Here is a 112,670-nt window from a genome sequence, read left to right as displayed (position 1 = left end):
CCCAGGGGTGGAGCAGGAGACCGGCCGCGAGCTCGGCGATGTCCCGCGGGTCGACCCACGGCATCGGCGCGTCGAGCGGGTTCGCGGTGCGCACCACCCCCTCGCGCAGCGCGTCCAGGTCCATCAGCAGGTTGCTGAAGAAGTAGCCGGCCCGCAGGTGCCGCACCGGCGCACCGGTGGCGTCCAGCGCCTCCTCGGTGCGCGCCAGCCCGTCGATCTCGCCGGCGCCGTGGCGCTTCTCGGCGCCCACGCTGGACAGGAACACCGTCCGCGCGATCCCGTTCTCCGCGACGGCCCGGGCGACGTGCCCGCCGAGGCGCGCGTGCGCCGCCACCGGATCGGCCTCGGGGAGCGTCGGGCTGACCCACAGCAACGCCTCGACCCCGCGGGTCGCCGCGAGCACGGCGTCCGCGTCGTCCTGGTCGCAGGTCACGGCGTCGACGTGGTCGCGCCAGGCCGGGTCGAGCGCGCCGGGGTCGCGCATCAGCACGCGCGGGAAGGCACCGGCCTGTACGAGGCGTTGCAGCACACAGGACCCCACGTGGCCCCGAGGGGTGGTGATGGCGATCGTCATCGGAGTTCCTCCCGTCGTCCGCCCCACCGTGGCCCAGGGGTCCGACACCGAACCGGCCAGATCGAAAGGATTCCGATGCCCACGCTCACCGTCGGCGACGAGAACGGCAGCCCGATCGACCTCTACTACGAGGACCACGGTTCGGGCCGTCCGGTGGTGCTCATCCACGGGTGGCCGCTGTCCGGTCGCTCCTGGGAGAAGCAGGTCCCGGCCCTCGTCGAGGCCGGCCACCGCGTCGTCACCTACGACCGCCGCGGCTTCGGCTCGTCGTCGCAGCCGTGGGGCGGCTACGACTACGACACCTTCGCCGCGGACCTCGACGCCCTCCTGCGCCACCTCGACCTGCGGGACGCCACCCTCGTCGGCTTCTCCATGGGCGGCGGCGAGGTGGCCCGCTACCTCGGGCGCTACGGCGGCGAGCGCGTCGCCCGCGCGGTCTTCGCCGGCGCGGTGCCGCCGTACCTCTACCAGACCGACGACAATCCCGACGGCGGCCTCGACGACGCGACGATCCAGAGCTTCCTCGACGGCGTCACCGGCGACCGGATCGCGTTCCTCGACGGGTTCACGACGAACTTCTTCGCCGCCGGTGACCGCACCGACCTGATCAGCGAGCCGTCGCGGATGTACCACCGGGAGATCGCCGAGTTCGCGTCGCCGAAGGGCACGCTGGAGTGCATCCGGGCCTTCAGCTACACCGATTTCCGCGACGATCTCGCGAAGATCGACGTCCCGACGCTGGTGCTGCACGGGGACGCGGACGCGATCGTGCCGTTCGAGGTGTCGGGCAAGCGGACCGCCGAGGCCGTGAAGGACAGCAAGGTCGTCGTCGTCGCGGGCGGTCCCCACGGCTTCAACGCCACCCACGCCGACGAGTTCAACCGCGCGCTGCTCGACTTCCTGGGCTGAGCCCGGGCCGCGCTCAGGAGAGCACAGCCGTGGCCTCGACCTCGACGAGGAGGTCGGGCTCCCCGAGCGCGGTCACGCCGATCATCGTGATGGCGGGCGTGACGAGGCCGAGGTCGGCGGCCGCGCGCATCGCGCCCTCGCCGAACAGGGCCATCTTCTCCGGGGCGAGGTCCACGACGTAGACGGTCATCTTCGCGACGTCGGTGAGGCTCGCGCCGACGCCCGCCAGCGCCACGGCGACGTTGCGGTAGGCCTGCTCGGTCTGCGCCGCGAGGTCGCCGGGGCCCACCGGCGTGCCGTCCGCCGTGCGGGCCACCTGCCCGGACACGTAGACGGTGCGCGTACCGGTCGCCACCGCGACCTGACGGTAGACGTCGGGGGCGGGCAGGCCGGCCGGGTTGAGCAGTTCGACGGTCACGGTGACCTCCAGGTTGGATAGCGTTGTTATGTCTCGCTAGATATAGCAGCGTTATGTAACGTGGGGCAAGTGCCCCGGACCCCGGATCCCGCCGTGCGCGTCGCCCTCATCGAGCAGGCGGCCGCCATGCTCGTGGCGCGCGAGCCGGTGACGCTGCGCGCGCTCGCCGGTCGCGTCGGGACGTCGACGATGGCCGTCTACACGCACTTCGACGGCATGCCCGGGCTGTGGGGTGCGGTGCGGCAGGAGGGCTTCGCGCGCCTGGCCCGCGGGCTGGCCGAGGTGTCCCCGTCCGACGACCCCGTGCGCGACCTGGCCGCGCTCGGCGCCGCCTACGCCGCGAACGCCGTGGAGAACCCGGCGCTCTACCGCGCGATGTTCGACGCCGCCGCCGACCTCCCCGATCCCGGGGCCGCGGGCGCGGGGTTCGCGGTGCTCGTCGACGCGGCGCAGCGGGCGGTGGACGCCGGCCGCTTCGTCGCCGCCGACCCCGCCGCCGTCGCCACGCGCTTCTGGGCCGCGGGGCACGGCGTGCTCCTGCTCGTGCTCTCGGGCGTCCTGCCCGACGAGGCCCTCGACGAGCACTCCCCGGCCCTCGCGGCGGCGGTGTTCACCGCCGCCGGCGACGACCCGGAACGCTGCGCCGCCTCGGTGCGGGCCGGGTGGGCGGGGCTCTGAGGTTCGCGGCGTGGCCGCGCAGCGACGATGGTCGCTCCGGCTGCCTCGCCTTCCGGGACGACGCTTCGGAAACCGAAGCATCGGCAGCGGAGCACCCATCGTCCGTTGCTGCCGACGATCGCCGTCCGGCGAGCCGGGCACTAGGTTCCGCGCCGTGGACCCCGCCGCCCTCGTCGCCGACACCCCCCGCGCCCAGGCCGCGGCGCTGCTCGAGGGCGGGGTCAGCGCCGTCGACCTCGCCGCCGCGGCGGTCGCCGCGTCCCGGGCGCTCGACGCCGAGGTGAACGCCTTCCTCGGGATCGACGCCGAGGGTGCGCACGCCACCGCGCAGGAGGCCGACCGCCGGCGCGCCGCGGGGGAGGACGGCCCGCTGCTCGGGGTGCCGATCGCGCTCAAGGACGACCTCGACGCCGCGGGCCACGTGACGTCGTGGGGCACGCGCTCCCGCCGGACGCCGGCGCGCGCGGACGGTCCGGTCGTCACCGCCCTGCGCCGTGCGGGTGCGGTGCCGATCGGGCGGACGACGCTGCCCGAGCTCGCGCTCTACGGGTTCACCGAGTCGGCGTTCTCCGGGATCACCCGCAACCCGCTCGACCCGACGCGCACCTCGGGCGGGTCGTCCGGCGGGTCGGCGGCGGCGGTCGCGGGCGGCGCCGTCGGGATCGCGACCGCCAGCGACGGCGCGGGCTCCATCCGCATCCCGGCTGCGTGCTGCGGACTCGTCGGGATCAAGCCCGGCGCCGGGCGGACACCGGGCGGCGGCTGGAACGGGCTGTCGGTCCAGGGCTGCCTGACACGCCGGGTCGCCGACTCCGCGCTCTACCTCGACCTCGTCGGCGACTTCCCGAGCCCGCTCGCGACCGCCGCGGAGCAGGACCCGCCGCCCCTGCGGATCGGCGTCGACCTCGCCTCACCCGTGACGCCCGCGCTGCCCCTCGACCCCGATCTCGAGGCCGCGGTCCGGCGGTCCGGCGAGCTCCTCGCCGGACTCGGGCACGACGTGCGCGACGTGCGGGTCCGCTACGGCACCGCGCCGGCCGGGTTCGTCGCCCGCATGCTGCACGGCCTGGCCACTGCGGCCGCGGACGTCGACGACCCCGCGCTGCTCGAGACCCGTACCGCCGACGTGGCGCGGATCGGGCGGCTCGTCCCCGACGCCGCGATCGGGCCGGCCCGCCGGCAGGGGGAGGCCTGGGGACGCCGCGTGCTCGCCGACCTGGATGTCGACGTGCTGCTCACACCGCCGGCGCGGGGACCGGCGGTGCCCGTCGGGCACTGGGCGGGCCGCCGGGGCCTGCCGACGATGCTGGCGCAGGCCCGGCACTACGCCCACACCCCGGCCTGGAACCACACCGGCCTGCCTGCGGCGGTCGTCCCGGCGGGCGGGTCGGGAGGCGGGCTGCCGCCCACCGTGCAGATCATCGTGCGCCCGGGCCACGACGCGCGGCTGGTGTCGGTGGCGGCGCAGCTCGAGCGCGCGGTGCTCCGGACGGCGCACGGGTGAGTTCCCCGGACGCCGGGTAGTCCCGGGCCGGTCCGCCGAGCGCGGGCGTCGCCCCGGACCCGGCGAGGCCCCACTCCGCCGCGGGGTTCAGCCCTCCGCCCCGCGGTGACGCCGGCGGGCCGTCCCCGCGCCGCGACCCGTCGGGCGCCGCCCGCCACGAGGAGAGCGATGACCTCCCCCGACGTCCTGCGCCCCGTCCTGGACGCGTTCCGCACCGCGCCCACACCACGGGGCGAGGGCCGGACCCTGCACAACTGGTCGGTGCTCGCGCGGGCGGCGGCCGAGGACCTCGACGTCGCCCGCCTGGCCGAGGCCCACCTCGACGCCGTGACGATCGTCTCCGAGCTCGACGGCCCCGAGATCCCGCCCGGCTCGTGCTGGGGGGTGTGGGCGGCGGAGTCGTCGAGCGCCAAGCTCATCGCCGAGCCGGACGGGGACGGGTGGCGGCTGACCGGCCGCAAGCCGTTCTGCTCGGGCGCAGCCGGCCCGTGCACGCACGCGCTGCTCACCGCGCTCGCCGACGACGGCCGCCGGCTGTTCGCCGTCGACCTCGCGGAGGGGGGCCTCGAGGTCACGGCCGGAGAGTGGCAGGCACTCGGCATGCGGGGCAGTGCGGCCGCGACCGTCGACCTGCACGCCGTCGCGGCCGTCGCCGTCGGCGGGCCGGAAACCTACCTGGACCGCGCCGGCTTCTGGCACGGGGCGATCGCCGTGGCGGCGGCCTGGTTCGGCGGCGCGGTCGGGGTGGCGGCGCCGCTGCGGCACGCCGGACGCGTCGGACGCCTCGACGACCACGGCCTCGCCCACCTCGGGGCCGTCGACGCGGACCTGGCCGGCGCGCGGGCGCTGCTGCGCGAGGCCGCCGCGGCGGTCGACGTCCCGGACGACCAGGCGCACGCCGACGCCATCGCCACCGCCCGGCGCCGCGCCGTCCGCGTGCGCGCGGTCGTCGAGAACGCGGTGGAGAGCGCGGTGCGACGTACCGGGCGCGCACTCGGCCCGGGCCCGCAGGCGCGCGACGCCGCCCACGCGCAGCGGGTCGCCGACCTCGAGATCTACGTCCGCCAGAGCCACGCCGAGCGGGACCTCGCGACCCTCGGTGAGCTCGCCGGCGACCAGGACCTCCTGCTGTGAGCGCGCCGTCGCTGAAGGGGGACGGGACGCCCGAGGACGTGTGGTGGGCCCCGGGCGGGCTGGACACGATCCCGGCGCGTGACCCGGCCGCCGTGTGTCCGCCGGGCCGCGTCGTCGTCGTCGCGCCCCATCCCGACGACGAGGTGCTCGGCGTCGGCGGGACCCTCGCGGCCTGGGCGCCGGTCGAGGTGCTCGTCGTCGCCGTGACCGACGGCGAGGGCTCGCACCCGGACAGCCCGACGCTGGCGCCGGCCACGCTCGCCGACCGGCGGGCCGAGGAGCGCCGCGCGGCGCTCGAGGTGCTGGGGATCGGGGCGTCGGTGCACCGGCTCGGGCTGCCCGACGGCGGGGTCGCCGCGGACGACGTCGCCGCCGGTCTCGGGGCGGTGCTGCGCCACGGCGACACCGTCCTGGTCCCCGTCGACGGCGACGGGCACCCCGATCACGACGCGACCGCCGACGGGGGCGCCCGGGCGGCGCGGCGTGCCGGGGTCGCGTGCTGGCGCTACCCGGTGTGGCTCTGGCACTGGGCCGGCCCCGGGACGGTGTCGTTCGACGGCGCCCGGCGGCTGGTGCTGCCGGCGTCCGCCCGGCGCGCCAAGGCCGATGCGATCGGCTGCTTCACCACCCAGATCGCTCCGCTGTCGGACGACCCCCGGGACGCGACGATCCTCTCCGCGCCGGTCCTGGCCCGCTTCCGCCGTGAGGCCGAGATCGTGTGGGGGCCGCGGTGACCCTGGGACCCGAGTACTTCGACGCGCTCTACTCCGACGCCGCCGATCCGTGGGGGATCGAGCAGGGCTGGTACGAGGAGCGCAAGCGTGCGGTCGTCCTGGCCGCCCTGCCGCGCCCCCGGTACGTGCGCGCCTTCGAGCCCGGCTGCGCGTCCGGCGCGCTCTCGGTGGGGCTGGCGCAGCGCTGCGACGAGCTCGTCTGCTGGGACCCCGCCGAGCGGGCCGTCGAGGCGACCCGGGCGCGGCTGGCCGCGTCCTCCGGCGTGCGCGTCGAGCGCGGCGCGCTGCCCGGACGTGCGCTCGACGGGACGTTCGACCTGGTCGTGGCCTCGGAGGTCGTCTACTACCTCGACGCGGGCGACCGCGACGCGTTCTGGCGGGCGGTCGCGGACGCCCTGGAGCCGGGCGGGCACCTGGTCGCGATCCACTGGCGGCGCGAGGCGCCGGAGTACCCCGTGGAGGGCGACGCGGTGCACGACGAGCTGGACGCGCGCCCGGGTCTGGCGCGGATCGTGCGGCACGAGGAGGCCGACTTCCGGCTCGACGTCCACGCCCGGGTGCCGCCCCTTCCGCGCTCGGTGGCCGAGGAGACGGGGCTGCGGTGAGACCGGCCCTGGGGGTCGTCGTCCCCGCTCACGACGAGGAGGAGCTGCTCCCCGCCTGCCTCGCCGGCCTGCGGGCCGCCGTCGAGGCCGTCGCCGACCGCGCGCGGGTGGAGGTGCTCGTCGTCGCCGACGCCTGCACCGACCGCACCGAGGCGGTGGGCCGCCGGTGCGGGGCTGAGGTGCTGCGGCTGGACGCGCGCGCGGTGGGGCGGGCGCGGGCGGCCGGGGCGTCGTTCCTGCTCGGTCGGGAACTCTCGTGGCTGGCGACGACCGACGCCGACTCCGTGGTCCCGCCCGACTGGCTCGCCGCCCAGCTCGACGCGGCCGCCGAGGGCGCCGACGCCTGGGTCGGCACCGTCGAGGTCGCGGACTGGCGGGGCCTGCCGGCGCCGGTGCGGACCCGCTACCGCGACGCCTACCAGGACGGGCACGGCGACGGCGACGCGCACCGTCACGTCCACGGCGCCAGCCTCGGGATCGCGGCGCGCGCCTACGAGGCCGTCGGCGGCTTCCCGCCGCGGGCCACGGGCGAGGACGTCGCGCTCGTCGACCGCCTGGACCGCGCCGGGTTCCGCGTCGTCCGCGACGGCGCGCACCCCGTCGCCACCAGCGCCCGCACCGTCGGCCGCGCCCCCGACGGTTTCGCGGGACATCTGCTCGGCCTCGCGGGCAGGTGTGTGATCGCCGACGCATCGGGTACCAGGAGGGCGCACGATCCTCGTCCGGACCAGCGGCGGGGACGTGACAACGGCTCGGCGGCCCACATCTCCTGACGGGTACCCGCCGGCCGGTTCGACCGCTCGAGACCCGCGGCGGTGACCACACCAGTCGTGCGCGCCCTGTCCGGCGCCGAGCGTCCCGGGAGTCGCTCCATGGTCGATCCCCTGTTCCCGCGAGCGCGATCGTGAGCGCCGGATCCGCGGGGTGGCGCGCCCACGTGGATGCGGCGCTCGACCCGCGCTTCGAGCGCGCGTTCGCGATCCTCGACGCCCTGCACGCCGAACGTCAGCGACCCCGGGCCGAGCAGAGGGCCTCCCGGGTCCTCTGGTTGCGGCGGGAGCTCGACTACCTCCTCGCCGAGATCGACGGGCTCCGGGCGCCCCGCGTTCCGCGAGGGACGCGCTGACGATCGTGGCACGTGCACGATGCGCGCCGCCGTCGCAGTCGGTAGTGTGCCCGTTACGCATTTCGCGGTTGAGACCTCCACGCCGCTGCGGACGCCGCGGTCCGGACCCCCTCGGGGAGATCGGGCCGGCCGTGCACGACGAGGAGGTCCGATGACCATCCAATCCGATGCCCCGGTCCACGGCACGGTCGACGACGTCGAGCTGCCCGTGGATCCCGCTCGGCGCCGCCGCGCCGCGCTCGCCGAAGCCGTGGCCCACGCCGAGCCCGCCGTGGTCGGCAACCGCCGCGGCGCCGTCGGCGTCCGCACCTACGGACCGGGGTGTGTCGCGCTCGCGCTGCGCGGACGCTTCGACCGCGCGGGGATGGAACGTCTCCGCGCCCTGAGCGGCGAGATCGAGCAGCACGCCAGCGCCGAGCTCGTCATCGACCTCGCGGGGCTCGACCACTGCGACCCGGCGCTGGCGCGCGTGATCGCCCGCCTGCGCATCCGCTGCCTCGCGCGGGAGGCCCGCGTCGAGCTGCACGAGCCGCCCGAGGCGCTCGCCGCCGAGCTCGGCCAGTTCCGCATGTAGGGAGGACCCGGTGACCGACCGCGACGACCTGCGCGTGCGCAAGGCCCTGCAGGGCATGCCGTTCCCCGCGGACCGCACGCAAGTGATCTCCTACGCGACGGACCGCGGCGAGCGCGACGAGAAGACGCTCGCCGCGCTGCGGGCCCTGCCCGACCGCACGTTCTCGACCGCCGACGACGTGGTGATCTCGGTACCTCAGCGGCCCTGAGCACTGGGCGGGGTGGCACGGGCCCGCAGCGCGCGCCCCTATGTGCGTGATCTTCTGAGCTATGGCTCAGAAGATCACGCACGTGGGTCAGAAGCCGTTGGGGTCGTAGGCGGTGGTCTCGAAGGTGCCGTCGGCGTTGGTGTCGACCGCGGAGGTGTCGAAGTCGCCGTCGTTGTCGGTGTCGATCAGGACGACCTCGCCGTAGCCGTCGGCGTTGGTGTCGACGACGGCGGACTCGAAGGAGCCGTTGTGGTCGGTGTCGGCGATGACGGTGTCGACGGCGCCGTTGCCGTCCTCGTCGGTGGAGACGGAGTCGATGTTGCCGGCGGCGTCGGTGGTGTAGGTGCCGGCCACGGTGCCGTCGGCGTGGTAGACGGTGCCGTTGCTGAAGGAGTAGGTCTCGGCGCTCATGATCTGCTCGCTCTCGGTTCGTTCGCGGTGCCCGGCTGGTGGGCTCTCGGCACTGTGACGACCCGAGGAGCTGGGGATGTTCCGGGCGGAGCGACAATTTTCTCCGCGAGTGAGCGGTCACCGACAGTGATCAGTCGTCATCGTCGTCGTCGCGGTCGCGGATCCCGCCCGCCGCTGCCTCGGCCGGGGTGACGACCTCGACCGAGCCGAACGCGCCGTTGGCGTCGACGACCAGCTCGGGCAGCGTCGCCCCGTTCGGCGGCACGGCGCAGGCCTGCCGGCACTCCGTGCTCCCGAAGATCATCGTGCCGGTCGTCCGGACGGTGACGCCCGGCGGGACGACCACCTCGGTGTTGCCGAACAGCGTGGCCACCTGGGCCTCCGCGTCGCCCGGCGCGACGCTCACGGTGCGGCTGCCGAAGATCGCGCCGCCGTCGTCGGCCGTCACGAGGTGCCCGCCGACGAAGACCGCGGCCGCCGCGATCACGAGCGGCACGACCACGCCTCCGAGGCGCTCGTGCCACGGTTTGCGTGCAGTCGCCCCGACGGGACGGGAGTCGACGACGGTCGGGCGTTCCGCGGCCACCGGGGCGGCGGGGCCCGGCAGGTCGACGACCAGGGCGTCGAGCTCGCGCTGGGTACGGGCCGCCCAGCACTCGCGGGTGCGCTCGTCGTACTCGACGAGCGTGAGCACCCCGTCGTCCAGCGCCGCGCGCAGGCGGTCGTCGGTGGCGCGACGCTCCCGGTCGCCGATCCGCATCTCGGGGGCGGGGTGCTCCGCGCTCATGGGGCCATCCTGCCCGCCCGGGGTGGCCGCGGAATGACGGTGCGTCAGCCGCGCCCGCGGCGCGCCGCGAGCAGCGCCCGGTCGTCGGGGTCGTCGGTGCGGGCGAGGGCCGCCTCGAGCGCCCGGTCGGCCTCGTCGTCGCGGCCCAGCCGGCGCAGGAGGTCCGCCCGGACGGCGTGCAGGAGGTGGTAGCGCTCGAGCCGCTCCGCGAGCGCGTCGACGATCTCCAGAGCGGCGGCCGGTCCCTCGGTCTCGGCCAGCGCGACCGCCCGGTTGAGCGCGACGGTCGGGCTCGGGGTCAGCGCGAGCAGCTGGTCGTGCAGGGCGACGACCTGGCGCCAGTCGGTCGACGCGGTGTCGGGCGCGGAGGCGTGCACGGCGTTGATCGCGGCCTGGACCTGGTAGGGCCCCGGTCGGTCGCGGCGCAGGCATCGGCGCACGAGGTCGAGGCCCTCGTGGACCATGGCCCGGTCCCAGGCTGTCCGGTCCTGGTCGGCGAGCAGCACCCGCCCGCCGTCGGTCGCCGTCCGCGCCGGCCGGCGGGCCTCGGTGAGCAGCAGGAGCCCGAGCAGCCCGAGGACCTCGGGCTCGTCGGGCATCAGAGCCGCGAGCAGGCGCGCCAGCCGGATCGCCTCCGCGGCGAGGTCCTCCCGCGTCGCCGTCGCGTGGCCCTCGGTGAAGATCAGGTAGACGACGGCGAGCACACCGGGCAGGCGGTCGGGCAGGTCGGCGTCGCGGGGCACGCGGTACGGGATGCGGGCGGCGCGAATCTTGTTCTTCGCGCGCACGATCCGCTGCGCCATCGTCGCCTCCGGCACGAGGAACGCGCGGGCGATCTCGTCGGTCCCGAGCCCGCCGAGCAGGCGCAGGGTCAGGGCCACGCGCGCCGGGAGGGCGAGCGCGGGGTGGCAGCAGGTGAAGATCAGGCGCAGGCGGTCGTCGTCCACCGGTCCCTCCTCCTCCGGCGGGGTGTCCTCGTCGGGCGGCGGCTCCTCGCGCGCGGCCCGGTGCTCCTTGTCCCGCCCCACCGCGTCGCGCCGGAGACGGTCGAGGGCGCGGCGCCGGCCCGTGGTGACGAGCCAGCCGCCGGGGTTGGCCGGCACGCCGTCGGCGGGCCAGCGCGTCAGGGCGACGGTCAGCGCGTCCTGGACGGCGTCCTCGGCGAGGTCGATGTCGCCGAGGACGCGGGTCAGTGTCGCCACGCACCGCCCGTACTCCTCGGCGACGATCCGCTCGATCGCCGCCGAGGACGGGACGTCGCCCGCGGTGCGATCGCTCACGGGGACCAGTGGAAGGGCCGGACCTCGATCGCCAGCCCGATCGCCTCGGTGGAGCGCCGGCCCCAGTGCAGGGCGGCGTCGAGGTCGGGCACGTCGATGATGGTCAGGCCGCCGACGTACTCCTTGAGCTCGACGAACGGACCGTCGGTGACGAGGACGTCGTCGCCGCTACGCCGCAGGACCGTCGCGGTGTCCGGGGCCTCGAGGCCACCGGAGAACACCCAGACGCCTGCGGACTGCATGTCGCTCTGCAGCGTCGCGACGTTGCCCATGATCTCGTTCATCTCGTCCTCGGACGGCGGCTCGCCCTCGGCGGGGGTGACGACGCTGAGCAGGTAGTGGGCCATGAGGTCCTCCTCGGTACGTGGGCGGGCACGGCGCCCGCACACCCCTCCACGAACGGCGGGGACGCCGATCGACAGGTCCGCCGGAGGAATCCTCTCCCGGGACGGAGCGCTCAGCGTCCCCGGTCGGCGACCGCCGTGATCACGGCGGCGCGGGCCACGTACCAGGCCCGGCTGGCCCACCACCCCGCGGCGACGGTCCGCCACACCAGGCCGGCGGCGAGGGCGAACACGGGGCGGACGCGGGGAGCAGCGGGCGGGGTCATCGTCTCCACCCATACCAGAGACGACCGTCCGGCCGGTGCGGGACGACGGCGGTGGCGAGGTGTTCAGCGGGCGTTCCGGGCCTGGTCACCCACGACGGTGGCCGGTGCGTGGTCCGACTCGGCGGACACGCCCCGTCACCGGCGCAGCGGGCCGCGTCACCACCAGCACGAACCCTGCCGGCGTTCGTCGCGCCGGATCACCGTCGCCCGGACCGTCACGTCCCATCGGCCTGCGCCCGGGTGCGGGACGAGAGCCCGCTTCACCGTGCCGTCAACGGAGGACGGGATGCCGGCGCCGGTCCGCTTCTCGTGGCTCACCTTCCCGGACTCCGCGCTCGGTGGTCTGCTGGTGCAGCGGGCCGCCGGGCGGTGCCGGCCGCGTGTACCGGCACCGCCCGGGACCTCGAGGGCTCAGTGCGGGTCGGTGCTCTCGACGATCGAGAAGATGAAGCACCAGACCTGTCCGTTGTCGCGCTGCGAGAACGACGCCTCGCCCGCCAGCTGCGCCGGCGGTGCGTTGACGAAGTCCTCCGCGGCACCGACGTTGGCGGTGAGGTGCCCGGTCCACTTCTTCGGTGCGTCCGAGTTGCTGGTCAGAGACTTCTTCGTCGCCGCTGCGTTCTCCGATGTGATCACGTTGGCGTCCGTGTCGACCTGTGTCATCGCTCTCCCCCTACGAGGACGGTGGAGAACCCGACGCTAACGACGAACGGTCCGGCGGTCTGCCGTAGTGCACTACGGCAATCGCCTCCTGGTCCCGGACGGAGGGCGCACCTGCGACGGACCGTGCGTCGTCGGGCAGTCCTGCGTGAGGCCGTGCAGGAGCAGCGTCGCGAGGGCCTCGTAGGCCTCGGCGTCGGCCAGACCGGTGGTGCCGGCGATCCGGCGCTGCTGGATGGCGACCATCGTCGCGGTGATCACCTCGGCGGCGAACGACACGGGGACCTCCCGGAACGCGCCGCCCGCGACACCCTCGCCGATCAGGTCGCCGACGCGTCGTGCGGCGGCCTCGGTGTTGCGCGCGTAGACCTCGGCGGCGGGCGGGAAGGCGGCCATGTCGTCGAAGAACCGCGCCGAGGCGGGCGCGAGCTCGGCCGCCACGGCACGCAGGTAGGCCGCGACGCGGTCGGCGGGGGCGGCGACCGCGGCCACCGCGGCCTCGACCCGCGTGGTGGCGCGCTCGAAGAAGTGCACGACGGCCGTGCGCACGAGCTGCTCCTTCGACCCGGCGAGCGCGTAGAGCGTGCGCTTGGAGCAGCGCAGGCGGCCGGCGAGCTCGTCGAGCGTGAGGTGGGCGAAGCCCTCGGCGAGCAGCAGGTCGACCAGCGCGTCGAGGAGCTCCGAGTGGCGCGCGGCACCCCGTCGGGTCGGGCTCGGAGCGGACACGGACCTACCCTAGCGCTCCTGCTATCGGTACTCTAGGACCGATCTCAGTACCGATAGGAGTACCGCCGATGACCGTCGACCGGCTGCTGCCCACCCAGGAGTCCGAGGACCTGCTCGATCTCACCCGCGAGATCGCCGACAAGGAGCTGGCGCCGCGGGTCGAGGAGCACGAGCGGGCCGAGACGTACCCGGAGGGCCTGTTCGCCACCCTCGGCGAGGCCGGCCTGCTCGGCCTGCCCTACCCCGAGGAGGTCGGCGGCGGGGGCCAGCCGTACGAGGTCTACCTGCAGGTGCTCGAGGAGCTGGCCGCACGTTGGGCGGCGGTGGCGGTGGCGACCAGCGTGCACTCGCTGGCGTGCTTCCCGCTGTTCACGTTCGGCACCGAGGAGCAGAAGCAGCGGCTGCCCGAGATGCTCGCCGGCGGGCTCGTCGGCGGCTACAGCCTCTCCGAGCCCCAGGCGGGATCGGACGCGGCGGCCCTGCGGTGCAAGGCGGAGAAGGTCGACGGTGACAACGGCGGGGGCTACCGCATCACCGGCACCAAGGCGTGGATCACCCACGGCGGCGTCGCCGACTTCTACGCCCTGTTCGCCCGCACCGGCGAGGGCTCGCGCGGCGTCTCGTGCTTCTTGGCGCCCGGGCAGGCCGAGGGCCTCGAGTGGGGCAGACCCGAGGAGAAGATGGGCCTGCACGCGATCCCCACGACGACGGCGAACTGGGACGGTGCGGTGCTCGACGCCGACCGGCTCATCGGCGCCGAGGGGCAGGGCCTGGAGATCGCGTTCTCGGCGCTGGACTCCGGCCGGCTCGGGATCGCCGCGTGCGCGGTGGGGCTCGCGCAGGGTGCGCTGGACGCCGCGGTGGACTACGCGAACGAGCGCTCGACGTTCGGCAAGAAGATCGTCGACCACCAGGGCCTCGGCTTCGTGCTCGCCGACATGGCCGCGGCCGTCGACTCGGCCCGCGCGACCTACCTCGACGCCGCGCGCCGCCGCGACCTCGGGCGTCCCTACGGCCGCCAGGCCAGCGTGGCCAAGCTCGTCGCCACCGACGCGGCCATGAAGGTCACCACCGACGCCGTGCAGGTCTTCGGCGGCTACGGCTACACCCGGGACTTCCCGGTGGAGCGCTACATGCGCGAGGCCAAGATCATGCAGATCTTCGAGGGCACCAACCAGATCCAGCGCCTCGTCATCAGTCGCCACTTCGCCCGGTGACATGTGAGCGATGTTCGGGGCTATTGCCCCGAACATCGCTCACATGGGGACGATGCGGGCGTACCCGCCCGGGACCGTGTCGACCGCCTCCGCTCAGCCGCCCCAGGTCACCTGGCGCAGGCCGTGGCGGTCGGGCGGGCCGGGCTGGGCGGCGCCGTCGGGGGAGACGGGCGAGCCGTGCGACGTCCCGCCCTCGCGGGCCTCGCGCTGGTCCCCGCCGGACGGGGTCGCGCCGTCGTCGAGCTCGGCGAGCCGGGTGCGCAGCACCTCGATCACCGGCATGCGCGAGGAGTGGGCGCGCTCGTGGTCGAGCAGCCCCTGCACCTCGTCACGCTCGAGCGACCGGATGCGGTGCTTCACGGTCTCGACCGTCGCGTGGTCGAAGTCGGGGAACGGGGGTGTGTCGGCCATGGGAGGACCTCCTGCCGGCGATTGGGGGCGCCGGAGTACCCACTCAGGAGGCGGGCGCACTCTCCTCGGGTGGCGGCGCCTCGAGCATGCCCGTGACGCGCCGCCTGACCATGATCCCCACGGTCGCCCCGACGATGAGCGCGACGGCGAGGCCGACGTAGGAGAAGCGCTTCAGCCAGGTCTCGGCGACGATGCCGAGGAAGTAGATCGCCGTGACCGTGCCCGCCGTCCACAGGACACCGCCGAGGACGTTGGCCGGCATGAACTTCCGGTAGGGCATCTTCAGCGCGCCCGCCAGCGGCCCGGCGAGGATCCGCAGGATCGCGATGAACCTGCCGATCACCACCGTCAGCACGCCCCAGCGCGCGAACGCCCGCTCGGCGAGCTCCAGGTGGGACGGGCCGAAGTGCTTCGGGAAGCGCCGCCCCGCCCACTCGAGCAGGGAGATCCCGTAGCGCCGGCCGACCAGGTAACCGATGGAGTCGCCCACGACGGCCCCGACGAGCGCCGCCAGCGCGACCCAGAGCGGGGAGACGTCGAGCTCGGCCCGCGACGACAACAGGGCCGCGCTGACCAGCACGACCTCGCCGGGAAGGGGGATGCCGAGGCTCTCGATCCCCACCACCAGGCCCACCGCGAGGTACACCGTCAGCGGCGGTATGGTCATCAGCCAGTGGTCGATCCCCACGTCGCGTGCCCCCTCGCTGCCCCCGGACGCCGGTCATGCCCCCGGCGATGATGACGCACGGTGGCGTCACTGGGCACCACGGAGTCCGAAGAGCGACCGTCCGGACGCCGTCCGGGAGCACAGGGTGACCGGGGCAGCGCGCCGCGTCATTCCTTGCGCAGCACCCGGCTCCGGCCGCGGAACTCCGCGATCACCTGCCCGTCGCGCGGACGGGAGACGGTGACGTCGTAGACACCGCTGCGCCCGAACGCGACCCGCTCCTGCGCGACGGCCTGGAGCACGTCGGCCGTGCGCGCCGAGGCGACGAAGACGATGTCCGCCGCGGCCGCGACCGTCACCGGACCGGGGCTGTTGCAGGCGCACGCGAACGCGGAGTCCGCGAGCAGGAACAGGTAGCCCCCGTGGCACATGCCGTGGCCGTTCACCATCTCGTCGGTGACGGTCATCGTCAGGCGTGCGCGGCCGTCGACGGCCTCGTGCAGCTCCATCCCGAGCTTGCGGGACGCGGCGTCGTCGTCCCACATGCGGCGCACGGAGGCGGTGATCTCAGCGCTCACGCTTCGCCACCAGGGTCAGCACGTCGTACTTCGCCACCGGCTCGCCGGCGGCGTTGAGCACCTCGGCGTCCCAGCGCACCTCGCCGTAGGCCGCCGAGGCCCGCGGGGAGATGTCCTTGGCCGTGAGCGTGATCGTCAGCTCGTCGCCGAACTTCACGGGTGTCAGGAAGCGCAGGTGGTCGACCCCGAAGTTCGCCAGCACCGGGCCGGGCGCCGGGTCGACGAAGAGACCCGCGGCGAACGCGACGACCAGGTAGCCGTGGGCCACGCGCTCACCGAAGAACGGGTTGGCGGCGGCCGCCTCGGCGTCGAGGTGCGCGTAGAAGGTGTCGCCGGTGAACTCGGCGAAGTGCTCGACGTCGGCCTCGGTCACCGGCCGAGGGCCCCCGACGACGGTGTCGCCGGGGCGCAGGTCCTCGAGGTGCTTGCGGAACGGGTGCTCGTCGGTGATCGTGCGCGCGCTGCCCGGCACCCAGCGACCCGTGATCGCCGAGAGCATGTCCGGGCTGCCCTGCACCGCCGTGCGCTGCATGTGGTGCGCGACGCCGCGCACCCCGCCCATCTCCTCGCCGCCGCCGGCGCGCCCGGGGCCGCCGTGCACGAGCTGGGGCATCGGCGACCCGTGCCCGGTGGACTCCTTCGCATCCGTGCGGTCGAGGACGAGCAGCCGCCCGTGCCACGGCGCGACGCCGAGCACGATCTCGCGGGCGAAGTCCGGGTCGGCGGTCACGACCGAGCCGGCCAGCGACCCCTGCCCGCGCGCGGCCAGCTCGACGACCTCCGCGGTCGACGAGTACGGCAGCACCGTCGACACCGGGCCGAACGCCTCCACCTCGTGCACCGCGGCAGCATCCGCGTCGCCGCGCAGCAGCACCGGCGACAGGAACGCGCCGCGCTCGGCGTCGGCGCCGCGGACCTCGACCTGCTCGGGGTCGCCGAACACCACCTCGGCGGCGTCGGTGAGCGACTTCAGCGAGCGGCGCACCTCCTCGCGCTGCTCCAGCCCCGCCAGCGCGCCCATCGTCACGCCCTTGGCGGACGGGTCGCCGACGACCACCTGCGCGAGCTTCCCGCGCGCCGCGTCGACGACGGCGTCGACCTGGTCGGTGGGCACGAACGCGCGCCGGATCGCGGTGCACTTCTGCCCGGCCTTGACCGTCATCTCGGTGACGAGCTGGTCGACGTAGAGGTCGAACTCCGGGGTCCCGGGCGTCGCGTCCGGACCGAGGATCGAGCAGTTGAGCGAGTCGGCCTCCGCGGTGAAGCGCACCGCGCGCGCCGAGAGCACGGGGTGTGTGCGCAGCCGGCGGGCCGTCGATGCGGAACCGGTGAACGACACCAGGTCCTGCTCGGTGAGGTGGTCGAACAGGTCGCCCACCGAGCCGGCGAGGAACTGCGCCGAGCCCTCGGGCAGCACGCCCGAGTCGACGATCAGGCGGACCAGCTCGGCGGTGAGGAACGCGGTGGGCGTCGCCGGCTTGATGATGGACGGAACGCCGGCGAGGAACGCGGGGGCGAGCTTCTCCAGCGGGCCCCAGCAGGGGAAGTTGTAGGCGTTGACCTGCACCGCGACCCCGCGCAGCGGCGTCAGCACGTGCTGGCCGACGAACGTGCCACCCCGGCTCAGCGGGGCCAGGTCGCCGTCGAGCCACGGTCCCGATGCGGGGAGCTCCCGCTTGCCCAGCGACGCGTAGGCCGCCAGCACGCCGATGCCGCCGTCGACGTCGAATTTCGAGTCGCCCTTCGTCGCGCCGGTGCGCGCCGAGACGGCGTAGAGCTCCTCGCGGTGCTCGCGCAGGTATCCGGCCAGGGCCTTGAGCAGCGACGCGCGCTGGTGGAACGACAGCTCCCGCAGCGCGGGGCCGCCCGTGTCCCGGCCGTACGCGGCGACCGCGGCCATGTCGATGCCGTCCGTCGCGAGCCGTCCGATCTCCTCGCCGGTGACGGCGTCGGTCATCGGACGGCCCGCAGTGTCGGAGACGGCGGGCGTGACCCATCCGCCGCGGACGTAGCTGGGCAGGACGCTCATCGGGACCTCTAGACGTCGTAGTCGACGGTGACTTGGTCGGAGACTGGCAGGGCCTGGCAGGTCAGCACGAACCCGGCGTCGACCTCCTCGGGCTCGAGGGCGAAGTTGCGACGCATCAGCACCTCACCCGCGCTCACGTGGGCCCGGCAGGTCCCGCACACCCCGCCCTTGCAGGCGAACGGCAGGTCCGAGCGCACCTTCTGCGCGGCGTCGAGCACCGGCTCGGTGCGCGGCAGCGTCAGGACGCTCGCGCGCCCGTTGAGCACCACCGTCACGGTGGCGCCCCCGTCGTCGTCGACGGCATCGTCCTCGCTGCGGTGCACCTCGGGCGGCGGCTCGTCGACGTAGAACAGCTCGCGGTGGACGCGCTGCCGGGGCACGTCGAACGACCCGATCACCTCGGTCGCCGCCTCGACCATCCCGAGGGGCCCGCACAGCCACCAGTGCGCGACCTCGCCGACCGGCACGAGCGCGCCGACCAGCGTGCGCAGGCGGTCGGCGTCGAGACGGCCGTTGAACAGGTCCGCGGCGGTGGGCTCGCGCGAGAGCACGTGCACCAGCTGCAGGCGGGGCCCGTAGCGGTCCTTGAGGTCGGCGAGGTCCTCGCCGAACATCACGGTGTCCGAGCGGCGGTTGCCGTAGAGCAGGGTGACGTGGGTGTCGGCGTGCGCGGCGAGCACCGTCGCGGCGATCGAGAGCACCGGCGTGATGCCCGAGCCCGCGGCGACCAGGACGTGGTGCTCGCCCGCGGTGACGTCGGGGGAGAAGCGGCCCTGCGGCGGCCCGACCTCGATCTCGTCGCCGGGAGCGAGCCGGTCGACCAGCCAGGTGGAGAACAGTCCCGTGTCGACGCGGCGCACCCCGATCCGCGGCGCGGTGCCCTCGGGCGCGCAGATCGAGTAGGAGCGACGCTCCTCGCCGGCCTCGGTGACCAGGCGCAGTGTCAGGTACTGGCCGGCGCGGAACGCGAAGTCGTCACCGAGGGCGTCGGGGACGTCGAAGGTGACGGCGACGGCGTCGTCGCAGAGCCGCTCGACGTCGGCGACCCGCAGGGTGTGGAAGCCCGCCGCACGGGGGGCGACGCGCTCCGTGGTGGGGGCGCTCATCAGATCTCCTTGACGTGCTCGAACGGCTCGGCGCAGGAGCGACAGCGACGCAGCGCGGTGCAGGCCGTCGGCCCGAACCGCGACACCTCCTCGGTGTCGGCCGCGCCGCACTGCGGGCACGGGACCGTCTGCGACGGCGGGGCCAGCGTCAGCGGGATGGGGGCGCCCGCGGCCTTCGGCCCGATCCTGTGGGGCGGGGCGACGCCGGCCTCCGCGAGCTTGCGGCGGCCCTCGTCGGAGATCCAGTCGGTGGACCACGGCGGGCTGAAGGTGGTGCGCACCTCGACCGCGTCGTACCCGGCGTCCTGCAGGGCGGCGCGCAGGTCGTCGCGCATCGCCTCGAGCGCCGGGCAGCCGGAGTAGGTCGGGGTGAGGGTGACGACCACGGTGCCGTCGCCGGCGGTCTCGACGCCGCGCAGGACGCCGAGGTCGGCGAGCGTGAGCATCGGCATCTCGGGGTCGACGACGCGCTCGGCGGCCTCGCGAGCATCGACCAGGGCCGTCACCACGTCGCCTCCGGGTGCGCGCGGGCGAGCGACTGCATGAGGGCGAGGACGCCGCCAAGGGCCTCGGTGTGCACGCCATCGCGGCCCCCGCGACCGCCGACGAGGCCGACCGCCGGGGTCTCGGGGCGGGTCAGCGTCGCGGCGGGCAGGACCTGCGCGACGACCGCGTCGACGTCGCCCCGCAGCTCCGCCGGGTCGACGGCGACGCCGGCCTCGACGAGGCGGCGCTCGACGTCGTGGGCCAGGAACAGCTCCTCGACGTGGGGCCACACGCCGTCCAGGCCGGCCTGCATCCGGGCGTGCGAGAGCTCCGTCCCGTCGCCGAGGCGCAGCACCCACTGCGCGGCGTAGTCGCGGTGGTAGGTCAGCTCCTTGACGGCCTTGCCGGCGACGGCGGCGAGCACCGGGTCGCGCGAGCCGGTGAGCCGCTGCATGAGCGCCAGGCGCCACGCGGAGAACACCAGGACCCAGGCGACGGTACGGCCGAAGTCGCCGAGGTCGGCCTCGGCGAGCGTGACATTGCGGAACGCGCGGTCGTCGCGGAAGTAGGTGAGCACGTCCTCGTCGTCCTGCGGACCGACGCGGTACGGCTCGGCGGCGCCGAGGTGCCCGGCGCGCGAGAGCAGCACCCGCGCCTGGCCGAGCAGGTCGAGCGCGATGTTCGCGAGCGCGACCTCCTCCTCGAGCTCCGGGGCCTTCGTCGTCCAGCCCGCGAGGCGCTGTGACGCGATCAGCGCGTCGTCGGCGAGCATGAGGCAGTAGGTCGCGAGGTCGGCCCGGTCGACGCCCTCGGGCGACGGCGCGGTGATCTCGGCGTCGCCGGCGTCGAAGCCGGTGCCGAACGCCCAGCGCCCGTCCTCGTCGGCCGTCGCCAGGGCGTCGTAGACGTTCTCGTCGTGCGGGTCGGTGTGGTCCATCAGAGGTGGGGGACGTTGTCGGGGATGTCGTAGAACGTGGGGTGGCGGTAGACCTTGTCCCCGGAGGGCGCGAAGAACGGGTCCTTCTCGTCCGGGCTCGACGCCGTGATCGCGTCACCGCGGACGACCCAGATGCTCACGCCCTCGTTGCGCCGCGTGTAGAGGTTGCGGGCGTTGTGCAGCGCCATCGTGTCGTCGGGCGCGTGCAGCGAGCCGACGTGCACGTGGTTCAGCCCGCGCTTGCCGCGCACGAACACCTCGTAGAGGGGCCAGACGGCCTTCGGGGTGCCGTCGAAGCGCGGTTCGCCCTCGACGTGCGCGGTGGTGTCGTCGGCCATGCTCATGCCGCGGTCACCTTCTTCACGGCCTGCTTCGCGGCGTAGGCGGTGGCCGCATCCCGGACCCACTGGCCGTTCTCGTGGGCGGCGCGGCGGTTGGCGAGGCGCTGGGCGTTGCACGGCCCCGCACCCTTGACCACCTGCATGAACTCGTCCCAGTCGATGTCGCCGAAGTCGTGGGCCTCGCGCTCCTCGTTCCAGCGCAGCTCGGGGTCGGGCAGCGTCACGCCCAGCGCCTCGGCCTGCGGGACCGTCATGTCCACGTAGCGCTGGCGCAGCTCGTCGTTGGTGTGGCGCTTGATCCGCCAGGCCATCGACTGCTGGGTGTTGGGCGAGTCGCCGTCGGCGGGACCGAACATCATCAGCGACGGCCACCACCAGCGGTCGACGGCGTCCTGCACCATCTCGCGCTGCGCGTCGGTGCCGGCCATCAGCGCCCGCAGGAGCTCGAAGCCCTGGCGCTGGTGGAACGACTCCTCCTTGCAGATGCGCACCATCGCCCGCGCGTAGGGCCCGTAGCTCGACCGGCAGAGCGGGACCTGGTTGACGATCGCGGCGCCGTCCACGAGCCACCCGATGACGCCGATGTCGGCGAACGTCAGCGTCGGGTAGTTGAAGATCGACGAGTACTTCTGCTTCGAGTCGATGAGCTTCTCGGTGAGCTCACCGCGATCGACCCCGAGCGTCTCGGTGGCCGAGTAGAGGTAGAGCCCGTGGCCGGCCTCGTCCTGGACCTTGGCCAGCAGGATGGCCTTCCGTCGCAGGCTGGGGGCGCGCAGGATCCAGTTGCCCTCGGGCTGCATGCCGATGATCTCGGAGTGCGCGTGCTGGGCGATCTGGCGGATCAGCGTCTTCCGGTATCCCTCGGGCATCCAGTCGCGCGGCTCCACCCGGCCCTCGGCCGCGACCGTCCGGTCGAAGTCCGCCTCGAGCGCGGCGACGTCAGGGCCCTGGTCCTCGGTCACCGTCATCGGTGAGCCACCTCCGTACCGAATGTTCGTTCGGTTGTGATGGTGACGCACCGCGAGCGCGCTGTAAAGCGGTGGTGGGGGGTCCGGTCGGGTGGAGCGAGGGTCACCCCGAGTGCCCTGGGGGCGGCGAGGGCGTCCCTCGCTCGACGTCGCACCGGCGCGTCTCCTGGTGCGAGGGACGCCTCGAGTGCGCTGGGGGCAGCGAGGGCGTCCTTCGCTGCGTCGGCCCGGGATCATGGGCCGTATGGACGCGCTCGCGACGCTGGCCGACGGGACGTTGACGGTGCGCCCGGCGCGGGCCGACGACCTGCCCGCGCTGGTCGCGCTCCTCGCCGCCGACCCGGTGAGCGCGGGCCGGGGCGACGCGGTCGACGACCTCGCGCCCTACGAGGCCGCCTTCGCGGAGATCGACGCCGACCCCGCGCACCTGCTCGTCTGCCTCGACGAGGCCGACGGCACGACGGTCGGGACGCTGCAGCTCTCGGTGCTGCCGAACCTCGGGCGGCGTGGGACGCGGCGCGCGCAGCTCGAGGCGGTGCACGTCAGCGACGCCCGGCAGGGTCGCGGGTACGGGGCGGCGCTCGTGGAGTGGGCCGTGGCGGAGGCCGGGCGGCGGGGGTGCGGGCTGGTCCAGCTCACCAGCGACGTGTCACGGACCGGCGCGCACCGCTTCTACGAACGCCTCGGGTTCACGGCGTCGCACGTCGGGTTCAAGCGGGACCTGACGTCCCGTCGATGAGCTCGTCGAGCGTGACGTAGAGGCCGGGCTCCCCCGTGCGCTCGCTGCGCTCCACGGCGGCCCGGGCGCGCTCGGCGATGCGCGCGATCTCGTCGGCCGCCACCACCCGGCTCTGCAGCACGGCGCCGTCCTCGTCGGTCAGCGTGACGGCGACGAGGCCGGTCTCGGGCTGCTCAGAGAAGTCCAGCGGCACGCTGCCCAACCTAATGTGGCGGACCCTAGAACGGGCGTCGCCTGGATGCAGGTGCCGGCGCGAGCAGGCCCTCGAACGCCATGCGGTCCACCTCGGCGACCAGGGCGTCCGCCGGGATCCGGCCCGGGCGGTACCACTCGACGAGCGAGTTCACGAGCCCCGAGAGCAGGCGGGCGTCGACGGCGGGGTCGAGGCCGTCGCGCAGCTCGCCGGCGGCGGAGGCATCGCGGACGAGACGGGCGATCGCGGCGTCGAACTCGCGGCGCCGCGCCAGGGCCCAGCGCTCGGTCTCGGTGTTGCCGCGCAGCCGCAGCAGCAGGGTGACGTGGGGCAGCTCGGCCACGAGCACCTCGACCTGGCGGCGCACGATGTGGCGCAGCCGGGTCAGCGGGCTGCCGGTGGACGCCGCCGGCTCGTCGAGGATGCCGAACAGCCCGTCCAGGGCGCGCTCGAGCGCGGCGCGCAGCAGCGCCTCCTTGCCCCGGACGTGGTGGTAGAAGGACGACTTCGTGATGCCCGCCGCCGCGGAGAGGTCCTCCATGCTCGTGGCGTCGTAGCCGCGCTCGTTGAACACGCGCGCCGCGACCTCGACGAGGCTCGACGGGTCGTACGTCGGGCGGGTCCGCCGGTCCCGGGCGGGCGCTGCCGCTCGTTCGCCCTCGCGGGCGGGGGGACGCGTACCGGTCACGGGGAGCAATCTACGGCCCCGGGCGGGGGACCTCAGTGCGGCGCTCCGCAGCCGGTCGGTGCACGGCCGGCCGTGCAAGCCCTGCGGCCACGCTGGCGTCAGACGTCAGGAAACCCGCATCCTCGTCCTGGTCGGGTGGGGTGGCTCGCTGCTACCGTCCCGCCCGACCGAACGATCGTTCGCCTGTCCGTCCGCACAGCGCTACCCCGAGGTGGTCGATGACGACGCTCGAGACCCTCCACGACCTGGCCCCGGCCGCGGACGCCACCAACGCCACGCGCACCGTCGGGGCGCCGATGCGCCGCGCGCTCGCGACGTCGCGCGACCGGACGGCCGTGGTCTGCGGCGAGCAGACGCTGACCTACGCCGAGCTCGCCGACCGCCTCGCCCGCCTGGGCGGCCTGCTCGCCGGGCTGGGCCTGCGACCCGGCGACCGCGTCGGCGTGCTGGGCGCCAACTGCCACCGCTACCTCGAGCTCTACCTCGGGATCCCCTCGCACGGGCTCGTGATCGTCCCGCTCAACGTCCGGCACACCGCGGCGGAGCGGACCTACGCGCTGCGCGACGCCGGCGCCACGGTGCTGTTCGCCGACCGGGCCCTCGACGACCTCGACCCCGACCTGCGCGTCGTCGACCTCGGCGCCGAGTACGAGGCGCTGCTCGCCGACGCCGCGCCCACCGAGCCGCGGCGCGCGCCCGCCGAGCACGACCTCGCCGGGATCTTCTACACCGGTGGGACCACGGGTGCGGCCAAGGGCGTCATGCTCACCCACGGCAACCTCGTCGCCAACGCCTTCCACTTCATGGCCTGCTGGCCGTTCACGGCCGACACCTCGTGGCTCGTCGTCGCGCCCATGTTCCACGCCGCCGGCACGATCGGGGCGCTCGCCACGATCTGGGCGGGCGGCACGCAGGTCATGTGCCCCGCCTTCAGCGCCGACGGCGTGCTCGACCTCGTCGAGCGTCACGGCGTCACCGCGACGCTCGTCGTCCCCACGATGATGGACGCGCTGGCTTCCGAGCAGACGGCCCGGCCGCGGCGGGTGTCGTCGCTCAAGTGGCTCTCGCACGGGTCGTCGCCGGCGGCGGTCGAGCTGCTGCGCCGCACCCATGCGGCCTTCCCCGAGGCCGAGATGCTGCACATCTACGGGCTGACCGAGACGTCCCCGATCGTCACGCTGCTGCCCGGCGAGCAGCACCTGCTCGACTCCCCGCAGGCCCGCTCGTGCGGGCGGGCGGCGGTCGGCGTCGAGGTGATCGTCGTCGATCCGGCCGAGCGCACGCCGCTGCCGACGGGCGTCGTGGGCGAGGTGCTGATCCGCGGCGCCAACGTCACCGCGGGCTACTGGAACAAGCCCGCCGAGACCGCGGCGGCGCTGCGCGACGGTTGGTTCGCCTCCGGCGACCTCGGCCTGATCGACGACGGCGGCCACCTGTTCCTCGTCGACCGCGCCAAGGACATGATCGTTTCGGGCGGGGAGAACGTGTACAGCGCCGAGGTCGAGAACGCGCTCTTCGCGCACCCGTCGGTGGTCGAGGTGGCCGTGTTCGGCGTGCCGCACGAGCGGTTCGGCGAGGCCGTGCACGCGGTGGTCGTGCTCCGCTCGGAGCCCGAGGACGCGGACGCCTTCACCGAGGAGCTCGTCGCCCACTGCCGCCGCTCGATCGCCGGCTACAAGGTGCCCCGCAGCATCGAGACGCGCACCGAGCCGCTCCCGAAGTCCGGGGCGGGGAAGATCCTCAAGCGGGAGCTGCGCGCGGTCTTCTGGTCCGACCGGGAGTCGCAGCTGACGTAGGTCCGGGGCCCGTCAGGCGTGGACGTTCCGCTGCCCGACGGCGCCCCGGAGGCCGACGCAGCCGACACACCCCACGCAGTCGACGCAGTCCACACACCCGACGCAGGCCACGCACCGGGTGCAGCCCACGCAGGCCAGCGTGGCCACGCAGTTCCGGAGTGCGACGCCGAACGCGCTGATCAGGCTGCCCGCGACGCCGGCACTGCCACCGGTGGCCACGCTCCCGGCGACCGCGACGCTGCCGGCCGTCGCCACGCTGCCGGCGACCGCGACGCTGCCGGCGGTGGCCACGCTGCCGGCGACGGCGACGCTGCCGGCCGTCGCCACGCTCCGGGCGACGGCGACGCTGTGCGACGTCGTCACGCTCCCGGCCGTGGCGACGCTGCCGGTCGTGCCCACGCTGCCGGCCGTGGCGACGCTGTCGGCGGTGCGGACGCTGCCGGGGGCGGCGGGACTCTCCGGCTCGCTCACGCCCAGCAGGGTGCACGAACTGCTCCTCGCCGTCCAGGAAGGATTGGGCTGATCAGTTCACCGAATGGGCCCCGACCACTACGGTCGATCTCGTCAGTACAGGGGGAACGCCTTTCCGGAGGTCGAAAAGTGCCGCAAGCGACGATTGTCCTGGTTCACGGAGCGTGGGCCGACGGCTCGAGCTGGAATGCCGTGGCGCGCGAGCTGCGGAATCGTGGACTGTCGGTGATCACGCCGCCGAATCTCTTGCGCGGCGTGACCATCGATGCGCCGTACGTCACCTCGTTCGTCAAACAGCGCACGACGGGTCCCGTGGTCCTGGTGGGCCATTCCTACGGCGGGTTCGTCATCACGAACGCCGCTGCGGGAGCCGGCGACGTGCGCGCCCTGGTCTACGTCGACGCGTTCATTCCCGAGGCGGGGGAGACGGTCTTCCAGATTCTCGGCGGTTCCGGATCGGCGCTCGACGTCCCCGACCCGACCACCGTCCTCGACCTCGCCGGGTATCCGAATGCGCCCGAAGGGGATGTCGAGGCGTTCCTGAAGCCGGCCACCGTGCACCAGTCGTTCGCGCAGGATCTGTCCGAGGACGATCGCTGGAGAATCATCGAGAGTCAGCGTCCGATCACGCTCGGTGCGAATCTGACACCGGGCACGGAAAGCGCCTATACGTCTCTCCCCAGCTGGGCCGTGGTGGGCACCGAGGACAAGGTCATCCCTCCGGACACGCAGCGGAAGATGGCCGAGCGGGCGGGGTCGGCGATCTCCGAGGTCGCCGGCTCACACGTCTCGATGGTGTCGCACCCGGGGGCGACGATCGACGCGATCCTCGCCGCCGCGGAGGCGGCCGGCTGAGGTCAGTGCCCCGTGAACGTGGGCTTCTCCTTGGCCAGGAAGGCCTCGACGGCGTTGCGGTGGTCCTCCGTCGCGGCGAGGCGTGACTGGGCGGCCCCCTCGTGCTCGAGCACCGTCGACAGCGGCGAGACGGTGCCGAGCGCGACGGCGATCTTGATCTCCGCGTAGGCGGCGGTCGGGCCGTGGGCGAGGCGGCGCGCCAGCGCGAGGGCCTTGTCGTCGAGCTCCTCGGCGGCGACGACCTCGCGGACGAGACCCCAGTCACGGGCCGACTCGGCGGTGAAGGTGTCGCCGAGCATGAGCAGGTCGGTGGCGCGGGAGGCGCCGACGGCGTGGGCGAGCGTGGCCGAGAGCCCCGAGTCGCCCCCGAACCCGATGCCGGAGAACGCCGTCGCGAACCGCACCCCGGCGGCGGCGAGGCGCAGGTCGCAGGCGAGCGCGAAGCCGAGGCCCGCCCCGACGCACGTACCCCCGACCGCGGCGATCGCGGGCTTGGGCATCGTCGCGAGCGCGGAGGTGATGCGGTTGTAGTGCTCGGGCACCGTGCGCATCGGCTCCTCGGCGCCGGAGCGCAGCGCCTCGGCGTGCTCGCCGAGGTCCTGGCCGACGCAGAAGGCGGGCCCGGCGGCGGACAGGACGACGGCGCGCACCTGCGGGTCCTGGCCGACGTCCTCGAGCGCGTCGCGCAGGGCCACCTTGAGCTCGGTGGTCAGCGCGTTGCGGCGGTCCGGGCGGTTCATCCGCACGGTCGCCACGGCCGCCTGGTCGTCACGGGTCACCACGACCGCGTCGTCCGTCATCGAACGCACTCCTCTCGCTCACCGTCTCCGCCGGGGATCATGCTGCCCGTCCGGCGCGGGCGCGGACAGGGGGCCGGGGCCGTCAGGCGTGCGGGCCACGAGGGTGACCACCGGAGGGTGGTAGGGCGCCATCACCGGGGTGACGGCGTCGACGGCCGCCCCGCGCAGCGCCGCACGGTCGGCTTCGGGGAGCCCGGCGAGCCACGCGGCGACGTGCGCCTGGCCCAGGCGGTAGTCGACGAGATCCTCGGGGCGGTCGACGCCGACGTCGGCGGCGAGCTCGGTGACGACGACGTCGACGAGCCCCGCGCTCTCGGCCGCCGCGGTCATCGCGGCCACGTCGCCGAGCAGGGGCGCCTGAGCCCGGGTGAGGTGGGCGTACCAGGGCGGCGGGACGAAGCCGGCGTCGGCGACCACGGCGTCGATCCGGTCGCGCACCGCGCGGTGGCGGGTCGTCGCGGCGGCCACCGTGGCCAGCACCGCCCCGCCGGGCCGGGTGACGCGGGCGAGCTCGGCGAGCGCCGCGGTCGGGTCGTCGACGTGGTTGAGGACGAAGGCGGCGACGGTGTCGTCCACCGCATCGTCGCGCAGCGGCAGCGCCTCGAGCGCCCCGGCGACGGCCGGCGGGCGGTGGTCCGCGTCCCACGCGAGCATCGCCGGCGAGCGGTCGACGGCCACCGGGTGTGCGCCGACCGCGCGCAACGCCGTCGACGCGAGCCCGGTGCCGGCGCCCGCGTCGAGCACGCGGCGCCCGGCCAGGGGATGGGGCGCCGCGGCCACGAGCTGCGTCGCCAGCGGGCCGTAGACGCGCGCTGCGCCCGTCGCCCAGCCCGTCGCCGCGGCCGCGTAGCGGTCCTCGTCCCCGTCCGTGATGTCGCAGTCCATGATCGGGGCGAGGATGTGGCTTTCCTGACGTTGAGTGCAAGCGTGGCCCCCACGCTGGCACCGCCGGGACCGACCTCACGGTTCCCTCAGAGTTGCCACAGAGCTGCGTCACGGGCGGTGGACAGGGTGGATCACGAGGCGGCCGTCCCCGATCGGCCGTCCGGGTCGTGAGGAGATCGAGGAGATGGACTTCCGCCGCCTGCCGGTGCTCGCCGGACCGGTCGTGGCCGGGCTCTTCCTGCTCGGCGGGTGCGCCGCCGGGCCGGCCACATCCGCCGCCGCCCCCGCCGAGACCCCGTCCGCGGCCGCCGCCGGCACCGGCGGTGGCCCGCCGCCCTGCACCGCGCGGCTGCGTCCCGGCGCCACCGGCGGCACCCCGCTGACGCTCTCGCCCGAGGCGCGGAGCGAGATCGGCCGGCTGCGGGAGCAGCCCTCCGGCCCCGCGACCGCCCAGGATCCGGAGCTCGCCGCGCGTCTCGCCGAGGTCAGCCGGCGGGTCGAACGCGCCGCACGACCGTGCGCCGACCGCTGAGCGGTCCCGACGGCGCCACCGCCACCGCGCGAACGCTCCCGGATGCGGTGGCACCATCCGCGCCCATGAGCGAGTCGAACCCTGACCTGCTGGTGGTCGACGACGACGCCGACGTGCGGGCGTCGCTCGAGCGCGGCCTGCGGCTCTCGGGGTTCACCGTGCGCTCCGCGCAGGACGGGCCGGGCGCGCTGCGGGCGGTGCACGAGCGCGTTCCCGACGCCGTCGTCCTCGACCTCGGGCTGCCCGGCATGGACGGGGTGGCCGTCGTCTCGGCGCTGCGGGCGATGGACCACGACGTGCCCGTGTGCGTGCTCTCGGCGCGCGACACCGTCGACGACCGCGTCGTCGGGCTCGAGGCCGGGGCCGACGACTACATGGTCAAGCCGTTCGCGCTCACCGAGCTCGTGGCGCGGCTGCGGGCCCTGCTGCGACGGGGCGCGCGGTCGACGACCACGGCCGAGCCCGCTCTCGGCGAGACGATCACGGCGGGGCCGCTGACCGTCGACCTCGCCCGGCGCACGGTCCGCGTCGGGGACCGCACGGTCGAGCTGACCAAGCGCGAGTACGAGCTGCTCGTCGTCCTCGCCCGCAACGCCGAGGTCGTGCTCACCCGCGAGCGCCTGCTCGAGCTGGTGTGGGGCTACGACTTCGCCACCGACACCAACGTCGTCGACGTCTTCGTCGGGTACGTGCGCCGCAAGCTGGAGTCCGACGGCACGCCCCGGCTCGTGCACACCGTGCGCGGGGTGGGATTCGTGCTGCGGGCGGGCGGATGAGGCGCTCTCTCTCGCTCCGGGCGCGCGTGGCCCTCGCCGCCGCCCTGGCCGCGACCGTCGTCGTGGTCCTGGTCGGCGTGCTGGCCTCGGTGCTGCTGACCCGGGAGCAGACCGAGCGGCTCGACCGCAGCCTGGTGCCCGGCTCGCCGGCGGTGCTCGGCTCGTTCGCCTCGACGCGCGCCGACCTCGCCGTGACGCTGCGGAACCCCGCCGGCGAGGCACGGCGGGTGAGCGGGCCCGAGCTGCCGCTCTCGCCGATCGGCATCCCGACGTCGGTGACGGTCGCGGGCGTCGACTACCGCATCCGCACCGCGCCGGGCCCGGCGCCGGGCTCGCTGGTGACGGTGGGCGCGACCGAGGACGACACCCGCGCGCGGGTCGCGGAGCGGCAGCGTCTCGTGGCCGGGCTCGGGGTCGCGGCGGTGGCGCTGGCGGCGGGACTGGGATGGGTGTTCGCCGGCCGCGCGGTGCGCCCGATGCGCCGGCTCACCGCGCAGGCCGCGACGCTCGACCGCGCGGCCTCCGACCCGGGGGCCGCGCCGCCGACGGTCCGCGCCGACGGGTCGCGCGAGTCCGAGGAGCTCGCCGACGCGCTGTCGGACATGCTCGCCCGCCTGCACGCCGAGCAGAAGCGGAGCGCGGCCTCGCTGCACGCCGCGCGCGACTTCGCCGCGGCCGCCCGCCACGAGCTCCGGACGCCGCTGACGGCGATGCGCACCGACCTCGAGGTCCTGGCCGCCCACCCCGACCTGCCCGAACGCGACGAGGTGCTCGCCGACGTGCTGCGCGCCCAGGTCCGGGTGGAGGCCACGCTCACCGCCCTGGGGCAGCTCGCCGCCGGGGACCTGCCCGACGCCGCCGGCGGCGAGGCGATCGGGGTGGCCGACGTCCTGCGCCTGGCCGCCGAGGACGCGCGACGTACCCACGCCGGGCTCGCGGTGGTCGTCGACGAGCCGGACCCGGCGACGCCGGAGTCGGTGCGCGCGTCGCCCGAGGGGCTGCGGATGGCGCTGGCGAACCTCGTCGTCAACGCCGTGCGGCACGGTCGCGCGGGCACCGTGCGGCTGGGTGCCCATACGGGCACCGACGGCGGGGTCGTGCTCACCGTCGACGACGACGGGAGCGGTCTGCCCGCGGACGAGCGGGAGGCGGTGCTCGGTCGTTTCGTGCGCGGGAGCACCGCGGGCGCGCCGGGCTCGGGGCTGGGCCTGGCGCTTGTGGCGCAGCAGGCGGCCCGGCACGGCGGACGGGTGGCGCTCGGGGACGCCCCGGCGGGCGGCCTGCGGGTCAGCCTGGCCCTCGGCCCGGATCGAGCTGGGTGACCAACCTCAGGTCCCACGCCTCGGGCCACGGCACGCTGCGCCGCACACGCTCGTAGATCCAGGCGGTGAACCCCTCCGACACCAGGACGCGCGCGATCTCGACGAGCGCGGCCAGGTCGTCGGACTCGTGCTGCTCCTGGTCGTTGCGGGCGGGCGTGTGCAGTGGCCCGCTGAAGCGTCGGGCGTCGAGCCGGTAGCGGTGCGGCCCGCCCGGGCGGGGTAATCGGATGTCGCCGGTGTCGCTCATGTCGCCCATGTTAGCGACAGTTGCGACAGGAACGACAGCGGTGTCATGAACGAAATCCGCGACAGCAGCGCCGTTCCGTCGTTCGGACGACACCGGCGACATAGGCTGCCCGCCATGTCCCCGTCGGACCTCGTCTCGACCCCGGAGGCCGCCAAGGCGCTGGGGGTCAGTCCGCGCACGCTGCAGCGCTACGTCCGGGCCGGCCTCGTCACGCCCGAGATCACGCTGCCGTCGGGGCAGTACCGGTGGAACGTCGCCAAGCTGCGCCGCCAGATCGGGATCGCGTCGGAGGACGACTGACGACGACTCAGGACGACCGACCCGCCCGTCGCTGTCGGTGGGCAGGGTTAGCGTCGACGCCGTCCGCCACCCGAGGAGGAGCAGGAGGCGTCATGCCCGACGGCGACGAGGTCCTGCCCGGGCCCTTCGACACCGAACCCCTCGGTCTGGGTCGGCTGCTCTCCGAGGGCTTCTCGCCCGCCGTGCCGGGCGACGAGGTGGTGCGTCGGTGCGAGCGCTGGCTGGTCGGCGTGCTCGACGAGGCCGACGTCGCGCTCGGGGCGAGCGACGTCGAGATCGCTTCGTTGCTGGCCACCGAGGGGTGGTCGGTGGCCCAGGTCGTGGGCGGTTGGGTACGCCGCGCGGCGAGACCGGTGGCCCGGGAGCTCGTGGCGCCGGGCGTCACGCGCGTGGGCTGACCAGCGCGAGCACGTCGCGCAGCCCGCGCTCCCGCTCGCGCTGCTCACCGGCCAGCACGAAGGCCCGCAGGCCCGCGGCCACGGCGCCGCCGTCGCGCACCGGGTTGTCGCCGACCATGAGGGTGCGCCGCGGGTCGGTGCCCAGGCGCTCGCAGGCGGTGCGGAACAGCGCGGGGTCGGGCTTCTCGCTGCCCTCCTCGCAGGAGAGCACCCAGGTGCCGACGAGGCCGTCGAGCCCGGCGGCGCGGGCGTGGCCGCGGATGTCCCAGCCGATGTCGCTCACCACGCCCACCGGCACGCCCCGATCGGCCAGGGCGGCCAGGAACGGCCCGGTGTCGCCGTAGGGCACCCACGAGTCCTCGGCCACGACCCGCGCCTGCGCGGCGTCCTCGATGCCCGCGAGGTAGGGCACGCGGGAGAACCACGCGCGCATCGCACGCCGGTGGGCGTCGGCGTCGAGGTCGCGGCCCACCTGCGCGTCCGCCACCTCGGGCTCCGCGGCCGCCGCGTCGAGGGCGGCGAGCACCGTCCCGGGGTCGCCGAGCTCGCGCCCCGTGTCCGCGGCCACCCGGCGCAGCCACTCCTCGGTGCCGATCATCCGGAAGAGTGTGTTGCTGAAGTCGCAGAGCACCGCCTCGACCGGCGGGACGGGCGCGGCCCGGTCGTCGTCGGAGGGGCGGTAGGCCGCGGGCAGGTCGAACAGGGCGCGCACGTCGATCAGTGTGGCCTCCGGCCCTGTGAGCCCCTATCGGCGTGTTCCCCCTGACTCCGTGCCCTCCGGACAAGGGCTCACGAGAGCGAAGCTCACACGGCCGGGGCGCTGTCCTCCTCGACCACGGCGGGCTCGTTGAGCACGCGCTCGCTGCGGGCGCTGCGCACGGCGACGACGATCGCCACGACCCAGAGCACCGCCAGCACGATCAGCACGGTGGTCACGATGCCCGTGGGCACGTCGAAGCTGTTCAGCAGCGTGCGGGCGTTGGTGATGATGATCAGGCCGCCGGCCCCGGTGCCCAGCACACGGGCCGGGAGCAGCCGGACGATGTAGGCCGCGAACGGCGCCGCGATCACACCGCCGACCATCAGGGCGAGGACGACCGTGTAGTCGATGCCCTCCTGCGACAGCGTGAACAGGAAGCCGATGCTGGCCGCGAGGGCGACGACGAACTCCGAGGTGTCCACCGAGCCGACGACCTTGCGGGGCTCGAGGCGGCCCGACGCGAGCAGGCTGGAGGTGGCCACCGGGCCCCAGCCCCCGCCGCCCGAGGCGTCGAGGAAGCCCGCGACCAGGCCGAGCGGGCCGAGGAACTTCCCGCCGGGCCGCGGCCCGGAGACGACGCGCTTCGCGATCGCGCGGGAGCTGAAGCGCAGCAGCACGTAGACGCCGAGCAGGAGCAGGATGCCGGCCATGTAGGGCTCGGCGTCCTCGGTCATGTTGACCAGGACGTACGCGCCGAGCACCGCGCCGACGGCGCCGGGGATCGCGAGGATGCCGACCACCCGCCAGTCGACGTTGCCGAAGCGCCAGTGGGAGGCGCCGGAGGCGAGGGTGGTGCCCATCTCCGCGAGGTGGACGGAGGCGGAGGCGATGGCGGGGGCCGTGCCCGCCGCCAGGAGCACCGACGTCGACGTGACGCCGTAGGCCATGCCCAGGGAGCCGTCGACGAGCTGGGCGATCAGGCCGGCCAGGGCGAAGAGCAGGAACGCGCGCACAGGATTCCTCGGTGATGGGCGGGGACGAGCCCGCGCACCCGTGCACCGGGCGTGTGGCGACCCGGTCGGGGACGGACCCGCGACCGGACGAGACGTGGACGGTCAGCGGCGGGGGAGGCGACACCCGGCCGACGTGACACGAAGGAGGTCGACGTGCGCACGGCGCACCAGGACCACCCCCGAGTCGGACACGAACTGATCCTCACACGACGACGAGGCGGAGGACAGCGATCCGCCTCACCGCTGTGACCGCCGCCACGCCGTCGCTCGAGGACGATCAGCCCGGAACGGGGGCGGGCTGACCCGGCTGCGCGGGCTGGGTGGGCTGGGCGGGCTGGGCGGGCTGACCCGGCTGGGCCTGCGAACCCGGCACCGTCTGCACTGTCGCGCCCGGCGCCACCTGCACCGTCGCGCCCGGCTGGACCTGGACGACGATCGGCCCGGACGCGCCGGCAGCACCGCCGCGCTCGCCCCGGGGGCCGCCGTCGGGCCCGGCCGGGCGGCCCGGGGCCCCGGGCCCGCCCGGTCCGCCGCGCCCCTCGGCGCTCGTGCCGGGACCCCGGTCCCGCGGCCCGTCGCCGTGTTCGCCGCCCAGGGTCGCGGCCAGCACGCCGCCGGCCAGCAGCACGCCGAGCAGCAGCCCGGCGACCCCGGCCACGACGATCGCGGTGCGGCGGGTCCAGCCGGACGGGCGGGTCGTGCGTTGCCAGCGCGTGGGCGGACCGCTCGGAGTCGCGGTCGTCCCCGGGGACCGGTCGGTCGGTCGGGTCGGCGGGTCGCCGTCGGGGGTGCCGGACTGCGGTGTCTCGCTCATCGGTCGTCTCCACTCGTACTCGGGGACCTTCGGGGAACACCGACGATGGGCAGCGGGGCTGAACCGGGCCTGAAGCCACCGCCGCGCGGGCGGGTCTTCAGGTCCCGTTCAGCAGCGGGGGGCCAGGATCCGGGTGTGGGTGGCACCTGGGGCACGGCGGCGCGCGTGCTCGTCGTCGAGGACGAGACGGCGATCCGCGAGTCGGTCGTCGAGGCGCTCGAGGACGCGGGCTTCCGCGCGCTCGGGCGAGGCGACGGCGAGGGTCTCGAGGAGCTGCTCGACGGGTTCCGGCCCGACCTCGTCGTCCTCGACGTCATGCTGCCCGGCCGCGACGGCTTCCGTCTGCTCGGCGTGGTGCGCGAGCGCAGCGACGCGGGGCTGGTCCTGCTCACCGCCCGCGACGCGCTCGCCGACCGCCTGCACGGCCTCGACGGCGGCGCCGACGACTACGTCGTCAAACCGTTCCTGCTCGCCGAGCTGGTCTCGCGGGTGCGCGCCGTGCTCCGCCGCCGGGGGCGGGTGCCGACGGCCATGACGGTCGGCGACCTCGTCGTCGACGACGAGGCGGGCACCGCGACCCGCGGCGGCGCGGTCCTCGAGCTCACCGCCACGGAGCTGCGTCTGCTGCGCTACCTCGTCGAGCAGCGCGGACGCACCGTCACCAAGAACCAGATCCTGACCCAGGTCTGGGGCTACGACGCCTACGACCCCAACCTCGTCGAGGTGCACGTGAGCGCCCTGCGCCGCAAGCTCGAGGCCCACGGCCCGCGCCTCGTCCACACCGTGCGTGGCCTGGGCTACGCCCTGCGCCCGGTGGCGGGGGAGAGCGCGTGAGCCGGTCCTGGGCCCGGCTGTCGTTGCCCGAGAGCTGGTCGGCGACGCGCTCGCTCCGCTTCCGCGTCACCGCGCTCGTCCTGCTGGTGGTGGCCCTGGCGCTGGTCGTCATCGGGGTCGCCGTGGACCTCTCCCTCGACGCCCAGCTGCGCCGCGACCAGCAGAGCCGTCTCGACGACCGCGCTGCCCGTGCCGGCCTTCTCGTCGCGGCGGGGTCGACGGGACCGGCGCTGGTCGAGGCCGTCGATGGTCAGGGCATCCGCGCGGTCCTGCTCGACGCCGCGGGACGGCGGGTCGCCGGATCGGACGACGACGGTCCCCGGGGACGCGGCCGGCCGGGCGCGCCGGAGGGGCCGGTGCCGCTCGTGCCGGGCGCGTCGGACGTCCCGGTCGCGCCGGACGGTCCGCGTCCCTCGCGCGCCGGACGGGACGACGTCCGCACGGTGGCCCTGCCCGACGGCTCGCAGCTGGTGCTGGCCGTCGAGCCGGGGGAGAACGACGGTGTCCTCCGGCGGCTCCGCGTGATCATGATCGGCGTCGGCGGGATGGGGCTGGCCGTCGTGGCGGGCGCCCTGCTCGTCGGCGTCCGGATCGCGCTGCGCCCGCTCGACGACATGACGGTCCTGGCGCGCGACATCGCGGCCGGCGACCGGGGCCGGCGGCTGCGCCCCGAGCGCACCGACACCGAGCTGGGGCGCACGGCCGCCGCCTTCGACGCGATGCTCGACGAGCTCGAGTCCGCCCAGACGCGTGCCGAGGACGCGGCCGGGGAGGCGCGGCGCTCCGAGGTGCGCACCCGGCGGTTCCTCTCGGACGCCGCGCACGAGCTGCGGACGCCGATCGCGGGTGTGCAGACCCTCGCCGAGTCGCTCGTGCGCCACCCCGACGGCGACCTCGAGCGCCGCGAGCGCCTCGCCACCACCCTCGTGCGGGAGACGCGGCGGGCGGGGGCGCTGGTCAACGACATGCTCGAGCTCGCCCGCATCGAGGACGGCACGCCGCTCGACCGCCGGCCCGTGGACCTCACCGAGCTGGCCGCCGCCCAGGCCGAGCGGATCGGGCTGCTCGCCCCTGGCCTCACCGTCGAGGTCGACGGCCCGCCCACCACCGTCGACGCCGACCCGGGACGGGTCACGCAGATCCTCGCCAACCTCCTGGAGAACGCCCGGCGCCACGGCCCGACCGAGGGCACCGTGCGCATCGAGGTGACCGTCGAGGGCTCGGACGCGGTGCTCGACGTGGTCGACGAGGGTCCGGGCATCCCGCCGGCCGACCGCGAGCGTGTCTTCGACCGCCTGGTCCGCCTCGACGACGCGCGCACCCGCGACGCCGGTGGCGCCGGGCTGGGCCTGCCGATCGCGCGCGCCCTGGCCCGCGCGCACGGCGGGGACCTGCGGGTCGTCGAGTCCCGGCCCGACCCCGAGGTCGGCGCCCGCCTCCGGCTGACCCTGCCGCGGGCGGGCTGAGGCGAGGCCCTCCGGTGGTGGCAGCGAGGGACGCCCTCGCTGCGTCGGACGCAGGTGAGGCGTCCCTCGCTCCCAGAACTCAGCCGGCGACGACCAGGGCGGTGGCGTTGTCCGTGAGACCCGCGGCCTCGGCGAGCCGGACGATGCGCGCCGCGCGCTCGCCGGCGCTGCCGCCCGCGGCGAGGACCGCCGCCATCGAGGACGCCGAGACCGCGCGGTGGACGCCGTCGCTGACGAGCAGCAGGGTCCCCGGGTCGTCCACCACCGCGATCCCGACGTCCCGGGGTCCGACGGTGCGCGCGCTCGTGGTGATGACGTGCTCCAGGTGCGGGTGCGGCGTCAGCCCCACGTTCCGCATGTGCGCGGCGAACGTGTGGTCGGTGGTCAGCGTCCGCAGGGTGCGCCCGTCCCACGCCAGCGCGCGGCAGTCGCCCACCCACGCCAGGCGCCACCGCGGCTCGCCCGACCCGGGGGCGAGGGCCACGACCGCCGCGGCGTCGCCGGGGACGAGGTCCTGCGTGGCCTCCAGCAGGTCGTGGGCGGCGAGCAGCGCGGTGTCGGGCCGACCCTCGAGGGCGGCGACCCGGACCGCGTGGTCGGCCACGAGGCGCGCGGCGAACCCGGCGTCCTCGGAGTCGCCCACCCCGTCCGCGACCGCGACGGCGAGACGACCCCACGACGTGCGGTGCGAGGCGACGGCGTCGGCCTGGTGCCGCCGGGGCCCGCGATGCGTCGCGTGCCCGACGAGGACGGCGGCGTCGGAGGACGCGGTGCCGAACGCGGCGGTGCCGGACGTGAGGGTGCCGAACGGGACGGTGACGGCGGCGGTCATGGACGGGCGCTCCTCGCCGGTGGTGGGCGCCGGTGCTCCGGCGCCCTACGACCAGGGTGGGCAGGCTCCCTGGGCGCAGCCTGTGCGCCCGATGAGGACCGCGGGTGGGATCGAGTGCCGCGTGTCTCTGGCGAAACACTGAGATAACTCTGATGGAGTAGCCAGAAGCCTTTCTCGTAGCTCTCCGTGTTCTATGCTCCTCTCGTCGGCCGGGCCCCCGCTCCGCGCCGATCCGGCCCCGCCGGTTCCCGCGCAGCCCCCCGTCGCACCCGCAGTCTTGAGGAGTCCCCATGTCGCAGCAGGCACCGCCGCCCCCGGCCGGCTTCCCGTACCCCTCGATGCCGCAGGGTCCGGCCGGGATGCCCTACGGCGGCCCACCTCCCGTTCCGGGATACGGCGGTTACCCTCCGCCACCGCCCGTGCGCAAGAGTTCGGCCGGCAAGATCATCGGGATCGTGGTCGGGGTGTTCGTCGCGATCCTCGTGGCCCTGTTCGCCCTCGCGATGGTCTTCGGATCGCCGACGGTCACCGCGGACCAGGTCGAGCAGCAGATCGCCCAGCAGTACGGCGTGGACCCGAGCCAGGTGACCTGCCCCTCGTCGCTGGAGGGCGAGGTCGGCGCGACCATCACGTGCACCGGCACGGACGCCGGCACCACGTCGACGCTGCTCGTGCGGGTCACTGCCGTCCAGGGCGACACCGTGAACTTCGACATCATCCCCCAGTGATCGTCGGCCCGTGACGATCGACCGCTGATCCCGGCGGTCATGATGACCGCATGACGCCGCCGTCCCCGTCGCGCCCGTGAGCGTGGCGGGGACGGCGGTGCTCGTCCTGGGGCCGGTCCTCCTCGGGGCGCTCACCCAGCGGGCGACCGGCCTCGGTCTCGCCCTCGTCGGTGCGCCGTTCCTCGTCGCGATCCTGGGCCCCCGCGACGGCGTCTCGTTCGGGAACGCCCTGCAGGTGCTGCTGTGCGCCGTCGTGCTCGCCCGGACCTGGCGCGGGACCGATCTCCGGTCCGCCGGACTGCTCCTGGCCGGCGCCCTCGTCACGGTCCCGGTCGGCGCCTGGGTGGTCGGCGTGCTGCCCGAGGGCCCCCTGCTGGTCGTGGTCGGCCTCCTTGCCATCGGCGCCGTGGTCGTCTCGCTCGTCCCGCGCCTCGGCGGGTGGATGAACGGCAGGCCGGGGGCTGTCGGGGCCGGCGCGGTGGCCGGGTTCGTCAACGCCGCGGCGGGCGTGGGCGGGCCGATGATCTCGGCGTTCGCCCTCGCCCGGCGGTGGAGCACCGACGTCTTCGTGCCGACCGCGCAGCTCGTCCTGCTCGTCGTCAACCTGCTCGCGCTCCTGGGCAAGGGGGTCCCCCGCCTCGCCCCCGCGGTCTGGGGCACCGGCCTCGTGGCGCTGGCCGCGGGGGTGGTCTTGGGCGACGTCGTCCACCGGCGCCTCGACCCCGTCACGGCACGGCGGGCGGTCGTCGTCCTGGCCCTGATGGGCGGTCTCGCCACGGTCGTCCGGGGTGTGCTCAGTCTCTGAGCAACCTCCGACACCGACCGTGCGGGTGGACAGCCTCTGTCGGACCGGGGCAAGGTGAAGCTGCTCACCCGCAGCTTCACCCAGGAGGCGAGGCGGTCCTCGTTCCTCGCGGAAGGGGTGGCGCTCGTGCGCGTGCCTCATGACCATCGCTGCGACGGCTCGACCGCACGGGATCCTCGTCGTCCCGACGAGCCGCTCGGGGACCTGACGATCGCCCCGACGCAGCCACGGCGCGGGCTCGTGCTGGTGCGCGTCATCGGTGAGGTCGACCTGCTCACCGCCTCCCGCCTCGGCGACGTCGTGCAGGACGCCATCGTCGCGGTCGCCGCCGAGCGGGATCGCGGTGGCGACCCCACCCACGACGACCCGCCCCCGCTGGTCGTGTGCGACCTGACCGGGGTCACGTTCTTCGGCGCCTCCGGGCTCGACGTCGTCGCCTCCGCGCAACGGACCGCCGACGAGCACGACGTCCGGTTGGTCGTGGTCGCCGACCACCGCACGGTGCTGCGCCCCTTCCGTCTCGCCGCCCTCGACCGTCAGGTCCTCCTCACCACGCACCATCCGGCGATCGGGAGGCACGGTTCGGCGGGACCGGCGTGGTGAGCGCGGAGACCGCGTCCCCGGCCGGGGGCGGCGGGAACGCCCGGGACCCGGAGCTGGGCGAGGCGGTGCGTGCGGCCCTGGGTGCGCTCTCCGACCTCGCGGCCCCGTCGGACGCGCTGCGCGACGGCCGGGTCGACCGCATGCTGCGCGCCGCGCTGCAGGCCCACGAGGCCGCGCCGGGCGGCCACGCGTACCGGACCGGGCTCGACGAGGTCGCGGCCGCGGTGCGCACCGCCTGCGCGTCCCTGGCCGTCACCGAGTTCGAGGACGCCTACCTCGCCCTGCGCGCCGCGCTCGACCGGCTGCCACGGCGGGGGGATGCCGGGCCCGCCGGCGCCGGCACGGGGTGACCGGCCCAACTCACCTCACCACTGGAAGCCGTGCCCCGCTCCCTGCCGCACGAGTTCGGGCTCGTCGCCGGAGAGGTCGATGACGGTGGTCGGCTCGGTGCCGCACTCGCCGGAGTCGATGACGGCGTCGAGCTGGTTGCCGAGCCGCTCGAGGATCTCGGCACCGGAGGTCAGCGGCTCCTCGGTGTCGGGCAGGAGCAGGGTCGAGGAGAGCAACGGCTCGCCGAGCTCGGCCAGCAGTGCCTCCGCCACCGGGTGCTCGGGGATGCGGACCCCGACGGTGCGCTTGCGGGGGTGCAGCAGCCGTTTCGGCACCTCCTTGGTCGCCGGCAGGATGAACGTGTAGCAGCCGGGCGTCGCGGCCTTCACCGATCGGAACACCGGGGTGGAGACGCGGACGAACTGGCCGAGCTGGGCGAAGTCGCGGCATACCAGCGTGAAGTGGTGGCGCTCGTCGAGGTGGCGGATCGTGCGGATCCGCTCGAGCCCCTCGCGGTTGCCCAGCGCGCACCCGAGCGCGAAGCACGAGTCGGTGGGATAGGCGATCAGCCCGCCCTCCCGGAGGAGGTCGACGGTGGCGGTCACCGCCCGTCGCTGCGGGTTGCGGGGGTGGACCTCGACGTACCTCGCACGCGTGGGGGCGGCCATCGCCGCAGGGTAGGGGGGCTCCGGCCCGCTGCGCGACACCCGAGCGGCGGTGAGCGGGATGATTGGGAGCCGTATCGGAGGGGCACTCCATCGAGGCTTGTGACCGGATCGAGACCTACGCGGAGCGTGACCGAGACTCCGATACGCCCTTCGGCGCATCGTGGCCACGCTGGAGGAGGAACTCGGATGAGCACTCACCGCATCCAGGACGAACGCCCCGCTGACGTGGTCCGCCTCGTCGGGCGGGGGGTGGTGGCCACGGCGACCGCCCTCACCCTCACCGGTGCGGGCGCGGGGCTGGCGCTGGCGACACCGGGCAACGGCCACGGCAACGGCCACGGCAACGGCCACGGCAACGGCCACGGCAACGGTCACGGCAACGGGCACCAGGACGGCGAGTCGCCGGGGCACTCCGCCCGGGACTCGTCCGACCCGGCCGACTGCGGCGCCTCCGACGACGACCTCGTCGGCGGCCTGCTCGGCGACCTCGGGCTCGGGGGATCGCACGAACAGGACAGCGCGCAGGACGCCGCGTGCGACACCGACGGCTCCGACGGCTCCGACGGCTCCGACGCTTCCGACGTCGCGGACAGCCAGGACTCCTCGTCGTCAAGCGACGGCAGCGCGACGCAGCAGGTATCGGCGCAGCCGCAGTACGTGCCGACCAACCCGGACGACATCCCGCCGCCCCCGGGCGAGACGAAGATCATCGACATCCCGGACAGCTCCCCGTCGTAGCGCGACGGCCGGACCGGGGTGGGCAGACTGGCGCCATGGACCTCGTGGCCCCCTGGCGGATCGACGACGCCCGACACCCGGAGGCCGCCGTCGCGGCCCGCGAACGCATCGCCGAGGTCGACGACCACGTCCGCGCATGGGTCACCCCGGTGCCCTCCGAGCCGCCGGGTGACGGTCCGCTCGCCGGCGTCCCGGTGGGCGTCAAGGACATCGTCGACGTCGCCGGCGTGCCCACCCGGTGCGGTTCGCGCGCGCTGGTCGACGCGCCGCCCGCCGAGAAGGACGCGGGGATCGTGCGCATGCTGCGCGCCGCCGGGGCGGTGGTCGTCGGCAAGACCGTGACGACGGAGTTCGCCTACTTCGACCCGGGACCGACCCGGAACCCGCACGACCCCACCCGCACGCCCGGCGGGTCGTCGAGCGGGTCCGCGGCCGCCGTGGCCGCGGGCATGGTGCCGCTGGCCGTCGGCACCCAGACCGCGGGATCGGTGGTGCGGCCGGCGTCGTACTGCGGCGTCGCCGGGCTCGCGGTCGCCCGCGGGGTCCTGCCGCACGACGGAGTCGCGCCGCTGGCGCCCGGGCTCGACACCCTGGGGCTGTTCGCCGCGACCGTCGCCGACCTCGCCGTCGCGCGGGCCGCGCTCGACGGGAGGAACGTCGCCCCGGAGGCGACCGGGCCGCTGCGCCTGCTGGTCTGGGACGGCACGGTGGTCGCCGACGTCTCCGCAGCGATGCGCGACGCCCTCGCCGCGGCGATCGACCGGCTGAGCGCGGACGGCGCCACCGTCGCCGACCTCGACGTCGACCTCCGCGCGGCCACCGCCGACCACCGCACCGTCATGGCCGCCGAGGCCGCGACCACCGTGCCCGAGCTCCCCGGGCTCGGCGAGAACCTCACTGCCCTGGTGGCCCAGGGCCATGCGGTCCCGGACGGCGAGCTGACCGCGGCCCGCCGGCGCTCGGCGGCCACCCGGGAGACGGTGCTGGCGCGTCTCGCCGACGCCGACGCGGTCCTGGCCCCCGGCGCCCTCGGCGTCGCCCCGCCCGGCCTGGACGCCACCGGCGACCCGGTGCTCAGCAGGCCCTGGCACGCGATGGGCCTGCCCGCCCTCGCCGTGCCCGGGCTGCGCGACGCCGACGGCCTGCCGCTGGGGCTGCAGCTGATCGGCCACCCCGACCGCGAGGACGCCCTGCTCGCCGCCGGTCGCCGCCTGGAGTCCCTCCTGCCGTGAGCGATCTTCGGTGCTATCGCACCGAACATCGCGCACATGGGGTGGGTCACGTGCCGTGTGCCTTGCGCGCGCGGGGAGAGTGGGGGCCGTGGCGGACGGGGAAGCGCGGACGGCGGGCGCGACGCCCACCGGGCTCCCCCGTGATCCGCCCCGGCACTCCGACGAGGGGCTCGACGTCGAGTTCTTCGAGGAGTTCGCCGACGAGCTCGACCACCACCACCTGTGGCACCGCGACGGCGAGCGCCACCAGTTCGGCACCGACTCGCCGCTGCTCCCCCCGCGCCTCGCCGCGTGGGTCCGCTACATCCCGCGCGCACACCCCGCGGGCTTCGTGCTGGGCACCGCCTTCGGGCTCATCTCGCTGACGCCCTCGCTGATCCCCCGCGACTACCTCTTCCAGGGCCTCGCCACCGGCATCTCCGCCGCCCTGGGCTACGCGATCGGCGTGGCCCTCGCCTGGCTCCTGCGTCGGATGGCGCGCTGGACGCACCTCACCGACCGCCTGGACCGTGCGACCCCGGTGTGGTTCACGCCCGGGGCCTGGCTGGTGCTGGTGGTGACCGCGACGCTCGCCCTGTTCGGGCTGCTGCTCGCCGGCGCGGGCTGGCAACGGCAGATCGCCGGGCTCATGGGCCTCGAGCAGCCGACGACCGACGGCTGGCTGCGCGCCGGGCCGATCGCGCTGGTCGTGGCGGGCGTGCTCGTCGGCTTCGGGCGCGGGGTGCGCTGGCTCGCGGGACGGGTCGCAGAGCTTCTGCGCCGGCGCGTCCACATGCCCCGTCGGGTCGCGACCGTCGCCGCCACGGTGCTCGTGCTCCTGCTCGTCGTCACGGTGCTCGACTCGGTGGTCCTGCGCGGCGGGCTGCGCGTGGCCGACTCCGTCTTCCGCGCCACGAACGACACGCCCTACCCCGGGATCGCCGCCCCCACCTCACCGCTGCGCTCCGGCTCGCCCGCCTCGCTCGTGCGCTGGAACACGATCGGGCGCGAGGGCCAGGCCTTCGTCGCGGGCGGTCGCCCGCCCTCCGAGCTCGCCGCCGCGTCGGGGCGTGCCCCGGTGGAGCCCATCCGGGCCTACGTCGGCCTGCTCGGCGCGCCGGGCCCGTCGGAGCGCGCCGCCCTGGCCGTCGCCGAGCTCGAGCGCACCGGGGCGTTCGACCGGTCGGTGCTCGCCGTCGTCACGACCACGGGCACCGGCTGGATCGACACCCCGACCGCCGACTCCCTCGAGATGGTCTGGGGCGGGGACACCGCGATCGTCGCCACCCAGTACTCGTACCTGCCGAGCTGGCTGTCGTTCGTCGTCGACCGCACGCGCGCCGCGGCCGAGGGCCGGGCCCTGTTCGACGCCGTGCACGCCCGCGTCGAGCAGATGCCCCCCGACCGGCGCCCGCGGCTGTTCGCCTTCGGCGAGAGCCTCGGCTCCCAGGGCTCCGAGGCCGCCTTCTCGAGTGTCGACGACGCCCGCGCCCAGGCCGACGGGGTGCTCTGGGTGGGCCCGCCGAACTCCAACCGGCTGCACGCCGCCCTGACCGCCCGCCGGGATCCGGGCACCCCGGAGATCCTCCCCGTCGTCGCCGGCGGCCGAGAGGTGCGGTTCGGCGCGACCTCCGAGGACCTCGCCCGCCCGCCCGGCCCGTGGGATGCGCCACGGATCGTCTACCTGCAGCACGCCTCGGACCCGGTCGTGTGGTGGTCCCCGTCGCTGCTGTGGCACCGCCCCGAGTGGCTCGCCGAGCCCCGCGGACGCGACGTCTCGCCCGCCATGGACTGGTACCCGGTGGTCACGTTCTGGCAGGTCACCATCGACATCACCAACTCGCTGGGGGTCCCGGACGGCCACGGGCACCAGTACCGCGGCGTGATGCTGGACGGATGGCTCGCACTGGGTACCCCAGCGGGGTGGACCCCTGCGGACACGGAAAGGGTGGCAGGCATGCTGGGGCTGTGACCGCTCCTGCGCATACGGCCACCGACGCCCGCCCCGAGGGGGCCGAGGACACCGAGGAGGACGCCCCCTCCCACTGGCGACGGCTCGCCCCGCCGGCCGTCGTCGCGGTGCTGCTGCTGGGCTGGAGCAACCTCGTGCTCCCCGCGCTGCCCGCCGACCCGGTGCTCAAGGCGCTGTTCAACCTCGGCGGCGTCGCGGCGATGGTCACCGTGGCCCGGCTGCTCGGCCTGACCTGGGCCGACCTGGGGATCGGACGCGGCACCTGGGGCGCCGGTCTGCGCTGGGGCGGCGCCGCGATCGCCGTCGCGGTACTCGGCTACGGCGCCGTCCTCGTCGCCGCCCCCGAGCTGCTGGAGAACCCGCAGCTCGCCGGCGCCTCCCCGGGCGCCCTGCTGCTGCGCGGGCTCGTCCTCATCCCGCTCGGCACCGTGCTCGCCGAGGAGCTCGCGTTCCGCGGCGTGCTGCAGGGGCACTCGGTGCGCTCGCTGTCGGCCCGGGTGGCCCTCAGCGTCACCGCCGTCGCGTTCGGCCTCTGGCACCTCACCGTCGCGATGGGCCCCTCCGCGGTCCCACTGCCGCCGACGCTGCAGTGGACCTCGGCGCTCACCGTCCTCGCCGTGACCGTCGTCGGCGGGCTCGCGCTCGGCTGGCTGCGCCACCGGACGGGCTCGGTGCTCGCCCCGATCGGGCTGCATCTGGGCACGAACGCGGTCGGTCTCGTCGCCGCGGGTGTCGCGCTCGCGCATTGATCGACGTCTCGGGCGAGACTGTCGCGATGACGGTGGTCGACAACGCGGTGTACGTGGGCGGTGCCCGCGACAGGGAACCCGATTCGCTCGACGGCACCCTCGCCGCACTCCGCGAGCGTGACGGCACCGCCGGCGACGACGGCTTCGCCTGGATCGGCCTGCTGCGCCCCGACCAGGCCGAGCTCGACAAGCTGGCGCGCGAGCTCGCGCTGCCGGAGCTGGCCGTCGAGGACGCGGTGCACGCCCACCAGCGGCCCAAGCTCGAGCGCTACGACGACACGGAGTTCGTCGTCCTGCGGCCCGCCTGGTACGTCGACGAGGACGAGGACGTCCAGGTGGGCGAGATCCACGTGTTCCTCGGGCAGGACTTCGTCGTCACCGTGCGCCACGCCGAGACCCCCGACCTGTCCTCGGTGCGCGCCCGCCTCGAGGACGATCCGGGGCTGCTCGCGCTCGGCCCGCGGGCGGTGCTCTACGCGGTGCTCGACCGCATCGTCGACGACTACCGCCCCGTGGTGCGTGGCCTGCGCAACGACATCGACCAGATCGAGACACAGGTCTTCGGCGGCGACCCGAGCGTCTCGCGGCGCATCTACCAGCTCTCCCGCGAGGTCATCGAGCTCCAGCGGGCCGTGGACCCGCTGCGCGAGGTGCTCGACGGGCTCCTGTCCGAGACCGCCGACGACCACGCGAGGATCGGCCTGCACCGCGGCCTGCGCGACGTCGCCGACCACATCGCGCAGACCTCGGAGTCCGCCGACAACTTCCGCCAGCTGCTCGGCAACATCCTGCAGGTCAACGCCGCGCTCGTCGGGCAGCGCCAGAACGAGGAGATGCGGAAGCTCTCCGAGACGAGCCTGGCCCAGGGCGAGGAGGTCAAGAAGATCTCCTCCTGGGCGGCCATCCTGTTCACCCCGTCGCTCATCGGGGCGATCTACGGCATGAACTTCGAGCACATGCCCGAGCTCGCGTGGACCCTCGGCTACCCCTTCGCGCTGGGACTGATGGTGCTCGGCTCGCTGACGCTGTTCCTGCTCTTCCGCAAGCGCGGCTGGCTGTGACGACGGAGCGCGCCCGCTCGTTCGGCGCCGCCGCGGACGACTACGACCGGCTGCGGCCCGCGCCGGCCGCCGAGGCCCTGCGGTGGCTGGTGCCCCCGGAGAGCCGGGTGCTCGACCTCGCTGCCGGCACGGGGCTGGTCACCCGCGCGCTGGCCGCCGAGGGCGTGCACGACGTCGTCGCGGTCGAGCCCGACGACGCGATGCGTGCCGTGCTCACCGCGCGCAGCCCGGGGGTGCGCGCCCTGAGCGGCACGGCGGAGGAGATCCCGCTTCCGGACGGGTCGGTGGACGTCGTGCTGGCGGCGTCGGCGTGGCACTGGTTCGACGCCGAGCGGGCGGCGACCGAGATCGCCCGGGTGCTGCGACCCGGGGGCGTACTCGGGCTGATGTGGAGCTACTCCGACCCCGACACCGACTGGGTCGCGGACCTGCGCCGGATCGGACGGGCCGAGGCGCAGGGGTCGGCATCGCTCGTGCGGTCCGGGCTCTCGCTGGAGATGCCCGCCGGGGCGCCGTTCGCCGAGGGCGAATCGCGGGTCTTCCAGCGCTCGGCGTGGGTGGCGGCGCAGGACGTGGCCGCGATGCTCGGGACGTACTCGAGCGTGCTCACGCTGCCCGCGGCCGAGCGCCGTGACGTGCACCGACGGGCCCGGGCCTTCCTGACCGAGCGGGTCGGCACCGACCCGGTGCTCGTGCCCTTCGTGACCGGGGCGTTCCGGACGGTGCGCTCATGAGGTGATCGCCTCTCGACTCCGGGCAGGAAGCGAGGTTAGCCTGCCCTCACGAGGCGAGGAGGCTGCCGTGACGTTGCGTTTGCCCACGGGTGAGGTGACCGTGCTGCTGGGCGAGCAGATCGTGCGCCGCCGGCTCATGGACATGCTCGACGATTCGTCCGCGCGCGGGGACACGGGTCGGCCGGCGACGGTGCACCGGGTCAGCGCGGGTGCGTCGGAGGGTGTCGCGACGCGCCGCCGGCGTCTCGAGGACGCCGGCGACGCCGACGGGGCCGCGATCGTGCTGGTCGACCACATCACCGACGGCCTCGACGCCGCGGGGCGGCGCGCCGTGCTCGGCGCGCTCGCGACGGTGGCCGCGCGGGGTGCTGCGGTGCTGGTCGACGACGGTGACTGCGTGGCAGCCCTCGCGGTGGCGGACGGCACGCTGCGCGCCGACCCCGTGCGGGGACTCGTCCTCGAGCCCGCGAGCGGGTCGGCCGCGCCGCTCGAGGAGCTCTACCGGGCCTCGTAGGTCAGGCAGTCGGCCACGTCCGTGCCGGCCCCGATCTCGACCGAGGACGCGGTGCACTCGAGCTTGTCGTTGAACTTGCACTCCGAGCGGTGGCAGGCGCCCACGACGCCGTTGCGGTCGAGGCCGCCGCGGAAGGAGATTTCGACGAAGGTGCCGCACTTGGCGGTGTCGCCGGCGATGGTGATCGCCCCGGCGTGGCAGGTGTTGCTGTCGTTGTAGGAGCAGGCGGTCACCGAACAGGCCTGGACCGTGGGCATGTCCTGGGTCGAAGTCATGACCGTGATGGTGGCGGTCCCGCGGGCGGCGTCGCCACGCAGCGAAGGCTGCCCTGATCACGGCGAATGTCCCGTCCGGCACAGGCCGACCTGGGGCGACGGCGACGACACCCGCGACAGCCGGGCAATCCTATGACGCACATCACGTTGCGCAGTACCCGGACGGGCCTCGCGGAGTGAGGGTGCGCTCTCCTCACACGGGCCCTTGATCGGTGATCGGACGGTGGGGACTTCCCAGGACGCATCGGGCAGGCCACGGTGGATCACCCCACCACCGCCCGTCGACGGGAGCACCCCCCGTGACCGACACCGCCCCACCCGCCCGGCGCACCACCCACGTCGGCCAGAGCCTCCCGCGTCGCGAGGATGCGGCGCTGCTCACCGGCCGCGGCACCTGGACCGACGACATCGCCCCGCTCGGCGCGGTGCACCTCGCCCTGGTGCGCAGCCCCGTCGCGCACGCCCGGATCACCGCTGTCGACACGGCCGCGGCGCGGGAGCACCCGGGAGTCGTCGCCGTCCTCACCGGCCCGGATCTTTCCGACGACTTCGTGGCCGGCATCCCGACCGGGTGGCCGGTCACCGAGGACATCCTCGTGCCCGACCATCGCCCGTTGGCCCACGCCGAGGTCAACCACGTCGGGGACGCCGTGGCGGTCGTCGTCGCGGGCGACGCGGCGACGGCGCGGGACGCCGCGGAGCTGGTGATCGTGGACTACGACGAGCTGCCCGCCGCGGTCGACCTGGAGGCCGCGCTCGCGCCCGGTGCGCCGCTCGTGCACGAGGAGTTCGGCACGAACCACTGCTACACCTGGCCGCTCGCGGTCGGGGACGTCGACGCGGCGTTCGCCGAGGCCGACGTGGTCGTCGAGGGCCGCTACGTGCAGCAGCGCGTGATCCCCTCGCCGATGGAGACGCGCGCCGTGGTCGTCACGCCCGACGCCGTCGGCGGCGGCTTCACCCTCCACACCTCGACGCAGGTGCCGCACTTCGTGCGCGACATCCTCGCCGCGATCTGCGGCATCTCCGACACCAAGCTGCGCGTCGTCGCCCCGGACGTCGGCGGCGGCTTCGGCGCCAAGCTCAACGTGTACGCCGAGGAGGCCCTGGCGCTGGTCCTGGCGCGGCGGCTCAAGCGGCCGGTGAAGTGGACCGAGACCCGCTCGGAGCACCACGTCGCGACCACGCACGGTCGTGGGCAGGTCCAGTACATGACGATCGGCGCCACGCGCGACGGGAAGATCCTCGGCATGCGGATCCGCCTCGTCGCGGACATGGGCGCCTACCTGCAGCTGCTGACCCCGGGCATCGCCGTCTTCGGGGCGTTCACCTACTGCGGGCTCTACGACTTCGGGGCCTACGACTTCTCGTGCCGGGGCGTGTTCACCAACCTCACGCCCACCGACGCCTACCGCGGCGCCGGGCGCTCCGAGGCGGCGTACGCGCACGAGCGGATCCTCGACGACCTCGCCCGCGCCCTCGAGATGGACCCGGCGGAGCTGCGGCTGCGCAACCTCCACCCGCCGTTCTCCGAGCCCCGCACGGTGCCCTCGGGCGTCCAGTACGACTCCGGAGACTACGAGACCTGTATGCGTCGCGCCCTCGAGCTCGTGGACTACGACGGTCTGCGCGCCGAGCAGGCGCGGCGCCGGGCCGCCGGCGACACCGTCGAGCTCGGCATCGGCATCGGCAACTTCACCGAGTCCGGCGGCCTCTCACCCTCGAAGGTCGCCGCCGGGGTCCGGCTGCAGAGCGGCGGATGGGAGGCGGCGACGGTGCGGATGACCACCGCCGGCCGTGCCGAGGTCGTCACGGGCACGAGCCCGCACGGGCAGGGCCACGAGACGGCCTGGGCCCAGATCACCGCCGACAGCCTCGGTATCGATCCCGCCGACGTCGAGGTGTTCCACGGCGACACGATGGTCGCGCCGTTCGGGCGCGACACCTACGGCTCGCGCAGCCTCGCCGTCGGGGGGACGGCGGTGTACGGGGCGGCCGAGAAGGTGGTGGCCAAGGCCCGGCTGATCGCCGCGCACCTGCTCGAGGCCGCCGAGTCGGATCTGCAGTTCGTCGACGGCACGTTCTCCGTGGCCGGCACCTCCGGGCCGTCGATCACGATCCAGGAGATCGCCGGCGCGGCGTCGCTGGCCAACGACCTGCCCGAGGGCATGGAGCCCAACCTCACCGCCGACTACCACTTCGACCCCCCGAACTTCACGTGGCCGTTCGGCACGCACATCTGCGTGGTCGAGGTCGACACCGAGACCGGGATGACCACCGTGCGGCGCTTCGTCGCGGTCGACGACTGCGGGCGGATCGTCAACCCGCAGATCGTCGACGGGCAGCTGCACGGCGGGATCGCCCAGGGCATCGCGCAGGCGCTCTACGAGCACGCCACGTTCGACGAGGACGGCCAGCCGACGTCCGCGACGCTCGCCGACTACGCCGTGCCCGCCGCGAGCGACCTGCCCTCGTTCGACCTGGACCAGACCGTGACCCTGTCGCCCACCAATCCGCTGGGCGCCAAGGGGATCGGGGAGTCCGGGGCGATCGGCTCGTCGCCCGCCGTGGTGAACGCGGCGATCGACGCGCTCGCCGCCCGCGGCGTCACGCACCTCGACATGCCGTTGACCCCGCAGCGGGTCTGGCGCGCCCTCGACGGGGCCGCCAAGGTGACCCCATGAGCGCCGGCACGGAGACCGACACCGAGACGCGGTACGACTACGGAGGCGACGAGTTCGTCTACGTCGAGCTCTCGGCGGCGATGAGCCTGCCGGTGCACTTCACGTCGCTGGCGATCACGCGGCGCCTGGCCGAGGAGGCCATCCCGGGCGTCGAGGAGATCGCGCCGTCGAACGCGTCGTACATGGTCCGCGTCGACCCGGACCGGCTGCACCCGCGCGACCTCGTGCGGGAGCTGCAGCGCATCGAGGGCGAGGTCGGCTCGCTGTCCGACGACCTCACGGTCGCGACCCGCATCGTCGACGTGCCGATCATGCTGAACGACCCGTGGACCCACGAGGTCCTCATGAAGTTCCGCGACCGCCACCAGGACCCGAACGGCACCGACCTCGACTACGGGGCCCGGATCAACGGCTACAGCTCGACCGAGGACTTCATCGACGCGCTCGCCGCGTCGCCGTACCTGGTGACGATGATGGGCTTCGTGCCCGGGCTGCCCTGGTGCTTCCAGCTGGTGCCCCGCGAGCGGCAGGTCGAGGTGCCCAAGTACGTCCGCCCGCGCACCGAGACCCCGGAGCGGGCGTTCGGCTTCGGCGGCGCGTTCGCGGTGATCTACCCGGTGAAGGGCGCGGGCGGCTACCAGCTCTTCGGCTCGGCGCCCGCGCCGATCTTCGACGGCGAGCAGCGCCTCCCGGACTTCGCGGAGAACAACTCGGTGGTGTTCTTCAAGCACGGCGACGTGATCAACTACCGGCGCGTCGACCGCGGGGAGTACGACGACGTGCGCGCGCAGGTCGACGCGGGCACCTGGCGGTACTCGTTCAAGGAGCTCGAGTTCTCGCCGAGCCGGTTCCTCGCCGATCCCGACGGCACCAACGCCGCGATGAAGGAGGTGCTGTACGGGTGAGCATTCACGGACGGCGAAGCGGAGCGGAGCCGGACCAATGATCATCTGTCAGGACCCGGGCCTGGAGACGACGGTCCAGGACACCGGGCGGCTCGGCTACTACAGCATCGGCTTCCCGCCCTCGGGCGCGCTGGACTCGTTCGCCTACCACGTCGGCAACGCCCTGGTCGGCAACGAGCCGGGCGCCGCGGGGCTCGAGGCGGTCTACCTCGGCCCGACCCTGGAGTTCACCGAGGACACCGTCATCGCCGTGACCGGCGCGGACATCCCCGCGTTCGTCGACGGCGCGGAGATCCCCCTCTGGGAGTCCGTGGCGGTGTCGTCGGGCTCGGTGCTGTCGTTCGGCCAGCTCCGCGGCGGGGCGCGTCCCTACATCGCCGTCGCCGGCGGTATCGACGTGCCGCTCTACTACGGCAGCCGCTCGACCTACACGCTCGTCGGGATCGGCGGCTTCGAGGGACGCGCGCTGCGGGCCGGCGACGAGCTGGCGATCGGCTCGGACGCGCGGGATCCCCGTGCGGGCCGCCGCGTGGACGCCTCGGACGTGCCGGTGCACCCCTCGACCGCCGAGGTGCACCTGCTCGTCGGCCTGCACAGCTACCGGCTCACCGAGGACAGCCTCGCGCGGTTCACCGACACCGAGTGGAAGGTGACCCCGGACGCCAACCGGGTCGGCTACCGCTTCCGGGGTGCCGAGCTGGAGTTCGTGCCCCGCGAGCAGCCCTTCGGCGCCGGCAGCGACCCCGCCAACGTCACCGACTGCGGCTACCCGGTCGGATCGGTCCAGGTCCCCGGCGGTGTCGAGCCGATCGTGCTGCTGCAGGACGCGGTCACCGGGGGCGGCTACGCGACGCTCGGCACCGTCGTGAGCGTCGACCGCGACCGGCTGGCCCAGACCAAGACCGGCGACAGGACGCGCTTCGTGCCCGTCGACCTCGACGGCGCGCTGGAGGTCCGGAAGGACCGCCTCGGCGCGCTCGACCGCATCCGTTCCGCGCTCGCCTGACCGATCCTCAAGGAGGCACGTCCGTGGGCAGCCACACCATCACGTCCCGCACGCCCGGCGTCTTCTACCACCGGCCCTCGCCCGACGCGGACCCCTACGTCACGGAGGGGGCGTCCGTCGCCGAGGGCGACACGGTGGGTCTCGTCGAGGTCATGAAGACCTTCCACGAGGTGAAGGCCGACGCCGCGGGCACCGTGTCGAAGTTCCTCGTCGAGAACGAGGACGAGGTGACCATCGGCCAGGACCTCGTCGAGCTGGAGACGTGACGCTCGAATCGGTCCTGGTCGCCAACCGCGGCGAGATCGCGCTGCGGGTCGTGCGGGCGTGCCGGGAGCTGGGCATCCGGTCGGTCGCCGTGTACTCCGACGCCGACGCGTCCGCCGCGCACGTCCGCCACGCCGACGACGCGGTGCACATCGGCAAGTCGTCGGCGTCGAAGAGCTATCTGAACGCCGACGCGGTACTCGAGGCGGCGCGCTCGGCCGGGGTCGACGCGGTGCACCCCGGTTACGGCTTCCTCTCCGAACGGCCCTCGTTCGCGGCAGCGGTCGAGGAGGCGGGGCTGACGTTCGTCGGCCCGCCGTCGTCGGTGATCGCGACGATGGGGGACAAGGCGGCGGCACGGGCGGTGGCGCGCTCGGCGGACGTGCCCGTGGTGCCGGGCAGCGACGAGGTCTCGTCGGCCGACGACGCCGTCGCGGCGGCCGAGGAGGTCGGCTACCCGGTGCTCGTCAAGGCCTCGGCCGGTGGCGGGGGGCGGGGCATCCGGCCGGCCGCGTCGGCCGACGAGCTACGGACCGTGGTGGTCGAGGCCCAGCGCGAGGCGTCCTCGGCGTTCGGGTCCGGCGCGGTGTACCTCGAGCGCGCGCTGCAGGGCCCGCGGCACGTCGAGGTGCAGGTGCTCGCCGACACCCACGGCAGCGTCGTGCACTGCTTCGAGCGGGAGTGTTCACTGCAGCGCCGTCGGCAGAAGATCCTGGAGGAGGCGCCGGCGCCCGGGCTCTCGTCCGAGCTGCGGTCGGCGTTGTGCGACGCGGCCGTGCGACTGTCGTCGCAGGTCGGCTACGTCGGCGCGGGCACGGTGGAGTTCCTCGTCGAAGGAGACGAGTTCTTCTTCATCGAGATGAACACGCGCATCCAGGTCGAGCACCCGATCACCGAGTGGATCACCGGTCTCGATCTCGTCGCCGAGCAGCTGCGCATCGCCGGCGGCGAGCCGCTGTCGGTGGCCCAGGACGACGTCGTCCGCCGGGGCGCGGCGATCGAGTTCCGCGTCAACGCCGAGGACCCCGACCAGGACTTCCTGCCCTCGCCGGGCGAGGTGACGGGCCTCGAGCTGCCCGGCGGGCCCGGCGTCCGCGTCGACACGGCCCTCATGGCGGGAGACGTCGTCCCGCCGTTCTACGACTCGCTGGTCGCGAAGCTCGCGGTCTGGGCGCCGACGCGCGAGCAGGCTCTGGCCCGCGGCCGCCGCGCACTCGCCGAGTACCGCGTCGAGGGGCTGCCCACGACCATCGGCCTGCACCGGCGCCTGCTCGACGAGCAGGCGGTCGTCGACGGCACCTACGACATCACGACATTGGAGACGTGGCTCGAGGATTCGCCCCGCGGGTGAAGCCCACGTTGCGCCCCCGTCGGTCGAGCCGTCGGCGCACGATGCTTCGGAAACCGAAGCGTTCCCTCGAAGGACTGCTGCTTCGGAGAGGTTCCGCTCCCGCGGACTTCTCGATCAGCCCCGCAGCAGCTGAGTCGCCGGTACGCGCTCCACGCCCAGGGAGTCGAAGCGCCGACGGAGCGCCTCGACGATCTCGACGGCGTTGGGGCGGTCGCCGTGCAGGCAGATCGTGTCCACCTCGACGTCGAGGTGCTTGCCCGTCGTCGAGGTCACGTGCCCCTCGAGGAGGTCGACGGCCTGCTGGGCGACGGCGTCGGGGTCCTTCGCCTTCGGCTCGGGCTCGACGATGATGTGCCCCTCGTCGGTGTACTCGAGGTCGGCGAAGCCCTCACGGGCGACGGTCGCGCCGAGCGAGCGGGCGAGGTCGGCCGTCGGCCCGGCCAGCCAGAAGATCATCAGGTTGGGATCGAGGCGCAGCACCGCCTCCGTGATCGCGGTGGTGATCTCGGGGTCGGTCAGCGCCATGCCGTACAGCGCGCCGTGCGGCTTGACGTGCACGACCTCCGCGCCCTCCGCGCGAGCCGTCGCCTGCAGCGCACCGGTCTGGTAGAGCACGAGCTGGGCGGCCTCGTCGGGGCGCAGCGCCATCCGTCTGCGCCCGAAGCCCACGAGGTCGGGCAGGCCGGGGTGAGCGCCGATCGCGGTGTCGGTGGCGACGGCCGTGCGCACCGAGTCGCGCATCGTCACCGGATCGCTGGCGTGGTACCCGCAGGCGACGTTCACCGAGGTCACGTGGCCCATGAGCTCGGCGTCGTGACCGAGCTTCCAGCGCCCGAGGCTCTCCCCGGCGTCGGCATTGAGGTCGACGCGTGTCTGCATGGGCACAGTGTCCGCTCAGAACGCGCCGGCGTGAACCTCCGACCACTGACGGAACGCGCGCGCCGGGCGCCCGAGGAGGTCGGGGACGATCGTCGTCACCCGGCTGTCGTCGTACTCGCCGCCGCGGAAGAAGCGGAAGAAGGCGTCGACGTACTCGGCCGGCATGACCGACCCGAGACGCGCCCGCGCCTCGTCGTCCGGCTCGGGCTCTAGGATTCCTCGGGTCACGCGCCCGGCGCCGCGGGCACCGGGGCCTCGAGCGGCAGGGAGTCGAGCCCCCCGCGGATCGCCTCGGCGAGCAGGGCGATGTCCTCGTCGTTCGCGATGAGCGGCGGGGACACCGCGACGCCCTTGCCCAACCCGCGCACGAGCACGCCGTTCTTCCGCGCGGCGCGCAGCAGGACGTTCGGGGCGTCGGGGACGCCGTCGAGCACGTCCTGCTCCAGCTCGACCGCGGCCAGGAAGCCGAAGCCGGCGCGCACCTCGTGGACGTACGGGTGCGACGTGAGCGGTGCGAGCGCCTCGAACAGCGGCGTCTCCAGCTCACCACCGCGCGCGATGAGGTTCTCGCGCTCGTAGACGTCGAGGGTCGCGAGGCCCGCCGCGCAACAGGTCGGGTGACCCGAGTAGGTCGGGCCGTGACGCAGGGTGCGCTCGCCGGGGGTCGTCCACCACGGGGCGGCGACCTCGCCGGAGACGACCACGCCGCCGAGCGGCAGGTAGCCGCTGGTGACGCCCTTCGCGAAGGTGATCATGTCGGGTCGGACGCCGAAGCGCTCGATGCCGAACCAGGTGCCCAGCCGTCCGAAACCGCAGATCACCGCGTCGATGACCAGCAGGACACCGTGGCGGCGGCACAGCTCGGCGACGCCCTCGACGTAACCGTCGGTGGGCAGGTGCACGCCGCCGGCACCGGTGACGGGCTCGATCACGAACGCCGCGATCCGCTCGGGACCGACCTCGGCGAACACCTTCTCCACGCCGTCCAGGTCGTGCAGGGGCGCGACGGTGTTCTCGCCGGCGAGCACACCCCAGCCCTCGCGGTTCGGCGGGATGCCGGTGATCGAGGTCCCGTAGCCGTGGGTGCCGTGGTAGCCGGTCTCGCGGGAGACGACGTGCACGCGCTGGTGCTCGCCGCGCGCCTGCCAGTAGGCGCGAGCGAGCTTCACCGCCGTGTCGATGGCGTCCGCGCCGCCCGAGCCGAAGAACACCTTGGCGTCTTCGACGGGGGCGAGGTCGGCCAGCCGCTCGGCGAGCTCGAGCGCGGGGCGGTTGGCGATGTCGGCGAAGCACGAGTACGCCTCGAGCTTGGACATCTGCGCCATGGCCGCGTCGACGATCTCCTGCCGTCCGTGGCCGACGTTGCAGTACCAGAGGCTCGCGCAGCCGTCGAGGTAGGCGCGTCCCGCCTCGTCGTAGACGTACGCGCCCTCGGCGCGGTCGACGATGAACTCGTTCCCGTCGACGGCGGCCATGTCGGAGAACGGATGCCACAACCGGGTGCTCATGGTTCGGATTGTCCCGCCGACCCCGCCCCGAGGGCACCCCTGCGGATGATTACGGACGGTCTCGGCCCGCCGGCCCGAGCCCCAGCGGCAGCGGTGCCTGCGGGTCCGTGAGCGCGGCGAGGCACTGCCGGGCCGCCGTGGCCCACGGACTCCACCCGGCGCGCTCGGCCAGGGCGAGGGCGGCGGTCCACTCTCGGCGGGCGGTGTCCGGGTCGTCGAGGATCCGGGCCGCGAGCCCCGTCCAGAGCGTCGCGGGGCCGAGCACGGCGCCGCCGAACCCGACCAGCACGGCGGCGTCCGGGTCCGCGGGGAGCACCTCGCGGACGTGGGCGGCGACCGTGGCGTCCCCGAGGCGTAAGGCGGCGGCCGTGGCCATCGCCGCCGCGGCACGGGAGAACCACATCGCGGGGTTGGTGGCGCGTCGCCCGTACTCCGCGAGGTGCTCGCGCGCCCGGTCGTCGTGGCCGGCGCAGGTCTCGGCGTAGGCCGCCGCGGCGGACCACGCCCCGGTGTTGAGCGCGCGGGTCGAGGCGTGGGCGGCGAGCGGGGCGAGCTCGGCGACGGTCCCCAGCAGCAGGTGCTGGACGAGCAGGTGCGCGCCGGCGGCGAACGGCGCCGCGGGGAGCCCGAGCGCCTGGCCCCGTTCCGCGGCGCGGCCCGCCGCGGCGTCGGCGCCCGGGTCGCCCTCGGCCAGCAGCATGGCGGCCCCGGTGACCTGCGCGGCCCAGATCGAGCGCGGGCGGAACCACCGTTCGGCGGCGGTCTCCAGCTCGACGCGCAGCTTGTGGGCCTGCTCGGTGCGCCCGTTCGCGAGCTCGGCGGTCATCAGCAGCTCGGTGCCCTCCAGGTACAACGACGGGTCCCCCGTGGCCAGGGCGAGCCGGTGGGCATCGGCTGCGACGGCGAGCCGCTCGCGCACCGGGCGGGCACCGTCGACGAGGTGGCGGGCTTCGAGCGCCCGGACGCGGGCCTGGGCCACGGGGTCGTCGTCGGCGCTCGCGTCCGCCAGCGCCCTCGCCTCGGCGACGAGCGCCGGGGCCCCGTCCCGCGCGGTCGCCGAGGCCTCCCGGACGGTCGCGACGAGCAGGTCGAGCCGCAGGCGCGGGGCCAGCGGCCGGTCGAGGAGGCGGTGCAGCCGCGCGTAGCGGCGGGGGTCGCCCTGCACCGACAGCCCCAGCGGCTCGTCGCCGACCGCGACCAGCACGGCGAGCTCGTCGTCGCCGGACTCCAGGGCCGCGTCGAGAGCGTCGTCGAGGGCGTCCTCCAGCGCGCCGTCGCGGGCCTCGCCGGTCCCGCGCATCGCCGCGTGGCAGAGGGCGCGGTGGCCGAGCAGGCGCGCGCGGGCGCGGTCGGTGGCCGCCGGGAACGCGGCCTCGAACAGGGCGAGCGCCTCGGGAATCGCCCGCCGGCGGTAGGACTCGACGCCGGCCTCCACCTGCGCGGCGGCCAGGCGGGACGGGGCGAGCAGCGTCGTGGCGCCCTCGCAGTGGCGCAGCACGGTGAACGCGTCCGCGTCGTCGTCGAGCCCCTCGAGCCGGGCGAGGTGCAGGTGTGCCGCGCGCACCGGGGGCACGCCGGCCCGCAGGCCGTCGGCGTCGAGGTCGTGGCGCAGCACGTAGCGGTCGCCCTCTCCGGTGGCGAGCCCCGCCCGCACCGCGACCTCGAGGTCGTCGGCGACGTCGAGCGGGCGCCGCCCGAGGACGGCGGCCAGGCCGGTGAGGTCGACCGGGCGCAGCACCGCGAGCGCCTCGACCGCCCGCCGCGTCGCGGCGGGGAGCTGCGCGGCCTGGTGATCGATGACGGCCCGCACCTGTTGGGGGACCCGGTCGACGGCCTCCAGGGCCTCCTCCCGGCCAGCGCAGCGGCCGAGGAGATCGAGCAGCGCCGTGACGTGCAGGGCGAGGCCCCCGGAGCGGCGGGTCACCGCGTGCGCGAGGTCGTCGCCCGGCTCGAGCGCGGCGAGGCGCCGGCGGACGAGGACGGCCACCGCGTCGGGGGCGAGCGGGCCGACCGCGACGGTGGTGACGGCGTCGTGGCCGTCCAGCTCGGCCCGCGCGCGCTCCCAGTGCGGGTGCGGGGCGGTGTCGGGCGCCCGCGCCGCGACCACGACGACCACCCCGGCGGGCAGGCCGCGACGGGCGAGGGCGCGCAGGACGTCGAGCGAGGCGGTGTCGGCGCGGTGCGCGTCGTCGAGGGCCAGGAGCACGGGCGCGTCCTCGGCACGGCGACCGAGCTGGGCACGGACCCAGGGCCCGAGGTCGCGGTCCGGGACCGGTCCCCGGATCTCCAGGTCGTCGATCACCTCGTGCCACGCGGCGGCGGGGGCGTCGTTCTCCCCCCACGCCGAGCTCGCCGTCCGGGCCCCTCGCGCTCGCGCGGCGTGGACCACGGCGCGGAGCACGGCGGACTTCCCCGCGCCCGCGCGGCCGTGCAGCACGATCAGGCGGCCGTCGCCGTGCAGGGCGTCGAGGATCGTGTCCGCGAGGGCCTCCCGACCGACGAGCTCGGGAGCACTCGTCCGCTTCCCGCTCTCGCGCGGCCCGGCGAGCGAGCCGTAGAGCGACCGCAGCCCGGGCCCGGGATCGACGTCGAGCTCGTCCCGGAGCCTGCGCCGCACCTCGAGGTAGGTCTCGACGGCGTCGCGGTGCCGGCCGCCGTCGCGCAGCGCCCGCACGAGCAGCGCCGACAGCTCCTCGTCGAGGCGGTCCTCGCCGGCGAGCAGGTCGACGACGTCGCCGTACCGGCGCTGCTCGAGCAGCAGCGCGGCGTGGCGGACGGTGAGGGCGCGCCGGCGCTCCTCGGCGCTGCGCCGGGCCTCGGTGAGGCGGGCGGAGTCGAGCCCGAGGAACGGCGTCCCCCGCCACGCGGCGCGGGCGTCCTCGTGGGCGGCGAGGTCCCCGCTCCGCAGGGCGGCGTCGGCGAGACGGCCGAACGCGAGGACGTCGACGGCGTCACGCCCGAGGTGCAGCGTGTAGAGCCCGCCGCCCGCGGTGATCCACGGCTCGGCGCGCTCGCCCAGCCACGCGCGGAGGCGGGTCAGCGCGACCTGGAGGGTGGCGCGGGGGTTCTTCGGCAGGTCCTCGCCCCACGCCTCGTCGATGAGCGCGTCGCCGTCGACAGCCTCGCCCGCGTGGAGGGCGAGGAGCGCGAGCAGGGTCGCAAGGGTGCGGCTGCGGTGCGGATCCGGGACCCCGTCGCGCACCACGGCCACGCCGCCGAACAGGCGGAGGCCGACAGACGCCATCCATCCCCCCGGACGTCACGTCACGTGATCACCTCGCGGAAGGGTACGTCCTCCGAGGTCACCCGACGTGCCGCCGTGTGGACCAACCGTTCGCCCGAGCAGAGGGACAGAGCAGAGGCGTGTCCGCCGACGACAGCGCATGAGGTGCCCGGGGAATGCTTCGGAAACCGAAGCATTCCCCGAACCGGTCACCGCTTCGGGCTGACGGCGGTGACGCGCGCGGCGAGTCCGGCGGGCACCTCCCAGTCGCCCGGGGCGCCGGAAGGACTCGCGTCGTACCGCCGCGCCGCGTCGAGGAGGTCCTCGGCGTCGTCGACCCCGATCCGCGAGAAGCGGACACGCGGCTTGCCGGGCCCGTCGACGGCGACGTTGCCGGCGTTCGGGCACCCGCCGAGGCAGGGCACGTGACGGACACGGACCTCGGCCCCGGCGAGCGCCCCGTCGAGGGCGGCGCCGAACGACCCGCTGTCGACGTCGTACCGCGGACAGGTGCGGCAGATCAGTAGCGGCACGGGCTCAGGGCCGGGCTTCGACGACCCGGCGCGTGGCGTCCGTGACCGGACCCGCGGGGGCGTCGAGCCCGCTGCGCGGCGCGATGCCGCTGTCCTCCTTGTGGAAGCGCCCGTCCTTCATGATCGCGTGCAGCTTGTCGTGGTCCTGCAGGACCGTGATGTCCTCGAGCGGGTCGCCGTCGACGAGGAGGAGGTCGGCGAGGTAGCCGGGCTGGACCTGGCCGAGCTCGTCGGGGCGCAGCATGATCTCTCCGCCGAGCCTGGTGGCCGAGACGATCGCCTCCATCGGCGTGAAGCCGAGACGCTCGACGAAGTGCTCGAGGTCGCGGGCGTAGGTGCCGTGCGGGGTCCACGCGAAGCCGTAGTCGCCGCCGGGCAGCAGCTTGATGCCGCGCCGGTGCATCTCGCGCAGCCCGTCGGTGGCGACCTCGAGCTCCTTCTTGTAGCCGACCGCCTCGGCCGCCTCCTGGGGGAACCCGAACGCCTCGGCCTCGTAGAGCGTGGCGATCAGCCAGTTGATGCCGGGCGCGACGAACACCCAGTCCTTGTTCGCCTCGAGCATGTCCATGCCCTCGGCGTCGGTGAACGAGGCGTGATAGATGATGTCGACCTTGTTCCGCAGGCACATCTTCACGCTCTCGGCGGAGCGGGCGTGGGCGCAGACGCGCTTGCCGCGGCGGTGGGCCTCGGCGACCGCGGCGGCGACCTCCTCGTCGGAGAAGTACGTGTCCTCCGCGCGCTGGGTGCCGGTGATCTCCTCACCGGTCATCGACAGCTTGATCTGGTCGACACCGAGGTCGATCAGCTGGCGCACCGCGAGCCGCATGCCCTCCGGCCCGTCGGCGAACTTGGTGATCGACTTGATGAGCGCGCCGCCCGTCACCGCGATCTCGGGGCCGTTGGCGAGGTAGCGCGGGCCGGGGATGCGGCCGGCGTTGATCGCGTCGCGGCAGACGACGTCGAGGCGCTCCTTGGCCGACGCGGCGCCGAGACACATCGTGTAGCCGGAGTCGATGTACTTCTTCGCCGACTCCATGGAGAACAGCAGGTGCTCCTCGACCGGCATCCCGCCCAGCCCGTCGAGGTCCGCCGAGTTGTTCCAGCTGAAGTGGGTGTGCGCGTCGCACAGCCCGGACATCAGCGTGCGCCCCCGGCCCTCGACGACCTGGGCGTGCAGCGCGCGGGCCTCGTCGACGGTGCCGACGGCAGCGATTCGGTCGTCCTCGACGAGCACGTCACCGGGGTAGGGGTCGGCACCCGTGGAGTCGAGGATCGAGACGTTGCGGAACAGGACCTTGCTCATGACGGCTCCTCGTCGTCGAGGGTGATAGGGGTCAGAAGAACTTGAGGAGGTGCTCGGTGACCTCGTGTGGCTTCTCGAGCGCGGTCCAGTGGCCGCAGTCGTCGAAGATCTCGAGGACGGCGGCGCCGTGGGCGTCGGCGAGCGCGTGCGAGACCGCCGGGGCCCCGACGCCGTCGTCCGCGCCGGTGAGCAGCAGCAGGGGCAGGGCCGGGTCGACCGGTCCGGGGTCGTTCGCACCGGCCAGCGCCTCGCACGAACGGGCGTAGCCCTCCGGGTCCTGGCGAAGCACCAGCTCGCGGACGCATGCCGCGGTCGCGGGGTGGTCGCGGCGGGTGGCCTCGGCGGTCGCGTTGCTCATCACCGCGTCGGCGACGTTCGCCATGCCCTCGGCGCGGACCTTCGCCGCGCGGTCGTGCTGGCCCTGCTGACCGGCCTCGGGCAGTGGCGCGGGCACGGCGCCGAGGAGCGCGAGGTGGCTGACGAGCTCAGGCCGGCGTGCCGCGAGGCTGCGCACGGTGATCGTCCCCATCGAGTGCCCGACGACCCGCGCCGGCCCCGCGTCGAGGGTCTCGATCAGCGCGGCGAGGTCGTTGGCGAATCCCTCGATCGACACCGCGCCGGCGACGGGTGAGCGACCGGAACCCTCCATGTCGGGCCGGATCACGGTGAAGCGCTCGGCGAGCGCCGCGACCTGGGGCTGGTAGAAGTTCGACGTCCCGCCGAGGCCGTGCACCAGCACGACGGGCGGACCGTCCCCGGTGACCTCGACAGCGAGCTCCTTGCCGTTGACCTGCACGCGTTCGTCCTCCTCGAGGGGTCGTTCAGCGGATGGTGTTGCGGAGGGCGCCGAGGCCCGTGATCGCGCACTCGACGACGTCGCCGGGCTGCAGGAAGCGGGGCGGGTCGAACCCGATCCCGACGCCGGCGGGGGTACCGGTGGCGATGACGTCGCCGGGCAGCAGCGTCATCCCGGCCGAGAGCACGCGGATCAGCTCGGGGACGTCGAAGATCAGGTCGGCGACCGGTGCCTTCTGGCGGGGCTCGCCGTTGACCGTGCAGGAGACCTCCAGCACGGCCAGGTCGCCGATCTCGTCGGCGCTCACCGCCCACGGCCCCATCGGCGCGTGGGTGTCGAGCGACTTGCCCAGCAGCCACTGCTTGTGGTCGCGCTGCACGTCGCGGGCGGTGACGTCGTCGACGATCGTGTAGCCCCAGACGTGCTGCATCGCCTGCTCGCGCGTGATGCCCCGCCCGCCGCGGCCGATGATGACGGCGAGCTCGGCCTCGTAGTCGAGCTCGCTCGTGACCTCCGGGTGGGACTCGACGTCGTCGTAGGGCCCCGTGACCGACGTGGTCGCCTTGGAGAAGACGATCGGCTTGTCGGGCAGGTCCTCCGAGCGCTGCGGGGTGTCGTAGCCGGAGCGGCCGAACTCGGCGACGTGCTCGCGGTAGTTCTTGCCCACCGCGAACAGGTCGCGACGCGGCTCCGGGATCGGTGCGCGCAGGCGGGCGCCGTCGACGACGGGCAGATCCCCGGCGTCGGCGATCGCGGGGCCGAGCCGCTCCCAGTCGGCGATGATCGCGAGCATCGACCGGTCGCCGACGACGCCGGCCAGGTCGCGGACCGTCGTTCCGTCGTCGTCGACCCGCCCCACGCCCTCGCGGTCGGCGGTACGGAAGGTCACGAGCTTCACAGATCACACTCCGGACGTACGGAGAACCAATACGGACCAATAACGGCGTATGGTCGGCTACTCGCCGGTTCCTCGACCATACGACCAGTCGGATCGACTGCCAAGAGGGTCGATGCCGTAGCATTGGTCCTCTATTGGTACGTGAGAAGGGGGAGTCGTGGCCGCACCGCAGGAGGGCGTCGGGAGCGCACCCGTCGTCACCCGCCTCCGGGCCCTGCTCGACGAGGCCGTCGCGGCCGGTGCGCTGAGCACCGGGTCGAAGATTCCGACCGAGCGCGCGCTGTCGACGACGCTGCAGGCGTCGCGGGCCGCCGTCCGTGCCGCTCTGGGGGAGCTCGAGCGCGACGGACGGATCACCCGTCACGTGGGGCGCGGCACGTTCCTCACCGAGCTCGAGGCCGAGCCCGGCCTGCCCCCGGCCGCCCGCGGGCCGCTCCAGACGAGCCCCGCCGAGATCATGGCGACACGCCTCGTCCTCGAGCCCGAGATCGCCGCGCTGGCCGCCCGTCACGCGACCCCGGCCGATCTCGAGCACATCGAGCACTGCCTGCGGCGCGGCAACGCCACCGCCACCTACGAGGAGTTCGAGGCCTGGGACTCCGCACTGCACCGCGCCGTCGCGGCTGCTGCGCACAACGGCCTGCTGCTGCGCTTGTTCGACACGATGAACGCCGCCCGCGACCTCCCGGTGTGGGGCAGCATCAAGCGGCGCTCGGCCTCGCCGGAACGGCGGCGTGGCTACGAGCAGTGCCACGCCGAGATCGTCACCGCGCTCACCGAGCGCGACGCGGACGCCGCGCGCGAGCACATGCGCCGCCACCTCGTCGACGTCCGTACCAACCTGCTCGGCCAGCACTGACTGGGCCAGCACTGACTGGGCCAGCACTGACTCGGCCAGCACGGAGTGGGCATCCTCGGCGGGTGCCCGCCGAGAACCTGGTCGTGAGCGACGCCGAGACCGTCGACGCCGTCGTCGTCGGCGCCGGTCACAACGGCCTGGTGGCGGCGAACATGCTGGCGGACCGGGGCTGGTCGGTGCGCGTCCTGGAGGCCTCGGACGGGCCGGGCGGGGCGGTGCGCACCGAGGAGATCACCGCGCCGGGCTTCCGCAGCGACCTCGGCAGCGCGTTCTACCCGATGGGTGTGGTGTCGCCCGCCTTCCGCGCGCTGGACCTGACGTCCCACGGCCTGGAGTGGCGCCACGCGCCCGCCCCACTGGCGCACGTCCTGCCCGACGACCGGGGCGTGCTGCTCTCGCGGGACGTCGACGTCACCGCGGCGTCCCTCGACCGCTTCGCCCCGGGCGACGGCGACGCCTGGCGACGGCTCGCCGACGAGTGGCAGCGGTTGCGCGACCCGCTGCTCGCCGCGTTCCTCGGGCCGTTCCCGCCGGTGCGCGACGCCGCCCGGGTGCTCCGGATGCTCGGCGGCCCCGACGCGCTGCGCCTCGCCCGCCGGATGCTGCTGCCGGCGACGCGGTTCGGCGAGGAGGAGTTCGCGGGGGAGGGCGCGCGGGTCCTCGTCGCCGGCAACGCCCTGCACACCGACCTCGGGGTGAACCAGACCGCGAGTACCGCGTTCGGCTGGCTGCTCGCGATGCTCGCGCAGGACGTCGGGTTCCCGGTGCCGGCGGGCGGCGCGCGGGGGATCACGGACGCGCTGGTGGGACGGCTGGCGCTCCGGGGCGGGACCGTGGAGTGCCACCGTCCGGTGACGCGTGTCCTCGTCGAGCGCGGGCGGGCCGTGGGGGTCGTGGACGCGGCCGGCGGCCTGGTGCGGGCGCGGCGCGCGGTGCTCGCCGACGTCCCCGCGCCGGTGCTGTTCGGCGACCTCGTGGGGACCGAGCACCTGCCGACGCGGATGGTCGACGACCTCGCCCGGTTCCAGTACGACGACGCGATCCTCAAGGTCGACTGGGCGCTGTCGTCCCCGATCCCGTGGACCGCGCCGGAGCCCCGCGAGGCGGGCACGGTGCACCTCGGCGGGGACGTGGCGGGGCTCGTCGACTTCGGCGCCGACCTCGCCGCCGGCCGCATGCCGCGCGAGCCGTTCATGCTGCTCGGGCAGATGACGCTCGCCGACCCGCTGCGCTCGCCGCCCGGCACGGAGTCGGTCTGGGCGTACACGCACCTGCCGCACCGCCGGGCGCACACGGAGACGGAGCTCGCCGAGCAGGTCGCGCGCATGGTCGCGGGCATCGAGCGCCACGCGCCGGGCTTCGGCGAGCGCGTCGTCGCGCGGGCCGTGTCCGGGCCCGGCGACCTCGAGGCCCGCAACCCGTCGCTGGTCCGCGGCGCGCTCATGGCCGGCACCGCCCAGCTGCACCAGATGCTCGTGTTCCGTCCGACGCCCGGGCTGGGGCGCCCCGACACCCCGGTCGAGCGTCTCTTCCTCGCCGGCGCGACGGCCCACCCGGCGGGCGCGGTGCACGGGACGCCGGGGGCCAACGCGGCCCGGGCGGCGCTGGCGCGGGGCGGGCGGCTCGGGGCGCTCTACGGCGCCGGGATCCGCGCGGGGCAGCGGCTGGTCTACGGGGCGGACGTCCGTGAGGTCGGCCGCGAGCGCGCGGGCAGGTAGTCGCCGAGCAGCTCGCGGTGCCACCAGGCCCCGGTCTCGCGGCGCTCGGCGCGGGTCGTGAACCGGTAGCGGAAGAGCCGGGCGCGCACCCACGCCGGTCGCTCGCCGTCGAACGGGTCGTGGCGCAACAGCCGCAGGGTCGGTGCGTCGGCCTCGAGCAGGCGGTCGAGCAGGGTCGGGAGCCAGCCGCGCGCCATCCGCGGCGCGAGGGGGGCGAACCACATCAGCCAGTCCAGCCGGCGGTGGTACGGCGCGAGCTGCGGCGGGCGCCGGTACGGGTCGCCGGGCTTGGCGCGGAACCCGTACTCGCGCCACTCGGCCTCGTCGTCACCCGAGGGGTCGCGCGTTCCCTCCAGCACCACCTCCTCACGCTTGCGGGTCACCGACCCGAAGGCGCCGTAGCTGTTGCCCAGGTGCACCGGGGTGATGCCGGCGTTCATCAGCTGGCGGCCGCTGGCCATGTTCAGCACCGGCCACACCGACAGGGCGAGCATCAGGACCGTCACGGCGATCACCACGACGGCGAACCACGTCGGCAGCGGGCCCGGCTCCGGCAGCGACACCAGCCACCCGAGCCGGGCGTCGTCGATCGCGGCGAACGCCAGCGTGATCGTCAGGAGGTTCAGCCAGGCGAAGTTGCCGCTGCTCACCAGCCACCCCTGCGTGACGACGACGACCAGGGCGGCGATCGACGCCACCGGCTGCGGCAGGAACAGCAGGAACGGCACGACGAGCTGGGTGACGTGGTTGGCGAGGACCTCCGCGCGGTGCAGCGGGCGCGGGAGGTGGTGGAAGAACCGGCTCGTCGGGCCGGGGAGCGGCTGGGTCTCGTGGTGGTAGTCGAGGCAGGTGAGGTCGCGCCAGCAGCGGTCGCCGCGCAGCTTGATCAGGCCGGCCCCGAACTCGACGCGGAACAGCAGCCAGACGAGCAGCCACAGGATCGGGGCGGGTGGGGCGACGTCCGCACGCCCGAGGAAGGTCACGAGGAAGCCGGCCTCGAGCAGCAGCGACTCCCAGCCGAAGCCGTACCAGACCTGGCCGACGTTGACGATCGACAGGTAGAGCACCCAGAGGACGGCCCACAGTGCGATGCCGGCGCCGAGCGGGAGGACGTCGGTGGCTCCCGCGAGGGCCGCCAGGGCGAGGACGAGGCCGACCGCGGCGACGACCCGGAAGAGCGTGTCCGAGTAGCGCAGGTGGAACAGGCTCGGGTGGCGGCGGAAGGTCGTGCGCGCGAGGAAGCGCGGGATCGGGGTCAGGCCGCGCTCGCCGATCAGCGGGCGGAACTGCGCCAGCGCGACGGTGAACGCGATGACGTAGACGAGCGCGACGAGGTGCTGGACCACCCAGCGGGCGGTCGCGTAGTCGGGCGCGGCGAGCCAGTCGGGCACGGGGCCTCCCCTCGGGCCCTCGGAGAACGAGTGGGGGATTACCCGCTGCGGCGTCCGACCGATGCGCGCCACCCCAGCCGCTCATGATCGAAGCGGCTTTTCTGGCGTTGAGTGCAAGCGTGGACGCAGGGCTTGCACACGGGGTCAGGCGAGGGCCGCCGCCACGATCGCGTCGGTGTCGAGGTGGTGGTGCGCCCAGGCGTCGGCGAGGCCCGAGGAGCGGCCGAAGTCGGTGACGCCGAGGTGCGAGGCGCGGACCCCGTGCACCGACGCCAGGAACGCCAGGGTGTGCGGGTGGCCGTCGAGGACGGTGATCAGGCGCGCGGCGCGGTCGGCGGGGAACGCGGCGTCGAGGATCCAGGTCGGCGCCTCGGCGTGCGCCCCGGTGGCTGCGTCGCGGGCCCGCAGAGCGCGGAAGAGCCGGTCGGGGCTCGTGACCACGACGACGTCGGTCGGCCGGCCCTGGTCCTCGAGACGCTCGGCGGCCGCGAGGGCCTGGCCCACGAGCGCGCCCATCACCGCGATCGTGACCGTCGGTGTCCCGGCGGCCCGGCGCAGCAGGTAGGCGCCCGCGGTGACCTGGCGACGGCGCTGGGCGCGGGCCGCGGGGTCGGTGGGGACGGCGGCGAGGCTCTGGTCGACGGGCACGGTCGACAGGCGCAGGTAGGTCGACGAGCCGCCCGCGCGCCCGAGGCGGCCGAGCCCGTCGAGCAGGCACCAGCCGACCTCGACGCCGAACGCGGGCTCGAACGCCACGCAGCCCGGCTGCTCGAGCCCGATGGAGGGCGTGGTGATCGACTGGTGCGCGCCGCCCTCCGGCGCCAGCGACACCCCCGACGGCGTGCCGACCAGGATCGACTGCCCGCCCGCGTACATCCCGAACGCCCAGGGCTCGAGGGCGCGGGCCACGAAGGGGTCGTAGAGCACGCCGATCGGCAACAGCGGCTCGCCCCAGCGCGACCACGTCGCGCCGAGCTCGCCGAGCAGCCCGACGAGGTTCGTCTCGGCGATCCCGAGCTCGATGTGCTGCCCGCTCGGCAGCTCGTGCCAGTGCAGGATCGTCTCGGCGTCGTCGGCGAACCAGTCGCGGCGCTCGTGGGCCGACCAGGAGCCGACCTTGTTCAGCCAGCCGCCCAGGTTCGTCGACGACGTGACGTCGGGGCTGACCGTCACCACCCGGCGGGCGGCCTCGGGCGCGGAGCGGGTGAGGTCGAGCAGCGCGCGGCCCAGGGCCTGCTGCGTGTGGCCGGTGCCGGTGGGCGTGCGGTCGAGGTCCTCGGGGATCACCGGCGCCGACGCCGGGGCCGAGGGGGACCGGCGCAGGCGGGTGGCGGTCGCCGCGCAGAGATCGGCGGCCGGCCCGGCGGGCAGGGGCGCCCACGGGTCGTCGAGGTCGGTGCCCAGCCCCGTCGCCAGCGCCCGCATCTGGGTCTCGGTGAGCAGCGACGAGTGGTTCTGCGGGTGCCCCTGGGTCGCGAGCCCGTAGCCCTTCACCGTGTACGCGAAGATCACCGTCGGGCGGGTGTCGTCGATGGCGTCGTAGGCGTCGGCGAGCGCGCCGAGGTCGTGACCGCCGAGGTTGCGGATCGCGGCGTGCACCGCGCCGTCGGTGACCTCCTTGAGCAGCGACGCGATCGCCTCCCCCTCGGGGCCGTCGCCGGGGAGGCGTTCCCGCAGCTGGAGCGGGGTGCAGCGCAGCAGCCGCTGGTACTCCGGGTTGGTCATCTCGTCGATGCGCCGGCGCAGGGCGTCGCCACCCGGCCTGGCGTAGAGCTCGGCGAGCAGCCGCCCGTACTTGACGCTGAGGACCTGCCACCCCGCGGCGGTGAACAGCGCGTGCAGCCGGGTGGCGGAGATGTCGGGGACGACGCGGTCGAGGCTCTGCCGGTTGAAGTCGACGATCCAGCAGACCTCGCCGAGCTCGCGCACCATCGGGTCGAGCACGGCCTCCCAGACCGCGCCCTCGTCGAGCTCCGCGTCGCCGACGAGCGAGAACTGCCGCCCCGTCCCGGCGCGCTGCCCGAGCCCGTCGGCGTAGCGGCGCGCGATCGTGCCCCAGATCGGGGCGGTCGCGCCGATGCCGACCGAACCGGTGGAGTAGTCGACGGGGTCGGGGTCCTTCGATCGCGACGGGTAGGACTGCAGCCCGCCGGCCTCGCGCAGCGTCTCGAGGTACGACGCGTCGAGCTCGCCGAGCAGGTGGTTGATCGCGTGCAGTACCGGCGACGCGTGCGGTTTGACCGACACCCGGTCCTCGGGGCGCAGCGTGTGGAACCACAGCGCCGTCATGATCGAGACGATCGAGGCCGACGACGCCTGGTGGCCGCCGACCTTCAGCCCGCCCGGGTTGGGGCGCACCCGGTTGGCGTGGTCGACGATCGCCGTCGACAGCCACAGCACGCGGTCCTCCACCGCCCGCAGCGCCTCGCGCTCCGGCTCCTGGCCGGTGAGCGGTGAGGGGGCGGGACGCGTGGATGTCATCGATGGCCTCCGGGTCTCACATTGACGCCCGAAGCGTTCGTCATGGCGGTGTCGTGCGCAAGCGGTGCGGACGCCGCTGAGCACTATGGTCGCGTCGGCAGCCCGACGTCGGTGGGGAGTGAGCAGGATGGAACCCGTCGACCCGATCGACGCCCGGCTGCTGCAGGCGCTCGGCGAGGAGCCGCGCGCGACCGTCGTCGCGCTCGCCGAACGCCTCGGGCTCGCGCGCAACACCGTCCAGTCCCGGCTCGCCCGGCTGGAGAGCCGGGGTGTGCTCGGCGCGTTCGGCCGCCGCATCGACCCCGCCGCCCTCGGCCACCCGCTGCGCGCCTACGTGACGACCCGCGTCGACCAGCGCCGCCTCGAGGAGGTGACGACGGCGCTCGCCCTCATCCCGGAGGTGGTCGAGGTCGTCGGGCTCGCCGGGGACGACGACCTGCTCGTCCAGGTCGTCGCCCGCGACGCCGACGCGCTCTACACGATCGCCGGCAGCCTCCTGGCCGTCCCGGGCGTGGAGCGGACGTCGACGGCGCTGGTGATGCGCCAGCTCGTCCCGTTCCGCCTGGACCCGCTGCTCGCACGGTGCGCCGACCCCCTGTGAGCGAAGAAATTGGCACGACGGCGTGGGAGGCCGGGGCTAGCGTCGTCCCTGCGAGGTCGGGCCGGAGGCTCAGTCGGTGACCACTCGAAATGGGGAGGTTGCGGGTTCGAATCCCGCCGCCGGGAGGTCCCGGCGTAGCTCAACCGGAGGAGCGCCACGACTCCGGCGGCCACGCCACGCCCGTCCTCGCGCCACAGCGCTCGAGGACGTGCTCGCCCGGGGAGGGCGGGCCGGCAGACCGTCGGTGATCGGCGTTCCCGGTACGACCGCGGAGCGTGGCCGGCCTTCCGGTGTTCCTCCGGTGGTCGACAGCACGCCCGCCCTACCTCTCCCGACACCCACCCACCTGCCGGACGTGTGCCCTTCAGGGAGGACCGATCCGATGGACCCGCTGACCTCGGTCTCGACGCGCGCCACGTCGCAGCTCCTGCGCGCCGACGAGCGCCAGATCCCCAACGCCGCCGGCGGGTTCGGATTCGCCCTCGACGACGACACCCGGGTCCTGCGCTTCCTGACCCTCGGCACCGACGGCGGCACCTACTACGCCACCGCCCGCGAGCTGACCGCGCAGAACGCGTCCGTGGTCCTGCGCGCCGCGCGGGACCGGACCGCGTGGCTGGTCGAGCAGGTCGTGGCGATCTCCGCCGCCGGCCGGGCGCCGCGCCAGAACCCCGCGATCTTCGCGCTGGCCGCGGCCGCGGCGCTGGGTGACGAGGCCGGCCGACGCGGCGCGCTGGACGCGCTGCCCGCGGTCTGCCGCACCGGCACCCACCTGTTCCTCTTCGCCCGCTACGTCGAGCAGTTCCGCGGGTGGGGGCGGGGCCTGCGTCGGGCCGTCGCGCGCTGGTACGCCGAGCCCGACGTCGACGACGTCGCCTTCCAGGCCGTCAAGTACCGGCAGCGCGAGGGCTGGTCGCACCGCGACCTGCTGCGCCTCGCCCACCCCGCGGTCACCGACCCCGACCGGCGGGCGCTGTTCCGGTGGATCGTGGGCGACGAGGCCGGCGAGGACGCCCCGGAGATCGTGCGCGGCTACCTCGCGGCCCGGGCGGCGACGACCGCGTCGGCCTGGGCCCGGCTGGTCATCGACCACCGGCTGTCCTGGGAGATGCTCCCGGACGCCGCACTCGTCGAGCCCGACGTCTGGCGGGCCCTGCTCGCGAACGGGCTGCCCCCGACCGCCCTGATGCGCCAGCTGCCGCGGCTGACCCGTCTCGGGGTGCTGGCCGGCGACACGCGCCGGTCCGTGGCCGCGCAGCTCGCCGACCCGGCCCGCCTGCGCCGGGGGCGTGTGCACCCCGTGTCGGTGCTGGTCGCGCTGCGGACCTACGCGTCCGGGAGCGGGGCGGGCGGGACCTGGGAGCCGATCCGGGAGATCGTCGACGCCCTCGACGCCGCCTTCTACGCGGCGTTCGAGACGGTCGTGCCGTCGGGGAGGCGGACGCTGCTCGCGGTGGACGTCTCGGGGTCGATGAAGGTCGGGTCGGTGTCCGGGCTCCCGCTGTCGCCGCGGGAGGCGTCGGCGGCGCTCGCGCTGGTCACGATGAGCACCGAGCGTGACGTCACCTGCGTCGGCTTCACCTCGGCCGACGGCGGCTGGGCGCCGGCGCTGACCGAGCTCGCGATCAGCCCGCGCCAGCGGCTCGACGACGCGATCGCGGCCGTGTCCCGCCTGCCCTTCGGCAGCACCGACTGCGCGCTGCCGATGGAGTGGGCGCGCGAGACCGGGCGGGCGTTCGACACGTTCGTCGTGCTCACCGACAACGAGACCTGGGCGGGCGCGATCCACCCGCACCAGGCGCTCGTGCGGTACCGGGAGCGGTGGGGGACCGACGCGCGGCTCGTCGTGGTCGGCATGACCGCCACCGACGTGTCGATCGCCGACCCCGCCGACGGCGGGATGCTCGACGTCGCCGGGTTCGACGCGGCGGCGCCGGGCCTCATCGCCGACTTCTCCCGGGGCGACCTGGGCTGACCCTCCGTGCGTGATCTTCCAGCGATCCCTGAGAAGATCACGCACGGAGGACGGTCAGCCCAGCGTGAACGGGTCGCGGGTGCCGCCGGTGAGCTCGACCCACACGGACTTGTTCTCCAGGTAGGCGTCGATGCCGTGGACGCCGTTCTCGCGCCCGATCCCCGAGGCCTTGAACCCGCCGAAGGGCACGCTGGGGGCGACGACGCGGTAGGCGTTGATCCACACCGTGCCGGCCTTGATCCGCGCGGCCATGCGGTGGGCACGGTGGACGTCCTTGGTCCACACCGCGCCGGCGAGCCCGTACGGGGTGTCGTTGGCGAGCTTCACCGCCTCGTCCTCGTCGGTGAACGTCGTGGCCGCGAGCACCGGCCCGAAGACCTCCTCGCGGAACACCGTGTCGGTCGGCTTCACCGAGAGCACGGTGGGTTGGACGAAGTAGCCGCCGAGCTCCTCGTCGGGGTCGCCGCCGTAGGCGATCGTGGCGCCCTCGTCGCGGGCGGTCCGCAGGTAGCCGACGACCTTCTCGTACTGCATCCCGTTGGCCACCGGACCCATCTCGGTGTCCTCCGCGAACGGGTCGCCGAGCTTGATCTGCGACGCGCGCTCGGCGACCAGGCGCACGAGCTCGTCGTGGACGTCGGCGTGCACGATCAGCCGGGACCCGGCCATGCACGTCTGCCCGGTCGCGGCGAACACCCCGGCCACCAGGCCGTTCGCGGCCGCCTGCAGGTCGGCGTCGGGGAACACGACCTGCGGGGACTTCCCGCCGAGCTCGAGCGTCGCGGGGTTGAGGTTCTCCGCGGCGGCCGCGGCGACCTTGCGGCCCGTCGCGGTGGATCCGGTGAACGCGACCTTGTCGACACCCGGGTGCTTCGCCAGGTGTGCCCCGACCTCGCCGGAGTTCGCGGTGACGACGTTGACGACGCCGTCGGGGATGCCCGCCTGCGCGATCAGCTCGGCGAACCCGAGCGTCGACCCGGGCGCGTGCTCCGACGGCTTGATCACCACGGTGCACCCGGCGGCCAGCGCCGGCGCGACCTTCCAGCTCATCAGCAGCAGCGGGGAGTTCCAGGGCGTGATCGCGGCGACGACGCCGACCGGCTCGCGGCGGGTGTAGACGAGGTAGTTCGGGTTCGGCGACGGGATCTGCTGGCCCTCGATCTTGTCCGCGAGCCCCGCGTAGTAGTGGTACCAGCCGCCGAGGCCGTTGAGCTGGCCCAGCATCTCGCGGTAGAGCTTGCCCGAGTCGTTGACCTCGAGGCGGGCGAGGCGCTCGGCGTTGGCGGTGATCAGGTCGGCGAGGCGGCGCAGGCAGGCGGCGCGGGCGAACCCGGTCATCTGCCCCCACTCGCCGTCGAGGGCCGCGCGGGCGGCGTTGACGGCGGCGTCGACGTCCTCGGTGCCGCCGTCGGGAATCCGCGCCCAGGACTGCCCGGTGTAGGGGTTCTGGGACTCGAAGGTCGCCCCGGAGATCGCGCCGGTCGGCTTCCCGCCGACCAGCATGGACAGCTGCTCGAGCTCGCTCACTGGTGATCTGCTCCTGTCGAGGGGGTGCTCAGCCGGGGAACGTGCCGGCGCGGGGGAGGAGAGCGGGGACGCGGTAGCCGAGGGCGTCGGAGAGGAATCCGGCGATCGGCAGCAGCGCGTCGAGGTCGAGCCCGGTCGGGTGGCCCATCCGGTCGAGCAGGTAGACGAGGTCCTCGGTGGCGATGTTGCCCGTGGCCGCGGGGGCGAACGGGCAGCCGCCGATCCCGCCGTTCGACGAGTCGAGCCAGTCGACGCCCCACTCCAGCGCGGCGACGGCGTTCGCGAAGCCGGTGTTGCGGGTGTTGTGGAAGTGCGCGCGCATCAGCGCGTCGGGGGCCACCGCGCGGACCCCGTCGAGCAGCGTGCGCACCTGGGTGGGTACGCCGACGCCGATGGTGTCGGCGATCGCGATCTCCTTCGCGCCCGCCGCCGCCCCGCGCCTGGCGACCTCCACGACCCGGTCCGGGTCGACCTCGCCGTCGAACGGGCAGCCGAACGACGTCGCGATCGTCAGCGACGCGAAGAGGTCGCGGTCGGCGGCCTCGGACAGGACCTCCTCGGCCACCTCGGTGAGCGCCTCGGTCGTCGAGTTCTGGTTGGCCTTGGCGAACCCGTCGGAGGCGGGCACGACGACGTTGATCTCGTCGACACCGGCGGAGACGGCCCGGTCGTAGCCGCGCCGGTTGAGTACCAGCCCGATGTACGACACCCCGGACGCCCGGTGCAGCCCCTCCATCACCGCCTCGGCGTCCGCCATCGCCGGCACGAGCTTCGGGTGCACGAACGACACCGCCTCGATGCGCGTGGCGCCGGCCGTCACCGCCCGCTCGATCAGCTCGATCTTCGCGCCCGTCTCCAGCAGCGCCCGCTCGTTCTGCAGCCCGTCGCGCGGGCTGACCTCCACGATCCCGACCACGGGCCCGATCCTGCCCCTCAGCCCCGCACGGCGGCCACCGTCGCGGCGTGGTCACGCATCGTCGCGACCGGGTCCTCGCCGCGCTGGCGGCCCATCCCGCAGTACATGGCGACGCCGAAGTCGGCCAGGTGGCGGGACGCCGTGGCGTGGCGGCGACGCAGCCCGTCCTCGCCGTCGAGCGGGAGGACGATGCCGAGGAAGATCCGGGACTCGGGGGCGTCGAGGTCGGCGAGCGGGGCGAAGAACGCGTCCTCCTCGCTGCGCAGGTAGCGCGGGCCGGCGAGGTGGATCCAGTCCACGGGACGGCCGGCCTCCGCCACCGCGTGGTTGGCCATCCGGACGATCAGTTCCATGTCGCGCGCCTCGTACATCGGCCACTCGGGGAACGTGCCGTAGCAGAGGTGCAGGCCCATGAGGACGCCCTCCGGGACCCGGCGGGCGAGACGCGACCACGGCCCGGCGAAGCGCTCCCAGGCCTCCCCGTCGGTCCAGGCGACCACGCCCTCGATGTCGATCACCTCGTAGGCGAGATCCCACTGCAGGGCGAGGTCCGCGGCGGGGATCACGGCGAGCAGGTCGTCCACCGACCGCTCCCACAGGTCCTCGAGCGCCGGCCCGACGATCGCCCAGTTGTCGGCGTAGTCGTCCTTGAAGGCCCCGGTGAACACGCTCGACGGGAACGGCAGTCCCACTTGGAAGCGCAGCCCGGGCGGGATCACCCCTTCGGCGCGCAGCGCGACGAACCGCTCGTAGGACGCGAGCGTCTCGGCCACGCGCGGCCAGGTGTCGAAGCGCAGCGCGTCGACCCCGTCCCGGACGGTCAGCCGGGCGGTGTCGTAGGCGTGCCGCGCCCGGCCCGTCGGGGACGGCGACGGGGCGAGCACGGCGATGTCGGGGTGCGGCTCCAGCAGGGTCGTGCGGTCGTAGCCCACCCAGGCGCCGCGGGCGCCGGACTCGCCGTCCGGGAGGGCGGCGACCAGGCCGGCGAACAGCTCGGCGCCCCACCGGAACCCGTCGTCGGTCGAGTCGACGGGCAGGCTCCCGACCAGGAGCAGGTCGCTTTCAACGCGGCGGGTCATCCTCGGTCTCCCCTCGATCTCCGACCGGCGGAACGGGGTCCGCGTCGGTGCGTCGACCCCGTCGGGCAGCATGATCCCGCCGCACCACGGGCGCACCCCGGGTGGACCGCTCGGCGACGCCGGGTGACCGACCGGGTGTTCGCCGCGTCGCACCCGGCGTGCGGCGGTGTCGTCACGGTCACCCGGAGGTGATCGGTACGGCAGGAGGACACTGGGAGGATGAGCGCGATCGTGACCACAGGGTCGACGGGCACGACACGCGCCACTCCGGCCACCCGCCGGGCCCTGCGGATCGGCACGGGTGTCCTGGTGGCCGCCGTCGTGATCACCGGTGTCGTGATCGTGATGCCGACCGTCGAGGCCGCCGGCGCCGCGCTCATCGGCGCCGACCCGTGGTGGGTCGTCCTCGCGGTCGTCGCCGAGGCCGGCGCGCTCGTCGCGTTCTCCGTCCTCCACCACCGCCTGCTCGTGGCCGCCTCGGTGCGGGTCTCGCTCGGCGCGGTCACGCTCGCCACCCTGGCCGCGAACGCCCTGCACCTCACCGTGCCGGGCGGGGCCGCGCTCTCCACGGCCTACACCTACAAGCGCCGCCGCGCCTGGGGCGCCAGCGCGCCCGCCACGACGTGGACGATGGTCGCCGGCGGCGTCGCGGCCAGCCTGGCGCTCGCCGCCATCGCCCTCGGTTCCGCGCTGGTCGTCGGCGGGCGGGCCACCTCGCTGCCGTGGCTGATCGCGCAGATCGTCGGCGTCGCGGCGCTCGGCGCGGGCGTCGTGGTCATCGCCCGCCGCCCGGGCCTGCTCGTCCCCGCGGGGACCTGGGGGCTGCGCCTGGTCAACCGTGTGCGTCACCGCCCGCTTGAGACCGGGGTGGGCGAGCTCGCCGAGCAGATCGCGGGCCTGCAGCTGATCGACCTCCGGGGTGGTGGGCGGGCCGTCGTCAGCACCGCCGCCCTGGCCAACTGGATCCTCGACATCGCGTGCCTGGCCGCGTGCTGCGCGGCCGTCGGCGCCGAGGGCATGACCCTCGCGCTCGTCCTGCTCGCCTACGCCGCGGCCACCGCTGCGTCGAGCGCCGCGTTCCTGCCCGGCGGCCTCGGGCTCGTCGACGGGGCCCTGCTGGCCGCGCTCGTCGCGGGCGGCGTGCCGTCGCACCCCGCGCTCGCCGCCGTGCTGCTCTACCGCCTGGTGAGCTTCGTCGGCGTGGCCGGCGCCGGCTGGGTCGCCTGGTTCGTGATCCACGCCAAGGAGACCCCGACGGCCGCGGTCGACACGGTCGACCCCGTCGAGGTCGCTCCGGCCGAGACGCGTGCGGTGCCGGACGCGCCGTCCGACTCCGTGGACGTCGCGGACGCGATCTCGCCGCACGGCTCCCGCCGCCTGCGCTGATCCCCCCTCGGCCTCCCGCGTAGCCGCCCGAGCAACGCCACCCGAGTAATCGGGCACCGTCGCGGCGGGAACACCCCCGCCGCCGTGGGGGGAGAACCCCACCCCCTGCATGGTGCGGCCCCGTCGGGTGAGTAACCGGGCCCGTTCCCGAGCACCGCAGTCGAGTACTCACGTGCTCATGACCCCGGGTCCGCCGGCCCGCAATCTGGTTCCCATCACCGACGAGCACCTCGGTCGGACCCCCGGTCCGCACCCGAGCCGAAGGGAACCGACATGACCACTCCCGTGACCCCGGCCGCGGCCGGCGTGACTCCCGGCCCCGCGGCGGCGGGCGCCCCCATCGACACCGGGACCCCCGTCCCCGATCCGGCGACGACGAACCCGGGGCCGTTCCCCCCGGAGACCCCCGACGACGTCACCGACGGGACACCGCCCGAGGCCCCGGAGACCCCCGAGACCCCGGAGACCCCGGAGCCGCCGGTCGACGGTGAGGAGACCCCCGAGGAGCCCCAGACGCCCGAGGAGCCGGCCGCCGAGGTCGACGTGGTCGAGGACTACTGGTGCTGGGACCACGGCCAGGGCTGCCCGCCCGCGTGCGCGATCCTGATCCGGTGGCGCGAGGTCTACGACCTCCCCGACGACTGGCACCCCAGCGAGGGCTGGGACGGCGGCGACCAGTGGCAGTGGCACCCCGAGCACAACCCGTACTGCTGGCACCCGCAGCACAACCCGTGCGGGTACCACCCCGAGCACCAGCCGCACTGCTACCACCCGGAGCACAACCCCGAGGGCTACCACCCGGAGGAGAACCCGCACTGCTGGCACCCGGACTACAACCCCTGCGGCTACAACTCGCAGCACCAGCCGCACTGCTGGGACCCCGACCGCAACCCCGACGGGTACCACCCGGACTACAACCCGCACTGCTGGCACCCGGACTACAACCCCTACGGCTGGAACCCCGAGGTCCAGCCCTACTGCTTCCACCCGACCGCACAGCCGTACTGCTGGAACCCGGTCGCCCAGCCCTACTGCTGGCACCCGGTCTACTACCCCCACGGCTACAACCCGGAGCACAACCCGAACGGTTGGGACCCCGTCAACAACCCCGAGGGCACCGACTCCGACCCGAACGGCCCGTACATGCCCGAGGACGCCCAGGGCGAGGAGCCGCCGACGCCGATCCCGACCCCGGAGCCGGACACGGAGCCGCAGCCGGAGCCCGAGCCGGTGGACGAGACGCCGGTCGACCCTCCGGTGGAGGAGACGCCGGTGGACGAGACGCCGGTGGAGGAGACGCCGGTGGAGGAGACGCCGGTGGACGAGACGCCGGTGCCGACGCCGGTCGACCCTCCGGTGGAGGAGACGCCGGTCGACGAGACGCCGGTGCCGACCCCGGAGCCCGAGCCGGAGCCGGAGCCCGAGCCGGAGCCCGAGGGCCCCGTCTTCACCGGTGGGAACACCCCGCCGGCCGGCGGCGGTGACGACGGCGCGTCGTCCGGCGGTGCGGGCGGTGACACGTCGGGCGGCGAGGAGATCGAGACGACGCCCGTGGCCACCACCCCGGAGCCCGAGCCGGAGCCCGAGCCGGAGCCGGAGCCGGAGCCCGTGTCCCAGGTCGAGTCCTCGTCGGACGACGGCGGCAGCGACGGTGGTGGCGACGACGGCGGGAGCAGCGACTCCTCCGGCAGCGACTCCGACCTCGCCGGCGTGAGCTGACGGTCCCGATGTGCGTGGCCCCGGCCGGGTGACCCGGCCGGGGCCACGGCACGTCCCTCGCTGATCACCCGACACCGCCGATCCCGGCGGGGTCGAGCTCGGCCGTTCACGAGGAGGAACGGGTGACCCACCCCGGAACCGACGACGCCCGCCCCGCGCGTCGTCGTCGTCGATCGATCTTCCGCGACGACTCGGACGATCTCGGCCTGCGCGATGCCTGGGGCGACCCGACCCCGGACGCCGCCGTCCCGACGGTCGCGACCGACGATCCCGACGCGGCCCCGTCGATCTTCCGGGCCGGGCTCCCCGACACCACGCCGGGCGACCCCGGCCACCCGGACGGGATCGTGCGATGAGCGCCGAGGAACGGACGGGGGCCGACCCGGCCGACGCCGCGCGCGCGATGCAGGAGAAGGCCGACAAGGCACGGGCGGAGGCGCTCGAGCGCGCCGCGGCCGCCCGGGAGGCCCGCGAGGAGGCCCGCCGGCGCAAGGAGGCCACACCGCCGCCGGCCGTACGGCCGGCCACGCCCAAGGCGGCCACACCCAAGGCCGCCACACCCAAGGCCGCCGCCACGTCGGCCGCGAAGCCTGCGACGAAGCCCGCGGCCACGCCGGTGGCCGAGCCCGCCACACCCACACCCACACCCACACCCACGCCCGCCGCCGAGCCCACCCCGAAGCCCGCCCCGAAGCCCGCCCCGAAGCCCGCGGCACCCACGCCCGCCCCGGCGAAGGTCGCCGCCCCCGCGAAGGCCGCCCCCGCGAAGCAGGCCCCCAGCGCCGCCGCGAAGCACGCCACGGACACCGTGGACATGGCGATCAAGGCGGCGACGGCCTACGAGCGCGAGGACCTCGTCGCGCGGCTACGGACGGCCCGGAAGCTGCTGAGCGACAACTCGGTGCGGATCCCGGTCGTCGGCGAGTTCAAGCAGGGCAAGAGCTCCCTGGTCAACGCCCTGGTCGGGCTCCCGATCTGCCCGGTGGACGACGACATCGCCACGGCGGTGCCGACGGAGGTCCGGCACGCCGCGGCGCCCACGGCGAGCGCGACCTTCGAGGCGCTGCCCGGATCGGGGGGCAACGGCTGGACCGAGAGCATCCCGCCGGCCGAGGTGGCGACCTACGCCTCCGAGTCGGGCAACCCCGGCAACACGCGCCGGCTGACGTCGGTGACCGTCGGGATCGACCGGCCGTTCCTCGCCGACGGGCTGGTCCTGGTGGACACCCCGGGCGTCGGAGGCCTCGGGGGGCCGAACCAGGGCGCCGTCGCCGACCTGCCCCGGTCGCACGCGTGCCTGTTCGTCAGCGACGCCTCCCGCGAGCTCACCGACGCCGAGCTGCGCTTCCTCCACGCCGTCGCGGAGCTCTGCCCGACCGTGATCATGGTGCTGACGAAGACCGACCTCTACCCGCACTGGACCCGCATCCTCGAGCGCAACCGGGCGCACCTCCAGCGGGCCGGGGTGCAGGTGGAGATCTTCGGGTTCTCCTCGGAGCTCCGGATGCTCGCCGGAGCCCATCGTGACGAGGAGCTGGAGGAGGAGTCCGGCGCCCCGCAGCTCGTCGCGCGCCTCCAACGCGTCCGCGAGGAGGCCGCCCACATCGCGGTGCGGTCGGTGATGATCCAGGTGACGTCCGCGCTCGGTCAGCTCGAGGCGGCGGCCCGCGCCCGGCGCGACGCGCTCGTCGACCCGACCCGTCAGGAGGCCCTCGTCGCTCAGCTCACCGCCGCCAAGGAACGTGCGGAGAGCCTGCGCGAGAAGGGCACGAAGTGGCAGTCGGTCCTCACCGACGGCTTCGCCGACATCACGTCGAACATCGACTTCGACCTGCGCAGCCGTGCCCGCGCCGTGCAGCGCGAGGCGGAGGAGACCATCGAGGAGGGGGACCCGGCGAAGAACTGGGAGGAGTTCACCGACTGGCTGCGCCGCCGGCTCGCGACCGAGGCGATGGAGAACTACGCGCTCTTCGTCCGGCGCGCCAAGGACGTGGCGATCGACGTCGAGCGGCACCTCGACATGGAGCAGTCCCGCATCACCGCGCGGGTGGTCGACGCCCCGCACGAGACGATGGCGCGGCTGGCCCTCGACGTCGAGTTCGCCCCCTCGGGCTTGCGCCAGAGCATCAAGCTGCCGATCCTCCAGAAGGTGTTCGGCGGGGTCATCATGCTCACGATGATCTCCAACATGGCCGGTCTGGGGATCCCGATGGCCGCCGGTCTCATCGTGGGCGGCGCCATGGGCTTCTTCGGCGTCCGCGAGGACCGCAAGAAGGCGCTCGAGAAGCGGCGCACCGACGCGAAGGCCGGGGTCCGCAAGTACGTCGACGACTTCATCAACCAGGTCGGCAAGGACTCCCGCGACTCGATCCGCCACGTCCAGCGGGAGCTGCGGACCGCGTGGAGCGCGCGGGTCGCCGAACTGCAGCGCTCGTCCACCGCGGCGCTCGCCGCCGCGCAGTCCGCCGTCCAGGCGGGCAAGACCGACACCGGTGCCCGCGAGCGCATCGAGAAGGACCTCGAGTCGCTCGGCCTGGTGCGGGCCCGCGTGGACGACCTGGGGGAGCACCTCCGCCGCACGGCCCCGGGGCAGGCTCGTCGCGAACCCGCCGGGTGGATCCCATGAGCGGGCGCCCGTGGCCGCCGAAGCCGCCCGGCCCGCCCGGCCCGCCCGGCCCGCCCGGCCCGCCGGGAGGCCCTCCCAGCCCTCCCAGCCCTCCCAGCCCTCCCAGCCCTCCTGGCCGTCCCGGTCCGCCACCGCGGAACGTGCCCCCGCCGGTCGGCGGACCCCGCCCCGTCCCGGGCCCAGGGACGCCGCCGCGAGTCGTCCCGCCCCGGCCGACCCCGCCCCGGCCGACCCCGCCCCGGCCGACCCCGTCCCCGCCGCCCGCGGAACCGCAGCTGCTCGACCGGGTGCGCGGCCTGGTGCGCCACGTCGCGGGCCTCTACCAGGGCGGTCCGGCGGCGGCGGGTCTCGACCGCGCCGCGCGCCGGCTGGACGAGCCGCTGCGGGTCGCGATCGCCGGACGGATCAAGGCCGGGAAGTCGACGCTGCTCAACGCGATGGTCGGGCAGGAGCTCGCGGCCACCGACGCCGGGGAGTGCACGCGGATCGTCACGTGGTTCCGGGACGGCCACACCTACCGCGTGCAGGCCCAGCTGCGCGACGGCAGCAGCCGCCAGCTGCCCCCCGGCCCGACCGGGGGGCTGCTCGACATCGACCTCGGGCGCCTGGGGTCCGGCGACGTCGACCGCCTGCTGGTGGACTGGCCGTCGCCGGCACTCCGGTTGATGACGCTGATCGACACCCCCGGCCTCGACTCGCTGAGCGCCGAGCTCTCCCGCAAGACCGAGGCGGCGCTGGCGCCCGGCAATGACGGCGCGGCCGAGGCCGACGCGGTGATCTACCTGATGCGGCACGTCCACGCCTCGGACGTGCACTTCCTCGAGGCGTTCCGCGACGATCCCACCGACCGCCGCCCGCTGAACACGATCGGAATCCTGGCGCGGGCCGACGAGGTCGGGCACGCACGGCCGGATGCGCTCGAGAGCGCGGCGTCGATCGCCGCGCGCTACCGCGAGGACGAGCGGATCCGCGCCCTGTGCCAGACGGTCATCCCGGTGGCCGGGCTGCTCGCCTCGAGCGCGGTGACGCTGCGCGAGGACGAGTTCCGCGCGTTCGGCGTGCTGGCCACCGCCCCGGAGGCCGACGTCGACCGCCTGCTGCTCACCGCATCACGGTTCGCCCGTGGGGAGTCGGACATCGGCCTGGAGCCGGCCCGGCGCGCCGCGCTGCTCGACCGCTACGGGCTGTACGGCCTGCGCCTGTGCGTGCGCCTCATGCGCGAGGGCGCCGTGACCACGGCGGGAGGCCTGTCCCGGGAGCTGATCGTCCGCAGCGGCCTCGGGCCGCTCCGGGAGTCCCTGATGACCCGCCTCGCCGGGCGCGCGGACGTCCTGCGCGCCCAGTCGGCGCTGACCGCGGTCGAGCGCGCCGTCCGGCGGTACCCGATCGCGTCGGCCTCGGCGCTGCGCGGCGAGATCGAGCAGATCACCGCCGGGGCGCACGAGTTCGCCGAGATCCGCCTGCTCGACCGTCTGCACACGGGTGCCGTGACGCTGGCCGAGGACGAGCGCGCGGACGCCGAGCGCCTGCTCGGCAGCGACGGGCCGGGCCCGGCGGTCCGGCTCGGTCTGGCGCTCGACGCGCGACCGGAGGAGGTGGTGCGGGCGGCGAACGCGAGCCTCGGGCGCTGGCGGCGCCGGGGTGAGCACCCCGCGTCGGGGCGCGACGTCCGCGACGCCGCCCGGGTCCTCGCCCGGACGTGCGAGGGCATCCTGCAGCGCGCCCAGCGCAGCGGTCCGCCGGGTCGGGCGGTGGGGTGAGCAGGGGGAGATGAGCAACGCCCGACAGGTCGTCGGCGATAGGGAGTAGTCAGCTGCTCATGACGGGAGGACCGTCAGGGGCGACGGTGGACCGCGACGTCAGGTGGCGGTCGTTGGGGAGGTTCCGGTGGCGTACGGGCTGGGGGTCGATCTCGGCACGACCTACACGGCGGCTGCGGTCGTCCGTGAGGGGCATGTCGAGATGGCCCCGCTGGGCGACCGGTCGACCGCGATGCCCTCCGTCATCCTCATGCGCGCCGAGGGCGGCGTGCTCACCGGCGACGCGGCCAACCGCCGCGCGGCCACGGAACCGGACCGCGTGGCGCGCGAGGTCAAGCGCCGCCTCGGCGACCCGATGCCGGTCCTGCTGGGCGGAACGCCGTACTCCGCGGGCGACCTCATGGCCGCCCAGCTCCGCGAGGTGGTCGCCCAGATCTCCGAGCGGGAGGGCGGGCCGCCGGTCGCGGTGCGGCTGACCCACCCGGCGAACTGGGGCCCCTACAAGCGCGAGCTGTTCGAGCAGGTCCCGCGCATGGCGGGGCTGTCCGACGTCACGATGATCACCGAGCCGGAGGCCGCCGCCGCGCACTACGCGGCGAACGAGCGGATCGCCGACGGCACCACCGTCGCCGTCTACGACCTCGGCGGCGGCACCTTCGACGCCACCGTCCTGCGCACCACGGGCGGCGGCTTCGAGATCCTCGGGGCGCCCGAGGGCGTCGAGGGGCTCGGCGGTGTCGACTTCGACGAGGCCGTGTTCGGCCACGTCGACCGCTCCCTCGACGGCGCCGTCTCCGCGCTGGACCTCTCGGATCCGGCGGCCACCAGCGCGATCGTGCGCCTGCGCCAGGACTGCGTGCTGGCCAAGGAGGCGCTCTCGTCGGACACCGAGGCGACCATCCCCGTGCTCCTGCCGTCGCTGCAGACCGAGGTCCGCCTGACCCGCGGCGAGTTCGAGACGATGATCCGCCCCTCGGTGTCGTCGACGATCGCCTCCCTGCAGCGCGCCCTGGAGTCGGCCGACATCTCCGCCGAGCAGGTGGACACGGTGCTGCTCGTCGGCGGATCGTCGCGCATCCCGCTGGTCGCCCAGATGGTCTCCGGCGAGCTCGGTCGTCCGACGTCGGTCGACGCGCACCCCAAGCACGCCATCGTCCTCGGCGCGGCGTCGCTCGCCGAGCCGCCGGCGCGCGCGGCCGGTCCGGAGGCGCCGGGGCCGGCGCACACGTCGGTGTTCCCGACGTCCGGGGCGCCCTTCCGGACGCCGGTGCCGCGCGTCGGTCCGCGCACGCCACCGGGCGGCATCCCCGTCGGCGGCCACGGGCGCCCGGCGGCGACGCCGGCCGCCGCTCAGGGCGGGGGGTCGGGCACCAACTCCGGGCTGATCCCGATCGTCGCGGGCCCCCGGCCGTCGGCCACCGGAGGCTTCTCCACGGTCTCGCCATCGGGGACGCACGGCCGGCCGGCCGGTGGACGGCCGGGCACCGGGGCGTTCCGCGGCGGGGGCTCGGGCACCGGAGCGGTGAACGCCGGGACCGGGTCCGCGCCCACCACCACGACGCGCTCCGGCGGCACGTACACCGGCCCGACCGCCCTGCGCCCCACGTACACCGGGCCGACGCGCACCGTGCCCGCCCGCCCGGGCCCGGCCCCGACCGGGGCGACCGCCGCGGTCCACAGCCAGGGCCCCCCGACCCGGGGCGGTCCGACCCAGGGCGGTCCGGGCCAGGGCGGGTCGGGCCAGGGCGGGTCGGGCCAGGGCGGCTCGGGCCAGGGCGGGTCGGGCGGGACCGGCGGTCGCGGGGCACCGCCGCCGTCGCTGGGCGGCCGCACCGGCGACGACGAGCCGTCGGCCGGCGGCTCGCGCCGCCGGATCCCGCTGATCGTCGGCGCGGTGGTGCTCGTGGCCGCCCTCGCGGGCGGAGGCACCTTCGCCTACCGCTCGCTCTCGGCGGACGCCCCCCTCCCGCCGGCACCGACCCCGTCGGTGGTCGTCGCCCCGACCCCGCTGCCGACGTCCGCGCCGCCGGAGCCGGTGAACGAGCCCGCGACGGGCGGGTCGAGCAGTGGGACCGGTGGATCGGGGTCGGCCGGCAGTTCGGGGTCGGCCGGTGGCTCGGGCGGCTCCGGTGGCTCCGGTCGCGGCGGTGGCTCGGGAGGGTCGAACAACAACGGCGGCACCTGGAACCCGCCCGAGCCGGGACACAGCACGGACGGCACCACCGACGGCACCACCGACGGGGGCACCACGGACTCCGGCGGGACGACCTGCTGCAGCCCGACACCGGCGCCCAGCGGGGGGTAGGTCAGCCGGGCAGCCCGATCAGCCCGGCAGCCCGTCATCCGGACCGGAGGCCGAGGGCCTCGGGCAGGTCACCGCGGCGGGCGATCCCGAGCTTGGCGTACACCGCGTGCAGCACGTTGTTCACGGTGCGCACCGAGATCACCAACTGGTCGGCGATCGCCTTGCTCGTGAGACCGCCCGCGGCCAGCGCCGCGATCTCGGCCTCCCGTGGGGTGAGCTCCCCGGTGCGCTCGAGCAGCTTCTGGGCCGGCGTCTCGGCCCCCTCGCACGACGACGCCGCCACCCGGCTGCGCGACGCCGACCAGCCTGCCGCGCCGGTGTGCCCGGCCGCGCGGTGCGCCGAGCACGCCTGCGCGTAGGCCTCGGCGGACAGCAGGAGATGGTCCAGCTCGGCGAAGCGGCCGGCAGCCTCGTCGAGCCCCGCGCCGTCCCCGGCCGCCAGTGCCCGCGCGTGCGCGACGCACGCGACGGCGAACGGGCCCTGGATGGACGCGGCCACCCGCTCGATGGCCTCGAGCACCGGCCGTCCGACGCCGAGGCGGACCGCGGTGTGCAGGGCGCGGAGGTGGTCCGACGCCGACGCGGCCGGGCGTTCCTCGCCGGCCAGCTCCGTGGCGCGGGTGACCCGGCCCTCGACCCCCGCGATCCACACCTGCGCGGCCCAGACCCACCCCGTGAGCGGACCACCCGGAACCCCGTGCGCCTCGGCGAGCACGTCCTGGCTCTCCGTCGTCCGCCCCAGGCCGGCGAGGGCGACGGCGAGCTCGCCGACCAGCGGCACCGTGTACGGGAAGCGGCGCGACGAGACCCCGGACGCGGCCTCGTGCAGGAGGCGCACCGCGGTCTGCAGGCGCCCGCGCCGCGAGGCGACGATGCCCAGCCAGGTGACGTACAGCGCGACGTGCTCGCCGACCCCGCTCGGCGCCGCCTCGGCGTGGCACGCCCGGGCGAGCTCCTCGGCGTCGTCGAGGCGACCTGTCGCGAGGAGCGCACTCCACTGCGCCGAGCGCAGCTCGACGGTCAGCCAGCCGCCGGTCGGGTCCGCGCCGGCCGCGAGGCCCCGGGCGGCCAGCGGCACCGCGTCCTCGGTGCACCCGAGCTGCACCTGGGCGATCGCGGCGACGGCGAGGGCGGCGGTCGTCGCCGGGTCGCCGTCCGGGCCGTCGAGCACCGGGGAGACCTCGGCGAGGGCGTCGGCGGGCCGGTGGGAGAGCAGCGCGAGGAAGCCGCGCAGGGCGACCGTGAGCGGGGGCGCCCCGGCCGCGGTGTGGGACGCGGTGCCCTCGACCGCGGCGAGCGCGGCCGTCACGGCGGCACGCGCGCCCGGCTCGTCGCGCAGGCCCCAGTAGAGGTTCCGGGCGCGGGCGGTGGCCACGAGGACCGGGCCCGGGAGGGGCTCGCCGGTGCTGCCGGCGGTGGTGGCGTCGGCGGTGGCGTCCGGGTTGGCCTCGGCGAGCTTCGCGGCGGTGGCGAACGCGGTCTCGGCCTCGTCGAACCGCCCGAGCGCGACCCGCAGGCGTCCGAGCCGCCACAGCACCTCGGTGCCCGCGCCCTGGTCGGCGGCGGCGTGCAGCAGGCGCTCGGCGGTGCGGGGCTCGTGGTCGGAGACGCCGTCCGCGGCGGCGAGCAGCTCGGCCGGGTCGATGGACAGACCCTCGGCCGCGCGCCAGGCCAGCAGCCGGTACCGGTCGCCCGCGCGGCGGGAACCCGACGCCTCGAGCGCGGTCCGCAAGCGCCGGTAGGCCTCGCGCTCCTGCAGCGGCGTGGCCCGGCTGCGCAGGAGCTCGGTGTAGAGCGGGTGGGTCAGCGCCACGTCCAGCCGGCGCCCGTCGCGGGTCGAGGTGATCAGCCCCTCGGCCTCGAGCCGCGCGAGCGTGTCGTCCGGGAAGATCTGGTTGACGACCTCGCAGCCGAGGGGCTGGCCGAACGCCAGCGTGCGCATGAGGTCCTGCTCCGCCGGCGCGAGCCCGCCCAGGCGGTCGGTGAGCAGCTCGATCAGGCGCCGCGGCGGGTGGCGCGGCGGGTCCCAGCGCCAGACCGAGCCGGCGCGCCGCAGCGCCCCCTCGTCGCGGGCCCCGTCGACCAGCTCGCAGAGGAACCGGGGGTTGCCCAGCGACAGCTCCCAGAAGCGGTCGAGCGTGACGCCGTCGACGTGGCCGCCGAGCGTGCTGCTCACGAGGTGGTCCGACTGGGCACGATCGAGCTCGGTGATCTCGAGCCGGGTGGCGAGCCCGTCGCGGTAGAGCGCGTGCAGCGGCTCGGGGGACACGGCGCCGGTGGGCACCGTGAGCAGCAGGAACATCTCCCCGGCGCGCGCGAGCTGGGCGAGCAGGACCGCGGAGGTCGTGTCCAGGAGGTGGGCGTCGTCGACGACGACGAGGCGCTTCGGTCCGGCGTCGACGAGCAGGCGGCGGGCCTCGCGGAGCAGGGACGCGGTGTCGGTGAGCGCCGGGTCGAGGTCCGGAAGCAGGGGGCCGAGGGCACCGAGCGGCACGTCCCGGGTGGCCCGCCCGGTCATCGCAGTCGACGGGCGCCAGCGGCCCGCGCCCGCTCCGTGGGTCATCGCGGCCAGGGCGGTGCGCGCGAGCCGGGTGCGGCCGACCCCGCGTGGGCCGCCGATGACGACGGCCGCGAGCCGGTCGTCCTGGGTGGCGGCGACGGCAGCCGCGATCGCCTCCGATCGCCCGACCAGTGGTCGGCTCTCGGGCATGCTCGCGCCTCCCTCCGGGCCGCAGGTACCGGGAGTGTCGCGAAGCGGGCGTGAGGGCGGAAGGGATCGCGACACTCTTACGTAGTACTGCTGACACGATGAAGGTAACCGCGGGTAACACCTATCGTTCCTGCGGGGCCGATCGCGGTCGCACCGACGGCGAGCGGCGGCGGCATGATGGGTCGTGTGGGTGCCCCGAGCATGAAGGACGTCGCGGCCCGGGCCGGGGTGTCGCTCGGGACGGTGTCGAACGTGCTCAACCGGCCCGAGCGGGTCAGCGCCGCGACGCGTGGGCGTGTGGAGACGGCGATCGCGTCGTTGGGTTTCGTGCGCAACGAGTCGGCGCGCCATCTCCGCTCGGGTCGCAGTCGCACGCTCGCCTTCGTGGTCCTCGACGCGGCGAACCCCTTCTTCACCGACGTCGCCGCCGGTGTGCAGCGCGCCGCGGACACCGCCGGTCTCGCGACGTACCTCTGCGACTGCGGCGGCGACGCCGGCCGCCAGGCCCGCTACCTCGAGCTCCTGGCCGAGCAGCGCGTCCAGGGCGTCCTCGTCACCCCCGTCGACGCCGGCGATCCGCGGCTGGAACAGCTACCGCAGCGTGGCACCCCGGTCGTCGTCGTCGACCGGGGCGCCGGTCCGACCCACTGCTCGGTGACCGTCGACGACGTCGTGGGCGGTGCGCTGGCGGCCGGACACCTCCTCGAGCTCGGCCACGAGAGGATCGCGGTCGTCGGAGGGCCCACCGCCCTGGGACAGGTCGCCGACCGGGTCGCCGGCGCCCGCAGTGCCCTCGAGCGTGCCGGACGCGATCCGGCCGACCTCGTCGTGATGGAGACCACCGGGCTGACGGTCGCCGAGGGGCGCCGTGCGGGGGAGCGGCTCGCAGGCCTGCCCTCCCGTCGCCGACCGACCGGGGTGTTCTGCGCCAACGACCTGCTCGCCCTGGGGCTGCTGCAGCGGAGCGTGCACTGGGGCCTGAGCGTCCCCGACGACCTCGCGATCGTCGGCTACGACGACATCGAGTTCGCCGAGGCGGCGGCGGTGCCGCTGACGTCCGTGGCCCAGCCGCGCGAGCTGCTCGGCCGGACCGCGGTGGAGCTGCTGCTCGACGAGGTGGCCACGGGCTCCGAGCACGAGCACCGACACGTCGTCTTCACCCCCGAGCTCGTGGTGCGCTCCTCGACGCTCGCGCCCGGACGCACCGCGTCCGCCTGACGGGCTCACGAGGCGGTCGGGACCGCCCTGACGGGGTCGGCGCGCTCGGCCTCGATCTGCTCCAGCGACTTCCCGGTCGTGTCCGGCATGGCGAGGTAGCCGACGATCCCGCTGATCAGCAGGAACAGGGTCAGCAGCAGGGCCACGGGCACGATGCCGATCGCCGACAGCAGCGGGACGACGAGGCTGAACACGCCGAGTATCACCCGGGCGATGCCGAAGGTGAATCCCTGTGCGGTGCCGCGCAGCATGGTCGGGAACAGCTCCTGGCTGGTGACCTTGTACGTGGCCTCCCCGGCGACCGCGCTGCCGACGTAGAAGAGCAGGACGCTGGCGATGACGCTCGGGATCGTGAAGTCGATGACCAGGTACAGGCCGTACGAGCAGATCTGCATGATCGCACCGAGTGCGAACAGGCCCTTCCGCATGCCGTGGCTGCGGTCGTAGAACGGCATGAACAGCGCGAGGGTGCCGACGATGCCGGCCGCGAAGCCGAGGCAGGACAGCGCCACGCCCGCGGCGTTCGAGCCGGCCCCAATGGTCTCGACCATGTACGGGGTGAAGATGCCGGCGGTGCCGGCGGCGAGGTTCCAGAACGTATAGAAGGTGCCGGTGTAGAGCAGCGCCTTGAGGTGGTTGCCCCGGAACAGGGCCCGCACCCGCTGTGCGGCGTTGCCGGGCAGCTCGCTCGCGGACTGCCAGCGCGCGGACTCGGCGATCCCTCGGCGGAGCGCCCAGGTGATGATCGCGACCACGAACAGGCTGCCGAACACGATCCTGGTGCCCAGCAGGCCCAGGGGGTCGAGGGCGAAGGCCAGCAGCAGGACGACGACCGGCCCGACGTACCAGGAGACCTGGGTGAACCCGAGCAGTCGGGCCCGCCCCTTGTTCGGCGCGAGCTCACCGACCAGGGCCAACGAGGTGGGCACGTCGGCGCCGACGGCGACGCCGACGATCACCGTTCCCACGAAGAGCATCGCGGGGTTGACGGCGAGGGCGATGAGCGCAATGCCGATGGCGTAGACGAGCAGGTCCCACTTGTAGATCCGTTTGCGCCCGAGCTTGTCGCCGAGGCGTCCACCGACGAACGCGCCGATCGCGCAGCCGATGGCGTTCGGGCCGATGGCCGCGAGGACGCCGACACCGGTGTCGGAGAGGCCGAACTCCTCCTGGAACACCGCGAGACCGGAGCCGAGCGCCACGATCGAACCGGCGTCGAGGTAGGACGCCATGCCTGCGAGGCCCGTCCACCTCCATTGCTGTTTGGTGATGGTGCCGTCGTCCCCGGGGGGACCGGTCTCCGTCTCCGGTGGCGTGGACATCCGGACTCTCCTCGTTGTCGTCGGTCAGCGGAGTGGGTTCCGCATTGAAACGTATTAGCAAAGCAACGTAAGAAGGCGTCGTGCGAGTCACAAGGGAGACCGGGCTGTCGATGTTGCTGAACCGCTCCAGGTCTGCGAAGTGCGACGACATCGTTGACCGCTTCACAGCGGCTCTCTACCGTCGAGATTGAAACGATCTAAGTAGGAGGCGCACGATGACCGACCCGGCGGCCGTCCGCCGCGACCTTGCGGCGCAGAGCATCGACACCCCCTCGTGGGCGTACGGGAACTCCGGGACGCGCTTCAAGGTGTTCGGGCAGGCCGGGGTGCCGCGTGACCCGTGGGAGAAGATCGCCGATGCTGCGGTGGTCCACCGCCTCACCGGCGCCGCGCCGACGGTCTCGCTGCACATCCCCTGGGATCGCGTCGACGACTACGCCGAGCTCGCGAAGTACGCCGCCGAGCAGGGCGTGGGCGTCGGGGCGATCAACGCCAACGTCTTCCAGGACGACGACTACAAGCTCGGTTCCGTGACGAACCCCGACTCGCGGGTCCGGCGCAAGGCCGTCGACGCCCTGCTCGCCTGCGTCGACGTCATGGACGCGACCGGCAGCCGCGACCTCAAGCTGTGGTTCGCCGACGGCACCAACTACCCGGGCCAGGACTCGATGCGCGCCCGTCAGGACCGGCTCACCGAGGCCCTGCGGGAGGTGTACGCCCGCCTCTCCGGGGACCAGCGGTTCCTGCTCGAGTACAAGCTCTTCGAGCCGGCCTTCTACCACTCGGACGTCCCCGACTGGGGAACGTCGTACGCGCACTGCCTCGAGCTCGGGCCCAGGGCGACGGTCTGCATCGACACCGGCCACCACGCGCCCGGCACCAACATCGAGTTCATCGTCGCGTTCCTCGTCCGCGCCGGGCGGCTCGGCGCGTTCGACTTCAACTCGCGCTTCTACGCCGACGACGACCTCATGGTCGGCGCCGCCGACCCGTTCCAGCTGTTCCGGATCATGAACGAGATCGTCGAGGCCGGCGTTCACACCCCGGACTCGGGCATCGCCTTCATGCTCGACCAGTGCCACAACATCGAGGCGAAGATCCCGGCGATCATCCGCTCGGTGATGAACGTGCAGGAGGCCACGGCCAAGGCCCTGCTGCTCGACCGGGACGCGCTCGCCGCCGCCCGCGCCGCCGGTGACGTGCTCGGCGCGAACGAGGTCCTCATGGACGCCTACGCCACCGACGTCCGGCCGCTGCTGCGTCTGGTCCGCGAGGAACAGGGCCTCGACCCCGACCCGCTCCGGGCGTATCACCGCTCCGGCCACCAGGAGCGCATCGAGGCCGAACGCGTCGGCGGCACCCAGGCCGGCTGGGGCGCGTGACACCCGACGACCACCAGGAGCAGCCCCCATGAGCGAGACCCCGCAGCCCGTCCGCGACCTCCTCGACCGCAGCCAACGGCTGGGCGCGGACCCGACCACCACCAACTACGCCGGCGGCAACACCTCCGCGACGGGCACCGCCACCGACCCTGCCACCGGCGCCGAGGTCGACCTGCTGTGGGTCAAGGGCTCCGGGGGCGACCTCGGCACCCTGACCGAGGCCGGGCTCGCCGTCCTGCGTCTCGACCGGCTCCGTGCGCTGGTCGACGTCTATCCCGGTGTGGAGCGCGAGGACGAGATGGTCGGCGCGTTCGACTACTGCCTGCACGGACGCGGCGGGGCCGCCCCGTCGATCGACACCGCGATGCACGGGCTGGTGGACGCCGCGCACGTCGACCACCTGCACCCCGACGCGGGCATCGCGATCGCCACCGCGGCCGACGGCGAGGCGCTCACGAAAGAGATCTTCGGCGACCGGGTGGTGTGGGTGCCCTGGCGACGTCCCGGCTTCCAGCTGGGCCTCGACATCGCCGAGGTCGCCCGCGAGAACCCCCGGGCGATCGGGGTCGTGCTCGGGGGCCACGGCATCACGGCCTGGGGCGCGACGTCCGAGGAGTGCGAGCAGCGGTCGCTGGAGATCATCCGGACCGCACGGGACCACATCGACGCGCGCGGCGGGACCGATCCCTCGGTCGCCTTCGGCGCGATCCGGCCCGGCTTCGCGGCGCTGCCCGAGGGTGAGCGCCACGCCCGCGCCGCCGCGCTCGCCCCCGTGCTGCGTGGACTCGCGTCCACCGACGGCCGGGTCGTCGGTCACTACACCGACACCGACGCCGTCCTCGAGTTCCTGGCGCGGGACGAGCTGGAGCGCCTCGCCGCGCTCGGCACCTCGTGCCCCGACCACTTCCTGCGGACCAAGGTCCGCCCGATGGTCCTCGACCTCCCCGCCGACGCGCCGCTGGACCACGTCGTCGCGCGCCTGGGAGAGCTGCACGAGGCCTACCGCGAGGACTACCGCGCGTACTACTCCCGGTACGCCGACGCCGACACCCCGCCGATGCGCGGCGCGGACCCGGCGATCGTGCTGGTCCCCGGTGTCGGGATGTTCTCCTTCGGCGCCGACGCGAAGACCGCCCGGATCGCCGGCGAGTTCTACGTCAACGCGATCAACGTGATGCGGGGCGCCGAGACGCTCTCGACCTACGCCCCGATCGACGAGCGCGAGAAGTTCCGCATCGAGTACTGGGCCCTCGAGGAGGCCAAGCTCGCGCGGCTGCCGAGGCCGAAGCCCCTGGCCGGCCGCGTCGCGTTCGTCACCGGCGGCGGTTCCGGCATCGGCCGCGCGATCGCACACCGCCTGGCCGGGGAGGGCGCGGCCGTCGTCGTCGCCGACCGTGACGCCGACGCCGCCACGACCGTGGCGTCGGAGATCGGGACCACCGACGCGGCCGTGCCCGTCACCGTCGACGTCACCTCGACCGACGCGGTCGAGGCCGCTGTGGACGCCGCAGCGTGCGCCTTCGGCGGGGTCGACCTCGTCGTCAACAACGCCGGGTTGTCGATCTCCAAGCCGCTGTTGGAGACCACCGACGCCGACTGGGACGTGCAGCACGACGTCATGGCCCGTGGGTCGTTCGTCGTCGCCCGGGCCGCTGCGCGCGTGATGATCGCGCAGGGCATCGGTGGCGACATCGTCGCCATCTCCTCGAAGAACGGTGTGTTCGCCGGGCCGAACAACGTCGCCTACGGGGCGGCCAAGGCCGACCAGGCGCACCAGGTGCGGCTGCTCGCCGCCGAGCTCGGCGAGCACGGCATCCGGGTCAACGGCGTGAACCCCGACGGTGTGGTCCGCGGCTCGGGCATCTTCGCCGGCGGCTGGGGCGCAGAGCGCGCGGCGGTCTACGGCGTCGAGGAGTCCGAGCTCGGCGCCTTCTACGCCCAGCGCACGTTGCTCAAGCGCGAGGTGCTGCCCGAGCACGTCGCGAACGCCGTGTTCGTGCTCTGCTCGGACGACCTGTCGCACACCACCGGTCTCCACGTCCCGGTCGACGCCGGCGTCGCGGCCGCCTTCCTGCGATGAGCCGGGAAGTCACGGTCGCCGCCGTCGACCTCGGGGCGTCGTCCGGGCGGGTCGTGAGGGCACGCGTCGGCAGGACGGCAGGCCTCGAGCTCACCGAGGTGCACCGTTTCGACAACGGACCCGTCCGGGTCCGCGACACCCTGCACTGGAACGTCGTCGGCCTGCACCGCGAGATCCTCCGCGGGCTGCGAGAGGCCGCGACCGTAGACGCCGTCGGTATCGACACCTGGGCCATCGACCACGGCCTGCTCGATGCCGACGGAGCGTTGCTGGGCACCCCGGTGCACCACCGGGACGACCGCACCATCGGTGTCGCCGAGCTGGTGCACCGCACCGTCCCGGCGGCCGAGCTCTACGCCCGCACCGGGGTCCAGGAACTACCGTTCACCACGATCTACCAGCTCGTCGCCGCGGTCGGCACCGCACAGCTCGCCGCCGCGCGGGAGCTCCTGCTGGTGCCGGACCTGCTGTGCTACTGGCTCACCGGTGAGCGCGGTGCGGAGCTCACCAACGCCTCGACCACCGGGCTGCTCGCCGCGGACGGATCCGGGTGGGACACCGACCTCGCGCTCCGCGTCGGGATCGACCCGTCGCTGCTCCCGGCGCTGCGGGCCCCCGGCGACGTGGTGGGCCCGCTGACACCGTCGGTCGCGGCCGAGACGGGACTCGACCCGGCCACCCCGGTGCTCGCGGTCGGGTCGCACGACACCGCGTCGGCGGTGGTCGGGGTGCCCGCGGCCTGCGAGCGCTTCGCCTACGTCTCGTGCGGTACCTGGTCGCTCGTCGGCGTGGAGCTGGACGCCCCGGTGCTCACCGAGGCGTCCCGCGCCGCGAACTTCTCCAACGAGCGCGGCGTCGACGGCACCGTCCGCTACCTGCGCAACGTGATGGGTCTCTGGCTGGTGCAGGAGTGCCTGCGCGCCTGGGGCTCGCCGGCGCTCGAGCCGCTGCTGGCCGAGGCCGAGGCGTACGCGGGCCCGTCCGTGGTCGTCGACGCCGCCGACGCCGTGTTCCTGGCGCCGGACGATATGCCCGCGCGCATCGTCGCGGCCGTCGCCGCTCTCGGCCAACCGGTCCCCGACACCCGTGCCGGGATCATGCGGTGCGTCCTCGACAGCCTGGCTCTCGCCCATCGCCGCGCCGTCCGGGAGGCGGTCGGGCTCTCGGGGCGCGAGGTCGACACCGTCCACGTCGTCGGTGGTGGCGCTCGGAACCGGCTCCTCTGCCGACTCACCGCGGACGCCTGCGGTCTGCCCGTCGTGGCCGGGCCGGTCGAGGCCACCGCGATCGGCAACGTGCTGGTCCAGGCCCGCGCCCTGGGCGCCCTGGGTGGCGACCTCCCGGACCTCCGCGCGTTCCTCGCGGAGCAGGTCACGACCGTGAGGTTCGAACCCCGCGGCGCGGGTCGCTGGGACGATCTCGAGGCCGTCCTCGGTCGCTGACCACCACAGGCCGGGGGACACTGTCCCGGCCACCACCACTGGCGAGGAGGACCCGCCGTTGCCGCACTACTGCTTCGTGCACCACGTGCGCCGTGACCGGCTCGACGAGTACCGCGCCCGCCACCGCGACGTCTGGCCGGAGATGCTGATCGCGCTGCGCGACGCCGGATGGCGTGACTACCGGCTCTACCTCGGCGAGGACGGGCTGCTGGTCGGCCATGTCGAGGCCGACGACCTCGCCGAGGCGCAGGCGGCGATGGAGCGCACCGCAGTGAACGAGCGATGGCAGGCGGAGATGTCGGAGTTCTTCGACGGCGGCCGCCCCGACACGGCGTTCAGGGTGCTCGAGCAGGTGTTCGAGCTCGAAGAGCAGCTGGAGCGGTCGACGTGAAGATCGCCCTCGTCGCGACCTGCCTCGGGGACGCCCTGTTCCCCCGGGCGCCGCGGGCCACGGTCGAGCTGCTCGAACGCCTGGGGCACGAGGTCGTCTTCCCCGCCGACCAGACCTGCTGCGGACAGATGCACGTCAACACCGGCTACCTCGACCTCGCGCTGCCGCTGGTGCGTCACCACGTCGAGGTGTTCTCGGGCGCCGCGGACGTCGCCGTCGCCCCCTCCGGGTCCTGTGTGGGGTGCGTCCGTCACCAGCACGCGATGGTCGCCCGCCGCGGGGGCGACGAGGAGCTGGCCCGGGCGGCCGAGGACCTCGCGCACCGGACCTACGAGCTCTCCGAGCTGCTCGTCGACGTCCTCGGGGTCACCGACGTCGGCGCCTACTACCCGCACCGCGTGACGTACCACCCGACGTGCCACTCGCTGCGCATGCTGCGCGTCGGCGACAAGCCGCTGCGCCTGCTCCGCGAGGTCCGCGGCCTGACGCTGACCGAGCTGCCCGATGCCGAGGTCTGCTGCGGGTTCGGCGGGACGTTCGCGGTGAAGAACGCCGAGACCTCGACGGCGATGCTCGCCGACAAGATGGCGAACGTCCTCTCCACCCACGCCGAGGTGTGCACGGCGGGCGACACCTCGTGCCTCATGCACATCGGCGGCGGGCTGTCGCGGCTGCGATCGGGCGTGCGCACCGTGCACCTGGCCGAGATCCTGGCGTCCACCGCCGATCAGGAGGTCCCAGCATGACGGATCCGGGCGTGACGGATCTGGGCGTGACGGATCTGGGCATGCCGACCGTCGCGTCGGACCCGTACGGCCATCTGCGCGGGAGCGAGCCGTTCCCCGTCGCGGCGCGCCGGTCCCTCGCCGACACCCAGCTGCGCCAGAACCTCGGCCACGCCACCCGCACGATCCGTGCCAAGCGCGCCGGGGTCGTCGCGGAGGTCGACGACTGGGAGGAGCTGCGTCGCGCCGGCGAGGGCATCAAGGCCGACGTCATGGCGCGCCTGCCGGAGCTGCTCGTGCAGTTCGAGGAGGCGGTGACCGCCCGCGGCGGCGTCGTGCACTGGGCACGGGACGCGGTGGAGGCCAACCGGATCGTCGTGGACCTGGTGCGGGGGACGGGCGCCCAGGAGGTCGTCAAGGTCAAGTCGATGGCCACGCAGGAGACGGGGCTCAACGAGGCCCTCGGCGAGGCCGGGATCGCGGCGCTCGAGACCGACCTGGCCGAGCTGATCGTCCAGCTCTCCGACGACCGGCCGTCGCACTTCCTCGTCCCGGCCATCCACCGCAACCGCTCGGAGATCCGCGACATCTTCCTGCGCGAGATGCCCGACGTGGACCCGGAGCTCACCGACGAGCCACGGCTGCTGGCCATGGCGGCGCGGGCGCACCTGCGCCGGAAGTTCCTCTCCGCCCGGGTCGGCATCTCCGGGGTCAACTTCGCGGTCGCCGACACCGGGACGATCTCGGTCGTCGAGTCCGAGGGCAACGGGCGGATGTGCCTGACGCTGCCGGACACGCTGATCACGGTGATGGGCGTCGAGAAGATCGTTCCCACGTGGTCGGACCTCGAGGTGTTCCTGCAGCTGCTGCCGCGGTCGTCGACGGGGGAGCGGATGAACCCGTACACGTCGACGTGGAGCGGGGTGACGCCCGGCGACGGGCCGCAGACCTTCCACCTCGTGCTGCTCGACAACGGCCGCTCGAACGTGCTCGCCTCGCCCGACGGCCGCCAGGCGCTGCACTGCATCCGCTGCTCGGCGTGCCTCAACGTCTGCCCGGTCTACGAGCGCGCGGGCGGGCACGCGTACGGCTCGGTCTACCCGGGGCCGATCGGCGCCGTGCTGACCCCGCAGCTCACCGGCATCCAGGGCACCGACGACGTGAGCGCCTCGCTGCCCTACGCCTCGACGCTGTGCGGGGCGTGCTTCGACGCCTGCCCGGTGCGCATCGACATCCCGCACCTGCTCGTGCAGCAGCGCGCCGCCGCGGTCGACGCGCACACCCGCCCGACGACACAGGACGTCGCGATGCGTGCCGCGGCCGCGGCGATGTCCTCGCCCGGGCGGTTCTCCCTCGTCGAGCGCGCCCTGAAGCTGGGGCGGCTGATCGGGCGCTCGGGACGGATCCGCTCGGTGCCCGGTCCGGGCGCCGCGGCGTGGTTCGGCGCCCGAGACATGCCGACCCCGCCGGCCGAGACGTTCCGGCAGTGGTGGGCGCGCACCCGGGGACCGTCGTCGTGAGCGCGCGCGACGAGGTGCTCGCGCGGCTGCGGGCGGCCCGGGACGCCGGCGGCGCCACCGCCCCGGAGGTGCCGCGGGAGTACCGGCGGTCGGGCACCGCGCCACCCGGGTCGGCCGAGGTCGTCGACCGGCTGGTCGAGACCCTCACCGACTACAAGGCCACCGTGCACCGCGTCGCCGACGAGGACGACGTCTCGGCGACGATCGCGGACATCCTGGAGAACGCGGGTGTCACGACCTTCGTCGCCCCGCCCGGCCTGCCGGCGCGCTGGCTCGGCGAGGTCACCGCCCGCGTCCGCCCCGACGAGCCACCGCTGTCGGTGGCGAAGCTCGACGCGGTCGACGCCGTGGTCACCGGGGCCGCGGTGGCGATCGCGGACACCGGCACGTTCGTCCTCGACGCGCTCGCCCCGGACCAGGGGCGGCGGGCGATCACGCTCGTCCCCGACCACCACGTGTGCGTCGTCCGGGCCGCCGACGTCGTGTCCTCGGTGCCCGAGGGCATCGCCCGCCTCGACCCCACCCACCCGCTGACGTTCGTCTCCGGCCCCTCGGCCACCAGCGACATCGAGCTCGACCGCGTCGAGGGCGTCCACGGGCCCCGCCGCCTCGACGTGGTCCTCGTCGCCCCACGTGCGTGATCTTCTGAGCCATCACTCAGAAGATCACGCACGTACGGGGGGTGACCGGGGGGTTCCCCGACCGGACGCCCGCCGATCGGGTGGCAGGGATCTCCTCGGCGCGCGGGGGCGGCCGGTCGTCGGCTCGATCGCCCGCGGACGGTTCGGCCCGGTGGTAGGGGGAACCGACCGATCCGCCCATACCGCGTCCGGACGCCAGGAGCCCCACGGTGACCACTCACCCGAACGGCCGCCCGACCCCTCTCGCCGTGCCCACGGTGCCGCCGCCCCCGCCGGGCGGCACGAGGGGCGTCGCCGGACCGCTCTCCCAGGCCGTCGCCGAAGCCACCGCCCGCGCCACCCGCTCCCGTCTCGACGACGACCCCCACCGCGCCTGGGACCGCACCGGCGGCGGGCGGCCGGCCCTGGTGCCCAAGCGGCTGCTGGTGGCCGTCTCCCACGCGATCGAGAAGGCCGTGGTGTCGTCGCCCATCGGCGGGCCCGGCCCGTCGACGGTGGTGATCGCGCTGTTCCAGCGCCTGGAGTTCTTCGAGCGCGAGCGCGTCGTCTACGAGCGCCTCGCGGCGGCGGGCGCCGAGGTGGTCGTCGGCTTCGTCCGCGGCGAGGAGCACGCGCCGCCCCGCGGGGTGCACACGGTGCTGATCGAGCCCGACGAGAAGCTCGCCGACGAGTGGACCGTCGTCGCGGTCGGTCCGCGCGCCGGCGCCTTCCTCGTGGCCACCGACCAGCACGCCTACGACGCCCGCGAGCACGACACCGAGGCGAGCCGCCAGTTCTCCGGCCGCTGGGGCTACGCCCACGCCCAGGCCGGGGCGGAGCTCGCCCGGCTGCGCCTCGCCCTGGGCGGGCGGCTCCCGGAGCCGCTGCTGCGCCGGATCGACGGCCTGCTCGGCGAGACCATGGCCGCGGGCGGCGAGCAGGCCGGGAGCAGCGGGTCGCCGGCGGAGGCGTGGGCGACGGCGTCGCTCGCGCACATGATCACCCGGATGCAGACCGCGCAGGCCGGGAGCCGCGCGCTGCGCGAGCAGCTCGCCGACGCCCACCGGGGTGCCGACGCGCACCGCTCGGCCGAGATCGACCCGTCGAGCGGCCTGCCGACCCCGGACTTCCTCGGACGCTGGTCGGCGCCCGGCGGGTCGACCGAGCTCCCGGTCGGCCTCGCCCTGCTCGACATCGCCGGCCTGGGCGCGGAGCTCGAGGATCCGCGCGCCGAGTACCACGCCGCCCGCAAGGTGGCGGCCGCCCTGTGCCAGCCGCTCGGCCCCGTCGACGCCGCCGTGCGCCTGAGCCGTCGCGAGTTCCTCGTCGTCGTGCCGGGCGCCTCGGCGCGGCACCTCGCGGGCCTCGGCGACGAGGTGGCCGAGCAGCTGGAGCTCGCCTCCGACGGCTACCCGCACGTCCCGCTGACGGCCACCGTCGCCACGATCGTCACCCACGCCCGACCACTTCCGGTCGAGGACCTCCGGGTCGCGCTGGATCGTCTGCCGGCCGACGCCGTGGGCGCGGTCGACGCGGGGCGGACCCCGGCCGGTGAGCGCATCGCCGTCGTCTCCACCCGCGCGGGCCGGGTGCTGCCGGAGCCGGGGCGGCACGAGCCTGACCCCCCGGCTCCCGTCCCGGACGCGGAGACCACCGCCGAGCACCCCTGGTTCGGTCCCGACGGCGTCGAGGACCCCGACGCGCTGCTCCCCGGCTCCCGGGGCCTCGTCGCGGCGGAGGTGCCCCAGCAGATCGGGTCGGCGGGCGTGCGCCCGCGATGATCAGCGGGTGATCAGCGACCGCGCACCGGCCGCCCCCAGTCGGTGCCGTCGCGCAGGGTCCGTTTGAGCAGCTTGCCGCCGGGGTTGCGTGGCAGGGGGTCGGTGGTGACGACGACGTACTGGGGCACCTTGAAGTCGGCGAGCTGCGTGTCCAGGTAGGCGAGGACGGCGTCGACGTCGACGCTCCCGCCCACCAGCACCGCGCCGACCTTCTCGCCCATGATGTCGTCCGGCACCCCGACGACCGCCGCGTCGGCCACCCCGGGCGCGCCGGCGAGGGCGTTCTCGACCTCGACCGAGTAGACGTTCTCACCGCCGCGGTTGATGACGTCCTTGGCGCGGTCGACCACCCGGACCAGCCCGTCGTCCACGCGGGCGAGGTCCCCGCTGTGCAGCCAGCCGTCGACGAACGTCCGGGCCGTCGCCTCCGGGGCCTCCCAGTACCCGTCGACGACGTTCGGGCCCCGGATCAGCAGCTCCCCGACGCCGGCGTCGTCGACGTCGGTCAGCGCGAGGTCGACCACCGGAGCGGCGAAACCCACGGAGTCGGCGTGCTGCACCGCCCACTCGTGGGGCAGGAACGTGGAGATCGAGGAGGTCTCGGTGAGCCCGAAGCCGTTGCCGAGCCGGGCCTGCGGGAGGCGCTCCTGGAGCCGGCGGACCAGGTCGGGCGCCATGGGCGCGCCGCCGTAGGTCGCGCGGCGGATGCCGGAGAGGTCGACGTCGAGGTCGTCGCGGGCCAGCGTCAGCCCGTAGATCGCGGGGACGGAGACCAGCGTGTCGATGCGCTCCTCGACGATCGTGCGCACGAACGCGTCCGCCTGGAACGTCGGCAGCACCACCGTCGTCCCGCCCAGGCCGAGCTGGACGAGCAGCTGCGAGTTGCAGCCGGTGACGTGGAACAGCGGCACCGAGACGAGGTTGCGCAGCGTCGGCCCGGCCGCGCGGTCGATGCCGATGACGCGGATCGCGGTCTCGACGTTGGACAGGAAGTTGCCGTGGGTGGTGCGCGCGCCCTTGGGGCGGCCGGTGGTGCCGCTGGTGTAGAAGATCGCCGCGAGGTCGCCGGGGACGAGGTCCTCGAGGGCCTCCGGGTTCCCCTCGGGCAGCGGCGACCCGGCGCGCAGCACGGCGGCCGCCCCGGAGTCGGTGAGGACGTGCTCGATCTCCGGCGCGGCGAAGCGGGTGTTCACCGGGACGGCGACGGCGCCGGCGAGCAGCGTGCCGAGGAAGCCGACCACCCAGTCCAGGCCCGCCGGCAGCAGCGAGGCCACCCGGTCGCCGCGGGTGATGCCGTCGGCGACCAGGCCGCCGGCGACCCGGGCCGCGCGCTCCCACAGCTCGGCGTACGTGACGCGCTCGCCGCCGACCTCGACCACCGCCTCCACGTCGGGGTGGCGCTCCACCGACGCCCGCACCATCGCCACCACCGACGGCGCGAGGCGGTCGTAGCGCGCGATGCCGTCGTCGCCGCGGGTGATGCCCGACGTGTCGAACGGCGCCGGACCGCGGGGCAGGGGTTCGGGGCTCACGAGAAGTACCGCCGCGGGTTCTCGACCAGCATCGTCGTCAGCTGCTCGTCGCTCACGCCCTGCTCGCGCAGCGCCGGGAGCACGTCGTGGTGGATGTGCTCGTAGTGCCAGTTCGGCGCGGCCTGCGCCAGTGCGGCCTGCGAGGTCTCGCCGGAGAAGAAGTCCATGTAGCAGGCCGCGTCGTGGGCGAGCACGATCCGGTCGGCGTACCCCTGGGCGCAGAGCGCCGCGATCGTCGCGACCCGCTGCTCGGTCGGGTTGAACAGGTCGAGCCCGAACCGGTCGCAGCCGATCGTCGCGCCTCGGTCCATGATCTCGCGCAGGTAGTCGAGGTCGTTGGTGTCGCCCGCGTGCCCGACGACGACCTTGGTGAGGTCGACGCCGCTGCGCTCGTACAGGTCGAGGGCGAGCCGCCCGGTCTGGTGCGCGCTGTTGGTGTGCACCGTGATCGGCACGCCGGTCTCGACGTGGGTGGCGGCGATGGCGTTCTGCACCCGCGTCTGGTCGGGGGTCAGGCCCCGCTCCTCGACGACACCCTTGAGGAACGCCGCCTTGATCCCCGTCCCGGCGATGCCCTCGCGGATGTCCTTGACGAACATCTGGACCATCGGCTCGTCGCCGCCGAGCAGCGTGTCCGGGCCGCGGTAGTGCAGGAAGTGTGGGATCTCGTCGAACGTGTAGAGACCGGTGGCCACCACGATATGGAGGTCGACCTCGGCGTTGATCCGCGCGACGCGGGGGATGTAGCGGCCGAGCCCGACGACGGTGGGGTCGACGATCGTCGTGACGCCCAGATCGCGCAGGCGGCGCAGCTTGTCGATCGCGTCGGCGACCCGGACCTCCTCGTCCCAGTACTCGTCGCCGTAGTTGGCCATGATGTCCGGCGTCAGCACGAACACGTGCTCGTGCATCAGCGTCGTGCCGAGGTCCCCGGTGTCCACCGGACCCCGCACCGTCTCCACCGTCGGCATGCCCGCACCTCCGCCGCGTCGTTGTGACCTGGACCACCCTCACGCATCCCCCGGCGGGAGGCCAGAGTCCAGCGTGCATCGCTTGTCAGCTATATAGCCCTGTGGCAAAGTACGGGTCGTGGACGTGTTCCAGGCGGTGGCGGACCCGGTGCGGCGCTCGATGGTCGAGCGGCTGGCTCGGGGCGAGGTGACGGCGGGCGAGCTCGCCGACCTCGCCGCCGAGCGGTTCGGGATCCGTCAGCCCACCGCGTCCAAGCACCTCAAGGTGCTGCGCGAGTCCGGGCTGGTCACCAGCACCGTCGACGCGCAGCGCCGCGTCTACCGCCTCGACCCCGGCCCGCTCGACGAGCTGGCCGGCTGGGCGTCACGGCAGACCAGCTTCTGGACCGGGCGTCTCGACGCCCTCGAGCGCCACCTCGAGACCGACCATGATGGGAGTACACCGTGACCGACCTCCTCGGCACCGTGGACCGGGCCGCCGGCACCGTCCACCTCGAGCGCCGCCTGGCCTCGCCCGCCTCTCGCGTCTGGGCGGCCCTCACCCAGCCCGGACGCCTGGGCGACTGGCTGGCGCCGGTCGAGTCCGGCGCGCCGGGGCCCGACGCGACGTTCGTGCTGCGGATGAACGGCGACGAGACCGCCCGCTGCACCGTCATGTCCTGGGACCCGCCCCACGAGCTGCGTCTCACCTGGGACTACACGGGCGAGCCGCCCTCCGAGCTGGTGCTGCGCCTCGTCCCCGATGGCGACGGCACGCTGCTGCGGCTCGACCACACTCGCCTCGACGTCGACGTCGTGCAGTACGGAGCCGGGTGGCACGTGCACCTCGGCAACCTCGCCGTGCACCTGGACGGGCGTGACGTGGGGTCCGCGGGTTGCGACGGGCCGACGTTCCTCGCCGCCTGGGAGTCCCTCGCGCCGCGCTACGCCGCGACCGACCCGGCGTCGTGAGTACGGTCGCGCTGGTCACGGGAGCCGCCCGGGGCGTCGGCCGGGGATCGCGCTGGCGCTGGCCGACACCGGCGCGACGGTGCACGTCACCGATCGCGACACCTAGGCCCGGCCGCACCCGACCCTGCCGGGGACGGTGGAGGACACGGCGGCGGAGGTCGACGAGCGCGGCGGCCGCGGTGTCGCACACGCCGTCGACCATGCCCACGGGGCCGCGGCGCTCGACCCGGTCCTCGGCGCCGTCCGGGAGCGGCACGACGGGCTCGACCTCGTCGTCGCCAACGCCTTCGACGGCAACGCGCTGCCCTTCGCGCCGAGCCCGTTCTGGGAGCTCGACCCCGCGCACTGGACGAACATGATCGACGTCGGGCTGCGCAGCCACGACGACACGGTGCGCGCCGCGACGCCGCTCGTGCTCGCGCGCGGCGGGCTCGTCGTGATGACGGGCTACGGGGGTCACGACGACGAGGTCCTCGGCGGGCACGCCGTCTACGACCTCGCGATGACCGGCATCTCGCGTCTCGCGCGCTCGGTGCACCACGACCTCGCGCCGCACGGAGGCACGGCGCTGTGCCTCTCCCCGGGCTTCACGGCCACCGAGGCGATCGTCGCGGCCCTGGGTGACGCGCTCCCACCCGGCGTGGACGACGTCGAGGCGCCGGGCCGGGCGGTGTGCGCGCTGCTCGCGGACCCGGACGTCGCGCGGTTCGGAGGCCGCACCGTGGCGGTCGCCGAGGCGCGGGTCTGATCAGGCCGGGCGGTAGGCCAGCAGCCGGACGCCGAGGGCGCTCTCGGCGCGCCGGATCTCGGCGAGCTGCTCGTCGGTGAGCTCGGCGTAGGGGCTCTCGGCCTCGTACGCGACGAGCGGGGTGCCGATGCGCTCCTCGACGCGGCGCAGGTCGGCGAGGGCGGCGTCGTCGAGCGCGGCGGGGCGCAGGTCGGGACCGGAGGACGGGGCGGACACGGGACCTCCCGAGTGGGGCTGAGCGGATGTGACCGGCGCCACTGCCGGACGCGGCCGAGTATCCCGCGCCCGGAGGGCGCAATCACCCCGTCCGGGCGGAAGTCGCCGAACGTGCGGCGCGTTGACGTGAATGCGATGACGAGATCCCTTCCGGCCCCGCAGACGACCGGTCTGCCCACCACCCGTCTCTGGATCCCGCAGCGCGTCCTGGTCACCCGCTCCGCGCAGGAGCACCCGCACACCGACGTGATCCTCCGTCGGTGCGCGTCGGCCGGCGTCGACGACGTCGAGCTGCTGCGCGGCGACCGGATCACCGGCGTGCGCGGGGAGACCGAGCGCGAGACCTACGCCCGGGCGAAGTCGACGCTGGCGGTGGTCACGAGCCCGGCGTCGGCGCGGAAGCTCGACCCGATCCCGCCGAGCGCCGACTGGCGGGTCGACCTCGCCCGCGGCTGCCCGGCCCACTGCCAGTACTGCTACCTCGCCGGGTCGCTGACGGGGCCGCCCATGACTCGCGTCTACGGCGACCTCGAGGAGATCCTCGCCGGCCTCGACGTCTACGTCGGGCACGGCACGATCACCTCGACCAACGTCGACCGCGCCGCGGAGGGGACCACCTTCGAGGCGTCCTGCTACACCGACCCGCTGGGCATCGAGCACGTCACCGGCAGCCTCTCGGCCGCGATCCGCCACGTCGGCACCCACGACTTCGGCGGGCCCGTGCAGCTGCGGGCGACGACGAAGTTCGCCGACGTCGCGGGGCTGCTCGACCTGCCGCACGCCGGTCGCACGCGGCTGCGGTTCTCCGTCGGCCCGGAGTCGGTGGTGGGTCGCTTCGAGGGCGGGACCGATCCCGTCGGGAAGCGCATCGACGCGCTCGCGACGCTCGCCCGCGCCGGCTGGCCGGTGGGTCTGACGATCGCGCCGATCATGCCCGTCGGGGACTGGCGGGCGGCGTACTCCGACCTGCTCGCCCGGGTCGCGACGGCCCTCGTGGGCGTGGACGACCTCGATCTCACCGCCGAGTGCATCACCCACCGGTTCACGCCGGGCAGCAAGGAGACCCTCGAGACCTGGTACCCGCGCACCCGCCTCGAGATGGACCCCGAGCAGCGGCGCACCAAGCGCGGGAAGTTCGGCGCGGTGAAGCACGTCTACCCCGACGACGTGATGGCGGACCTGCGCGCGCACGTGACCTCCGAGCTCTCGGAGCGCCTGCCCGCGGCCCGGGTCCTGTACTGGACCTAGGGGCCTTCGAGCAGGGGATCGTTACCGTGCTGTGACCTTTTGTCTTGGGTCTGGAGGCCTCTGAGCGGCCGTCGTTGTCGGGGGGCGGGGCTAGCGTCGTTCTTGTGAGCATCGACCACGATGTCCGGTTCGGCCTGGGGGCCGGGCTGGATGCTCTCGCGCCGGGCGCGGAGCTGGCCGCTGCTCTGGACCGCCTGTCTCCGGCCGCGTTGACGGGTGAGGATCTCGCCGCCTACGTGCGGGGCCGGTGGCGGTTGCTGAACCGGGCGAGCGCGGAGCTGCTCGAGGGCATCCACCACCTGGGGCGCGCGCAGGCCGGGCGCACCGAGCGCCTGGCGTCGTGCGACGAGTTCTGCGGCGACGAGGTCGCCGCGCTGCTGGGCTGGTCGCGCACCATGTCCTCGCGCAAGCTGGACCTGGCCGACGACCTGCTCGTGCGGCTGCCCGAGGTCGGCGACGCCCTGTACGCCGGGTGGCTCGACGAGCCGAAGGCCCGCACGCTCTGCGAGCAGACCCGTGACCTCGCCGACGACCACGCCCACGAGGTGTGCCGGCTGGTGCTGCCCGAGGCGCCCGGGCTGCCGGTCGGGGCGGTGATCGAGCGCATCGCGCAGGTCGCGACGGCGCTGGACCCCGACTGGGCCCAGCGGCGCCGCCGGCGGGCGGAGGCGCGGGCGCGGGTGATCCTCACGCCGACCCCGTCCGGGACCGCGAACCTGTCGTTCTGTGATGCGCCGGCCCCGGACGGGATCGCCTCCCAGGCGCGCATCGACGCGCTCGCCGCCGCGGTGCGCCACCTCGGGGTGCTGACCCCGATCGGGGTGCTGCGCCTGCAGGTCGGGATGCGGCTGCTCGACGGCTCCACCGCCGGGATGGACGACCGCACCATCGCGCTGCTGCTCGCCGCCGAGTACCACGCGCAGAACACCCCCGACGACCCCGACGAGGGCTCCGTCGGCGGTTCTGATGGCGGCGGTCCCGACGATGAGGGCCCCGACGATGAGGGCCCCGACGATGAGGGCCCCGACGACGGGCCAGGCGCCACGGGCGCCGGTGACGACGAGGTCGTTCCGCTCGACCTCCCCGCACCACGGTCACCGTCGGAGCAGGGCCTGCTCGATCTCCCCGACCTGCCCGCGACCTCCGAGCTGCTCGGGCCGCTCGATGTGGTCGAACGTCGTCCCGGGCGCCTCCGGGAGGGCACCGTGGAGATTCGACTGCGGCTCACCACCGCCCTCGGGCTCGACCAGCACCCCGGCAGCGTCCCCGGCTACGGCACCGTCCACGCCGCCGACGCCCTGGCCATGATCATGGCGCGCCGCGACGGCGAATGTCGTGCAACCCAGCCCCGGCACCTTCGTCCTCCGCACCCGCGCCGGCATCACCGACACCAGCCACCCGAAGCCGATCACCGACCCACTCCCGACACCCCGACCCGCCGCCGCGCCCCGGCCCCTGCCCGACGACGGCTGGGACGACCACCGCACCGACACCCACGACGACATCGACCCCGACTGGTTCCAGAAGCTCACCCAGAAGGCCCGCCCCACGGCCACGATCCCGACCCGCAGCCGCTACGACAGCGACCCACCGTTCTGACTGCCGACCGCGCCTACAGCAGCAGCGCCAGCTGCCGCGACTGCGCGACGAGCCGACCCGCGGAGTCCCACACCTCCACGTCCTCCTCGTGCAGGCCGTGGGCCACGTGGTTCGTCACCGTGCGGCACCGCAGTGGCCCGGGAGCCGGGTGCTCGCGCAGGTGCACCGTGAGCTGGGCGGTGCTCGAGCCGCGGCCGAGCTCGAGCACCACCGGCGCCGCGCCGTCGACGACGAAGGCGAGGTCGAGCAGCGTCGCGTCCGAGCCGTCGGCGAAGGCGAACCAGAACTCCGCGCGAGGATCGCCCGACGGCTCGCCGCGGGTCCACCCCGGCATCTCCGTCACCCCGTACCGCATCCGCCGGCCGACCGCCGCGACGGTCGCGGGCGCGTCGGCACCGCCGAACGTCGTGCACGCGTCGAACGGCGGGAGCTCGGGCGCCGCGGTCAGGTCGTGCGGATCAGCCGGGCTCGCGGCGAGGTCCGCGAACGTCGCCTCCATGCGCAGCACGTCGCGCTCCCCGCCGTCCGGGCCGGGCTGCACGATCCGCGACGTGCCCGTGGCCAGGCGGCGCCCGGCCCGCACCACCTCCGTGAGCACCCGCGCCGGCCCGGGCATCGCCGGGCGCAGGTAGGACGCCGAGGCCACGACGGGGTCGGGCAGCGGGACCTCGTCCGCGAGCGCGCGGAGCGCGACGCTGAGCTGGTACCCGCCGTTGAGGCGTCCGTCGTCCAGGCCCCAGCGGTCGGACAGGACGATCTCGTGCACCCCGTCGGCCACCCGCTCGGACGCGCTGTCCAGCGCGAGCTCACTGATCACGGTGGGGAGTAGATCAGGGTGGACGTGGGGTGGTCAGGTGTCCGAGCCCCGGCGTCCGCGGGGGAGGGCGCGCACGAGCGGCAGGACGCGGTAGGCCACCCGCTCGGTGAGGGCGATCTCCGTGCGGGTGCGCTCCACCCCCGGGGTGCCGATGATCCCCTGGACCACCTGCTCCAGGTGCGCGTTGGTCCGGGCGACCACCCGGGCCCAGAGGTCGCCGTCGCCGGTGATGCTGTGTACCTCGACGACCTCGGCGACGGCCTCCAGGCCGGTGGCGACGTCGTCGAGGCGGCCCTGCGTGATGTGCAGGGTGACGAAGGCGTGCACGTCGAAGCCCAGCGCCTCCGGGTTCACGTGCGGGGCGAACCCGACGATCACCCCGCGCTCCTGGAGCCGCAGGAAGCGCGCCTGGGCGGTGCCGCGGGCGATGCCGAGCGCCCGCGCGTGCTCGCGGAGGCCGGCCCGCGGGCGTTCGAGCAGCGCGAGCAGCAGGGCGCGGTCGAGGTCGTCGAGGTCCATGTGTCGTCCATTGGCCGAAGGGGATCAGTCAGGGGACCGCCGAGCTGTACCATTGGCTCAGTCGATCAGGACGAGGCTAGACCACTGGAGAGTAGCTCCCTACCTTTCGTGCCACCGCGAGAAGCGTGGCCGGACGCCGGGGACCACCCGCCCGGACGTCCGCCCGCCGAGGAGGTGCCCCATGACCGTCGACGTCCGCCCACCTGCGTTCGACGTCCCGCACGGCGACGACCGGGGCGACGGCCCGCAGCGCCCTCTGACGCTGCGCGACCGCTACGCCCTGACGACCGGCCGCGTGCACCTCACCGGCGTCCAGGCCCTCGTGCGCCTGCCACTCGACCAGCACCGGGCCGACCGTGCCGCGGGCCTGCGCACCGGGGGCTACGTCTCGGGCTACGAGGGCTCGCCGCTCGCCGGCTACGACCTCGAGCTCGCCCGCCACCGCGACCTGCTCACCGAGCACGACGTCGTCTTCGCGCCCGGTCTCAACGAGGAGCTCGCCCTCACCGCGGTGGAGGGCACCCAGCTCGCCGCGGCCACCGGCTCGCTCACCCGCGACGGGGTCGTCGGCTACTGGTACGGCAAGGCGCCCGGCCTCGACCGGGCCACCGACGCCCTGCGCCACGCCAACCTCACCGGCACCCACTCGCGCGGCGGCGCCGTCGCGTTCGTCGGCGACGACCCCGCGGCGAAGTCGTCGAGCGTGCCCTGCGCCTCCGAGGCCGCGCTGGCCGACATGGCCGTCCCGGTCCTCTACCCCGCCGACTCGCAGGACGTCCTCGACCTCGGACGCCACGCCGTCGCGCTCTCCCGCGCGAGCGGGCTGTGGACCGCGCTGAAGATGGTCACCGCGGTGGCCGACGGCTCCGGCACCGTCGACCTCGACCCGCACCGCGTGCGCATCGTCGCCCCGGACGTGACGATCGACGGCCGCGAGTACGTGCACACCCCCTCGGCGACGCTCCTGCAGCCGCACCTCGGGCCGATCGAGCGCGACCTCTATCGCGCCCGGCTCGAGATCGCGCGCCGCTACGCCGCCGCCAACGGCCTCGACCGCATCGTCGGCCACGGACCGGCGCGGATCGGCGTCGTCGCGGCCGGCAAGAGCTGGCTCGACCTGCGCCAGGCCCTCGACACCCTCGGTCTCGACGACGCCGAGCTCGCCCGGCGCGGTGTGCGCCTGCTGCGAGTCGGCATGCCCTGGCCCCTCGAGCCCGGGATCGTCGACCGCTTCGCCGACGGCCTCGACGAGATCGTCGTCGTCGAGGAGAAGCGCGCGTTCCTCGAGACCCAGATCAAGGAGCAGCTCTACGGCCGCGCCGGTGCGCCGGCGGTGCACGGCAAGAGGGGCCCCGGCCAGATCCCCGGTGAGAGCGCCACGCTCTTCGCCGAGCACGGCGACCTCGACCCCGACGTCGTCGCGCGCCGCCTCGGTGCGCGGCTGCTGGCGCACGGGTCGTTCCCGTCGGTGGTCGCCTGGCGCGACGCGAAGGCCCGGCAGGCCCGGGAGAGAAGCCGGATCGACCTCTCGCTGACGCCCGTCGACGGCGCGCACCGCACCCCGTTCTACTGCTCGGGCTGCCCGCACAACACCTCGACCACCGCGATCCCCGAGGGCTCCCTCGTCGGCGCCGGGATCGGCTGCCACACGATGGTGCTGCTGATGCCCGAGGAGCAGGTCGGCGAGGTCACGGGTCTGAGCCAGATGGGCGGCGAGGGCGCGCACTGGCTGGGCATGGAGCCGTTCGTGGACGCCGACCACTTCGTGCAGAACATGGGCGACGGGACGTTCCACCACTCCGGCTCGCTCGCCGTGCGCGCCGCCGTCGCCGCCGGGTCGCACCTGACCTTCCGCCTGCTCCACAACGGCGCCGCGGCGATGACCGGCGGGCAGGACGCCGTGGGCGCGCTGTCGATGCCGGCGCTCACGCGGAGCCTCCAGGCCGAGGGCGTCGCGCGGATCATCGTCACCACCGAGGACCGGAAGCGCTACAAGGGCGTCCGCCTCGCCCGGGGCGTCGACGTCTGGGACCGGTCGCGGTACGAGGAGGCGCAGCGGGTCCTCGCCGACACCCCGGGCGTCACCGTCCTCATCCACGACCAGGAGTGCGCGGCCCAGAAGCGTCGCAAGCGCAAGCGCGGCACGATCGCCGACCCGAGCACCCGCGTGATGATCAACGAGCGGGTCTGCGAGGGCTGCGGCGACTGCGGGCAGACGTCGAACTGCCTGTCGGTCACGCCGGTCGACACCGAGTTCGGCCGCAAGACCCGCATCCACCAGGCCTCGTGCAACAAGGACTACTCCTGCCTCGACGGCGACTGCCCGGCGTTCCTGACCGTCGAGCCGGGCACCGCGGATTCGGCCGAAGGTGCCCTTCGCGCGCCTAGAGCGCGCGATGGTGCCCTTCGCGCGGAACACGCCGCCCCGCTCGGCCCCGACGCGTTCGCGACCCCGCCCGCGCTGGTCGACCCCGACGCGTTCACCGTGCGCCTCGCGGGGATCGGCGGCACCGGCGTGACGACGGTGTCCCAGGTGCTCGCCACCGCCGGGCTGGTGGCCGGGCGTCACGTGCGCGGGCTCGACCAGACGGGTCTCGCGCAGAAGGGCGGCGCGGTCGTCTCCGACGTCAAGATCAGCCGGGCGCCGCGCGAGGCGGCGGGCCGGGCGGCCGAGGGCGAGTGCGACCTCTACCTCGGCGCCGACCTGCTGGTCGCTGCGGAACCCTCGAACCTCGCCACCACCTCGTCGTGGCGCACGGTCGCCGCGATCTCGTCGGCGAAGGTGGCGACCGGTGCGATGGTCGTCGACCCGACGGTCTCGTTCCCGGACGCCGACGCGGTGCTGAAGCGGATCACCGAGCGGACCCGGAAGGACGCCGGGGTGGTCCTCGACGCCCGCGCGCTGAGCGAGGCGCTGTTCGGGGACGACCAGTTCGCGCTCACGCTGCTGCTCGGCGCGGCCTTCCAGGCCGGCGCGCTGCCGTTGCCCGCCTCGGCGGTCGAGGAGGCGTTCACGCTCAACGGTGCGGCGGTCGAGAAGAACCTGCAGGCGTTCCGGCGGGGCCGCCAGGCCGTCGCGGAGCCGGCGGCGTTCGCGTCCGCCGTCGCCGCGGCGACGGGTACCGGCCCCGACACGGGAGTCCCGGGGCTGGACGCGCGCGGCGCCGCGGAGGCGGCGGAGATCGTCGCGTCGATCGGTGCCCCGGTGGGCAGCGAGCTGGCGCGCCTGGTCGGCATCCGGGTGCCCGAGCTCGTCGCGTACCAGGACGGGGACTACGCGCGGCAGTACGCGTCGGTGGTCGCGGGCACGGTGGGCGCCGACCCGCGCCTCGCCGAGGCCATCGCCACCGGGCTGTACAAGCTCATGGCGTACAAGGACGAGTACGAGGTCGCGCGCCTCTCGCTCGACCCGGCGCTCGAGGCCTCGGTGCGCGCGCAGTTCGGCGACGGCGCCCGGT

Annotated in this window: 113 protein-coding genes and 1 pseudogene (2 of these 114 cut by a window edge); 64 read left to right on the top strand and 50 right to left on the bottom strand. The window is 74.6% G+C overall.

Features of this window, described 5'->3' with window-relative positions:
• Positions 1-574, bottom strand: partial view of an NmrA family NAD(P)-binding protein gene (locus PH189_RS09505; RefSeq protein WP_274188537.1) — the 5' portion only. Its footprint begins 293 nt before the window's first position; the window shows 574 of its 867 coding nt (coding positions 1-574); it begins with the start codon at positions 572-574; its stop codon lies beyond the left edge, outside the window.
• A gap of 75 nt (positions 575-649) precedes the next feature.
• Between PH189_RS09505 and PH189_RS09500 the strand changes: the two genes are divergently transcribed.
• A complete protein-coding gene (locus PH189_RS09500) occupies positions 650-1,483 on the top strand; it encodes an alpha/beta fold hydrolase (RefSeq protein WP_274188536.1) in 834 nt (277 codons plus the stop codon).
• A gap of 13 nt (positions 1,484-1,496) precedes the next feature.
• Here the strand turns inward: PH189_RS09500 and PH189_RS09495 are convergent, their stop codons facing one another.
• Positions 1,497-1,901 (bottom strand): RidA family protein, encoded by a 405-nt coding sequence (locus PH189_RS09495; RefSeq protein ID WP_274188535.1) that lies wholly within the window; start codon positions 1,899-1,901, stop codon positions 1,497-1,499.
• Positions 1,902-1,970: 69 nt separating this feature from the next.
• On the opposite strand from PH189_RS09495, the gene PH189_RS09490 reads away from it, so the two are divergent.
• The 9 genes from PH189_RS09490 to PH189_RS09450 all read left to right on the top strand — a co-directional run bounded on the left by PH189_RS09490 (position 1,971) and on the right by PH189_RS09450 (position 8,464).
• Positions 1,971-2,579 (top strand): TetR/AcrR family transcriptional regulator, encoded by a 609-nt coding sequence (locus PH189_RS09490; protein ID WP_274188534.1) that lies wholly within the window; start codon positions 1,971-1,973, stop codon positions 2,577-2,579.
• A 154-nt stretch (positions 2,580-2,733) separates the two neighbouring features.
• Positions 2,734-4,083: an amidase family protein gene (locus PH189_RS09485; RefSeq protein ID WP_274188533.1), complete on the top strand. Its 1,350-nt coding sequence runs from the start codon at positions 2,734-2,736 to the stop codon at positions 4,081-4,083.
• A gap of 168 nt (positions 4,084-4,251) precedes the next feature.
• Positions 4,252-5,217 (top strand): acyl-CoA dehydrogenase family protein, encoded by a 966-nt coding sequence (locus tag PH189_RS09480; protein ID WP_274188532.1) that lies wholly within the window; start codon positions 4,252-4,254, stop codon positions 5,215-5,217.
• Positions 5,214-5,951, top strand: coding sequence for a PIG-L deacetylase family protein (locus tag PH189_RS09475; RefSeq protein WP_274188531.1), 738 nt, complete (start codon positions 5,214-5,216; stop codon positions 5,949-5,951). The genes PH189_RS09480 and PH189_RS09475 overlap by 4 nt, the downstream gene beginning before the upstream one ends.
• A complete protein-coding gene (locus PH189_RS09470) occupies positions 5,948-6,556 on the top strand; it encodes a class I SAM-dependent methyltransferase (protein ID WP_274188530.1) in 609 nt (202 codons plus the stop codon). Before PH189_RS09475 ends, PH189_RS09470 begins: the two co-directional genes overlap by 4 nt.
• The gene (locus PH189_RS09465) at positions 6,553-7,329 is read left to right on the top strand and encodes a glycosyltransferase family 2 protein (RefSeq protein ID WP_274188529.1); all 777 of its coding nucleotides are present in this window, start codon (positions 6,553-6,555) and stop codon (positions 7,327-7,329) included. Before PH189_RS09470 ends, PH189_RS09465 begins: the two co-directional genes overlap by 4 nt.
• Before the next feature lie 131 nt (positions 7,330-7,460).
• Positions 7,461-7,682 (top strand): hypothetical protein, encoded by a 222-nt coding sequence (locus tag PH189_RS09460; protein WP_274188528.1) that lies wholly within the window; start codon positions 7,461-7,463, stop codon positions 7,680-7,682.
• Between the two features lie 151 nt (positions 7,683-7,833).
• Positions 7,834-8,256, top strand: a complete 423-nt coding sequence (locus tag PH189_RS09455; RefSeq protein ID WP_274188527.1) for an STAS domain-containing protein — start codon at positions 7,834-7,836, stop codon at positions 8,254-8,256.
• A gap of 10 nt (positions 8,257-8,266) precedes the next feature.
• Positions 8,267-8,464, top strand: a complete 198-nt coding sequence (locus tag PH189_RS09450; RefSeq protein WP_274188526.1) for a DUF2795 domain-containing protein — start codon at positions 8,267-8,269, stop codon at positions 8,462-8,464.
• An 87-nt stretch (positions 8,465-8,551) separates the two neighbouring features.
• Here PH189_RS09450 and PH189_RS09445 read toward each other — a convergent pair whose 3' ends face one another.
• From PH189_RS09445 to PH189_RS09415, 7 genes are all read right to left on the bottom strand, one after another.
• Entirely contained in the window at positions 8,552-8,875 is a 324-nt protein-coding gene (locus tag PH189_RS09445) for a hypothetical protein (RefSeq protein WP_274188525.1), read from the bottom strand.
• Positions 8,876-9,005: 130 nt separating this feature from the next.
• Positions 9,006-9,662 carry a DUF1707 SHOCT-like domain-containing protein gene (locus PH189_RS09440; protein WP_274188524.1) on the bottom strand — a complete coding sequence of 219 codons (657 nt, stop codon included), beginning with the start codon at positions 9,660-9,662 and terminating at the stop codon, positions 9,006-9,008.
• A gap of 44 nt (positions 9,663-9,706) precedes the next feature.
• Positions 9,707-10,942: an RNA polymerase sigma factor gene (locus tag PH189_RS09435; RefSeq protein ID WP_274188523.1), complete on the bottom strand. Its 1,236-nt coding sequence runs from the start codon at positions 10,940-10,942 to the stop codon at positions 9,707-9,709.
• Positions 10,939-11,289 (bottom strand): YciI family protein, encoded by a 351-nt coding sequence (locus tag PH189_RS09430; RefSeq protein ID WP_274188522.1) that lies wholly within the window; start codon positions 11,287-11,289, stop codon positions 10,939-10,941. Before PH189_RS09430 ends, PH189_RS09435 begins: the two co-directional genes overlap by 4 nt.
• Before the next feature lie 110 nt (positions 11,290-11,399).
• The gene (locus PH189_RS09425; RefSeq protein WP_274188521.1) at positions 11,400-11,552 is read right to left on the bottom strand and encodes a hypothetical protein; all 153 of its coding nucleotides are present in this window, start codon (positions 11,550-11,552) and stop codon (positions 11,400-11,402) included.
• 411 nt (positions 11,553-11,963) lie between these two features.
• On the bottom strand, positions 11,964-12,215 hold the full coding sequence (locus PH189_RS09420) for a hypothetical protein (RefSeq protein WP_274188520.1): 252 nt from the start codon (positions 12,213-12,215) through the stop codon (positions 11,964-11,966).
• Between the two features lie 72 nt (positions 12,216-12,287).
• A complete protein-coding gene (locus tag PH189_RS09415) occupies positions 12,288-12,938 on the bottom strand; it encodes a TetR/AcrR family transcriptional regulator (protein ID WP_274188519.1) in 651 nt (216 codons plus the stop codon).
• Between the two features lie 68 nt (positions 12,939-13,006).
• Between PH189_RS09415 and PH189_RS09410 the strand changes: the two genes are divergently transcribed.
• On the top strand, positions 13,007-14,155 hold the full coding sequence (locus tag PH189_RS09410) for an acyl-CoA dehydrogenase family protein (protein WP_274188518.1): 1,149 nt from the start codon (positions 13,007-13,009) through the stop codon (positions 14,153-14,155).
• Positions 14,156-14,248: 93 nt separating this feature from the next.
• Here the strand turns inward: PH189_RS09410 and PH189_RS09405 are convergent, their stop codons facing one another.
• The 9 genes from PH189_RS09405 to paaA all read right to left on the bottom strand — a co-directional run bounded on the left by PH189_RS09405 (position 14,249) and on the right by paaA (position 21,678).
• Positions 14,249-14,566 (bottom strand): DUF8129 domain-containing protein, encoded by a 318-nt coding sequence (locus PH189_RS09405; RefSeq protein ID WP_274188517.1) that lies wholly within the window; start codon positions 14,564-14,566, stop codon positions 14,249-14,251.
• Positions 14,567-14,609: 43 nt separating this feature from the next.
• Positions 14,610-15,254: a DedA family protein gene (locus PH189_RS09400; RefSeq protein WP_274188516.1), complete on the bottom strand. Its 645-nt coding sequence runs from the start codon at positions 15,252-15,254 to the stop codon at positions 14,610-14,612.
• Positions 15,255-15,400: 146 nt separating this feature from the next.
• Positions 15,401-15,778: a hydroxyphenylacetyl-CoA thioesterase PaaI gene (paaI, locus tag PH189_RS09395; protein ID WP_274188706.1), complete on the bottom strand. Its 378-nt coding sequence runs from the start codon at positions 15,776-15,778 to the stop codon at positions 15,401-15,403.
• A 22-nt stretch (positions 15,779-15,800) separates the two neighbouring features.
• Positions 15,801-17,840, bottom strand: coding sequence for a phenylacetic acid degradation bifunctional protein PaaZ (gene paaZ, locus PH189_RS09390; protein ID WP_274188515.1), 2,040 nt, complete (start codon positions 17,838-17,840; stop codon positions 15,801-15,803).
• 8 nt (positions 17,841-17,848) lie between these two features.
• Positions 17,849-18,946: a 1,2-phenylacetyl-CoA epoxidase subunit PaaE gene (gene paaE, locus PH189_RS09385; RefSeq protein WP_274188514.1), complete on the bottom strand. Its 1,098-nt coding sequence runs from the start codon at positions 18,944-18,946 to the stop codon at positions 17,849-17,851.
• Positions 18,946-19,455: a 1,2-phenylacetyl-CoA epoxidase subunit PaaD gene (gene paaD / locus PH189_RS09380; RefSeq protein WP_274188513.1), complete on the bottom strand. Its 510-nt coding sequence runs from the start codon at positions 19,453-19,455 to the stop codon at positions 18,946-18,948. The genes paaE and paaD overlap by 1 nt, the downstream gene beginning before the upstream one ends.
• Complete coding sequence (paaC, locus tag PH189_RS09375; RefSeq protein WP_274188512.1) at positions 19,449-20,369, bottom strand: 1,2-phenylacetyl-CoA epoxidase subunit PaaC; 921 nt, start codon at positions 20,367-20,369, stop codon at positions 19,449-19,451. Before paaC ends, paaD begins: the two co-directional genes overlap by 7 nt.
• Positions 20,369-20,707, bottom strand: a complete 339-nt coding sequence (gene paaB, locus PH189_RS09370; RefSeq protein ID WP_274188705.1) for a 1,2-phenylacetyl-CoA epoxidase subunit PaaB — start codon at positions 20,705-20,707, stop codon at positions 20,369-20,371. Before paaB ends, paaC begins: the two co-directional genes overlap by 1 nt.
• 2 nt (positions 20,708-20,709) lie before the next feature.
• Positions 20,710-21,678: a 1,2-phenylacetyl-CoA epoxidase subunit PaaA gene (paaA, locus tag PH189_RS09365; RefSeq protein WP_274188511.1), complete on the bottom strand. Its 969-nt coding sequence runs from the start codon at positions 21,676-21,678 to the stop codon at positions 20,710-20,712.
• Between the two features lie 244 nt (positions 21,679-21,922).
• Here paaA and PH189_RS09360 point away from each other — a divergent pair, with 244 nt between their 5' ends.
• Complete coding sequence (locus PH189_RS09360; protein ID WP_274188510.1) at positions 21,923-22,417, top strand: GNAT family N-acetyltransferase; 495 nt, start codon at positions 21,923-21,925, stop codon at positions 22,415-22,417.
• Here PH189_RS09360 and PH189_RS09355 read toward each other — a convergent pair.
• Entirely contained in the window at positions 22,389-22,610 is a 222-nt protein-coding gene (locus tag PH189_RS09355) for a hypothetical protein (protein WP_274188509.1), read from the bottom strand. The two genes, PH189_RS09360 and PH189_RS09355, sit on opposite strands and share 29 nt — an antisense overlap.
• Before the next feature lie 25 nt (positions 22,611-22,635).
• Positions 22,636-23,298, bottom strand: a complete 663-nt coding sequence (locus tag PH189_RS09350) for a TetR/AcrR family transcriptional regulator (RefSeq protein WP_274188508.1) — start codon at positions 23,296-23,298, stop codon at positions 22,636-22,638.
• A gap of 218 nt (positions 23,299-23,516) precedes the next feature.
• Here PH189_RS09350 and PH189_RS09345 point away from each other — a divergent pair, with 218 nt between their 5' ends.
• The 3 genes from PH189_RS09345 (at position 23,517) to PH189_RS09335 (ending at position 26,420) form a co-directional block, all read left to right on the top strand.
• Positions 23,517-25,094 carry a class I adenylate-forming enzyme family protein gene (locus PH189_RS09345; RefSeq protein ID WP_274188507.1) on the top strand — a complete coding sequence of 526 codons (1,578 nt, stop codon included), beginning with the start codon at positions 23,517-23,519 and terminating at the stop codon, positions 25,092-25,094.
• Between the two features lie 139 nt (positions 25,095-25,233).
• Positions 25,234-25,617: a hypothetical protein gene (locus PH189_RS09340; protein ID WP_274188506.1), complete on the top strand. Its 384-nt coding sequence runs from the start codon at positions 25,234-25,236 to the stop codon at positions 25,615-25,617.
• Positions 25,618-25,694: 77 nt separating this feature from the next.
• The gene (locus PH189_RS09335) at positions 25,695-26,420 is read left to right on the top strand and encodes an alpha/beta hydrolase (RefSeq protein ID WP_274188505.1); all 726 of its coding nucleotides are present in this window, start codon (positions 25,695-25,697) and stop codon (positions 26,418-26,420) included.
• Between the two features lie 2 nt (positions 26,421-26,422).
• On the opposite strand, the gene PH189_RS09330 is transcribed toward PH189_RS09335, so the two are convergent.
• On the bottom strand, positions 26,423-27,220 hold the full coding sequence (locus tag PH189_RS09330; protein ID WP_274188504.1) for an enoyl-CoA hydratase/isomerase family protein: 798 nt from the start codon (positions 27,218-27,220) through the stop codon (positions 26,423-26,425).
• Positions 27,221-27,238: 18 nt separating this feature from the next.
• Complete coding sequence (locus PH189_RS09325) at positions 27,239-28,105, bottom strand: class I SAM-dependent methyltransferase (RefSeq protein WP_274188503.1); 867 nt, start codon at positions 28,103-28,105, stop codon at positions 27,239-27,241.
• Between the two features lie 184 nt (positions 28,106-28,289).
• On the opposite strand from PH189_RS09325, the gene PH189_RS09320 reads away from it, so the two are divergent.
• The 3 genes from PH189_RS09320 (at position 28,290) to PH189_RS09310 (ending at position 30,735) form a co-directional block, all read left to right on the top strand.
• Positions 28,290-28,637 carry a hypothetical protein gene (locus PH189_RS09320; RefSeq protein ID WP_274188502.1) on the top strand — a complete coding sequence of 116 codons (348 nt, stop codon included), beginning with the start codon at positions 28,290-28,292 and terminating at the stop codon, positions 28,635-28,637.
• 65 nt (positions 28,638-28,702) lie between these two features.
• Positions 28,703-29,413, top strand: a complete 711-nt coding sequence (locus PH189_RS09315; RefSeq protein ID WP_274188501.1) for a response regulator transcription factor — start codon at positions 28,703-28,705, stop codon at positions 29,411-29,413.
• Positions 29,410-30,735 (top strand): sensor histidine kinase, encoded by a 1,326-nt coding sequence (locus PH189_RS09310; RefSeq protein ID WP_274188500.1) that lies wholly within the window; start codon positions 29,410-29,412, stop codon positions 30,733-30,735. The genes PH189_RS09315 and PH189_RS09310 overlap by 4 nt, the downstream gene beginning before the upstream one ends.
• Here PH189_RS09310 and PH189_RS09305 read toward each other — a convergent pair.
• A complete protein-coding gene (locus tag PH189_RS09305; protein WP_274188499.1) occupies positions 30,701-30,982 on the bottom strand; it encodes a hypothetical protein in 282 nt (93 codons plus the stop codon). The genes PH189_RS09310 and PH189_RS09305 overlap by 35 nt on opposite strands.
• A gap of 114 nt (positions 30,983-31,096) precedes the next feature.
• Here PH189_RS09305 and PH189_RS09300 point away from each other — a divergent pair, with 114 nt between their 5' ends.
• Positions 31,097-31,282, top strand: a complete 186-nt coding sequence (locus PH189_RS09300) for a MerR family DNA-binding transcriptional regulator (protein ID WP_274188498.1) — start codon at positions 31,097-31,099, stop codon at positions 31,280-31,282.
• Positions 31,283-31,374: 92 nt separating this feature from the next.
• Positions 31,375-31,680 carry a hypothetical protein gene (locus PH189_RS09295; RefSeq protein ID WP_274188497.1) on the top strand — a complete coding sequence of 102 codons (306 nt, stop codon included), beginning with the start codon at positions 31,375-31,377 and terminating at the stop codon, positions 31,678-31,680.
• Here PH189_RS09295 and PH189_RS09290 read toward each other — a convergent pair.
• The 3 genes from PH189_RS09290 to PH189_RS09280 all read right to left on the bottom strand — a co-directional run bounded on the left by PH189_RS09290 (position 31,664) and on the right by PH189_RS09280 (position 34,207).
• Positions 31,664-32,392, bottom strand: coding sequence for an HAD family hydrolase (locus PH189_RS09290; RefSeq protein ID WP_274188496.1), 729 nt, complete (start codon positions 32,390-32,392; stop codon positions 31,664-31,666). The two genes, PH189_RS09295 and PH189_RS09290, sit on opposite strands and share 17 nt — an antisense overlap.
• A 92-nt stretch (positions 32,393-32,484) precedes the next feature.
• Positions 32,485-33,393 (bottom strand): sulfite exporter TauE/SafE family protein, encoded by a 909-nt coding sequence (locus PH189_RS09285; RefSeq protein WP_274188495.1) that lies wholly within the window; start codon positions 33,391-33,393, stop codon positions 32,485-32,487.
• A gap of 277 nt (positions 33,394-33,670) precedes the next feature.
• A complete protein-coding gene (locus tag PH189_RS09280) occupies positions 33,671-34,207 on the bottom strand; it encodes a hypothetical protein (protein ID WP_274188494.1) in 537 nt (178 codons plus the stop codon).
• Positions 34,208-34,342: 135 nt separating this feature from the next.
• Between PH189_RS09280 and PH189_RS09275 the strand changes: the two genes are divergently transcribed.
• Positions 34,343-35,041 (top strand): response regulator transcription factor, encoded by a 699-nt coding sequence (locus PH189_RS09275; protein ID WP_274188493.1) that lies wholly within the window; start codon positions 34,343-34,345, stop codon positions 35,039-35,041.
• Positions 35,038-36,507 (top strand): sensor histidine kinase, encoded by a 1,470-nt coding sequence (locus PH189_RS09270; RefSeq protein WP_274188492.1) that lies wholly within the window; start codon positions 35,038-35,040, stop codon positions 36,505-36,507. The genes PH189_RS09275 and PH189_RS09270 overlap by 4 nt, the downstream gene beginning before the upstream one ends.
• A 79-nt stretch (positions 36,508-36,586) precedes the next feature.
• Here PH189_RS09270 and PH189_RS09265 read toward each other — a convergent pair whose 3' ends face one another.
• Positions 36,587-37,339: a PP2C family protein-serine/threonine phosphatase gene (locus PH189_RS09265; protein WP_274188491.1), complete on the bottom strand. Its 753-nt coding sequence runs from the start codon at positions 37,337-37,339 to the stop codon at positions 36,587-36,589.
• A 290-nt stretch (positions 37,340-37,629) separates the two neighbouring features.
• Here PH189_RS09265 and PH189_RS09260 point away from each other — a divergent pair, with 290 nt between their 5' ends.
• The 4 genes from PH189_RS09260 to PH189_RS09245 all read left to right on the top strand — a co-directional run bounded on the left by PH189_RS09260 (position 37,630) and on the right by PH189_RS09245 (position 39,825).
• On the top strand, positions 37,630-38,067 hold the full coding sequence (locus PH189_RS09260; RefSeq protein ID WP_274188490.1) for a DUF4333 domain-containing protein: 438 nt from the start codon (positions 37,630-37,632) through the stop codon (positions 38,065-38,067).
• A 76-nt stretch (positions 38,068-38,143) separates the two neighbouring features.
• Entirely contained in the window at positions 38,144-38,872 is a 729-nt protein-coding gene (locus PH189_RS09255; RefSeq protein WP_274188489.1) for a TSUP family transporter, read from the top strand.
• A 54-nt stretch (positions 38,873-38,926) separates the two neighbouring features.
• The gene (locus PH189_RS09250) at positions 38,927-39,475 is read left to right on the top strand and encodes an STAS domain-containing protein (protein WP_274188488.1); all 549 of its coding nucleotides are present in this window, start codon (positions 38,927-38,929) and stop codon (positions 39,473-39,475) included.
• A complete protein-coding gene (locus PH189_RS09245) occupies positions 39,472-39,825 on the top strand; it encodes a hypothetical protein (RefSeq protein ID WP_274188487.1) in 354 nt (117 codons plus the stop codon). The genes PH189_RS09250 and PH189_RS09245 overlap by 4 nt, the downstream gene beginning before the upstream one ends.
• Before the next feature lie 15 nt (positions 39,826-39,840).
• Here the strand turns inward: PH189_RS09245 and PH189_RS09240 are convergent, their stop codons facing one another.
• The gene (locus PH189_RS09240; RefSeq protein WP_274188486.1) at positions 39,841-40,473 is read right to left on the bottom strand and encodes an L-threonylcarbamoyladenylate synthase; all 633 of its coding nucleotides are present in this window, start codon (positions 40,471-40,473) and stop codon (positions 39,841-39,843) included.
• A gap of 186 nt (positions 40,474-40,659) precedes the next feature.
• Between PH189_RS09240 and PH189_RS09235 the strand changes: the two genes are divergently transcribed.
• The 7 genes from PH189_RS09235 to PH189_RS09205 all read left to right on the top strand — a co-directional run bounded on the left by PH189_RS09235 (position 40,660) and on the right by PH189_RS09205 (position 47,452).
• Positions 40,660-41,211: a hypothetical protein gene (locus PH189_RS09235; RefSeq protein WP_274188485.1), complete on the top strand. Its 552-nt coding sequence runs from the start codon at positions 40,660-40,662 to the stop codon at positions 41,209-41,211.
• Between the two features lie 35 nt (positions 41,212-41,246).
• Positions 41,247-42,443: an amidase gene (locus PH189_RS09230; RefSeq protein ID WP_274188484.1), complete on the top strand. Its 1,197-nt coding sequence runs from the start codon at positions 41,247-41,249 to the stop codon at positions 42,441-42,443.
• Positions 42,444-42,531: 88 nt separating this feature from the next.
• Positions 42,532-44,394, top strand: coding sequence for an alpha/beta hydrolase (locus PH189_RS09225; RefSeq protein ID WP_274188483.1), 1,863 nt, complete (start codon positions 42,532-42,534; stop codon positions 44,392-44,394).
• Positions 44,391-45,143, top strand: a complete 753-nt coding sequence (locus tag PH189_RS09220) for a CPBP family intramembrane glutamic endopeptidase (protein WP_274188482.1) — start codon at positions 44,391-44,393, stop codon at positions 45,141-45,143. The genes PH189_RS09225 and PH189_RS09220 overlap by 4 nt, the downstream gene beginning before the upstream one ends.
• Positions 45,144-45,169: 26 nt before the next feature.
• Positions 45,170-46,204 (top strand): magnesium and cobalt transport protein CorA, encoded by a 1,035-nt coding sequence (locus PH189_RS09215; RefSeq protein WP_274188481.1) that lies wholly within the window; start codon positions 45,170-45,172, stop codon positions 46,202-46,204.
• Positions 46,201-46,938 (top strand): class I SAM-dependent methyltransferase, encoded by a 738-nt coding sequence (locus PH189_RS09210; RefSeq protein ID WP_274188480.1) that lies wholly within the window; start codon positions 46,201-46,203, stop codon positions 46,936-46,938. Before PH189_RS09215 ends, PH189_RS09210 begins: the two co-directional genes overlap by 4 nt.
• A 67-nt stretch (positions 46,939-47,005) precedes the next feature.
• Positions 47,006-47,452, top strand: coding sequence for a hypothetical protein (locus PH189_RS09205; protein ID WP_274188479.1), 447 nt, complete (start codon positions 47,006-47,008; stop codon positions 47,450-47,452).
• Here the strand turns inward: PH189_RS09205 and PH189_RS09200 are convergent.
• The gene (locus PH189_RS09200) at positions 47,437-47,727 is read right to left on the bottom strand and encodes a DUF1540 domain-containing protein (protein WP_274188478.1); all 291 of its coding nucleotides are present in this window, start codon (positions 47,725-47,727) and stop codon (positions 47,437-47,439) included. The two genes, PH189_RS09205 and PH189_RS09200, sit on opposite strands and share 16 nt — an antisense overlap.
• 299 nt (positions 47,728-48,026) lie before the next feature.
• Here PH189_RS09200 and PH189_RS09195 point away from each other — a divergent pair, with 299 nt between their 5' ends.
• Genes PH189_RS09195 through PH189_RS09175 form a run of 5 tightly spaced genes read left to right on the top strand, consistent with a single transcriptional unit; the run spans position 48,027 to position 53,937 of the window.
• Positions 48,027-50,411, top strand: a complete 2,385-nt coding sequence (locus PH189_RS09195) for a xanthine dehydrogenase family protein molybdopterin-binding subunit (RefSeq protein WP_274188477.1) — start codon at positions 48,027-48,029, stop codon at positions 50,409-50,411.
• A complete protein-coding gene (locus PH189_RS09190; RefSeq protein ID WP_274188476.1) occupies positions 50,408-51,316 on the top strand; it encodes a 5-oxoprolinase subunit B family protein in 909 nt (302 codons plus the stop codon). The genes PH189_RS09195 and PH189_RS09190 overlap by 4 nt, the downstream gene beginning before the upstream one ends.
• A 37-nt stretch (positions 51,317-51,353) precedes the next feature.
• Positions 51,354-52,322 carry a 5-oxoprolinase subunit C family protein gene (locus tag PH189_RS09185; RefSeq protein WP_274188475.1) on the top strand — a complete coding sequence of 323 codons (969 nt, stop codon included), beginning with the start codon at positions 51,354-51,356 and terminating at the stop codon, positions 52,320-52,322.
• A 23-nt stretch (positions 52,323-52,345) separates the two neighbouring features.
• A complete protein-coding gene (locus PH189_RS09180; RefSeq protein WP_274188474.1) occupies positions 52,346-52,588 on the top strand; it encodes an acetyl-CoA carboxylase in 243 nt (80 codons plus the stop codon).
• On the top strand, positions 52,585-53,937 hold the full coding sequence (locus PH189_RS09175; protein WP_274188473.1) for an acetyl-CoA carboxylase biotin carboxylase subunit: 1,353 nt from the start codon (positions 52,585-52,587) through the stop codon (positions 53,935-53,937). Before PH189_RS09180 ends, PH189_RS09175 begins: the two co-directional genes overlap by 4 nt.
• A gap of 114 nt (positions 53,938-54,051) precedes the next feature.
• On the opposite strand, the gene PH189_RS09170 is transcribed toward PH189_RS09175, so the two are convergent.
• From PH189_RS09170 to PH189_RS09135, 8 genes are all read right to left on the bottom strand, one after another.
• Positions 54,052-54,816, bottom strand: coding sequence for a LamB/YcsF family protein (locus PH189_RS09170; protein WP_274188472.1), 765 nt, complete (start codon positions 54,814-54,816; stop codon positions 54,052-54,054).
• A gap of 15 nt (positions 54,817-54,831) precedes the next feature.
• The gene (locus PH189_RS09165) at positions 54,832-55,044 is read right to left on the bottom strand and encodes a hypothetical protein (protein WP_274188471.1); all 213 of its coding nucleotides are present in this window, start codon (positions 55,042-55,044) and stop codon (positions 54,832-54,834) included.
• Positions 55,041-56,324, bottom strand: a complete 1,284-nt coding sequence (locus PH189_RS09160) for an aminotransferase family protein (protein WP_274188470.1) — start codon at positions 56,322-56,324, stop codon at positions 55,041-55,043. Before PH189_RS09160 ends, PH189_RS09165 begins: the two co-directional genes overlap by 4 nt.
• Positions 56,325-56,373: 49 nt before the next feature.
• On the bottom strand, positions 56,374-59,568 hold the full coding sequence (locus PH189_RS09155; RefSeq protein ID WP_274188469.1) for an ATP-binding protein: 3,195 nt from the start codon (positions 59,566-59,568) through the stop codon (positions 56,374-56,376).
• A gap of 188 nt (positions 59,569-59,756) precedes the next feature.
• Positions 59,757-60,080, bottom strand: a complete 324-nt coding sequence (locus tag PH189_RS09150; protein WP_274188468.1) for a DUF1636 family protein — start codon at positions 60,078-60,080, stop codon at positions 59,757-59,759.
• Positions 60,081-60,084: 4 nt separating this feature from the next.
• Complete coding sequence (locus PH189_RS09145; protein ID WP_274188467.1) at positions 60,085-61,383, bottom strand: metal-dependent hydrolase family protein; 1,299 nt, start codon at positions 61,381-61,383, stop codon at positions 60,085-60,087.
• A gap of 31 nt (positions 61,384-61,414) precedes the next feature.
• Positions 61,415-62,179 (bottom strand): alpha/beta fold hydrolase, encoded by a 765-nt coding sequence (locus PH189_RS09140; RefSeq protein WP_274188466.1) that lies wholly within the window; start codon positions 62,177-62,179, stop codon positions 61,415-61,417.
• Positions 62,180-62,204: 25 nt separating this feature from the next.
• Complete coding sequence (locus PH189_RS09135; RefSeq protein ID WP_274188465.1) at positions 62,205-63,077, bottom strand: fumarylacetoacetate hydrolase family protein; 873 nt, start codon at positions 63,075-63,077, stop codon at positions 62,205-62,207.
• 157 nt (positions 63,078-63,234) lie between these two features.
• Between PH189_RS09135 and PH189_RS09130 the strand changes: the two genes are divergently transcribed.
• Together PH189_RS09130 and PH189_RS09125 are read left to right on the top strand one after the other, a co-directional pair.
• On the top strand, positions 63,235-63,936 hold the full coding sequence (locus PH189_RS09130; RefSeq protein WP_274188464.1) for a FadR/GntR family transcriptional regulator: 702 nt from the start codon (positions 63,235-63,237) through the stop codon (positions 63,934-63,936).
• Positions 63,937-63,998: 62 nt separating this feature from the next.
• Complete coding sequence (locus tag PH189_RS09125) at positions 63,999-65,654, top strand: phytoene desaturase family protein (protein WP_274188463.1); 1,656 nt, start codon at positions 63,999-64,001, stop codon at positions 65,652-65,654.
• Here PH189_RS09125 and PH189_RS09120 read toward each other — a convergent pair.
• Both PH189_RS09120 and PH189_RS09115 read right to left on the bottom strand, forming a co-directional pair.
• Complete coding sequence (locus PH189_RS09120; protein ID WP_274188462.1) at positions 65,606-67,045, bottom strand: lipase maturation factor family protein; 1,440 nt, start codon at positions 67,043-67,045, stop codon at positions 65,606-65,608. The two genes, PH189_RS09125 and PH189_RS09120, sit on opposite strands and share 49 nt — an antisense overlap.
• A 144-nt stretch (positions 67,046-67,189) precedes the next feature.
• The gene (locus PH189_RS09115) at positions 67,190-69,526 is read right to left on the bottom strand and encodes a transketolase-like TK C-terminal-containing protein (protein ID WP_274188461.1); all 2,337 of its coding nucleotides are present in this window, start codon (positions 69,524-69,526) and stop codon (positions 67,190-67,192) included.
• 127 nt (positions 69,527-69,653) lie between these two features.
• Here PH189_RS09115 and PH189_RS09110 point away from each other — a divergent pair, with 127 nt between their 5' ends.
• Positions 69,654-70,127 (top strand): Lrp/AsnC family transcriptional regulator, encoded by a 474-nt coding sequence (locus PH189_RS09110; RefSeq protein WP_274188460.1) that lies wholly within the window; start codon positions 69,654-69,656, stop codon positions 70,125-70,127.
• A 382-nt stretch (positions 70,128-70,509) separates the two neighbouring features.
• Positions 70,510-72,102, top strand: coding sequence for a TROVE domain-containing protein (locus tag PH189_RS09105; RefSeq protein WP_274188459.1), 1,593 nt, complete (start codon positions 70,510-70,512; stop codon positions 72,100-72,102).
• A 54-nt stretch (positions 72,103-72,156) separates the two neighbouring features.
• On the opposite strand, the gene PH189_RS09100 is transcribed toward PH189_RS09105, so the two are convergent.
• Genes PH189_RS09100 through PH189_RS09090 form a run of 3 tightly spaced genes read right to left on the bottom strand, consistent with a single transcriptional unit; the run spans position 72,157 to position 75,624 of the window.
• Positions 72,157-73,629 (bottom strand): aldehyde dehydrogenase, encoded by a 1,473-nt coding sequence (locus tag PH189_RS09100; RefSeq protein ID WP_274188458.1) that lies wholly within the window; start codon positions 73,627-73,629, stop codon positions 72,157-72,159.
• 28 nt (positions 73,630-73,657) lie between these two features.
• Positions 73,658-74,545 carry a hydroxymethylglutaryl-CoA lyase gene (locus PH189_RS09095; protein ID WP_274188457.1) on the bottom strand — a complete coding sequence of 296 codons (888 nt, stop codon included), beginning with the start codon at positions 74,543-74,545 and terminating at the stop codon, positions 73,658-73,660.
• Positions 74,546-74,562: 17 nt separating this feature from the next.
• Positions 74,563-75,624, bottom strand: coding sequence for a hypothetical protein (locus PH189_RS09090; RefSeq protein ID WP_274188456.1), 1,062 nt, complete (start codon positions 75,622-75,624; stop codon positions 74,563-74,565).
• A gap of 219 nt (positions 75,625-75,843) precedes the next feature.
• On the opposite strand from PH189_RS09090, the gene PH189_RS09085 reads away from it, so the two are divergent.
• From PH189_RS09085 to PH189_RS09060, 6 genes are all read left to right on the top strand, one after another.
• The gene (locus PH189_RS09085; RefSeq protein WP_274188455.1) at positions 75,844-77,010 is read left to right on the top strand and encodes a lysylphosphatidylglycerol synthase transmembrane domain-containing protein; all 1,167 of its coding nucleotides are present in this window, start codon (positions 75,844-75,846) and stop codon (positions 77,008-77,010) included.
• Positions 77,011-77,283: 273 nt separating this feature from the next.
• On the top strand, positions 77,284-78,729 hold the full coding sequence (locus PH189_RS09080; RefSeq protein ID WP_274188454.1) for a hypothetical protein: 1,446 nt from the start codon (positions 77,284-77,286) through the stop codon (positions 78,727-78,729).
• 122 nt (positions 78,730-78,851) lie between these two features.
• Complete coding sequence (locus PH189_RS09075) at positions 78,852-79,085, top strand: hypothetical protein (protein WP_274188453.1); 234 nt, start codon at positions 78,852-78,854, stop codon at positions 79,083-79,085.
• Complete coding sequence (locus tag PH189_RS09070) at positions 79,082-81,355, top strand: dynamin family protein (protein ID WP_274188452.1); 2,274 nt, start codon at positions 79,082-79,084, stop codon at positions 81,353-81,355. Before PH189_RS09075 ends, PH189_RS09070 begins: the two co-directional genes overlap by 4 nt.
• A 287-nt stretch (positions 81,356-81,642) precedes the next feature.
• The gene (locus PH189_RS09065) at positions 81,643-83,115 is read left to right on the top strand and encodes a dynamin family protein (RefSeq protein ID WP_274188451.1); all 1,473 of its coding nucleotides are present in this window, start codon (positions 81,643-81,645) and stop codon (positions 83,113-83,115) included.
• Positions 83,116-83,242: 127 nt separating this feature from the next.
• Positions 83,243-85,420 carry an Hsp70 family protein gene (locus PH189_RS09060; protein ID WP_274188450.1) on the top strand — a complete coding sequence of 726 codons (2,178 nt, stop codon included), beginning with the start codon at positions 83,243-83,245 and terminating at the stop codon, positions 85,418-85,420.
• Between the two features lie 34 nt (positions 85,421-85,454).
• Here the strand turns inward: PH189_RS09060 and PH189_RS09055 are convergent, their stop codons facing one another.
• Positions 85,455-88,130 carry a LuxR C-terminal-related transcriptional regulator gene (locus PH189_RS09055; RefSeq protein ID WP_274188449.1) on the bottom strand — a complete coding sequence of 892 codons (2,676 nt, stop codon included), beginning with the start codon at positions 88,128-88,130 and terminating at the stop codon, positions 85,455-85,457.
• Positions 88,131-88,307: 177 nt separating this feature from the next.
• On the opposite strand from PH189_RS09055, the gene PH189_RS09050 reads away from it, so the two are divergent.
• Positions 88,308-89,348: a LacI family DNA-binding transcriptional regulator gene (locus PH189_RS09050; RefSeq protein ID WP_274188704.1), complete on the top strand. Its 1,041-nt coding sequence runs from the start codon at positions 88,308-88,310 to the stop codon at positions 89,346-89,348.
• Between the two features lie 5 nt (positions 89,349-89,353).
• Here PH189_RS09050 and PH189_RS09045 read toward each other — a convergent pair whose 3' ends face one another.
• A complete protein-coding gene (locus tag PH189_RS09045) occupies positions 89,354-90,670 on the bottom strand; it encodes an MFS transporter (protein ID WP_274188448.1) in 1,317 nt (438 codons plus the stop codon).
• 215 nt (positions 90,671-90,885) lie between these two features.
• Here PH189_RS09045 and rhaI point away from each other — a divergent pair, with 215 nt between their 5' ends.
• From rhaI to PH189_RS09005, 8 genes are all read left to right on the top strand, one after another.
• Positions 90,886-92,052, top strand: coding sequence for an L-rhamnose isomerase (gene rhaI, locus PH189_RS09040; RefSeq protein ID WP_274188447.1), 1,167 nt, complete (start codon positions 90,886-90,888; stop codon positions 92,050-92,052).
• A gap of 28 nt (positions 92,053-92,080) precedes the next feature.
• On the top strand, positions 92,081-94,132 hold the full coding sequence (locus tag PH189_RS09035) for a bifunctional aldolase/short-chain dehydrogenase (RefSeq protein ID WP_274188446.1): 2,052 nt from the start codon (positions 92,081-92,083) through the stop codon (positions 94,130-94,132).
• On the top strand, positions 94,129-95,574 hold the full coding sequence (locus tag PH189_RS09030; RefSeq protein WP_274188445.1) for a rhamnulokinase: 1,446 nt from the start codon (positions 94,129-94,131) through the stop codon (positions 95,572-95,574). Before PH189_RS09035 ends, PH189_RS09030 begins: the two co-directional genes overlap by 4 nt.
• Before the next feature lie 58 nt (positions 95,575-95,632).
• Entirely contained in the window at positions 95,633-95,965 is a 333-nt protein-coding gene (locus PH189_RS09025) for an L-rhamnose mutarotase (RefSeq protein ID WP_274188444.1), read from the top strand.
• On the top strand, positions 95,962-96,711 hold the full coding sequence (locus PH189_RS09020; RefSeq protein WP_274188443.1) for a (Fe-S)-binding protein: 750 nt from the start codon (positions 95,962-95,964) through the stop codon (positions 96,709-96,711). Before PH189_RS09025 ends, PH189_RS09020 begins: the two co-directional genes overlap by 4 nt.
• 41 nt (positions 96,712-96,752) lie before the next feature.
• Positions 96,753-98,210, top strand: a complete 1,458-nt coding sequence (locus PH189_RS09015) for a LutB/LldF family L-lactate oxidation iron-sulfur protein (RefSeq protein ID WP_274188703.1) — start codon at positions 96,753-96,755, stop codon at positions 98,208-98,210.
• Positions 98,207-98,851, top strand: a complete 645-nt coding sequence (locus PH189_RS09010) for a LutC/YkgG family protein (RefSeq protein WP_274188442.1) — start codon at positions 98,207-98,209, stop codon at positions 98,849-98,851. Before PH189_RS09015 ends, PH189_RS09010 begins: the two co-directional genes overlap by 4 nt.
• Before the next feature lie 209 nt (positions 98,852-99,060).
• Positions 99,061-100,611: a DICT sensory domain-containing protein gene (locus tag PH189_RS09005; RefSeq protein ID WP_274188441.1), complete on the top strand. Its 1,551-nt coding sequence runs from the start codon at positions 99,061-99,063 to the stop codon at positions 100,609-100,611.
• Positions 100,612-100,622: 11 nt separating this feature from the next.
• Here the strand turns inward: PH189_RS09005 and PH189_RS09000 are convergent, their stop codons facing one another.
• Both PH189_RS09000 and PH189_RS08995 read right to left on the bottom strand, forming a co-directional pair.
• Entirely contained in the window at positions 100,623-102,143 is a 1,521-nt protein-coding gene (locus PH189_RS09000) for a class I adenylate-forming enzyme family protein (RefSeq protein WP_274188440.1), read from the bottom strand.
• A complete protein-coding gene (locus PH189_RS08995) occupies positions 102,140-103,114 on the bottom strand; it encodes a phosphotriesterase family protein (protein ID WP_274188439.1) in 975 nt (324 codons plus the stop codon). Before PH189_RS08995 ends, PH189_RS09000 begins: the two co-directional genes overlap by 4 nt.
• A gap of 118 nt (positions 103,115-103,232) precedes the next feature.
• Here PH189_RS08995 and PH189_RS08990 point away from each other — a divergent pair, with 118 nt between their 5' ends.
• From PH189_RS08990 to PH189_RS08980, 3 genes are all read left to right on the top strand, one after another.
• Positions 103,233-103,562 carry an ArsR/SmtB family transcription factor gene (locus tag PH189_RS08990; protein ID WP_274188438.1) on the top strand — a complete coding sequence of 110 codons (330 nt, stop codon included), beginning with the start codon at positions 103,233-103,235 and terminating at the stop codon, positions 103,560-103,562.
• Positions 103,559-104,065, top strand: coding sequence for an SRPBCC family protein (locus PH189_RS08985; RefSeq protein ID WP_274188437.1), 507 nt, complete (start codon positions 103,559-103,561; stop codon positions 104,063-104,065). The genes PH189_RS08990 and PH189_RS08985 overlap by 4 nt, the downstream gene beginning before the upstream one ends.
• A 136-nt stretch (positions 104,066-104,201) precedes the next feature.
• Positions 104,202-104,813, top strand: a complete 612-nt coding sequence (locus PH189_RS08980) for an SDR family oxidoreductase (protein WP_274188436.1) — start codon at positions 104,202-104,204, stop codon at positions 104,811-104,813.
• Here PH189_RS08980 and PH189_RS08975 read toward each other — a convergent pair whose 3' ends face one another.
• Positions 104,814-105,029 (bottom strand): hypothetical protein, encoded by a 216-nt coding sequence (locus tag PH189_RS08975; RefSeq protein ID WP_274188435.1) that lies wholly within the window; start codon positions 105,027-105,029, stop codon positions 104,814-104,816.
• Positions 105,030-105,164: 135 nt separating this feature from the next.
• Here PH189_RS08975 and PH189_RS08970 point away from each other — a divergent pair, with 135 nt between their 5' ends.
• Together PH189_RS08970 and PH189_RS30455 are read left to right on the top strand one after the other, a co-directional pair.
• Positions 105,165-106,277 carry an SPL family radical SAM protein gene (locus PH189_RS08970; RefSeq protein ID WP_274188434.1) on the top strand — a complete coding sequence of 371 codons (1,113 nt, stop codon included), beginning with the start codon at positions 105,165-105,167 and terminating at the stop codon, positions 106,275-106,277.
• Positions 106,278-106,381: 104 nt separating this feature from the next.
• Positions 106,382-107,011, top strand: a pseudogene (locus PH189_RS30455) (DUF222 domain-containing protein); the annotation flags it as partial.
• Positions 107,012-107,371: 360 nt separating this feature from the next.
• Here the strand turns inward: PH189_RS30455 and PH189_RS08960 are convergent.
• Positions 107,372-107,563, bottom strand: coding sequence for a hypothetical protein (locus PH189_RS08960; RefSeq protein WP_274188432.1), 192 nt, complete (start codon positions 107,561-107,563; stop codon positions 107,372-107,374).
• A 49-nt stretch (positions 107,564-107,612) separates the two neighbouring features.
• On the opposite strand from PH189_RS08960, the gene PH189_RS08955 reads away from it, so the two are divergent.
• Positions 107,613-107,876 carry a hypothetical protein gene (locus PH189_RS08955; RefSeq protein WP_274188431.1) on the top strand — a complete coding sequence of 88 codons (264 nt, stop codon included), beginning with the start codon at positions 107,613-107,615 and terminating at the stop codon, positions 107,874-107,876.
• 13 nt (positions 107,877-107,889) lie between these two features.
• On the opposite strand, the gene PH189_RS08950 is transcribed toward PH189_RS08955, so the two are convergent.
• Both PH189_RS08950 and PH189_RS08945 read right to left on the bottom strand, forming a co-directional pair.
• Entirely contained in the window at positions 107,890-108,693 is an 804-nt protein-coding gene (locus PH189_RS08950; RefSeq protein ID WP_274188430.1) for a thioesterase family protein, read from the bottom strand.
• A 33-nt stretch (positions 108,694-108,726) separates the two neighbouring features.
• The gene (locus PH189_RS08945) at positions 108,727-109,212 is read right to left on the bottom strand and encodes an Lrp/AsnC family transcriptional regulator (RefSeq protein ID WP_274188429.1); all 486 of its coding nucleotides are present in this window, start codon (positions 109,210-109,212) and stop codon (positions 108,727-108,729) included.
• Between the two features lie 181 nt (positions 109,213-109,393).
• Between PH189_RS08945 and PH189_RS08940 the strand changes: the two genes are divergently transcribed.
• A protein-coding gene (locus PH189_RS08940) for an indolepyruvate ferredoxin oxidoreductase family protein (RefSeq protein ID WP_274188428.1) crosses the window boundary here: on the top strand, positions 109,394-112,670 show its 5' portion. It continues 338 nt past the right edge of the window; only the first 3,277 of its 3,615 coding nucleotides appear in the window; it begins with the start codon at positions 109,394-109,396; its stop codon lies beyond the right edge, outside the window.

The organism is Actinomycetospora chibensis (genome assembly GCF_028737215.1).
GTDB lineage: Bacteria > Actinomycetota > Actinomycetes > Mycobacteriales > Pseudonocardiaceae > Actinomycetospora > Actinomycetospora chibensis.
The sequence above is the reverse complement of the archived record's forward strand: the minus strand, read 5'-3'. Positions and strand labels throughout refer to the sequence as shown.

Bases quoted from the DNA above. Each gene is read 5' to 3' on its own strand.
- PH189_RS09050 (WP_274188704.1), top strand. From the start codon at position 88,308: ATGGGTCGTGTGGGTGCCCCGAGCATGAAGGACGTCGCGGCCCGGGCC.
- paaE (WP_274188514.1), bottom strand. From the start codon at position 18,946: ATGAGCGCCCCCACCACGGAGCGCGTCGCCCCCCGTGCGGCGGGCTTC.
- PH189_RS09455 (WP_274188527.1), top strand. From the start codon at position 7,834: ATGACCATCCAATCCGATGCCCCGGTCCACGGCACGGTCGACGACGTC.
- PH189_RS09190 (WP_274188476.1), top strand. From the start codon at position 50,408: ATGAGCGCCGGCACGGAGACCGACACCGAGACGCGGTACGACTACGGA.
- PH189_RS09200 (WP_274188478.1), bottom strand. From the start codon at position 47,727: ATGACTTCGACCCAGGACATGCCCACGGTCCAGGCCTGTTCGGTGACC.
- PH189_RS09090 (WP_274188456.1), bottom strand. From the start codon at position 75,624: ATGACCCGCCGCGTTGAAAGCGACCTGCTCCTGGTCGGGAGCCTGCCC.
- paaC (WP_274188512.1), bottom strand. From the start codon at position 20,369: ATGGACCACACCGACCCGCACGACGAGAACGTCTACGACGCCCTGGCG.
- PH189_RS09235 (WP_274188485.1), top strand. From the start codon at position 40,660: ATGAGCACTCACCGCATCCAGGACGAACGCCCCGCTGACGTGGTCCGC.
- paaA (WP_274188511.1), bottom strand. From the start codon at position 21,678: ATGACGGTGACCGAGGACCAGGGCCCTGACGTCGCCGCGCTCGAGGCG.
- PH189_RS09500 (WP_274188536.1), top strand. From the start codon at position 650: ATGCCCACGCTCACCGTCGGCGACGAGAACGGCAGCCCGATCGACCTC.
- PH189_RS08945 (WP_274188429.1), bottom strand. From the start codon at position 109,212: ATGGACCTCGACGACCTCGACCGCGCCCTGCTGCTCGCGCTGCTCGAA.
- PH189_RS09410 (WP_274188518.1), top strand. From the start codon at position 13,007: ATGACCGTCGACCGGCTGCTGCCCACCCAGGAGTCCGAGGACCTGCTC.
- PH189_RS09310 (WP_274188500.1), top strand. From the start codon at position 29,410: ATGAGGCGCTCTCTCTCGCTCCGGGCGCGCGTGGCCCTCGCCGCCGCC.
- PH189_RS09215 (WP_274188481.1), top strand. From the start codon at position 45,170: ATGACGGTGGTCGACAACGCGGTGTACGTGGGCGGTGCCCGCGACAGG.
- PH189_RS09425 (WP_274188521.1), bottom strand. From the start codon at position 11,552: ATGACCCCGCCCGCTGCTCCCCGCGTCCGCCCCGTGTTCGCCCTCGCC.
- PH189_RS09330 (WP_274188504.1), bottom strand. From the start codon at position 27,220: ATGACGGACGACGCGGTCGTGGTGACCCGTGACGACCAGGCGGCCGTG.
- PH189_RS09265 (WP_274188491.1), bottom strand. From the start codon at position 37,339: ATGACCGCCGCCGTCACCGTCCCGTTCGGCACCCTCACGTCCGGCACC.
- PH189_RS09070 (WP_274188452.1), top strand. From the start codon at position 79,082: ATGAGCGCCGAGGAACGGACGGGGGCCGACCCGGCCGACGCCGCGCGC.
- PH189_RS09055 (WP_274188449.1), bottom strand. From the start codon at position 88,130: ATGCCCGAGAGCCGACCACTGGTCGGGCGATCGGAGGCGATCGCGGCT.
- PH189_RS09295 (WP_274188497.1), top strand. From the start codon at position 31,375: ATGCCCGACGGCGACGAGGTCCTGCCCGGGCCCTTCGACACCGAACCC.
- PH189_RS09420 (WP_274188520.1), bottom strand. From the start codon at position 12,215: ATGACACAGGTCGACACGGACGCCAACGTGATCACATCGGAGAACGCA.
- PH189_RS09115 (WP_274188461.1), bottom strand. From the start codon at position 69,526: ATGACATCCACGCGTCCCGCCCCCTCACCGCTCACCGGCCAGGAGCCG.
- paaZ (WP_274188515.1), bottom strand. From the start codon at position 17,840: ATGAGCGTCCTGCCCAGCTACGTCCGCGGCGGATGGGTCACGCCCGCC.
- PH189_RS09145 (WP_274188467.1), bottom strand. From the start codon at position 61,383: ATGAGCAAGGTCCTGTTCCGCAACGTCTCGATCCTCGACTCCACGGGT.
- PH189_RS09170 (WP_274188472.1), bottom strand. From the start codon at position 54,816: ATGCAGACACGCGTCGACCTCAATGCCGACGCCGGGGAGAGCCTCGGG.
- PH189_RS09185 (WP_274188475.1), top strand. From the start codon at position 51,354: ATGATCATCTGTCAGGACCCGGGCCTGGAGACGACGGTCCAGGACACC.
- PH189_RS08995 (WP_274188439.1), bottom strand. From the start codon at position 103,114: ATGCCGACGGTGGAGACGGTGCGGGGTCCGGTGGACACCGGGGACCTC.
- PH189_RS09045 (WP_274188448.1), bottom strand. From the start codon at position 90,670: ATGTCCACGCCACCGGAGACGGAGACCGGTCCCCCCGGGGACGACGGC.
- PH189_RS09030 (WP_274188445.1), top strand. From the start codon at position 94,129: ATGAGCCGGGAAGTCACGGTCGCCGCCGTCGACCTCGGGGCGTCGTCC.
- PH189_RS09110 (WP_274188460.1), top strand. From the start codon at position 69,654: ATGGAACCCGTCGACCCGATCGACGCCCGGCTGCTGCAGGCGCTCGGC.
- PH189_RS09445 (WP_274188525.1), bottom strand. From the start codon at position 8,875: ATGAGCGCCGAGACCTACTCCTTCAGCAACGGCACCGTCTACCACGCC.
- PH189_RS09155 (WP_274188469.1), bottom strand. From the start codon at position 59,568: ATGGCGTCTGTCGGCCTCCGCCTGTTCGGCGGCGTGGCCGTGGTGCGC.
- PH189_RS09105 (WP_274188459.1), top strand. From the start codon at position 70,510: ATGGACCCGCTGACCTCGGTCTCGACGCGCGCCACGTCGCAGCTCCTG.
- PH189_RS09440 (WP_274188524.1), bottom strand. From the start codon at position 9,662: ATGAGCGCGGAGCACCCCGCCCCCGAGATGCGGATCGGCGACCGGGAG.
- PH189_RS09405 (WP_274188517.1), bottom strand. From the start codon at position 14,566: ATGGCCGACACACCCCCGTTCCCCGACTTCGACCACGCGACGGTCGAG.
- PH189_RS09325 (WP_274188503.1), bottom strand. From the start codon at position 28,105: ATGGACTGCGACATCACGGACGGGGACGAGGACCGCTACGCGGCCGCG.
- PH189_RS09300 (WP_274188498.1), top strand. From the start codon at position 31,097: ATGTCCCCGTCGGACCTCGTCTCGACCCCGGAGGCCGCCAAGGCGCTG.
- PH189_RS09360 (WP_274188510.1), top strand. From the start codon at position 21,923: ATGGACGCGCTCGCGACGCTGGCCGACGGGACGTTGACGGTGCGCCCG.
- PH189_RS09280 (WP_274188494.1), bottom strand. From the start codon at position 34,207: ATGAGCGAGACACCGCAGTCCGGCACCCCCGACGGCGACCCGCCGACC.
- PH189_RS09315 (WP_274188501.1), top strand. From the start codon at position 28,703: ATGAGCGAGTCGAACCCTGACCTGCTGGTGGTCGACGACGACGCCGAC.
- PH189_RS09480 (WP_274188532.1), top strand. From the start codon at position 4,252: ATGACCTCCCCCGACGTCCTGCGCCCCGTCCTGGACGCGTTCCGCACC.
- PH189_RS09320 (WP_274188502.1), top strand. From the start codon at position 28,290: ATGGACTTCCGCCGCCTGCCGGTGCTCGCCGGACCGGTCGTGGCCGGG.
- PH189_RS09160 (WP_274188470.1), bottom strand. From the start codon at position 56,324: ATGAGCACCCGGTTGTGGCATCCGTTCTCCGACATGGCCGCCGTCGAC.
- PH189_RS09080 (WP_274188454.1), top strand. From the start codon at position 77,284: ATGACCACTCCCGTGACCCCGGCCGCGGCCGGCGTGACTCCCGGCCCC.
- PH189_RS08970 (WP_274188434.1), top strand. From the start codon at position 105,165: ATGACGAGATCCCTTCCGGCCCCGCAGACGACCGGTCTGCCCACCACC.
- PH189_RS09305 (WP_274188499.1), bottom strand. From the start codon at position 30,982: ATGAGCGACACCGGCGACATCCGATTACCCCGCCCGGGCGGGCCGCAC.
- PH189_RS09230 (WP_274188484.1), top strand. From the start codon at position 41,247: ATGGACCTCGTGGCCCCCTGGCGGATCGACGACGCCCGACACCCGGAG.
- PH189_RS09430 (WP_274188522.1), bottom strand. From the start codon at position 11,289: ATGGCCCACTACCTGCTCAGCGTCGTCACCCCCGCCGAGGGCGAGCCG.
- PH189_RS09015 (WP_274188703.1), top strand. From the start codon at position 96,753: ATGCCGACCGTCGCGTCGGACCCGTACGGCCATCTGCGCGGGAGCGAG.
- PH189_RS09035 (WP_274188446.1), top strand. From the start codon at position 92,081: ATGAGCGAGACCCCGCAGCCCGTCCGCGACCTCCTCGACCGCAGCCAA.
- PH189_RS09085 (WP_274188455.1), top strand. From the start codon at position 75,844: ATGAGCGCGATCGTGACCACAGGGTCGACGGGCACGACACGCGCCACT.
- paaI (WP_274188706.1), bottom strand. From the start codon at position 15,778: ATGTGGGACGACGACGCCGCGTCCCGCAAGCTCGGGATGGAGCTGCAC.
- PH189_RS09240 (WP_274188486.1), bottom strand. From the start codon at position 40,473: ATGGCCGCCCCCACGCGTGCGAGGTACGTCGAGGTCCACCCCCGCAAC.
- rhaI (WP_274188447.1), top strand. From the start codon at position 90,886: ATGACCGACCCGGCGGCCGTCCGCCGCGACCTTGCGGCGCAGAGCATC.
- paaB (WP_274188705.1), bottom strand. From the start codon at position 20,707: ATGGCCGACGACACCACCGCGCACGTCGAGGGCGAACCGCGCTTCGAC.
- PH189_RS09260 (WP_274188490.1), top strand. From the start codon at position 37,630: ATGTCGCAGCAGGCACCGCCGCCCCCGGCCGGCTTCCCGTACCCCTCG.
- PH189_RS09345 (WP_274188507.1), top strand. From the start codon at position 23,517: ATGACGACGCTCGAGACCCTCCACGACCTGGCCCCGGCCGCGGACGCC.